The following is a 115,343-nucleotide window of genomic DNA, read 5'->3' on the forward strand; positions in this document are numbered from 1 at the left end:
TGGCATCACCACGCTGTCGCGCAAGGTGGCGGTGGTGGACGCGCCGGGGGCGGGCAAGCTGGAAGTGCCGCGCGGCGAGATCCGCTTCGATCAGGTGGATTTCGCCTACGGCGGCACGCGCAAGGTGATCGACAGCCTTAACCTGACGATACGTCCGGGCGAGAAGATCGGCCTGGTCGGCCGCTCCGGCGCCGGCAAGTCCACCATCGTCAACCTGCTGCTGCGTTTCTACGACTTGGACGGCGGGCGTATCCTGATCGATGGCCAGGACATTGCCGGCGTCACCCAGGACAGCCTGCGCGCCATGGTGGGCATGGTGACCCAGGACACGTCGCTATTGCATCGTTCGGTGCGGGAAAATCTGCTGTACGGGCGGCCAGATGCGGGCGACGAAGACATGATAGCGGCCGCGCGCCGGGCCGAAGCCGACGACTTCATCCAGACGCTGACCGACCCCAAGGGGCGCGTCGGCTACGACGCCCATGTCGGCGAGCGCGGCGTCAAGTTGTCCGGCGGCCAGCGCCAGCGGGTGGCGATTGCCCGGGTGATGCTGAAGGACGCGCCGATATTGCTGCTGGACGAGGCCACCAGCGCGTTGGACTCCGAAGTGGAAGCGGCGATCCAGAGCAGCCTGTATCGTTTGATGGAGGGCAAGACCGTGGTGGCGATCGCCCACCGGCTGTCCACCATCGCGGCGATGGACCGGCTGATCGTGTTGGACCGCGGCCAGGTGGTGGAGGAAGGCAGCCATCAGCAACTGCTGGCCCGCGGCGGCTTGTATGCCAGATTATGGGCGCATCAGAGCGGCGGCTTCCTGGGAGAGGAAGGCGGCGACGAAGACGAGCGAGTGTCCTTGATGGGCTGAGAAAAACCCTCCGGCGATTGCCGGAGGGTTTTTTGTTGCTGGCGATACCCGGACGATGGAGGCATGGCGATGGATGCCGCGTGGCAAGTGGAGTCGGGGGAACTGGTTCACATCAATCCTTGGTTCGTGGTGAGGGAGCTTGGCGTCAGGCAGCCCGATGGCTGGCCCATTTCTTATTTTTCGGTGCATCATCCGCGTCCGGCTGTTGGCATTCTTGCCATTGAGCAGAGCCGTTTGCTGCTGATCGGGTGCTCATAGCGCACGCGGTTTGGGCCATTCCGGCGGGCGGAGTGGATGCAGGCGAAACGGCGGCGGTCGCGGCTAAGCGGGAACTGCTGGAGGAAACCGGCTACACGGCCGCGAAGTGGCGGACTTTCCTGACTTATTTTCCGACTTGCGGCAGCAGCGATCAGCGTTTCGAGATATTTTTAGTTCACGGCCTGACGCAGGTGAATGAACGGTTCGACCGGAACAAAGTGATGGAGGTGCGCTGGTTCGGCGCCGTGGAGGCGGCGCAAATGGTCGATGACTGCGAGATTGTCGATGGCTTGTCGCTGACGCCGATTTTGCTGGCGATGTGCAAAGGCTGCTTGTGATGCTCTGGATCGGTCTCTGTGGCAGAACGGCATCATTTAAATTTGCGAAATGTGATCGATAAATGATCTATATCAAATTTAATCAGCTGGAAAAAAGAACAGTTTGATTCCGGAGGTCTGGATTTTCCCATGGGGATGGCAAACGCATGAATCCGGCGCCGTGCAGGGAAGGGTAGAAACATCATGAAAAAGCTGCTGGAAAAACAAAAGGCTTGCAGCGCAACGCTTGCAAGCCTTTGATTTGATTGGTGCACCCGACAGGGATCGAACCTGTGACCTTCAGCTTCGGAAACTGACACTCTATCCAACTGAGCTACGGGTGCACTGCAACTTGTCATCAAGTAGACGCATCATACCGCAAAAAGTTAATCCGAGTCCAGAGTATGGTTTTTTGCCATGCATGGGTGCATACTTTATAATTAACCGGTTTTAATTGTCATTATTTTCAGGCGAGGCTTGGGATGAGTAATGAGAGCGGAATGGCCCCCGGCCAGATCGTAAAGGTTCTGGTCAGCATCGTTGTCTTTCTTGTCGTGGCGATTTGGCTTCTGGCCAAACTGGCGACCAGTGGTTTCAATGTGGATGCCGAGGTGATGACCAAGGAAGCCGTGGCTGCTCGTCTGAAGCCGATCGGCGAATCCAAGGCCAGCGACGCGCCGCCAGGCATGCGTACCGGGGAGCAGGTGTACAAGGCGATCTGCATGTCCTGTCACAGCACCGGTCTGGCCGGTTCTCCCAAGTTCGGCGACGCCGGCGCTTGGGCGCCGCATATCGCCAAAGGCTGGGATACGCTGGTGGACCATGCGCTGCATGGCTTCAATGCGATGCCGGCCAAGGGCGGTTCGCCTGACCTGACCGACGATGAAGTGAGGCGCGCGGTGGCTTATATGGGCAACGCCGCTGGCGCCAAGTTCACCGAGCCGCCGGTGGGCGGAGCGGGCGGCGCCGTGGCTGCGGCCGATCCGGCGGTGGTGGGCAAGAAAATCTACGAAAGCGTGTGCGTGGCCTGCCACTCCACGGGGGTGGCCGGGGCGCCGAAGTTCGGCGACAAGGCGGCATGGGCGGCGCGTCTGAAGCCGGGCCTGGACGAGGCGGTGAAGATCGCCACCAAGGGTTTGAACGCGATGCCGCCGAAGGGTGGCTATACCGGCAGCGATGCCGAGTTCCGCGCCGCGGTGGAATATATGGTCAACAACTCCAAGTAATTTTCCATCTGGGCTATAGAATAAAAAAGCACGCTGCGCAGCAGCGTGCTTTTTTTGTGGCTTTTGAGCTGGCATTAAATGTCAATGTGTCTGACTAGTTAAAAAGGACAGGTGGCAATTGCTCGCGGTTCCGGCATCATGGCTGCATCTGATTGACCGGTTGGCGGTTCAGGCTTGCCAGTCAGGTGAGGTTCCCCAGCCTCGCTTCACCCAGAGATGTTCCTCATTCTTCTTTATGGCGCCTATGGCGCCATTTTCTTTTGGCGGTCCCGTCCGCCGCATGCTGCTCATTCCGCCGGCGCTTCCCCGGATTTGTCCTTGCCGGCCAGCATCGCCGTCAGACTGGCCAGCTTGCTCTTGCCTTCGCTCTTGCTGACCAGCGGTTCCGCGCCGGGTTTGCCGAAGTGGCGCAGGTCCTCGCCGTCTATCTCGTTGATGAAGCGTGACGGCTCGATGAACTGCCATTCGCCGGCGCGGCGGCGTTTGACGCAATAGCTGAGGGTGAGGCTGCGCTGGGCGCGGGTGATGCCGACGTACATCAGCCGCCGTTCCTCCTCCACCATGCCGTTGTCCACCGACTCGCTGTGGGGCAGGATGCCTTCCTCGCAGCCCACCAGGAACACGTGCGGGTATTCCAGCCCCTTGGACGCGTGCAGGGTGGACATCCTCACCGCGTCCACCTCGCCCTCGTCGCGGCCTTCCAGCATGGTGATCAGCGCGATGGTCTGGGTCAATTCGATCAGGTTTTTGCCGTCGGCCTCGCCCTTCTTCGCCAGCCAGCCCACCATGTCCAGCATGTTCTTCCATTTGGTCTCGGCGATGCGCGGGCTGTCTTCGCTGTCGTACAGCCAGGCTTCGTAGCCTATTGCCTGCAATAGCTCCAGCGCCAGTTGGCCGGCCGGCTCGCGGGTGGCGCGGTATTGCAGTTGGTTGATGAATTCGCAGAACTGTTCCAGCGGGGACAGTTGGGCGGTTTGTATCTGCACCCTCAGGCCGGCGTCGTGGGCGGCGGCGAACAGGCTTTTGCCGTACTGGCCGGACCAGGCTCCCAGTTTTTCCAGCGTGCCGGCGCCGACGCCGCGCTTGGGGGTGGTGATGGCGCGAATGAAGGCCGGATCGTCGTCCGGGTTGGTGATCAGCCGCATATAGGACAGCAGGTCCTTGATTTCCGGCTTGTCGAAGAAGCTTTGGCCGCCGGCCATCTGGTAGGGAATACGCTGGTTGCGCAGCGATTGCTCGAAGATGCGCGCCTGGTAGTTGCCGCGGTAGAGGATGGCGTAGTCCTTGAACTCGGTGCGGTTTTCGAACTTGTGCGCCAACAGCCGCTGCACCACGGTTTCCGCTTCGTGTTCCTCGTCCTTGCACTGCACCACGTGGATGGGCTCGCCCAGGCCCAGCTCGCTCCACAGCTGCTTCTCGAACAGCTTGGGGTTGTTGGAGATCACGCTGTTGGCGGCGCGCAGGATGCGGGCGGTGGAGCGGTAGTTCTGCTCCAGCTTGATCACCTTGAGTTGGGAGAAGTCCTGCTGCAGCAGGCGCAGGTTTTCCATATTGGCGCCGCGCCAGGCGTAGATGCTCTGGTCGTCGTCGCCCACCGCGGTGAACAGGCCGCGCACGCCGGCCAGCAGCTTCACCAACTGGTACTGGCAGGTGTTGGTGTCCTGGTATTCGTCCAGCAGCAGGTAGCGCAGCTTGCCCTGCCATTTAAGCAGCACTTCCGGGTGGGTCCTGAACAATTGCACCGGCAGGCGGATCAGGTCGTCGAAATCCATGGCCTGATAGGCGGTGAGGGTGTCCTGATAGGCGAGGTAGGTGCGGGCGCAGACGCTTTCCCATTGGCCTTCCGCGCTCAGCATCATTTCGTCGGCGGTTTTCAGGTCGTTCTTCCACAGCGAAATCTGGCTCTGCACCTTGCGGATTTCATCCTTGGAGGTGGTGGCGAGGATATCGGCGATGATCTTGCCGGCATCGTAGGCGTCCAGGATGGAGAACTGGGTCTTGTAGCCCAGGTGCGGCGCCTCCTGGCGCAGGATATGCATGCCCAGCGAGTGGAAGGTGGAGACGGTGATGCCGCGGATCTCGGACGGCGTCATCAGCTTGCTCACCCGCTCCAGCATTTCGCGCGCGGCCTTGTTGGTGAAGGTGATGGCGGCAATGTGGCGCGCCGGGATGCCGCCTTCGCGCACCAGGTGGGCGATCTTGTAGGTGATCACCCGGGTCTTGCCCGATCCTGCGCCGGCAAGCACCAGCAGCGGGCCGTCTAGGTAGTGGATGGCCGCGCGTTGCGGCGGATTGAGCAGGGGAGCGGACATGGCGGTATCGGAGCCGCGCCCGGGCGGGCGTAGCAAATCGGTAATCAGGACCATGCATTGTAGCATGGGGTATCATGGCTTATCGCGGATGGGCGGCAATCCCGATCCGCTTCCAAGGGAAAGATCATGGCCATCTACGCAATCGGCGACATCCAGGGTTGTTTCACCCCGTTTCAGCAATTGTTGCGAAAAATCGATTTCAATCCGGGAAAGGACACCCTGTGGCTGACCGGCGATCTGGTCAACCGCGGCCCGCAGTCACTGGATGTGCTGCGCTGGGTGTATGAGCATCAGGATCAGGTGGAGATGGTGCTGGGCAATCACGATCTGCATCTGCTGGCGGTGTCGGAAGGCTTCGGCAAGCTGCACCGCGACGATACCCTGGACGACATTCTCAATGCCGCCGACGGCAAGGTGCTGCTGGACTGGCTGCGCTGCCAGCCGATGATGCTGGAGGGCCACGGCTATGCGATGGTGCATGCCGGCCTGCTGCCGGAGTGGACCATTTCCAAGGCGCTCAGGCTGGCCGAGGAGGTGGAGTTTGGCCTGTCCAGCAATCGCTACCGCGAGTTTCTCGGCCGGCTGTACGGCAACAAGCCGGCGCGCTGGAGCGACGACCTGAAGGGTGCGGACCGTTTGCGGTTGATCGTCAACGTGATGACGCGGATGCGCTTTCTCACTCGTGACGGCGAGCTGGATCTGAGCTACAAGGGCGAGCGGGACTGCGCGCCGGCCAATCTGATTCCCTGGTTCGAGGCGTCGGGCCGCCGCCATGGCGGCACGCCGATAGTCTGCGGCCACTGGTCGGCGCTGGGCGTGCATCTGGACGACGACGTGCTGGCGATCGATTCCGGCTGTCTGTGGGGCGGCAGCCTGTCGGCGCTGCGGTTGGACGACCGGCAGCTGTTCTCGCTGGAGTGCCAGGCTTACCGTGAAATCGCGGCGCCAGCCGGGAAATAAATAAAATTTGATGGAAGCTGGTGCAGGACTGGCCTTGTTGTCATAATTGCCGCCTTCGCCAGCTTGTTACCTTCAGCATGAGTTATCTGTCCATAGAGTTCGCCCTGGCCTTCGTCGGCTTTTTCGCCGTTTACTGGGCTTGCCGCCGTCTGCCCGGCCTGCAGAATTTCCTGCTGCTGATCGCAAGCTACCTGTTTTATGCCAAGCTGGACTGGCGTTTCGCCGCCATTCTCGGCGCGTATACCTTGGTCCAGCACCGGCTGAGCCAGCGCATGCTGGTCTCGCCGCATCCGCGCCGCTGGCTGCAGGCGGCCTTGTCGCTGGCGGTGGCTAATCTGGCCTTGTTCAAGTACTTCGACTTCTTCCGCGAAAGCGCCCAGGCGGGACTGCACGCGCTGGGCGTGTCCGCGCTGCTGCCGGCGCTGGACATTCTGATGCCGGTGGGCATTTCCTTCTATACCTTCCAGTCGGTCAGTTACCTGGTGTCGGTATACCGCAGGGAGATGGCGCCGGCGCGCCTGCCGCAGTTCGCCCTGTTCCTGGCGTTCTTTCCCACCTTGCTGGCGGGGCCGATCTGCCGCGCCCGGGATCTGCTGGAGCAGTTGCGCAGCCCGGTCCTGCGCCAGGTGGCCAACTTCGACCGCGCGCTGGGGCTGATCGTGCTGGCGCTGGTCAAGAAGCTGTGGCTGGCTGGTTGGCTGGCCAGCGCCTGGGTGGACCCGGTGTTCGCCGCGCCGGACACCTTCCACACGCTGGAGGTATGGGCGGCGTTCTATGCCTATGCCTTACAGATCTACCTGGATTTCTCCGGCTATACCGATCTGGTGACCGCGCTGGCGCTGCTGTTGGGCATCCAGCTGCCGCGCAATTTCGACAGCCCTTATCTGGCGCTCAATCTGCGCGACTTCTGGCGGCGCTGGCATATCTCGCTGTCCAGCTGGATCCGCGACTACATCTATATTCCACTGGGGGGCAATCGCGACGGCTTCGCCCGCAGCCAGATCAATCTGCTGGCGGCGATGCTGCTGTCCGGCCTGTGGCACGGGGCCAGTCTGAAATACCTGGTGTGGGGTGCGATGCACGGCCTGGGCGTGGTGGGGCTGAACGTCGGCGACAAGTTGTGGCGGCGCGACGGCATCAGTCGGCGCTGGCCTTGGCTGGCGCGGCTGATTACCTTCCATTACGTGTGCCTGGCCTGGGTGTTCTTCCGCGCCCAGTCGCTGGACGAGGCGTTGGACTTTTTGCGCGCGATGGCCGGCACAGGCCAGAGCCTGACCTTGAACGCGCCCGGCCTGTTGCTGGTGCTGGCGCTGTGGCTGGCGGCGCTGCCCAGGCTGGCGCCGTTGCGCGAGCGTTGCATCGCCCAACTGGCGGCGTTGCCCTGGTGGGGCAAACCGCTCCTGCTCAGCGCCTGCGCGCTGCTGGTGATTTCGCTGGCGCCGTCCGGCATTCCCGCCTTCATCTATTACCAATTCTGAATAGCCCGCCATGCTAGCCGCCTACCCGCACCGCCGCATCCTCGTCATCCTGCTCAGCTGCATGCTGCTGCTGTTCTGGGTGGAGCAGACCGCCATCAATGCCTACTGGCGCCAGACCTTCCATCGTCCCAGTCTGCTGGAGACGCTCACCGAACTGTCGCCGTGGCGCGAGGGCGGCGAGCTGGGCGGCGGCCTGCGTCAACAGAGCGTGGCCTTGCAGCAGCAGGTGGGCATGTGGGACCGCCGCATGGTGGAGCGCCTGAATGCCTGCTGCTTGGGGCAGCCGCCGGCGGCGCCGCGTGCCGCGAGCCGGCCGCCGAGTGCCTCCGCGCCGGCGGCGGTCAAGGCGGTGGACCCGCGGCTGGCGCTGCAGGAGGGGCTGCCGGTGTTGCTGGCGGGCGACTCCCTGATGCAGGGCGTCGCCTTGCATCTGTTGCCGCCGCTGTTCCGCCAGCATCAGGTGAAGGCGTTGGACGTCAGCAAGCAGAGCACCGGCCTCACCTATCCGGACTTCTTCAACTGGCCGGCCACCATTGAGCGGCAGTTGGCGGCCAATCCCAAAGTACAGCTGCTGGTGATGTTCGTTGGCGCCAATGATACCTGGGACATGGTCGGCGGCAGCCGCTACATCCGTTTCGCGTCGCCCGACTGGGAGCAGCGTTACCGCGAGCGCATCCGCAGCATTTTGCAAAGCGCCGGGAAGCGCAAGATACCGGTGTTGTGGCTGGGGCTGCCCAATATGGGCCGGGACAAGCTGAATGACGGCGCGCACTATCTGAACCGGCTGTACCGCGAAGAAGTAGGCGCGGCCGGGCAGCGTTTCGTCCCGACCCGCGAAGTGCTGGGCAGCCGCGACGACAGCTTCAACAAATTCATGACATTGCCCGAGCAGGGCGAGGTGGCGGTGCGCACGGCGGATGGCGTGCACTTCACCCGTCAGGGACAACTGTTGCTGGCGCGCCGCGTGCTGGCGGAATTGAGGTTTGAATGACAGCAAAAACCATGGCGCGCGGCTGGCGCTGGCTGTTTACCGCATTGCTGGCGGCTCAGGTTCGCGCCGCGCCGGTGCAGGACTTTGGCGAGGCCAATCTGGCCCGGCTGGCCGCTCGCTTGAGCCTGCTGGCCGACGCGCAGCAGCCGGTGCGCATCGTCCAGTTCGGCGATTCGCATACCGCCGCCGATTATCTGAGCGGCGAATTGCGCGCGCGGTTGCAGGCCCGCTTCGGCGACGCCGGCATAGGCTGGCTGCCGCCGCTCAATGTGCCAGGCCAGCGCAACGCGCTGGGACTGGTGCGCAGCGAGGGCTGGAGCTTGCGTAACAGCCGCCGCGACGAGGACGCCGATTTTCCGCTGGGCGGTTTCATCGGCATGGCGCAGCGTTCCGGTGCCGCGTTGAGCGTGCAGCCGCGCAGCGCGGACGGCGGACTGTGGCGGGTGCGGGTCTGGCTGCGCCAGGCCGGCGACGCTGCGTCGCTGACGATTGACGATGGCAATGGCCCCCGGCGGATTCAGGCCGCCGCCGGCGCCGGTTGGCAACGGGTGGAAATGAAGCTCCAGCTGCCGTTCTCGGTGCGGGCGGACAGCCTGCCGGCACCCGAGCTGGGCGGTTTCGAACTGGAAAAACTGACGCCTGGCGTGGTGCTGGACAGCGTGGGCAGCAATGGCGCCGAGCTGGCCTTGTGGCGGCGCTGGGGCGGCGTGTGGGGACGGCAGCTGGCGGCGCGCGACGCCGATCTGGTGGTGCTGGCTTACGGCACCAACGAGGCGTTCGACGGCAAGCTGGACCTGGACGAATACCGCGCCACGCTGCAGGCGGCCATCAACCTGGTGCGCGCGCAACTGCCGCAGGCGGCCATCCTGTTGCTGGGGGCGCCGGATTCGGCCCGCCGCAAGGGCCCGGCCAGCCAGGAGTGCGCGGCGCCGAGGCGTCCGCTGATGCTGTCGGCGGTGCAGCAGGCGCAGCGGCAGATGGCGCGCGACAACCATTTGCTGTATTGGGATTGGGAGCAGGCGATGGGCGGCCCGTGCAGCATGCGCATATGGCAGCAACGCCAGCTGGGTCGGCCCGATCTGGTGCATTTCACCGCGCCGGGCTACACCCGCCTGGCAGACGATCTCTATCAGGGGCTGATGCAGCGCCTGGCGCGCTGAGGCATCAGGCCTGGCTTTTTTCCTCGGACGAGGAGTTGGGTTGCGGCGAATCTTCCAGCGCGATGCGCAGGCCGCGCGCCACCTCGCGCCGCGCTTGCTCGGCCAGCAGGAAGCGGTTGTCCAGGCCGGCGTCGCCGGCCCTGAGCGGCTGGCCGTAGCAAATCTCCACTTCGATCTGCGGCACGCTCAGCACCCGGCCTATGCTCTCGAACAGCGAAATCTGGCCGATGTAGGCCGCTTCCAGCAGCAGGCTGCCGTCCGGCCGCTGGTAGCGCAGCGACACCGGCTGCACGGTGCCGCCCGACAGCAGCGCGGCTTCGAACAGCGAGGCCTTGAACGGCAGCAGGCCGCTGCCGTCGGAGGTGGTCGATTCGGGAAACACCGCCATGCAGCCGCCGTTGCCCATCGCGTCGGCCAGTATCTGGTTGATCCGGCTGGCGTCGCGGCGGTTGCCGCGATCGATGAACAGCGTGCCGGCCACATAGGCCAGCCAGCCTATCAGCGGCCAGTTGCGGATCTCGCGCTTGGCGACGAAGCGCGACACGGTGCAGCTGTTGAGCACCGCGATGTCCAGCCAGGACACGTGATTGGCGACCAGCAGAGTGTTGGGCGGATAGAAGCCCGGGTTGACGCCCTGCACCTTGATGCTGACGCCGAGGATTTTCAACGCATGCTGCGCCCAGCGGCGGGTGACCACCGCGCGCTCGGCCTGGGCCAGGCGCGAGTAGCGGGTGGCGACGATGAAAACGCCGATGGCCAGATGGCCCAGCAGGCGCAGCACGCGGCCGCAGCGGGTCGGGAATGATGTGGTGGCGGGTGACTTCAAGGCTTTAAGATTTCAAGTCTGCAAGATTACAGCCCGCCACTCTAACATGGCTGGCATAGCGGGCAATAGTAAGTGCTGCGCTGGCCCTGGCGAATTTGCCGGATCGGCGTGCCGCATTGGCGACAAGGCTCCTCCTGGCGGTCGTACACCATATAGCTTTGCTGGAAGTAGCCCGGCTTGCCGTCGCTGGCGACGAAGTCGCGCAGCGTGCTGCCGCCAGCGGCGATGGCGCGGGTGAGCACCGCCTTGATTTCCGCCGCCAGCCGCTCGCATTCGTCGCGGCGCAGGCCTGAGGCGGGGCGGGTGGGGGCGATGCCGGCGTAGAACAGCGATTCGTTGGCGTAGATGTTGCCGACGCCGACCACCACATGGTTGTCCATCAGCACCAGCTTGATCGGGCTGCCGCGTTTGCGGATGGCCTGGAACAGCGCCTCGCCGCCGAAAGCGTCGGACAGAGGCTCCGGCCCAAGCGCCTGCAGCAGCGGGTGCAATTCTATCGGGCCGATATGCCACAGTATCGCGCCGAAGCGGCGCGGATCGCGGTAACGCAGCAACTGCCCGTCCAGCAGCAGATCCACATGGTCGTGTTTCTCCGGCGGGGTGCCCGCCGCCAGGATGCGCAGGCTGCCGGACATGCCCAGATGGATCAGCAGGGTGCCGCTCTCGCATTCCAGCAGCAGGTATTTGGCGCGGCGGCGCACCGCCTGCACCTTTTCGCCGGCAAGACGCGCCGACAGGTCAGGCGGCACCGGCCAGCGCAGGCTGGCGTTGCGCACCACCGCGCCCTGCAGGACGCGGCCTTCAAGGTGGGGTTGCACGCCGCGGCGGGTGGTTTCGACTTCTGGCAATTCTGGCATTGGAAAGTGCTACTCGGTAAATGGTGTAAAGATGAAAACCGGACATGCTATTCTACGCGTTCAACAGGCTTTGAGCAGGCAACTTACTCCATGCGAATGAAACCGCTGAAACGAACTCTTCCGCTGCTGCTGGCGTTGCTGCTGCCGGCTTGCGCCAGCGTCAAGCCGCCGGCTGCGCAGCCTGTCGCCGCGGCGCAGGGCGCGGCCGACGATTCGGACGCCGGCGCCAAGCCGGACGAAGCCAAGCTGCCGAAGCAGGAGCTGACGCCGGAAATCCTCTACGGCGTGCTGGCCGGCGAAATCGCCGCCAACCGCGGCGCGGTCGGTTCCGCCGGCTTGACCTATCTGGATCTGGCGCGCCAGACCCGCGATCCGCGCATGGCGCAGCGCGCCGCCGAATTCTGCCTGTTGTCCGGCCAATTGAAGGAGGCCACCGAGGCCTTGTCGCTGTGGATAGCGCTCGATCCCGACTCATTGCCGGCGCGCGAGCAGCTGTTCATCACGCTGATGCGAGGCGGCAAGCTGGCGCAAAGCAAGCCGCTGATCGAAGACCTGCTGCGGCGCGAGCCGGCGCGGGCGCCGGCCATTTTCGTGCAACTGGCCAGGCTGGGCGCGCGCCAGGACGGCGGCTCGGCCGAGTCGTATCAACTGGTGGCCGACTTGGCCAGCCGCTATCTGGACCTGCCCGAGGCGCGCTTCGCGGTGCTGGCGGCGGCGGCCGACAACAACGATCAGAAAGTGGTGGATCGGGAGTTCGACCGCCTGGCGCAGATTGCGCCGAAATGGGATCTGCCGGTGGCCTGGCAGGTGGACCGCTTGCGGCGCAAGGACATACCGGGCGCGGCGGACTTCCTGCAGCGCGAACTGGCGCGCCGGCCCGACGCCGGCCTGGAGCTGCAGGCTGCTTATCCGCGGCTGCTGGTCGGCGCCAAGCGCTTCGTCGAGGCGCGCGCCGCCTTCGAGGCCCTGCTCAAGACCCATCCGGACAATCCCGACCTGCTCTACGCCACCGGCCTGCTGGCCTATCAGATGCGCGATCTGAAAGTGGCCGATGAAAGGCTGCAGCGCGCGCTGGCGCAGCAATACCCGGAGCAGGACTTTGTCCGCTACACGTTGGGCCAGATCGCCGAGGATGATCACGACGTGGCCCGGGCCGAGAACTGGTACCGCCAGGTCGGCCCCGGCCAGCAGTACCTGCCGGCGCAATCGAGGTTGGCGATGCTGGAGGCGGGCGAGGGCCAGCTGGACGCGGCCTTGAGCCGGTTGGGTCAACTGGGCGGCACCGATCAGGAAAAAGTCTCGCTGGCGCTGTTGCAGTCGCAGTTGGCGCGCGACGCCAAGCAGCCGCGCAAGGCGTACGATCTGCTGAGCAAGGCGCTGCAGGGCCAGCCGAAGTCGGGCGAGCTGCTGTACGAGCGCTCGCTGGTGTCGGACATGCTGGGAAATACCGGCAATGCCGAGCGCGATCTCAAGCAGATCCTCAAGGACAAACCTGGCGATGTGCAGTCGCTCAACGCGCTGGGCTACACGCTGGCCAACCGCACCACGCGCTACAAGGAAGCTTACGCTTACATCGAAAAGGCGCTGAAGGCCGAGCCGGACAATCCGGTGATCCTGGACAGCATGGGCTGGGTGCAATACAAGCTGGGCAGGCTGGAGCCTGCGCGCAAGAATCTGGACAAGGCATATCAGGCGATGCCGGACCCCGAAGTGGCGGCCCATCTGGGCGAGGTGTTGTGGAAGCTGGGCCGGCATGACGAGGCGCGGGCGGTGTGGAGCAAGGAGCTGGCCGCGCATCCGGACCATGATGTGCTGACCGAGACCATCCAGCGCCTGGGCGTCAAACTATGACGGCGAGGTGTCTGGCGCTGTTGCTGGCGCTGTTGCTGGCTGGCTGCGCCAGCCGCGAAATGCCGTTTGCGCCGCGGCAGGCGGCGACGGCGGCGCTGGACCAGCCTTTCAATGTCAGCGGCCGCTTGTCGGCCAACCTGGACGGCAAGGGGCATGTCGCCAACTTCGACTGGCGGCATCAGCCGCCGCAGGACGAGGTGGCGATCAACTCGCCGCTGGGCAATACGGTAGCCAAGGTGCTGCGTGATGCCGGTGGCGTCACCCTGTTGGCCGATGGCAAGAGCTGGCAGGCGGACGATGTGGAGAGCCTGACGCTGAAGGTGCTGGGCTGGCCGCTGCCGCTGTCTAATCTGGTGTGGTGGATACGCGGTATGCAGGCGCCGGGAGAGGCGGGCAGGCTGGACGCCGACGGCAATCTCGAGCAGCAGGGCTGGCATATCCGCTTCATCCGCGACGCCGACGCCGACAGCCGTTATCCCAAGCGGGTGGAAATGCAGCGCGAAGGCCTGACCGTCAAGGTTGTGGTGCAAAGCTGGCAGTAGCCCGGCGTTTTCAAGCATTGAAGAACAGATCATTCCAATCATGTCGTTATCTTTCCAAGTCTTCCCGGCGCCGGCCAAGCTCAACCTGCTGCTGCATGTGGTGGGCAAGCGCGCCGACGGCTACCATCTGTTGGAGACGGTGTTCCGTTTCATCGATTTCGGCGACACGCTGCGGATAGCGGCGCGCGAGGACGGCGCCATCGAGCTGTTGACGCCGACCGAGGGCGTGCCGCCGGAACAGGACCTGACCGTACGCGCCGCGCGGCTGCTGCAGCAGGCCAGCGGCTGCCGGCTGGGCGCAAGCATTCGTCTGGAGAAGCGCATCCCGATGGGCGGCGGCCTGGGCGGCGGCAGTTCCGACGCCGCCACGGTGCTGATCGCGCTCAACCGTTTGTGGGGGCTGGCCTGGTCCCGCCCGCAGTTGCAGGCGCTGGGGCTGCGATTGGGCGCCGATGTGCCGGTATTCATTTACGGACGCAGCGCGTTGGCCACCGGCATCGGCGAGCAATTGCAGCCGCTGGAATTGGCGCCGGCCTGGTATTTGGTAATTCGCCCACAGGTCCATGTGCCGACCGCCGCGGTGTTCCGAAATTTTTCGCAGGGTGTGTTGACAGGGGTAGGGGCCGACGGCATAATGCGAATCCTCGAAACAACGCAGCAGCGACGAAACGATCTGCAAGACGTTGTTTCAGGGATGTTTCCAGCGGTGAATGAAGTACTGAGCGAGCTGAGAAAATATGGTTCGCCGCTGATGACTGGTTCCGGATCATGCGTATTTCTGGAGTTCAAGTCGAAAGACGAAGCCGATAAAGTTTACCGGGCGTTGTCGGAAAAATATCAGGGATTTGTTGCAGAAGGACTCGACGTCCATCCCCTGTTCGACAGCACTGAATAAGGTTACTGGGGAGTCGCCAAGTGGTAAGGCACCGGATTTTGATTCCGGCATTCGTAGGTTCGATCCCTACCTCCCCAGCCAGGACTTTCTCCTTATGAAGAGAGAGCATGAAAAAAGCGTGTAAGAATCCCTTACACGCTTTTTCTTTATCCAGCTAAGGCAAAGCGAATCATGGCGGCATACGACAGTTTGATGGTATTCACCGGAACGGCAAATCCGGAATTGGCTCAGAATGTAGTCAAGCATCTGGATATCTCGTTGGGACGCGCCGACGTCGGCAAGTTCAGCGATGGTGAAGTGGCGGTTGAGTTGCTGGAAAACGTGCGTGGCCGCGACGTTTTCATCCTGCAGTCCACCTGTTCCCCCACCAATGACAACCTGATGGAAATCCTGACCATGGCCGACGCGCTCAAACGCGCCTCGGCCGGTCGTATCACCGCAGCGATTCCCTATTTCGGCTATGCCCGCCAGGACCGCCGTCCGCGCTCCGCCCGGGTGCCGATCTCGGCCAAGCTGGTGGCCAATATGCTGACCAGCGCCGGCATCGACCGCGTGTTGACCGTCGATCTGCACGCCGACCAGATCCAGGGCTTTTTCGACATCCCGGTGGACAACGTCTACGCCACCCCGGTGTTGTTGAAGGACATCCGCGCGCAGCGCTTTGAAGACCTGATCGTGGTGAGCCCGGACGTTGGCGGCGTGGTGCGCGCTCGCGCGGTGGCCAAGGCTTTGAACACCGATCTGGCGATCATCGACAAGCGTCGTCCCAAGGCCAATGTGGCCGAGGTGATGAACATCATCGGCGATGTGTCGGGCCGCACCTGCCTGATCATCGACGACATGATCGACACCGCCAATACGCTGTGCAAGGCCGCGTCCGCGCTGAAAGAGCGCGGCGCCCAGCGCGTGCTGGCTTATGCGACCCACCCGATCTTTTCCGGTCAGGCGGTGGACCGCATCAAGAATTCCGACATCGACATGGTGGTGGTGACCGACACCATCCCGTTGACCGCTGCGGCCAAGGCCTGCCCGAACATCCGGGTGGCCTCCATCGCCGGCCTATTGGCCGAGACGCTGCGCCGCATCAACAACGAAGAGTCGGTGTCCTACCTCTTCAATGAGGAACTGGTTGCGACGGGCGCCTGCCTGCCGTAAACATCTGGCCTGCTGGTCGCGGCGGGCCGGGTGCTTCTAACTGAAACTGGAGTTTTACAATGTCTTTTGAACTGATTGCTAGCAAGCGTGTTGATCTGGGTACGGGTGCGAGCCGCCGCCTGCGTCACGCTGGCCAAGTGCCGGCCGTGGTATACGGCGCCGGCAAAGAAGCCGCTTCCCTGGTGCTGGATCACAACACCATGTACTACGCTCTGAAGAACGAAGCCTTCCACACTTCCGTGCTGGATCTGGTCATCGACGGTCAGAAAGAGCAAGTGAAAGTGGCTGCATTCCAGATGCACCCGTACAAACAGCAAGTCATGCACATCGACTTCGCGCGTGTGTGATCCCTGCTGCCGTGCCGCCTGGCGGTAACGGTGAAGAGCCCGTTGTGCGCCCAAGTGGCGGGCAGCGGGCTTTTTAATTTGGAATGACGATATGTCCGGCATCCGCATGATTGTCGGCCTGGGCAATCCGGGCCCCGAATACGAAAAAACCCGCCACAATGCCGGTTTCTGGCTGGTGGACGAATTGTGCTGGCAGTTCAAGGGCAACTGGCGCAACGAAGGCAAGTTCCATGGCGACGTCGCCAGGGTGGATATCAACGGCCAGGACGTCTGGTTGCTGAAGCCCATGACGTACATGAACCTGTCCGGCCAGGCCGTGCTGGCGCTGGCGCAGTTCTACAAGATCCTGCCGGATGAGATTCTGGTGGTGCACGACGAACTGGACCTGCCGCCGGGCACCGCCCGCTTCAAGCAGGGCGGCGGCCATGGCGGCCACAACGGCCTGAAGGACATCGCGGCGCGGCTGAGCTCGCCGGCGTTCTGGCGCCTGCGCCTGGGTATAGGCCATCCCGGCGACCGCAACGAAGTGGCGAACTTCGTGCTGAAGAAGCCGCGCGGCGAAGAGCAGCAGGCGCTGGACGAGGCGATTCTGGCATCCTTGCGCGAGCTGCCGCGGGCCATCGCCGGCAAGATGGCCGAGGCGATGAAGGCCTTGCACACCGAAGCCAAGTGAATCATGGCTGACGGCCCGCGGGGCCATCGCCATAATGGATTGATCATTTAGAATTTCAAGGAATCGGACATGAGTCTGAAATGCGGTATTGTCGGTTTGCCCAATGTCGGCAAGTCCACCCTGTTCAATGCGCTGACCAAGGCAGGCATTGAAGCGGCCAACTATCCCTTCTGCACCATTGAGCCGAACGTCGGCATCGTCGAAGTGCCGGATCCGCGCCTGGCCGCGCTGGCTCAGATCATCAGTCCGCAGAAGATCCAGCCGGCCATCGTCGAGTTCGTCGACATCGCCGGCCTGGTGGCGGGCGCCTCCAAGGGCGAAGGTCTGGGCAACCAGTTCCTGGCCAATATCCGCGAGACCGACGCCATCGTCAACGTGGTGCGCTGTTTCGAAGACGACAACATCGTCCACGTGGCTGGCAAAGTGGACCCGATCGCCGATATCGAAACCATTCTGACTGAACTGGCGCTGGCCGACCTGTCCGCGGTGGAGAAGGCGATGCAGCGCGAAGGCAAGAAGGCCAAGTCCGGCGACAAGGACGCGCGCGCGCTGATTGCCGTGCTGGAAAAGCTGGTGCCGCATCTGGACCAGGGCAAGCCGGCGCGTTCGCTGGACCTGTCCGATGAAGAGAAGGCGCTGATCAAGCCCCTGTGCCTGCTCACCATCAAGCCGGCGATGTACGTCGCCAACGTGGCCGAAGACGGCTTCAGCAACAATCCGCTGTTGGACCGCGTGCAGGCGCTGGCCGACAGCGAAGGCGCGCCGGTGGTGGCGCTGTGCGCGGCCATCGAGTCGGAAATCGCCGAGCTGGACGACGCTGACAAGGTGGAATTCCTGGAAACCCTGGGCCTGGAAGAGCCTGGCCTGGACCGCTTGATCCGCGCCGGCTACAAGCTGCTGGGTCTGCAGACCTATTTCACCGCCGGCGTGAAGGAAGTGCGCGCCTGGACCATCCATGTGGGCGACACCGCGCCGCAGGCGGCCGGCGTGATCCACACCGACTTCGAGCGCGGCTTCATCCGCGCGCAGACCATCGCCTACGCCGATTTCATCGCGCTGGGCGGCGAAGCCAAGGCCAAGGAAGCCGGCAAGATGCGCGCGGAAGGCAAGGACTACGTGGTGCAGGACGGCGACGTGATGAACTTCCTGTTCAACGTCTGAAGCATTTTCTATGACTCCTGGTGTTTCCTGAAACACTTTGGAAGCCAGGGAGTCCAATGAAACCGCGCACTTGCGCGGTTTTTTCGTTTCTGGGGGTTCCTTGTTGTGCCTGTGGTTGTCACAGAAAGTCCCGGGTAATTTTCAATGCGCATGAACAGCTTTGCGCTTGCCGGATATCATCCATTACTGATATTCTATCATAAAATATTTTCAGCAATCTAAATTCCAATAGGTTATATTGATATGCGCAAGTTGATGACGGTATTGCTGCTGACGGGGTTGAGTTACCAAGCGCTGGCGGCGGATCTGCTGGATACGGTGAAGCAGCGCGGCACGCTGAAGATCGCGCTGGAAGGCACGTATCCGCCGTTCAACTTCAGGGACGCCAAACAGCAGCTGACTGGGTTTGATGTCGAGATCGCCAGCGAAATCGCGCGGCGGATGAAGGTGAAGCCGGAGTTCACCACCGCCGAGTGGAGCGGCCTGCTGGCCGGCCTGCAGAGCGGCAAGTTCGACATCGTGGTCAACCAGGTGGGCGTCACCGAGCAGCGCAAGGCGGTATTCGATTTCAGCCAGCCTTATACTTACTCCAGCGCGCAACTGATCGTGCGCAAGAACGAAAGCCGCGCCTTCAAGAGCCTGGCTGATCTGAAAGGCAAGAAGCTGGGCGTCGGCCAGGGCAGCAACTATGCCGACATGGCCAAGGCGGCGGGCGGAGTGGAAGTGAAGACCTATCCGGGCGCGCCGGAATACCTGCAGGATCTGGCCACCGGCCGTCTGGACGCGGCCTTGAACGACAGCCTGCTGATTCCGTTCGCCATCAAGCAGGCCAAGTTGCCCTTGAAGGCCGGCGCGCCGGTGGGCGAGGTGGCGACGATGGCGATCCCGTTCGCCAAGGGCAATCCGCAGTTCAAGGCCGCCATCGACAAGGCGCTGGGCGATATGAAGGCCGACGGCAGCTTCGGCAAGATTTCTCTGAAGTGGTTCGGTAGCGATGTTTCCAGGGCGCCGACGGCGGCCAAGAAGTAATCTGTATCAGAATTCGGGATGCGTAACACGCCCCTGCCATAGCGGGGGCGTAGCTTTTTCAGGGAAGGGATGGCATGAGCGATTGGATGGCACTATTCGAGGCGGCGCTGCCGGTGCTGCTGAAGGGCGCCTGGCACACGCTGCTGTTCGCCGTGGTGGCGATGGTGCTGGGCCTGGCGCTGGGTTTTGTGGTGGCGATGGTGCGGGTGGCGCGGCTGCCGGTGCTGTCGCAACTGGCGGCGTTCTACGTCAGCGCGATGCGCGGCACGCCGTTGCTGGTGCAGATCTTCGTTATCTACTACGGCCTGCCGGGCATGGGGCTGGAACTGGACCCGGTGCCGGCCGGGGTGTTGGCGCTGACCCTGAACGTGGCCGCCTATCTGTCGGAGAGCTTGCGCGGCGGCATCGCCGGCGTGGCCCGCGGACAGTGGGACGCGGCTTTCTCGCTGGGACTGTCCTGGTGGCAGACCATGCGCCACATCATCGCGCCGCAGGCGCTGCGCCTGTCGGTGCCCAGCTTGTCCAATAGCCTGATCTCGCTGATCAAGGACACCTCGCTGGTTTCCGTGATCACGGTCACCGAGCTGATGCTGGCGACGAAAGAGGTGATCGCCCAGACCTTCCAGCCGCTGCCCTTGTATCTTGCCGCCGCGGCCATCTACTGGCTGCTCAGCGCCGCCTTCGAGCGCATCCAGCGCCGGGTGGAGGACAGGCTGGAGCTGGCGCACCGGCGTTGAGGCTCGGTGTCGGCCATGAAAAAGCCCCGCGTCGCGGGGCTTTTTCGTAGCGGGGCGAGCCGCTTAGGCATGCACGTACAGGTTTTCTATCAGCGCGCGGCAGCGCTCGGCGATGACCTTGCGGCGCAGTTTCAGGGTGGGCGCCAGCTCGCCGGCGTCCACGCACCAGGGCTTATCGACCAGCGCGAACTTCTTGATGTGCTCCCAGCTGCCGAAGTAGCGGTTGAAGCGCTTGATCTCGCGGTCTATCAGATCGACGATCTTCGGGTGGCTGCGCATCTCGCTGTCGGTGGTGTAGGCGATGCCGTGTTCGGCGCACCATTCTTTCAGTTTTTCGTACAGCGGCACGATCAGCGCGGCGGCGTATTTCTGGCCGTCGCCGACCACCATGATCTGGTCGATGAAAGCCGATTCCTTTAGCTTGTTCTCCAGCGCCTGCGGCGCGATGTACTTGCCGTTGCTGGTCTTGAACATTTCCTTCTTGCGGTCGGTGATGCGCAGGTAGCCGTTTTCCAGCACGCCGATATCGCCGGTGTGCAGCCAGCCGTCCTGCAGCGCCTCGGCGGTCTGCCGCTCTTCTTTGTAGTAGCCGACCATCACGTTGTTGCCGCGCACCAGGATCTCGCCGTCGTCGGCCAGGCACACTTCCACGCCGGGCAGCGGCAAGCCCACGCTGCCGATGCGCACGCCGCGGGCGGTGAACGGATTGGCGGAGATCACCGGCGAGCTTTCGGTCATGCCGTAGCCCTCGGCCACGGCGATGCCGGCCGCCCAGAACATCCGCGCCAGCCTGGGCTGCAGGGCGGCCGAGCCGACGTTGATCGATTGCAGCTCGCCGCCCATCGCCGCGCGCCACTTGCTGTACACCAGCCTGTCGGCCAGCGCGTGCTTGATCGCCTCCAGCGGCGACAGCCTGCGGTTGGGGTCGAAGGCTTCGGCGCGGGCCACTGCCCATTGATAGATGCGGCGCTTGGCGCCGGACAGGTCGCGCGCCTTGGCCACCAGTTTTTCATGCACTTTCTCCAGCACGCGCGGCACGGCGCTGAAGGTGTGCGGCTTGACGTCGGCCATGGCCGACGACAGGCATTCCACACTGGCGAAATAGATGCCGGTGCCGCTGTACAGGTAGTAGAACACGCCAGCGCGCTCGAAGATGTGCGACAGCGGCAGAAAGCTCAGCGCGCGGCACTGGCCGTGCGGCAGGCCGGTGAACTCCGCAGTGGCGACGACGGTGCTAACCACGTTGCGGTGGGACAGCATCACGCCTTTGGAACGGCCTGTGGTGCCGGAGGTGTAGATTATTGTGTAGACATCGTCCGAGCCTATGCTGTCGCGCAGCGCGTCCAGCTCGGCGGCGCGTTCCATCCGGCCCAGGTCGTGGATCTCTCGCCAGGACGGCGCGCCGTCGATGTCGGCCAGGCCGTAGATCGGGCAGGCCAGTTTTCCCAGCGCGTCCCGCAGTTTTCGCTGCAATGCAGCACTACCGGCGAAAGCCAGCTTGACCTCGGCATGGGACAGGATATAGCGTGCATCATCCAGGGTGATGGTGGGATACAGCGGCACGCTGACCGCCCCCACTTGCTGCAATGCCAGGTCCACCAGCATCCATTCGATGCTGTTGTCTGCCGCGATGGCCACCTTGTCGCCGGGGCCGATGCCCAGCTCAAGCAAGCCCAGACTGACGCGGTTGACCGTGTCCCGTACCTCGGTAGTGGACAGCTGCCGCCATGCCTTGCCGGTTTTGGCTGCCAGGCAGTCCGGGCGTGGGTGGGTGGCCAACTGGTGATACAGGATGTCAAAAACGCGTTTTGTCTTCATGCAAACGTTAGTTTTAATGCGAAACGCAGCAAAATAGCCCTAAAGGGCCGCGGTGTAAAGTAAAAATCCGCCCGGACTTGGCGAAAATCAGAGGAATTTGCCGATATTTGTTCGCAATTGCGTTGAAATTTTGGCATTGTGATGAAATGGGCATGGCAAATGCATGCTTTGCCGGCTATTCACGTTTGATTGTCGGGCAATTTGTCCAAGTGCATGATTTTGAGGAGTTTTTGTGAAATTTGCTACCCGCGCCATCCATATCGGCTATCAGAGCGCCGATCACAACCGGGCGGTGATGCCTCCGTTGTACCAGACATCGGCGTTCGCCTACGACCATATCGGCGAGAGCATGCCCTATGTCTATGCCCGCAGCGGCAACCCCACTCGCAGCGCGCTGGAGGACTGCCTGGCCAGCCTGGAGGAGGCGAGGCACGGGCTGGCTTTCGCCAGCGGCATGGCGGCGATAGACGCGGTGCTGCGCGCCTGCCTGAAGCCGGGTGACGAGGTGATCGCGGTGGCCGACCTGTACGGCGGAGCCTACCGCTTGATGACGCGGCTGCTGGCGCCGGCCGGCATCAAGGTGAGCTTCGCCGACCTGCGCGATCCGGCGCAGCTGGAGGCCGCGATCACGCCGGCCACCCGGCTGCTGTGGCTGGAGTCGCCGACCAATCCGCTGCTGGGGATGGCGGATATCCCGGCGCTGTCGCGGATCGCCCATAGCCATGGGGTCAAGGTGGCGGTGGACAATACCTTCGCCACCCCTTACCTGCAGCGGCCGCTGACCTTGGGCGCCGATATCGTCGTGCATTCGGCCACCAAATACCTGGCCGGCCATTCCGACGTGCTGCTGGGCCTGGTGGCGGTGAGCGACGACAAGCTCTATCACGACATCCGCTTTGTGCAGAACTCCGCCGGCGCGGTGCCGGGGCCGCAGGATTGCTTCCTTACCTTGCGCGGCATCAAGACGCTGGCATTGCGGATGGAGCGACACTGCGACAACGCGGAAAGGGTGGCGGAGTGGCTGTGTGGCCAGGAACGGATCGCCGAGGTGTTCTACCCGGGCCTGCCCGGCCATCCCGGCCACGCATTGGCGAGGACGCAGATGAAGCGCTTCGGCGGCATCATCAGCATCCGCTTGAAGGATGACAGCCGCGAGGCGGCCAGCCGCTTCGCCAAGCGTCTGCGGCTGTTCGTGCTGGCGGAGTCGCTGGGCGGCGTGGAGTCGCTGATCAATCACAGCTACACCATGTCGCATGGCAGCATGCCGGCCGAGAACAAGGCGGCGTTGGGCATTCTGGAGGGGGGATTGCGCTTGTCGATCGGGATCGAGGACATCGACGATCTGCTGGCCGATCTGGCCCAAGCCCTGCAGGACTGAATCGAGAGCAGCGCATCCGATACCACGAACCGGCCTTGCGCCGGCAACAAGGAGAAGCGTGATGTCTTCAGCACTCTGGCAGCGATTGCAGCTCAAGCTTCCGGTAATACAGGCGCCGATGGCGGGCGGGGCGACCACGCCGCAGTTGGTGGCCGCGGTCTCCGCCGGCGGCGGAGTGGGGTTTCTGGCCGGCGCGATGCTGGCGCCTGAGCAGATCCGGCAGGAGGCGGCGAAGATACGCGGCCTGACCGACCGGCCTTTCGGCATCAATCTGTTCATCCAGGAGCCGCCGGCTCCGGATGACGCCGAGCTGGAGTTGGCGTTGCGGCTGCTGGCGCCATGGCATGTCGAGCTGGGCCTGCCGCCGCCGGCGGCGCCGGAGCGTTATTGCCAACCGTTCGGCCAGCAATTCGAGGCGCTGCTGGAACTGCGGCCGGCGTTGGCCAGCTTCACTTTTGACATCCTGGACGGCAAGCAGATGCAAGCGCTGAAGCAGGCCGGCATCCTGGTGGTGGGCACGGCCACCAATTTGGCCGAGGGATTGGCCTGGGCCCGACTGGGCGCGGACGCGGTGTGCGCGCAGGGGCGGGAAGCCGGCGGCCACCGCGGCACCTTCATCGGGCCGCAGGAGCAGTCGCTCAGGCCCATGCTGTCGCTGGTCTACGAGCTGGCGCAGAATCTGCCGGTGCCGGTGATCGCCGCCGGCGGCATCATGAGCGGCAAGGATATCGCCGGCGCCATGCGTCACGGCGCCCAGGCCTGCCAGCTGGGTACGGCTTTTCTGCGCTGCCCGGAGTCCGCCATATCCCAGCCGTGGAAGTACGGCCTGGCGGCGGCCAAGGCCGGCGCGACGCGGCTGACGCGCGCCTTTTCCGGCCGGATGGCCCGCGGGCTGGACAACCGCTATATGGAGGAAATGGCCCAGTGGCAGGATCAACTGCCGGCCTATCCGGTGACCAACGCGCTGACCGGCCCAATGCGCGCCGCCGCCTCCAAGGTCGGGCGCAGCGACATGATGTCGCTATGGGCCGGCGAAGGCGTGGCGCAGGCGCGCGAATTGCCGGCGGCGGAGCTGATGGGGCAGTTGCTGCTGGAGTGGCAGGCGGCTTACCGTTAGCCGTCTTCCCTGTAGATGGCCACGATGCGCCGGCCCTGGCCATCAATGGCGGCGCGGTACATGCCCTCGCAATTGAAGGGCAAGGCCACCCGGCCTTGCCTGTCAACCGCCGCCACGCCGCCGGTACCTCCCAACCGCGGCAAGTCGCGCTGCACCACGACATCACAGGCCTGTTCCAGCGTTTCGCCCAGATAGCGGATGCGGGCCGATATCTCGTGGCCGGCGGCCACGCGGACGAAGTACTCGCCATGGCCGGTGCCGGACACCGCGCAATGGCCGTCGGCCCAGGTGCCGGCACCTATCACCGGGGTGTCGCCGATGCGGCCCGGCCACTTGGCGGTGCGCCCTCCAGTGGAGGTGGCCGCCGCCAGCCAGCCTTGCGTGTCCAGCGCCACCGCGCCCACCGTTCCGTGCTTGCGGTCTTCCGGGATGTCGGCGTCGCTGCCGCCCGCGGCCAGCCTTTCCTGCTCCAGCAGCAGCGCCTGCCAGCGCTTGTCGGTGTGGAAGTATTCCGGCGGCCGACACGGCGCGCCGATGCGGCGGGCGAAATCCTCGGCGGCGGCAAAGCCCAGCGTCACGTGCGGGCTTTGCTCCATCACCGCGCGCGCCAGCCGCACCGGGTTCTGCACGCCGGCCAGGCCGGTGACGCTGCCGGCGTCCTGGCGGTTGCCGTCCATCACCGCCGCCTCCATTTCCTGCTTGCCGTCCAGTGTGTACACCGAGCCGCGGCCGGCGTTGAACAGCGGGTCGTCCTCCAGTGCGCATACGCTGGCGCAGACCGCGTCCAGCGCGCTGCCGCCGGCAAGTAGCACCGCATGGCCGGCATCCAGCGCCTGTTGCAAACCTTTCCGGTAGGCCTTTTCCTGTTCGGCGCTCATATCTTGGCGGCGCAGCGTGCCGGCGCCGCCGTGCAGGGCTAGGGCGATGGTCATGGGTCAGTCCTTTTCGTGATGAACGGATATCTGAATAGAATGGGGCTTTTTGGCGGAGAGAACCAGCATGGCTAACGATGCTGCGAAGAGCGCGCTGATCCTGTTGTACGACGGACAAGACTATTGGTGGCAACGCCGCGCCTTGGATGATGGCAGCTACCCGGCTTGCCTGGATTTTGCCGCAGGCGGCAGCATGGAATCTGGAGAGAATCCGCGCGAAGCGGCTGTGCGCGAGCTGGAAGAGGAGCTCGGCATCAGTGGCCTGGCGCTGGAGGTCCTGGGCTACCGGCAACTGGATGGAGAGTATTGCGCGCTGTTTCGCGGAGCGTTGCCGGCATGCTGGCGCCTGGGGAGAGAGGTGGCGGAATTGCTGCCGATGTCGCTGGAAGCCTTGCGTGCCTTGCCTCCCGCTCAACTGCATCCGCAGTTGGCCGACTGGCTTGGCAGGCGCGGACCGCTGGGGCATAATTGTTGAGTGAATTACTCAACTAATGGTTGCCCCGTCATGAATGCCGCGCTGGAAGCCGAGATTCAACAGAAATACACCACCGAAACCATACTCGACATGCATCGCTGGACCGACAAGCTGATCAGCTTCCGGCTGACGCGGCCTGCCAGCTTCCGTTTCGCCGCCGGCCAGTTCGCCCGGCTGGGACTGCCGCTGGAGAACGGCGGCCAGGTGTGGCGCGCGTATTCGATGTGCTCGGCGGAGCATGACGAGCATCTAGAGTTCTATTCCATCGTGGTGGAGTCCGGCCTGTTCAGCCCTTTGCTGGCCAGCTTGGCGCCGGGCGGCCAGGTGATGCTGGACAAGAAGGCGCTGGGTTTTTTCCAGGAAGACAGGTTGCCGGATGGCCGCGATCTATGGCTGCTGGCCACCGGCACCGGCATCGCTCCCTATTTGTCCATCTTGCAGCGGCCGGAGGTATGGCAGCGCTTCGAGCATATCGTCCTGTCGCATTGCGTGCGCAATGGCGACGAGCTGTCGTTCCAGGCTGAAATCGCCGCGCTGCGCCAGCACCCGCTGTGGGGAGAGCACGGCCACAAATTGCAATACCTGCCGGTAGTCACCCGCGACGCGCCGGCGGGCATGCTGGACGCCCGCTTTCCGCAGCTGCTGGAAGACGGCAGGCTGGCGCAACGGGCCGGCCTGCAGCTGTCGCCAGAAAACAGCCGCTTCATGCTGTGCGGCAACCCCAAGATGGTGGAGGATACCCACCGCCAGCTGATGAAGATGGGTTACCGGATGACCCGGCAGAACGCGCCCGGCCACATCGTGCTGGAAAACGGCTGGTAAGCGTTGAGAGCTGCGCGCAAGGCCCTGAGCCAAGGCGCGCCGCCGCTGCCAGCGCACGCGCGCGGCAAGGAGGCGCAACGCTGCTTTCAAACCGCGGTCAGCGCGCTTTCCTCGCGCAGCAGCGACAGATTGATCAGGTCTTGGTAGCGGTCCAGCCAGAAGCCGGCCTGGCGGGCGCGGCCTTCCACCTTGAAGTCCAGCCGTTCCAGCAGTTTCAGCGAGGCCAGGTTGTCTGGATGCACCTGGGCCTCGATCCGGTTCAGCGCCATATGCTCGAAACCCCAGGCCAGCGCGGCGCGCAGCCCCTCCGCCATCAAGCCCCGCCCCTGCTGGCCGCGCGCCAGTTCGTAGCCCAGCGCGCAGCTGCGCCAGCCGGTATTCCATTTGAACAGGCCTATGCTGCCGATCAGCGGACCGCCGCTGTTCAAGGCCAGCCCCCAGCGGACGCCGGGCGCGGGCAGGCTTCTCCAGCCGGCGAATTTCTCCACCATCTGCCGGGCCTGCTCCAGCGTGGAAAGCGGGTCGGTGCCGTACCAGCGCATCGCGTCGGCGTCACCGTGGATGTCCAGCAGCGTCGGCGCGTCGTCCATCAGGATTTCGCGCAGCGTCAGCCGCTGGGTATGCAGTATGGGGAAGTTCATCCATCCTCCTTGCCAGGACAAGTAGATATACCGTAAATGCCGCCGGTCTTCAAACCATGCCGGCGCGGTTGTTTGCGTCGGGATGATATCGGTATCATGAATGCCTTCGTCACCGACTTCGGAGCGCCGCGCATGCCCACTTTGTCCACCCTGCTGCTGTTCATCCTCGCCTGTCTCGCGCTGGCCGCGACCCCCGGCCCCGACATGCTGCTGATCGCCAGCCGCAGCGCCGGACAGGGCCTGCGCGCCGGTTTCGCCACCCTGTTCGGCATCCAGCTCGGCACCTATTGCCACGCGCTGCTGGCGGCATTGGGACTGGCGCAATTGTTCGTGCTGGTGCCGCTGGCCTACGACGCGGTGCGCATTGCCGGCGCCGGCTATCTGCTGTATCTGGCCTGGACCACCCTGAAGAGCCGCAGCGTGCTGCGCGCGCCATCGGCATCCGCCGCCGGCCAGCCGCTGGGCCGCATCGTGCTGCAGGGGCTGACCACCAATCTGCTCAATCCCAAGATGGCGTTGTTCGTGCTGGCGCTGTTTCCGCAATTCGTCGATCCGCGCGCAGGATCGGTGGCCTTGCAGATCCTGATGCTGGCCACGGTGCTCAACCTGGTGGGTTTCGCCGTCAACGCGCTGGTGATCGTCGCCAGCAGCCGCATGGGCAGGCTGCTGGGGGCCGGCGCTGCCGGGCGCTGGCCGCAGTATCTGCTGGCTACCGTGTTCGGAGGCCTGGCGATGCGCCTCTTGTTCGCCGGGCAGAAGTGAGCGCGGCGGCGGCCGGGCCGGCTTAACCCTGGCGGCGGTTTTGCTCTACCATGGCTAATGACCGCCTCCCGCCCGGGCCGGCGGCGGGCCGCGCCAGCGCGGGCCTTGGGCAATTGCCGGACGCAAGCATATGAAGCCAGCCAGCCAAGCAGACGATATCGCCTCCCGCCTGATTTCCTTGCAGCAGGACAGTCCGCTGCTGATCTCCCTGTTTGACGAGCATGACTTCTTGCGCTACGCCAATCCGGCTTTTTGCGCGGCGCTGGAGGTGGCGCCGCATGAGCGCATCAACTGGGAGCAGATGATGCGGCGCAATTACCATGGCGGCCGCGGCACGCTGATCCAGGCGCGCGATTTCGAGGCCTGGCTGGCGTCGGCCCGCTCGCGGCGCGCCAAGCAGCCGTTCCGCGCTTTCGAGAGCGATCTGGTCGACGGCCGCTGGATCTGGATGACGGAAACCATGCAGCCGGGCGGCTGGATGCTGTGCGTGGCTTGCGACATCACCAATCTGCGCGCGGGCGAGCGCGAACTGCGCCAGGCGCGCGACATGGCGCAGCGCGCCGCCCTGACCGACCCCTTGACCGGCATCGGCAACCGCGCCCACATCCTGGAGCAGCTGGAAGGCATGCTGGCGCAATTTCTCGCCGGCGGCTGCGGGGCGGCGGCGGTTGCCATCCTGGACCTGGACAATTTCAAGCTGATCAACGATCTGCAGGGCCATCTGGCCGGCGACGAGGTGCTGCGCGATTTCGCGCGCCGGCTGCAACCTTTGTTGAAGCCGCATGACAGCCTGGGCAGGCTGGGCGGAGAGGAATTCCTGCTGCTGTTGCCCGGCAGCGCGCTGGCCGAGGCTGAGGCGAGGATACAGGCCATGCTGGCCGAGGTGCAGGCCTCGAGGCCGCTGGCCGACGTGCCGTCGTTTTCCTATACCTGCTCGGTGGGGATGACGCTGCTGCGCGCCGGCGACGAGATGATGGCGGCGCTGGGACGTGCGGACGAGGCGCTGTACCAGGCCAAGTCCGGCGGCCGCAATACTTGGCGGGTCAGGCTGTAGTCCGGTCCCGCTACCGCTTGGGGAGGAGAGATGGAACAAATGGAGGCACCCGGCCCGCGGCTGACGGCAAAGGACAAGGCCAAGCGGATCGCGCTGGCCTTTGCCGCATTGGCTTACGCCATCTATAGCAGCCGGCGCGACGATTTTTTCATACCGGCCAAGCACGGCGCCGGGCTGCATCTGCATGGGCTGGCCGGCGCCATGCTGGAGCTGGCGATGGTGATGACCGCCGTCGCCTGCCTGCTGCCGCTGGCGGCCGAGTACGGCGGCGATCCGGCCAGGCCCGCTTACGAGCGCTGGCGGAAAATAACGGCAACCGCCGGTTGGGGCCTGTTTTTGTATGGCTTGTTCGGCGATCTGCTGTTTGACGGCTTGCTCAAGTCTGGAAGCTTCATCGCTGGCTTGTCGCTGGTGGGCTTGACCGCATTGCTGGGTTTCCAGGCGTGGTGGTTGGGAAAGCTGCCGCCGCAGGAGCAGTTGCGCCATCGCAAGGCGCAGCCTGGCTGGGGCTGGACGATGGCGCCGGCCGCGGGGTGGCTGGCTGTGGTGTTCCTGGGCTTGCTGGGCGCGTCCTTGCTGCTGTTTGGCGGCTGGTTGCTGGCTATCGACGCCTATGCCGCGGCGGCGGTACTAGCCGCGATTGGCGCCGCCATGCTGGGGTGGACGGTTTCCATCGCGCGGCGCGTGCGCCGCCGCTGACTGCCGGCGATGAAAAAACCGGGCGCGGGGCCCGGTCGTCTGGTTTGCGGCGGCTTGCGCTTATTTGACGCAGTCCACGCAGTAGGTCTTGCGGCCCTGCACCTCCACCGCCACCAGGCCGTGGACGTCGGTTTCGAAGCCCGGCAATTCGCGGTTGAACGCCTGGGCGAAGCGCAGGTAGTCGACAATGGTCTTGTTGAAGCGCTCGCCCGGGATCAACAGCGGGATGCCGGGCGGGTAGGGGGTCAGCAGCACCGCGGTGACGCGGCCTTCCAGCTGCTCCACCGGCACCCGCTCGATCTCGCGGTGCGCCATCTTGGCGAAGGCGTCGGACGGGCGCATCGCCGGCTCCATCTCGGACAGGTAGATCTCGGTGGTGAGGCGGGCGATGTCATGCTTGCTGTACAGGCCGTGGATGCGCTGGCACAGGTCCTGCAGGCCGACGCGCTCGTACTGCGGATATTTGGCGACGAAATCCGGCATCACGCGCCACATCGGCTGGTTTTTGTCGAAATCGTCCTTGAACTGTTGCAGCAGCGAAATCAGCGTGTTCCAGCGGCCCTTGGTGATGCCGATGGTGAACATGATGAAGAAGCTGTACAGGCCGGTCTTTTCCACCACCACGCCGTGCTCGGTCAGGTACTTGGTGACGATGGCGGCCGGAATGCCCATTTCCTCGAAGCTGCCGTCCACCGACAGTCCCGGCGTCAGCACGGTGGCCTTGATCGGGTCCAGCATGTTGAAGCCGTCCTCGATGCCGGCGAAGCCGTGCCAGCGCTCATCGGGCTTCAGCGTCCAGTCGGCCGGATCGCAGATGCCGTCGTCGGACAGGTCATCCGGGCCCCATACGCCGAACCACCAGTCGCGGCCGTATTCCTCGTCCACCTTGCGCATCGCGCGGCGGAATTCCAGCGCCTCCACCAGCGATTCCTCCACCAGCGACTGGCCGCCCGGCTGTTCCATCATCGCCGCCGCCACGTCGCAGCTGGCGATGATCGAGTATTGCGGGCTGGTCGAGGTGTGCATCAGGTAGGCCTCGTTGAACCAGGCGGTGTCCAGCTGCCGGTTCTGCGGGTCCTGCACCAGGATCTGCGAAGCCTGGCTGATGCCGGCCAACAGCTTGTGGGTGGATTGGGTCGAGAAGATCAGGCTGTCTTCGCAGCGCGGGCGGCCTCCGCCTATGGCGTGGAAGTCGCCGTAGAAGTCATGGAAGCTGGCGTGCGGCAGCCAGGCTTCGTCGAAGTGCAGGGTGTCCACCTCGCCGTCCAGCAGGCCCTTGATCTCCTCGACGTTGTACAGGATGCCGTCATAGGTGGACTGGGTAATGGTGAGGATGCGCGGCTTGGCGCCCGGCCTCTTCTCCAGCGCTTCGCGGGCGAAGGGGTTGGCGAGGATTTTTTTCTTGATGGTGTCCAGCTGGAACTCGGATTTCGGGATCGGCCCGATGATGCCGTAATGGTTGCGGGTCGGCATCAGAAACACCGGTATCGCCCCGGTCATCATGATGGCGTGCAGATTGGACTTGTGGCAGTTGCGGTCCACCAGCACGATGTCGCCGGCGGCCACGCAGCTGTGCCAGACGATCTTGTTGGACGTCGAGGTGCCGTTGGTGACGAAGAACAGGTGGTCGGCATTGAAGATGCGCGCCGCGTTGCGTTCGGAGGCCGCGATCGGGCCGGTGTGGTCCAGCAGCTGGCCCAGCTCGTCCACCGCGTTGCAGACGTCGGCGCGCAGCATGTTCTCGCCGAAGAACTGGTGGAACATCTGGCCGACCGGGCTCTTCAGGAAGGCGACGCCGCCGGAGTGGCCGGGACAATGCCAGGAGTAGGAGCCGTCGTACGCGTAGTCGACCAGTGCGCGGAAGAACGGCGGCGCCAGTTTGTCCAGATAGCTCTTGGCTTCGCGGATGATGTGGCGGGCGACGAACTCCGGCGTGTCCTCGTGCATGTGGATGAAGCCGTGCAGTTCGCGCAGGATGTCGTTGGGGATGTGGCGCGCGGTGCGGGTTTCGCCGTACAGGTAGACCGGGATGTCCGGGTTGCGGCGGCGGATCTCGGCGACGAAGCCGTACAGATTGCCCAGCGCTTGCTGCGCGGAATCCTCGGTGTGGAATTCCTCGTCGTCTATCGACAGGATGAAGCCGGCGGCGCGGCTTTGCTGCTGGGCGAAGGAGGTGAGATCGCCGTAGCTGGTGTAGCCGATCACGCTCATGCCTTCCGCCTCCATGGCGGCGGCCAGTTCGCGGATGCCGGAACCGCTGGTATTTTCCGAGCGGAAGTCTTCGTCGATGATCACGATGGGGAAATGAAAACGCATACCTGAGTCCTTGTTGCTGTTAACTCGGACACTGCGGATGGGGCCGGGGTGGCGTCACCTGGCGGCCCGCATCGCTGCAGCGTCACTCGGTGCGCGTGGGGCGCAGAATCTGTACGCACGGGCTGAAGAACGGATCTTCGCCGCCGCCCTGGAGGCTGGCCTTGAGGCGCGAATAAAACAGGGTCGCTTTGCGCCGCGGTCCGTACCTGGCAACCTGCGGTTGCTTCACGTCAGCCGGCCTGGAGAACATCCCAAGAAGCGCGCATTGTAGACCTTTTGCTTGTCATGTTGTTATGCAGCATGGCCGCAGGCGCAAAAAACTTCCGACCGCAACAATGCCGGCGGCCGCGCAGGCTCTGCGGACGCCGCGGTCCAGGCTGTAGCCAGCAAATAAATGGCTGTTTTCATTGGCAGTCGGACGATGGCGGCTGCGGCGGCCGGCCGCTTGCGGCGGGCAGCGCCGACTGTTGTTTTTTTCTCCGTCTGGTCAGATACAGGCTGCCGGCCTTGAACACCACGCCTATGCCGCTGACCGCCAGCAGCAGGGTGAGCGGCGCGGCCACCAGCCAGGGGAAATAGCCTATCGCCAGCGCCAGCAGGCATAGCGCCGCACCTATGCTGAGAAAGGCCGGCGCCTCGCTGCTCTCCACCATGCGGCTGCCATGAACCACCGCGCCCAGCGCGTCGCCGATGCGTATCGCCTGGCGCGCGGCGGCGCTGGCGCCGCTGAGCGCGATTTCCCTGGGGCTGCCGCGCCGGCGTTTCTCCCGCGGCTGGGTCGGCATCGGGCGGCGGCGTTCGGACAGCACGATCTCGGTGGACTGTTCCAGATCCAGCAAGAAACGCTCGGCCAGTTCGTCGGCCAGGCCCTCGTCTTCCAGCGCGATGTCCAGCTCGCGGTTGACCAGCCAGCTGGACAGGTTGAGGTTGGTGGAGCCGATCCGCGCCCAGCGGCCATCGGCCACTGCGGTCTTGGCGTGGATCATCGGCCCGTCCCATTCGAACACCCGCACCCCGGCTTCCAACAGCGGCCGGTACTGGGTGCGCGACACGGTGGCGATCCAGCGGATGTCGCTGGAACGCGGCACCAGCAGGCGCACGTCCACGCCGTCGCGCGCCGCTTGCTTCAGCGCCGACAGATACAGGCTGGTGGCCATGAAATAGGCGTCGGTCAGCCACAGCGTCTGGCGGGCGAAGCTGGCTATCAGCAGGTCCAGCCGCATCATCTTGGCGGTGGACGGGGTGGTGGCGATCAGCCGCGCCGCCACGGCGCCGCCGGTTTCCTTCTCGACGGGCTGCAGCCAGCGCGGCGCCAGCGGCGCGCCGCAGCTGGCCCAACTGTCGGCGAAGGCGGCTAGCGCCGGCATCAGCAGCGGACCCTGCAGCGCCAGGCCGGTATCGCGCCAGGGCGCCAGGCCCTTGTCCGGCTGGCCTTGCCAGCTGGCGCTGATGCACAGGCCGGAGACGAACAGCTGGCATCGATCGACGATGATCATCTTGCGGTGGTTGCGTCCCAACAGGCTCAGGCCGCCGCCCAGGCTGGGCGGGTGATAGGCGCGCACTTCGGCGCCGGCCTCCAGCAGAGGTTTGAAGAAACTGGACAGATGCGAGCGCCAGCTACCCAGCCAGTCGTACAAGAGACAAACCTGTATGCCTTGTTTGGCCTTATCTATAAGAATGTTGCGGATTTTCTCGCCAAATTGGTCATTGGCGAAAATATACATTTCAATAAAAACCGAATCCTGACTGGCGGCGATGGCGTTTTCCCAGGCCGGGAAGTTGCCGGCACTGTCATACAGCAGTTCGACGCGGTTGCCGCCGGTCAGCGGCGCGCCGGCGGAGCGCGACAGCGCCTGTTCGGCCAACTGGCGGACGAATTGCAATGTGGAAGCGGATTGGTCGTCGTGGTTCATGATTTTATTGAATTTTGTCAGACAAAATACAAAATATTGCCAAAAAGGCTGCTTTGTATCTGTTTCTCATGGTGAAAAACTGTCGTTTTTTTGAAAAATTATGTCTCAAAAAATCAATAAGAGCGCAGTTTTTTAGTAGTGTAATTACATTTAAAATCAATTGATTGCATGTTAAGTGATTGAAGTTAAACGAATGTTGCGCTGCGCCAGTGCGGCTTGCGGCGGCTGCGATCTTGCCCTTAGAATCGAAACCATCACTACAAAGTATAAATAGGCAGAGAAATGGACAGACAGCGCTGCTTGCAAGGCACATTGTATAAACCGGAGTTTGAACAGGACAGCTGCGGCTTCGGCCTGATCGCCCAGTTGGACGACAAGCCCAGCCATTGGCTGGTGGCCACCGCCATTTCGTCGCTGGCCAAGCTCACCCACCGCGGCGCGATGGCGGCGGATGGCAAGTCGGGCGATGGCTGCGGCCTGTTGTTCAAGAAACCGGATGGCTTTCTGCGCGAAGTGGCCGGCGAATCGGGCATCGCGCTCAAGTCAGTGTACGCCGCCGGACTGGTGTTCCACCATCCCGAAGCGGCGTCCGGCGAGCGCAGTTTGTCGCGGCTGAAGGAATACCTGGAGGGGCAGCAGCTGGAATTGGCCGGTTTCCGCGCGGTGCCGACCGACAACAGCGCCTGTGGCGGTGCCGCGCTGGCCTCGCTGCCGGCCATCGTCCAGGTGTTCGTCAACTGTCCATTCGGCATGGATGAACTGACTTTCCAGCGTCGGCTGTACATGGGCCGCCGGCTGGCGGAAAAGGCCAATCGTGAGAACGACCCGCATTTCTACTTGCCCACGCTGTCGCCGCATACCATCTCTTACAAGGGCTTGGTGACGCCGGATCACCTGGCGGTGTTTTTCCCCGATCTGGCTGATCCGCGTTTCGAATCCAGCCTGGCGGTATTCCATCAGCGCTTTTCCACCAATACCTGGCCGCAATGGAAGCTGGCGCAACCGTTCCGCTTCCTCGCCCACAACGGCGAGATCAACACCGTGCAGGGCAACCGCAACTGGGCGCGGGCGCGCGAGCGCATCATGGCCTCGCCGCACCTCGACATGGACGCGGTGCGTCCCATCGTCCAGACCGACGGCTCCGACTCCATGAGCCTGGACAATATGCTGGAAGGGCTGCTGATGGGCGGCATTCCGCTGTTTCGCGCGCTGCGCCTGTTGGTGCCGCCGGCCTGGCAGAACGTCGACAGCACCGACAAGGATTTGCGCGCCTTCTACGAATTCAACTCCATGCACATGGAGCCGTGGGATGGCCCGGCTGGCATCGTGCTGACGGATGGCCGCTACGCCGCCTGTATGCTGGATCGCAACGGCCTGCGCCCGGCGCGCTGGGTGCTGACCCGCGACAATATCCTGACCATCGCTTCGGAAGTGGGCGTCTGGGACTATCGCGCCCAGGACGTGGTGAAGAAGGGCCGGGTCAAGCCGGGCCAGCTGTTCGGCGCCGACTTGGCCAGCGGCGAATTGCTGCTGCCGGAAGAGATCGACGCCCAGCTGAAAAGCGCCAAGCCCTACCGACAGTGGATCAAGGACAGCGCCAAGTACCTGGAGCTGTCGATAGAGGACGACGCCGGCGTCGAGGCTTTGTCCCAGGAAGAGCTGTCCCGGCTGCAGAAGCTGTTCAACTTCAGCCGCGAGGAACGCGACCAAATCCTGCGGGTGCTGGCCGAGGACGGCCAGGAGGCGGTGGGCTCGATGGGCGACGACACGCCGATGGCGGTGCTGTCGCAGCGCGTGCGTTCGCCGTTCGACTACCTGCGTCAGCAGTTCGCCCAGGTGACCAACCCGCCGATCGATCCGATCCGCGAGGCGGTGGTGATGTCGCTGAACACCGTGTTCGGCCCGGAACGCAATATGTTCGAGGAGAGCGCGGAACACGCCAAACGGCTGGAAGTGCGCTCGCCGGTGCTCAGCCATGAGAAGTTCACCCGCGTCACCACCCGGCCGGAGCCCTATCTCAAGGCCACCAATTTCGACCTGTGCTACGACCCGGATGAAACCACGCTGCGCGAGGCCATCGTCAGCCTGACCCGCCATGTGGTGGAGGCGGTGGAGGAGGGCACGGTGGTGGTGGTGCTGTCCGACCGCCATGTCACCGGCCAGCGCCTGCCGATCCACGCGCTGTTCGCCACCGGCGCCGTGCATCACGCGCTGATAGACGCTGGCCTGCGTTGCAAGACCAATATCGTGGTGGAGACCGCCGCGGTGCGCGACGCGCACCAGGTGGCCTGCGTGCTGGGCTATGGCGCCACCGCGGTTTACCCTTACCTCGCCTATCAGAGCATCATCGAGCTGGTGAGCAGCGGCGAGGTGGATCTCAAGGCCAACGAGGCGTTGCAGCATTACCGCAAGGGCATCAACAAGGGCCTGCTCAAGGTGCTGTCCAAGATGGGCATCTCCACCATCGCCTCCTACCGCGGCGCGCAGCTGTTCGAGGCGGTGGGCATTCATGAGGATGTGGTGGCGCTGTGCCTGAAGGGAACCGTGTCGCGGGTGTCGGGCGCCGGCTTCGACGACTTCGAGGCCGACCAGAAGAAACTGGCGCGGCTGGCGTTCAACCCGATGCGCGGCATCGCTCAGGGCGGCCTGCTCAAGTACGTGCACGGCGAGGAATACCACGCCTACAACCCCGACGTGGTGACACAGTTGCAGAAAGCGGTGCAGAACGACGACTACGCCGCCTATCTGCAATACGCCGAAACGGTGAATAGCCGCCCGGTGGCGATGCTGCGCGACCTGATGAGCCTCAGGCTGGCCGAGCAGGCGCTGGACATCGACGCGGTGGAGCCGGTGGAGGCTATCGTCAAGCGCTTCGATTCGGCCGGCATGTCGCTGGGCGCGCTTAGCCCGGAGGCGCACGAGGCGCTGGCGATCGCGATGAACCGTCTGGGCGGCCGCTCCAACTCCGGCGAGGGCGGCGAGGACGCGGCGCGCTACGGTACCGAAAAGATGTCCAAGATCAAGCAGGTGGCGTCCGGCCGCTTCGGCGTCACCCCGCATTACCTGGTCAACGCCGAGGTGCTGCAGATCAAGGTGGCGCAGGGGGCCAAGCCGGGCGAGGGCGGGCAGCTGCCGGGGGACAAGGTGTCCGGCCTGATCGCGCGGCTGCGCCACGCCAAGGAAGGCGTCAGCCTGATCTCGCCGCCGCCGCATCATGACATTTATTCGATCGAGGACCTGGCGCAGCTGATCTTCGACTTGAAACAGGTGAACCCGACCGCGCTGGTGTCGGTGAAGCTGGTGGCCGAGCCCGGCGTCGGCACTGTCGCCGCCGGCGTGGCCAAGGCCTACGCCGACCTGATCACCATTTCCGGCTACGACGGCGGCACCGGTGCCTCGCCGCTGACCTCGGTGAAATACGCCGGCTCGCCGTGGGAGCTGGGCCTGTCTGAAGCCCAGCAGGTATTGCGCGCCAACGGCTTGCGCGGCCGGGTGCGGGTGCAGACCGATGGCGGCCTGAAAACCGGCCTAGATGTGGTCAAGGCCGCCATCCTCGGCGCCGAGAGCTTCGGTTTCGGCACCGGGCCGATGGTGGCGCTGGGCTGCAAATACCTGCGCATCTGCCACCTGAACAATTGCGCCACCGGTGTGGCGACGCAGGAAATCAAGCTGCGCTCCAAGTACTTCACCGGCTTGCCGGAGATGGTGGTCAACTACTTCCTGTTTATCGCCCGCGAAACCCGCGAGTGGATGGCGAAGCTGGGCGTGCGCAGCATGGAGGAGCTGATCGGCCGCATGGATCTGCTGGAACTGCTGGAGGGCGAAAGCGACAAGCAGCGCAAGCTGGACCTCAGCCCGCTGCTGTCGCAGGGCACGGTGCCCGACAGCGAGCCGCGCTTCTGCATCAGCGCCAGCAATCCGTCGTTCGACAAGGGCGAACTGGCCGAAGCCATCCTGAAGGACGCGCTGCCAGCCATTCATAACAAGCAGATGCTCGAGCTGTCCTACGCCATCGAAAACACCCATCGTTCGATCGGCGCGCGGCTGTCCGGCGAGATCGCCCGCGTCCACGGCGCGGCCGGTCTGCCGTTTGGCTGCCTGAAAGTGAAGTTCAGCGGCAGCGCCGGACAGAGCTTCGGCGTGTGGAACGCGTCCGGCTTGCATCTGGAGCTGGAAGGCGACGCCAACGACTACGTCGGCAAGGGCATGGCCGGCGGCCGCGTTACCATCTACCCGCCCAGGGACGCCGGCTACAAGGCCAGCGAATCCATCATCATCGGCAACACCTGTCTCTACGGCGCCACTGGCGGCCAGCTGTTCGCCGCCGGCATCGCCGGCGAGCGCTTCGGCGTGCGCAACTCCGGCGCGCTGGCGGTGATAGAAGGCGCGGGGGACCACTGCTGCGAATACATGACCGGCGGCACCGTGGTGGTGCTGGGCGAAACCGGCTACAACTTCGGCGCGGGCATGACCGGGGGCTTCGCCTTTGTCTACGATCCAGGCGAGAAATTCGCCTACCGCTACAACAACGAGCTGATCGACATCCACCTGATCAACGGCGAGGCGATGGGCATGTACCGCGCCTACCTGCTGGAGAAGATCGCCAAGCACGTGGAGCTGACCGGATCGGAAACCGGCCGCGCGATGCTGCAGAACTTCGACGACTACGTCGACTACTTCTGGCTGGTGAAGCCCAAGGCGGCCAAGCTGGAAAGCCTGCTGAAAGACTAAGCGCCGGTTGAATCGATACGCGGCGGCGCGGGAAGGCGCCGCCCATCCCTGCGGGAGAGAACAAGATGTCCGATGTATTCCAATTCATGAAGCTGTCGCGCAACCCGGGCGACAAGATCGACGCATCCGTGCGCAAGATCGAATTCAAGGAAATCTATCAGCCGCTGCTCGCGGTGGATGCCGCTGACCAGGCTGGCCGCTGCCTGTCTTGCGGCAACCCTTACTGCGAGTGGCAGTGCCCGGTGCACAACTACATTCCCAATTGGCTGAAGCTGGTGGAGGAAGGCCGGCTGTTCGAAGCGGCGGAGTTGTCGCACCAGACCAACAGCTTGCCGGAGATATGCGGCCGCGTCTGTCCGCAGGACCGTTTGTGCGAAGGAGCCTGTACCCTGGACCAGGGTGGTTTCGGCGCGGTCTCTATCGGCAGTATCGAAAAGTACATTACCGACGAGGCGTTCAAGGCAGGTTGGCGACCGGACATGTCCAAGGTTGTATGGACTGACAAGACGGTGGGGGTGATTGGCGCGGGGCCTGCTGGATTGGCTTGCGCCGACGTGCTGGCGCGCAACGGGGTGAAGCCGGTGGTCTACGATCGTTACGAAGAGATCGGCGGCCTGCTGACTTTCGGCATTCCGGAATTCAAGCTGGAAAAGGAGGTGATCCGTCGCCGGCGAGAAATCATGGAAGGGATGGGCGTGCGCTTTGTTCTGAATACCGAAGTGGGCAAAGATATTTCCATCGACAAGCTGCTCAAGCAGCACGACTCGGTTTTCATGGGCATGGGCGCCTACAAGTACATGAAGGGCGGCTTCCAGGGCGAAGACAGCCCGGGGGTGCTGGAGGCGCTACCCTACCTGGTCAACAATGTGCGACAGAATCTGGGCACGCTGCCCAAGGGCGAAGTCCCGGTGTCCATGCGCGGCAAGCGGGTGATGGTGCTGGGTGGCGGCGATACCGCGATGGACTGCAACCGCACCGCCATCCGCCAAGGCGCCAAGCGGGTGATCTGCGCCTACCGCCGCGACGAAGCCAATATGCCCGGCTCGAAGCGTGAAGTCGCCAATGCCAGGGAGGAGGGGGTGCAGTTCCTGTGGAATCGCCAACCCATCGCCATCGAACCGATGATAGGGGGCACGCTGGCTGTCAAACTGGCGGAGACCCGGCTTGGGCCGCCGGATGCCAAAGGGCGCAGGAATGCGGAAGTGGCGCCAGACAGCGAAGAGATCATCGAGTGCGACCACGTCATCATTGCTTTCGGCTTTCAGGCGGAGGCGGCTGGGTGGTTCGAGGCCCAGGGCATCCATACCGCTGGCAACGGTCGTACGCTGGTTCAGGCCGGCGGCAAGCATCCGTATCAGACGGACAATCCGAAAATTTTTGCCGGCGGCGATATGGTGCGCGGCGCCGATCTGGTGGTCAGGGCCGTATTCGAAGGCCGGCAGGCGGCGGAAGGCATACTGGGTTACTTCGACTGCGTGTGAGGCGACAACGGCAGGCGGGCTGGGTTTGAACCGCGTTTTCCGGTTTCAAGCGTGGCCGGCCAGGCCGCCGGCGGGAGGTTCCAATATACAAGACTGCGCGGCGGGACTAAACTTCCGCGTCTGAGTGGTGAAGATGGTGGTTTCCAGGCTGCGGTTGCGCATGCTCGCGCGGCATTCCCCGTGGCTGAGCGCCGCACCAGGCAAAGCAGACGATCCCGATCAGCGCTTTGAGTCTGTGACTAGCTGGCGATCAATGCGACTTGGAGTGCTATTGGCATCGCTAGCCTAGTGTTTGAGCATGGCGGGGGATAACAGGCCCGAGCAGAGAAAATGCCGAACCGACGGCTCAAGCGCCGTTGCTTACCTGAGCGTATCGGGATTCGCGACACAATTCTGAGATGGTATGCTTTTTGTATGCGGTCCAGTCAAGACCATTTTTGAATATCGAGAAGTGTTTTATAATCGGAAGCGCCATCATTCTTTCCCTGGTGATCAACCCCCGCACAGCAGTACTCCGCTTGGTAAGCTCAGAAACGCAATCGTGACGATGGCATAATCCTGCACGGCATATCTGTAATGCATATTCGAGCCCGCGATCACTCAGAGTTGTTATGAACAAACCATGTACTGAATCGGAAGCAGAGAAGTGGCATCAATGAAAGTTCTAGTTCTAGGCGTGACAGGCATGCTGGGCAATGCCATGTTCCGAGTCTTATCAGAAGACTCTGGCTTGATTGTCTACGGCACGGCCCGCGGCGAGAATGCTCGCCGCCATTTTTCTGCCGAACAGGCTGAGCGATTGGTCATCGGCGTCGATGTGGAAAACCATGACTCGCTCGCCAGAGCCTTTGCCGCCACGCGTCCGGACGTCGTCGTTAACTGTGTCGGCCTCGTCAAGCAACTCGCCGATGCCAACGACCCCTTGCAGGCCGTACCGATCAACACATTGCTCCCCCATCGTTTGGCGGGCTTATGTCAGGTCGCCGGCGCTCGACTCGTGCATATCAGCACAGATTGTGTCTTCTCAGGCAAGCAAGGCAATTATCTGGAATCTGATTTTCCTGATGCATATGATTTGTATGGCCGTTCCAAGCTTTTGGGCGAAGTGGACTATCCCCATGCGATAACGCTGCGGACGTCGATTATCGGCCATGAGCTGTCCGGGCAGCGTAGTCTGGTTGGCTGGTTCCTTGCGCAGCAAAAAACAGTCAAAGGCTTTACTAAGGCCATTTTCTCAGGTCTGCCGACGGTGGAGCTGGCACGCGTGGTGCGCGATGTGGTGTTGGGTCGTCCTGACCTGCATGGCTTGTACCATGTCGCCGCCCAGCCCATCAATAAATTTGACTTGCTGAGCCTGGTGGCCGCGGCCTATGGGAAAGAAATTGAGATTTTGCCTGATGATTCGTTGGTGATTGATCGATCTCTCAATGCTGACCGCTTCAGAGAAGCGACTGGCTATGTAGCGCCAGACTGGTCGACGCTGGTTCAGCGTATGTGTGAATTTATATAATCAGGAAGAGAAGATAAAGATGTTTCTCAATAAAACCTTGATGATTACCGGCGGTACCGGTTCTTTCGGCAACGCGGTACTGAAGCGATTTTTGGCAACTGATGTAAAAGAGATTCGTATCTTTAGCCGCGATGAAAAAAAACAAGAAGACATGCGGATTGCTTTGAATAATCCAAAGCTCAAGTTTTATATTGGCGATGTCAGGAATTATGACAGCGTGAATGAGGCAATGAATGGCGTTGACTATGTCTTTCACGCTGCCGCTTTGAAGCAAGTACCCTCTTGCGAGTTTTATCCGATGGAAGCTGTGCGCACCAATGTGCTGGGTGCGGAAAACGTCATGAATGCCGCAATTGCGAATAAGGTCAAGCGGGTCATTGTTCTGAGTACGGACAAGGCGGTATATCCTATCAATGCGATGGGTATATCCAAGGCTATGATGGAAAAATTGATGGTGGCCAAGTCGAGAATGCGAACCGAAGGCGAAACCGTTCTTTGCGCAACCCGATATGGCAATGTTATGGCTTCGCGAGGCTCGGTCATTCCGTTGTTTGTAAGCCAGCTGAAAGAGGGTAAGCAATTAACGGTTACCGACCCGACGATGACCCGCTTCCTGATGTCTCTTGAAGACTCGGTTGATCTGGTATTGCATGCATTCGAGCATGGACGCCAAGGCGATATCTTCGTGCAGAAGGCTCCTGCTTCGACTATCGAAGTATTGGCTCAAGCATTGAGCGAGCTATTTGCTAAAAGCAATAAGATTCAGGTTATTGGTACGCGTCATGGCGAAAAGCTCTATGAGTCTCTCGTTTCGCGCGAAGAGCTCGCTCATGCGGAAGATATGGGTGCCTACTACCGCATTCCTGCGGACCACCGCGATCTGAATTATGCCAAATTCTCTGTCGAAGGTGAAACTGAGATCACGCTGTATGATGATTATACATCGCACAATACCGAGCGTTTAGATATCGAAGGCGTGAAGAAATTACTTCTGACATTGGATTTCATTCAGGAGCAGCTGAATGCTTAAGGTAATGACTATTGTTGGTACGCGTCCTGAGCTCATTAAGATGTCAAGAGTCATCGCAGAGTTTGATAAGCATACCAAGCATGTTTTAGTGCATACTGGACAAAATTTCGATTATGAATTGAATCAAGTTTTCTTTGATGAATTAGATATTCGAAAGCCCGATTATTTTCTTGAAGCCGTCGGCAATAATGCGGCACAAACTATTGCTCGTGTAATAGAAAAAGCGGATGAAGTGCTGGAAAAGGAGCAGCCGGATGCGCTGTTGCTGTACGGCGATACTAATTCTTGCCTAGCAGTGATATCGGCCAAGCGCAGAAAAATCCCGGTATTCCATATGGAGGCGGGTAATCGCTGCTTTGATCAGCGGGTGCCTGAAGAGCTGAATCGTAAAGTCTTGGACCATTTGAGTGATATCAATATGGTTTTGACTGAGCATGCGCGTCGTTATTTGCTGGCTGAAGGCATCCCTGCGGATAGAATCATTAAGACTGGTTCTCATATGCAGGAAGTATTGAGCCACTTCATGCCCAAGATCCAGCAGTCAACCGCGCTGGATAAGCTGCAGCTGCAGGCTAAAAACTATTTCCTGGTGAGCGCGCATCGCGAAGAAAATGTCGATACCACTACCAACCTGCAAGATCTGCTGGATACCTTGCAAGCGTTGGTTAAGCAATACGATATGCCAGTGATTGTTTCGACGCACCCTCGCACCCGGCAGCGTTTGGAAAAACTGGGAATCGAATCTATCGATTCAAAAATAAAATTCCTCAAGCCATTTGGGTTCTTTGATTATATCAAACTGCAGATGGAGGCCTTCTGTATCTTGTCTGATAGCGGCACGATCACGGAAGAAGCTTCTCTGTTGAATCTGCCAGCTGTAACCATCCGCAATGCCCACGAGAGGCCGGAGGGGATGGATGAAGGCACGCTGGTGATGACTGGATTGAAGGCTGAACGTGTATTGGATGCTGTGAGCGTTGTAACGGAACAGTCGTCTCAGCAAGGCTTCAAGCCTAATACTGTAGCCGATTATGCAGGCGGGCAAGTTTCTGCGAAGGTCGTACGCACCGTATTGAGCTATACCGACTTCGTTAATAGAACTGTATGGTCAAAGCTTAAGGCTTGAGCCCCCGAATTAATTATACAAGGATACCCAGTGGGACATTTAGTTGAGAAGTATACTGATTCTTACTTTCTGCGAAAAAATGAGCAGGGCGAGACTCTTGCTTATGGTGTAGAGGGCATTGAATCGTTTATCAAGGGCGAGTTGCGCGAGCATGATCGAGAGATTTTGGATCATGTGAATTTTTTGGATGCAAACGTACTTGAATTTGGTTTTGGTCGTGGGGAAACTATCAAGTATGCTTGGGAGCAAGGTGTTCGTAGTTACACAGGCGTAGATTTTTCTCAATCGGCTTGCCGAATTGCACAAGAATTTCTCGAGAAATTCTCGATTTCTGGCCCGGAAATCGTATGTTCCGATGCGATTGATTTTGTTCGCGCTTATGCTAAAAAACAGCAAGAAGGACAGAATCAGGCCATTGATATCGTGATGATGCTTGATTTCGTCGAGCATGTCCCGCGCACTGAGCTGTCTGAGATTTTCACCTTGTTGAGACCGTGCCTGTCCAGCAAGGCGGTCATTATTGTGAATACGCCAGACTTCCTGGTAGACAACGATGTGTTGACTGAAGGTTTGAACGAGCAAGGCAAGGACTCTTCTGACTTTATCGAAGAGACGCAAGGGATGCATTGCAATCGTTACACGCTGCAAAGCCTCAGACAGTATTTCAAAGATCTTGGCTATCAGGCAGTTTCTCGAGGGCATTATTTTGTCGTCGCGGCAGAGGCTCCGAGCGAATGGACGGGCGAGCTTGCATATAGCGAATGCTGGAATGGAGCACGCAATCGTGGCTGCCTGCTGAAGCAAGAGTGGCCGCGTGAAAGTTTTGAAACTGTGCTCGAGCAATTGGAACAGCCAGAATTGCGGAGATTCACACAGGGCAATCTGAATGGAATTTCGCTTTACGCAACCGATAGCTATCTGGAATATTACGAGAATGGCAATTACGATAATTTCCTGACTAATTATATCGAGCAATACGATCTGAGAGGGAAAGTCGTTTTTGATCTGGGGTCTTTCGTTGGCGTGAACAGCATGCAATTTGCCCGGATGGTCGGTCCGAATGGCAAAGTTTGCGCTTTTGAGCCCAATCCTTTCAATCGTGATCGTCTGAGATTAAATGTCTCGGAAAACCCGGAAATCAGCGACCGCATCCGCGTGTTCCCGTTTGCAGTATCGGAAGTATCCGGAACAACGAGCTTCAAGCTCCACCGCGATGTGGATGCTGGAGTCAGCAGCGCTTCTTTCATGAACGGTGCGCATACAACCTTGCAAGAAGATACGCTGAACTCCTTGGGCTTTACCGAGGTTTCGGTGGAGGTGCGCACAATTGACGAGTTTGTCGAGCACACCGGCCTGGTTCCGCGTTGCATAAAAATCGATATCGAAGGCTCTGAACACCTGGCTCTGTTTGGAGCAATAAAAACTTTGGAAGCACATCGGCCCGTTGTTCTTCTGGAGCTGCATTCCATATTCTGCACGGTCTTGGTGTCTAATACCCTTTCTTCGCTTGGCTACGCGGTCGAACTGCTTCATGTCGAGCCGGACGGCAGATGCTTCGTTGGTGCAAACGCTGAAGCTAAGGCTGGCGCACAGGAGTCGGCAGGGGGTTCCGCTGCAGTATTGGAAACCATGCGTGTCGAAATCAGCCGCTCCAGGAAGGAAGTAGAGACTGTTTCGGTAATCAACAAAGCTCTTGCCACAAGCTTGAGTGCGATGAATGCTGAGAATGCCAGCCTCAAGAGCGATCTTGATATTTTGAGAAATGAAGCTGATGTCTTGAAGCATGAACATGCTGAATTGAAGATTCAGGCAGATTCTTTGAGATCTAGTCTTCTTCGTTATCAAATGAATCCCATTATCAGGTTTGCTCGTGGAGTTTATCGCAGGTTCAATTAAAGAATAAGCGAAATATAAGAAAGCAGGGGAATTGGTCAGTGAATTATTTAGGCATATTTCGGTATTTGCCGATCTTTGTGAATTTGGTACAGTCCGATTTTCGGAGACGTTATCTTGGGACTTACTTGGGAGCGCTTTGGGCATTTGCCGCGCCGCTTTCCACGATTGCGGTCCTTTTGTTCGTTTTCAATGTCGGATTTCGTTCTGGCCAAGTTTCTGGGGTGGAGTTTGATGTTTGGCTGATTTCTGGATTGATTGTTTGGTTTTATATCAGTGATGGAATTATCTCTGGCTCCAATGCAATCACGGAATACAGTTTTTTGGTCAAAAAGATGCAATTCATGACCGAGCTGCTGCCGATTGTTAAGGTCACATCCTCACTTTATGTTCATTTGATCAATTCGGCCCTGCTGATCGCTTTGTTATTATATAAAGGCCATCGTCCTGATATATATTGGTTACAGCTGCCATATTATTTTATTTCGCTCTATGTCTTTGTTTTGAGCGTAGCTATGGTTGCATCGGTCATTCAGGTGTTTATTAAAGACTTTCAAGGTGTAATCAGTATTTTGATGCAAATTGGCCTGTGGGGAACTCCGGTTCTTTGGGATGCTAAAATGCTCCCTGCCAAGTACCAATTTTTAGTTACGTTAAATCCTGTAAATTACCTTGTTCAGGGATATCGTGAAGTATTTCTTTTCAAGGGTTGGTTTTTTGAACACCCTGCAAAAGCCCTTTATTTCTGGGGGGTAACAGCTGCCATGTTGTTGCTAGGTATGCTGTTGTTCAAAAAAACCAAGCATGAATTTGCTGATGTATTGTGAATTTTCATATGAATAACGTAATCAGTGTCCGCGACCTAACTAAAGCATATCGGCTATATCATTCGAAATCAGATAGGGCGAGGGAGATTTTTCTTCCATTTGGTAAGCCTCGCCACAAGGTGCATCATGCGCTTCGCGAGATTAGCTTCCATGTGCAGGAAGGTGAGAGCGTAGGCATTATTGGGCGTAATGGCTCTGGAAAATCAACGTTATTGAAGATTCTCTCTGGAGTTTTGGCGCCAACAACGGGGGATGTGCAAGTTAAGGGTAAGATTGCATCCCTTTTGGAACTGGGTGCTGGTTTCAATCCGGAACTGACGGGTAGAGAAAATATCTACTTTAATGGCGCACTAATGGGGTGCTCTAGAGCGCAAATAGAGGAACGGATAGACGAAATTATCGCTTTTGCCGAAATTGGCGAATTTATCGATCAACCTGTCAAGGTGTACTCTAGCGGTATGTTTGTTCGATTGGCTTTTTCGGTATCCGTTCACGTCGATCCCGATATTCTCATTGTGGATGAGGCGCTGGCTGTTGGTGATGTACGTTTCCAAAAAAAATGCGTAGATTTTATGCGTAGGTTCAAGGAAAGCGGCAAAACCATCCTGTTTGTCAGTCATGATATTTTCACGGTTAAGTCGTTTTGCGATCGCCTCATTCTTATAAATAATGGCCTACTGGAGGCAATTGGTGATCCTGACGAGGTTGCCAATCGCTACTACCAGATTATGTTCCCGAAATCGGACAATGGGACAAGCAAGCAAATCCAGGCGGAAGGGACGTTGGATCTGCGGCATGTAGGTGCCGATGGTCGTTATTGGTTAGATGTAGATGTTCGCTCGGGTGAGAAACAATGGGGCGATGGCGCCGTATGGATACGTCAGCTTCGGGTTGGTGGCTTGCGAGAGCCGAATTTGTTCAATTGGGAAAATGAACTGGAATTTGAAGCCATTTTCCAATGGGACCCAGAGGCGATTACGCGAATTTGTCAAGAGCATGATGTGCCGCCTAAGCTACTTATTGGTTTCCGTTTTGAAAATAGCCAAGGCTGGGTGATTACCAATTTCACAAACTCCATGCTGGATGAAGATGCGATTGAAGTAAATCTTTTTTCCAAAACAGAATGCGTGATACGTTGCAAAATTTCTCCAATCAAGTTGGCCGCGGGACACTATTTCATCACGCCAGGAATCGCTATCGGTACCAAGGATAGTCTTTTCCCTGTGAAGGAATATACCAACTTGATCCATCTCTACTGTGACACCGATAAGAGTGTTATCGGGCAGATGGCTTTGGATTACCATATGACTGTTGTTGAAGCCGTATAATGTTGAATGGGCATGGCTGATTAGTACATTCCATATTTTTGATTAATTATTGATAGATAGCGAAAAGGAGGAGTGAGGTCACTTATTCAAATATTGAACCGCAATTGGCCCCATCCAGCTTTTATGCCGATGCCTGATGTGGCAAGATATGCGGTCGTTATTTTGCAAAGCACCTCTGTCTCCTGTTTGTTTTAAGAATATGTTGTATACAGTGAAATGATAATTGCATTGAGAATTGTCAGTCTATTGGACTGGCTTTTTTCATATATTGATATGATTTTCACATCGTGAAATTAATTTCACTGATTGAACCTATTCGAGGAGTTGCACGTGTATTCGGTTGATCATGTCCCGAGGAGTGCCGATGTGGCGAGTATTCCCAGTGCTATAGCTTCACCGCGCGGTAAAATTTTGCTCTTTAGCTATGCCTTTCCTCCGATGCAGGTGCAAATGACCCCCGCCGTATTTAAACCGATGGCGGCAATTGCACAACAGGGATATTCGGTAGATGTTTTATGTGCTGATTCTTTCTGTCCGGAACTACCGCTTGATAATAGTCTGCTGCCGCATTCTGAAGAGACATTCTCTAATATCACTCGCTTGAGTCCACCAAGAGATGCGATTAGCTGGCTGCAGAGGAAATCTAGAGTTTTTTCTCGAATGCCTGACTTAATGACAGTATTGCATCGCTCGGCCTATTCTCATCTGATGGATCTCGATCTGAGCGATTATGATGCGGTGATGACATGGTCTCCCTTCCATTCCATCAACCCCGTTATGGTTCGAGTGAAAAAGGCACGGAAGAACGTGCGGTGGATCGCTCAGTTCAGCGATCCATGGGCGGGCAATCCACTTGAAGTCAGTCGTCTGACAAAAATGTGGAACCGTCGGCATGAACCTGAAACAGTTGATGCTGCAGATTATATTGTACATAGCTCAGCCTATTCGTTAGATATCATGCTTAGCGGACATAGTCCGGAGCTGCGCAAAAAAACAGATGTGCTGCCGCATGTTTTCAATACCGATCTTTATCCGAAGCGCCCAAAAGCAAAGAATGAAAAAATAGTTTTGCGCTATGTTGGCGTACTCTATGGCCGTCGTACGCCTGAGCCAGTTTTCGCTGCATTAAATATGTTGTTTTCCCGGCGGAAGGATTTGCGCGAATTATTGGTAGTTGAATTGATTGGTCAGGTTTCTAAGGAGATGCTGGAGTCGGAATCCGCTTACGCCCTGCCTACTGGAATGGTTCGAAATATACCGAATGTTAGCTATTTGCAATCTTTAGAGTTAATGTATGATGCAGATATTTTGTTGTTGATTGAGGCGGATGTTCGACAGAATTTATTCCTGCCCAGTAAAATATCGGATTATATAGGCGCAAATACCCCGATAGTCGGACTGGTTCCTCCTGGGGCTTCTGAGGATGCCATGGTTGGCTTGGGAGGATGGCATTCGCCTCCTTCAGATGTGATAGCAATTTCTAATTCTATTGAAAATGCTGTTGATCACGTCATGAATAAGAACGATGCATCCTGGTTTGATAGCATATTCCGACAAAAATTTGATGGTGCGCACGTTGCTCAGCGCTTTATAGAAATTGCGGAACGTATAAAATTGTCATGAAAAAAATTCTGTTTGTAGCGATGCAGATGAGCACGCATACCGTACGTTGGATAAACCAAATTTCTGAAGCAGGATGGGATGTACATCTTTTTCCAGTGAACTATTTGCCTGTCCATCCTGAACTGCGTGGCGTTACCGTTCATCAACCATGGAAAGTGGTACACCCTAAGCGTTTCCTCAAGAATCTGATAAAAAATCCTAGCAGCATTTTCGGTCGCGGGACCAGCCAAGATGCAAAGCAGTGTCCTGTTAATTCTATTTTTCCCTTACCAGTATTGACACGCTGGCTGCCCTATTTGAATGGTTTTAAACGTGTTTCTCTAGGTGAGTCGGATGCGACTGCTCCATTGATGTATGGCCCTGTGGTCTTGGCGCGCTTAATTAAAAAACTAAAACCAGATCTTATCCATTCCTTGGAGTTTCAGCATTGTGGATATAATGTGTTGAAGGCTAAGGAGATTCATGGCCCAGGCTTCCCAAAGTGGTTGGCAACCAATTGGGGGAGTGATATTTACTACTACCGCCAATTCGAAGCGCATCGTAGCCAAATTTCAAGACTGCTGCGTAATCTGGATTACTATTCTTGCGAATGTGTTCGCGATGTGGAAATGGCGAAAGAGCTTGGATTGCAGGCTGAAGTTATGCCTGTTATGCCCAATACGGGTGGGCTCAATCTTGATTTGGTAAATAGCCTGCGTTCGATTCATCCTGTTGCGCAGCGTAAAATCCTAATGGTCAAAGGATACCAACACTTTGCAGGGAGAGCGTTGACTGCGCTGGATGCTTTGGAGCGCTGTGTTGTGGAACTGAAAGGTTATCAAGTGGTTGTCTTTTCTGCGTCGCCGGAAATATTCGGTCGGGTGGAAGAGCTGCGCGATTTTGTGGGTATTGATATTAAAGTTTTGCCTCATGCAAGCCACGATGTGGTGCTTCGCATGTTCAGCCGGGCCAGAGCATACCTAGGTGTCAGTGTTTCTGATGCGATTAGCACCTCCATGCTTGAGGCTATGGCAATGGGGGCTTTCCCAATCCAGACGAATACTTCGTGCTGTAGTGAGTGGATTACGTGTGGGAAAAGCGGCTTTGAGATTCCGGTCGATGATCCTGAGGCAATCGCCATCCGCTTGAAAAGAGTTCTGGCCGATGATGAACTGGTTGAGAGCGCTGCCGCAATCAACTGGGTAACGGTGCAGGAGCGTCTAGATCAAAAAGTACTCAAAGAAAAAGCCGCGGGATTCTACAGAACAATTTTTTCGAAAGAGGTGTAATTAGCGATGGCTGTTGCACCTTCTCGCAAACTTGTTATCCATGCCCCCAACGTTCATCAAGGCGGCGGCATGGTTTTGCTCAAAGCCTTACTCGCTTCGGGCAGTCTTTTGCTTGAGAGGGGCTTTTTTGACATAAGGGCCAAGCAGTTTTTTCAGACCATTTCGAGGGGGCAGTTTTACTACGTCAGGCCCTCTTTATTTTCGAGATTAATTACGGAAATTCGCTTGTGGTGGCTTGTTAAACCTGGCGATGTGGTGCTTTGTTTTCATGGGCTTCCTCCTATTCTTCCGCTAGCTGGCCGCGTTGTCGTATTTGTTCAAAACCGGATTTTAGTTGAGAGCGATAGTTTGGATGGTTATCCATTTAAAACCAAGATACGCCTTATCCTGGAAAGGTTTTGGCTGCGCGCGACAAGCTCACACGCGCAACGCTATATTGTTCAAACTTGTTCTATGGCGGCCTCTTTAAAGTCTAAGCTTGGGCGGGGGGTTGAAGTTTACATCACGCCATTTGCATCATTATGTAACAGCTCCTGTTCGGATACGGCTGAGCCTGTCAAGATTGAATTTGATTTTTCTTATGTGGCAAGCGGGGACCCACATAAGAATCACATCAGATTGATTGAGGCTTGGAAGTTATTGGCTGAGGCGGGAATAAAACCATCGCTTGCCTTGACTGTAGACCCGGTCCGTTACCCTTCTATCCATAGCTTTATTTCCCAAGCAATTGCTAGGTATTCGTTGAGAATTGTCAACTTTGGCGAGTTGCCACAGCCAAGCATAGTTAACTTATACCGAGCTTCTTCGGCGTTAATCTACCCTTCTACGATTGAATCATTTGGTTTGCCGCTATTGGAAGCTGCGCATTGTGGCTTGCCTATTCTGGCGGCTGAACTCGATTATGTACGAGATGTTGTAGAGCCTGTTGAGACATTTGATCCGTGTTCCCCCGTTTCTATTGCACGCGCTGTTCGTAGATTTATTGAAAGCCCAGAGCCGACGGCGGATATTTACTCTCCAGACGACTTTCTGGACGAGGTTTTCAGATGAAAGTGTTGATTTGGTCGCAGTATTTTTGGCCAGAAAATTTTCTTATTAATAAATTGGCAACCCAGCTTGCTGGTGATGATGTTGAGATAACTGTCGTTACCGGTAAACCAAATTATCCTGATGGAAATATTCTGCCTGGATATTCGATATTGGGAATACAACGAGAAGATTATTCTGGTATCGAGGTCATTCGTATTCCGCTGCTTCCCAGGGGCAGTGGTTCCGCGATAGGTTTAATACTGAACTACCTGTCGTTTATCTTTTCGGGATATCTTATGGCGCCGTTTGCGCTGCGTGGGCGCGAGTTTGATGCTGTGTTTGTATACGCGCCATCGCCGTTGTTGCAAGCCCTGCCCGCAGTATTTATTTCCTGGTTGAAGCGCGCAAAGTTGGCAGTTTGGGTGCAAGACCTTTGGCCTGAGTCTCTATGGACAACCGGGTTTGTTAGAAATCGTTTTTTGTTGAAACTGGTCGAATACGTGGTACGCTATATTTATCGCTACTCTGACTCTGTCCTGATTCAATCACATGCATTCAGAGATCCGGTTGCGCGGCTTGTGAGCGATAAAAGCAAGATTCGCTATTTTCCCAATTTCTGTGAAGATTTGAAGAAATCTTTTTTTGATTCGGAAAGCCCGGGAAGCATAGCGGCAGAAATGCATCGGCACTTTTCGGTGGTTTTTGCTGGTAATATCGGAACTGTGCAGTCTTGCGAGACTATCATTGCCGCAGCGAAATTACTGAAAGAGAATTCGGCTATTAAATTTTACCTTGTAGGTAGTGGTAGCCGCTCTGCCTTTATTCAGTCAGAGGTGGAGAGTGAGCAGCTTGATAATGTAATTTTAACTGGTCGTTTATCACAAGAAAATATGCCGCCGATTTTTTCTGCGGCATCTATTTTACTTGTTACCCTTAAAGATGACTCTGCGCTTTCAACAACAATACCAAGTAAGCTGCAGAGCTACCTATCCGCTGGAAAGCCTATAGTCGCTAGCTTAAATGGCGAACCTGCTAGAATAGTAGAGGAGGCTGGTGCCGGGATTGTTTGTCCAGCAGAGAGCCCCGAGTTATTGGCTCAAGCAGTACTCAAATTCTATCAAATGCCTGTGGATGAGCGCGAGCGATTTGGCACTAATGCGCGGATATATTTCAAAAAACACTTTGATCAGGAAACGCGCGTCAAAGAGCTTGAGGAGCATTTTAGAGAGTTGATGTGCGGTTGACGTATTGAGAGCCGCTAACAAAAATTGTAGAAGTTCAGACTTGATCTGACAGTCTCCGTTTTGACGGCGCCTGATTGTCAGATCAAGTCAGCTTGTCGACCTTTCCCTCCATTCCGATTTGCCTTCGATGAAGGTCTGCAACGGCGTGCGGCCGGAGCACATCTTTCCCTGGTGGGTTCGTTCTTTATTGTAGTAGAACAGCCAGGCATCCAGATCCGCCTGCAGCTCATCGAGCGCCAGATAAAGCTTCTTGCGAAACGCCACTTGGTAGAACTCCTGCAGGATTGTTTTGTGGAAGCGCCCGCAGATACCGTTTGTCTGCGGATGCCGTGCCTTGGCGACGTCCCCCCGGTATTGAGTAGCACGTGACTTTAGAGTCCAATCCATCACGACACGGAGATTGGACATGAAGAAACGATTCACCGGAGAACAGATCATCGGCTTCCTGCGCGAAGCGGACGCGGGAATGCCTATTGCCGAGCTGTGCCGTAAGCACGCCTTCTCGGAAGCCAGCTATTACCTCTGGCGCAGCAAGTTTGGCGGGATGAAGGTCTCGGAGGCCAAGCGTCTCAAGGAGCTGGAGACCGAGAATGCGCGCCTAAAGAAACTCCTGGCCGAGACCATGCTCGAGAACGAGATTGCCAAAGAGGCCTTGCGAAAAAAGTGGTGAGCGCACCGTCACGGCGGGAGTTGGTGCGCCATCTCGTGGACAAAGGGCTCAGTGAGCGTCGATCGCTGCGTCTGGCCGGCATGAGTCCCAGTTCATTCCGCTACCAGCCCGCCACTAACCGCAATGCCGCCTTGAAAGCGAAGATCATCGTGCTGGCACATCGACACCGGCGCTACGGCGCCGGCATGATCTATTTGAAGCTGCGGCAGAGCGGCATGGTGGTCAATCACAAGCGCGTGGATCGGCTCTATGCCGAGGCGGGTCTGCAAATTCGCAAGCGGAAGCGCAAGAAGATCCCGGTGGCGGATCGTCACCCGTTGGCACGCCCGCTGGCTGCCAATCAGGTCTGGTCGATGGATTTCGTGTTCGACCGGACGGCAGAGGGGCGTGCCATCAAGAATCTGACCGTGGTCGATGATGCCACGCATGAGGCAGTGACCATTGTTCCGGAGCGCGCGATGAGCGGTATGCATCTCACACGCATCCTCGACCAACTGGCGCAGACGCGCGGCTTGCCCAAAGCGGTCAGGACCGATAATGGTAAAGAATTTTGCAGCCGTGCCATGTTGACCTGGGCGCATGCCCGTGGGGTTCAGCTGTTTCTCATCGAGCCGGGGAAGCCCAATCAGAACGCTTATATCGAATCGTTTAACGGGCGCTTCCGCGATGAGTGCTTGAACGAGCACTGGTTCACCAGTTTGCGGCATGCGCAGGTCGTCATCGAAGCTTGGCGGCGGGAATACAACGACGAAAGGCCCAAGAAATCCCTTGGTGGTTTGACGCCGGCAGCTTACGCCAAATCATTCGCTGAAACATCAGGTAAATTAGCCCCGGACTCTAAAGCCCTCTGCTACTGAAAACTGGGGGACGTCGCCACCTTCCGGCAAGGCCTGACTGTCAGATCAAGTCTGAACTTCTACACAAAAATCCTGGTGCTGCGTTGCGCCGACTTTTTGTACTGCTTGTATTGTCTGCATCGGCGCACCTTGCCTCAGGCATGGAACGGAATTTTGTTAGCCGCTCTGAGTCAGTCTCTGCTGCAGCATTTCAATCTGGTGGTGAGTCAACTTAACTTATCGAGTATTTTTGATTTCTATAATCCCCCTTGCATTTTTCGCAGGGGGGGCTTTTTATGTACCTACTCTTGAAATTTGCTTGTCTTTGATAATGATATTTTCATATATATTTTTTCTCCGTTTTCTTCGTAATAAGCAAAGCCCTTGCTCCCAAAGGTTCTAGCTTTTAGCTTATTGATCAAGTCTTTGGCTAGATACACTTTGTCTAATTCTACAAGATCCAATCCTTCAACTTCTTTCTTTGAATGATAAACAGCTTGGGACTCATCTTGCAGCATAGGTGTGATTCTGCCTTGCTTGATGTCTGGCCATTTTTCCTTAAATAATTTGACAATTTCGAATTGCAGCTTATCATATATGTCTTTGGCAGTATCAAGTGCTTGAATTGGCACTTCTTTCTGTGCCCAAATCGCTCCGGTATCGGCGCCATCTTCTATTTTATGCAAGGTGACGCCCGTCTTGCTGCCATCGATCAAGCTGTGGACATGAGGAAACCATCCACGATTGATCGGCAGCAGCGCAGGATGGAAATTGACGGTTATGGGAGATGCACTAAACACCTCCTTGTCTAGCAACCATGGCCAATAAACGGTCACAATGGCATCGAAATCCTGACTTCTAAACCATTGGACATGCTCCGGATCTGTCAGGATATCTCGGCCTGTAAATGTCCGGTCTTGGGGTATGTTCAATGCGTGTACAATTTTCTGGTCATTTTCTTTTTGTTCACCACTAAGGTACAAGGCGCTGATTGTGTCTGTTGTCACGCAATTTGCAAAGTATTGTGCTATGTGGAGGCCGGGTGCGTGATTTGCAAATAGAGCAATCTTGAAATTTTTTTTCATGATTCAACCTCATGGTTAGTGGTGATGAATAAGAACAACGATAATTGAACGAAATTTATCCGTGTGATTGCACTGTAACCCTAGTTTTATATCAATTGAATCTTTGCTTTTTGGTGCGATCTGGATGCGATAGTATGGTTTGGCTCATTTATTTCTTTTTGATATATCCTGCTGAGCAGGAGTAGAATCGCGAAGCTGGGGAAAGAAAAGATGAATGGAGTAAAAATACCTTGTAATAATCCCAGTGTCAGGAAAATATCCACCCCCAGCGCGGGGATGGCAATGAGAAAGAGAGACAAGCCAAATAGCCCATATTGTGAAAGGATATTCAAGTAATCGCTTTCGGACGTCCGCATTGTGCCAAACAATGCACTGCCGAGTGAGGCGTTGAATGAGCCCCATATCATCTGGATGTTGTCCAGGCGGTCGCTGAAGGTGCTGATGGTTTCCGCGTTGCTGTTGAATAGATTGATGAATTGTTCAATCTTGAATGAGATGAAATCGCTGATGGAATTGGCGGCTATCGCTGCTGGCAGCACCAGCAGCAAGAGCCGCGGTGACAATGCGATCATGCAAATCAGGTAGGCGATCAGTGCGCTTAGCGAACCTGTCAGTAGTACGAGGATCGAGCAGATCATGAAGTGTAGAAAATCAGCGATTTTTCGGTTTTTACGCAGTTGCATGAAGTGATACAGTGCAAAGCCAGATAAGATGATGCCGGCGTTATTCGGTCCACCGTAGGTTGCTACAATTCGCAACGTTCCATCGTAGGAATGAGGTGAGACGACAACCCCAATAATTTCAAGTAGAGCCGTGAGATAGCCGATGCAACTGACTATGCCGATGTGGTGTTTCCAGTTGACGGCGCGAATGTCAATTTTCAGGCAGATCGCGATACAGGCGATGAAGGTAACGGCATTGGTGATGGTGACGATATCCGGAGTCGAGAATATGCAGTAAATCGAGAAAATCAGCGGGGAGATGAATTTCTTGTCGAGGGTGAGCCGTGCCAGCAACAACTGAATCAGCAGCGCTAGCAGGCTGATGCGCAATAGCTTGAACCATATCGGGGTATTTTCTTCGACCGCGCCATAGCTGCCCCATTGCATGATGGTTGCCGGGTACCAGTACAGGCAGACGAAGTAGAAATAGAAGGTCGCAGTTTTTCTCATGGTGCGAGTTCCTGATCTGGGCCGCTGTGCGGCATTACAGTTTAAAGCCGGCGTGCTGTTCGATGGCGAATTGCAAACGTCTGCCCAGCGCGAAGCCGATGCGGGCATAGGAACCGAAGATCAGAATGTAGCTAGTCAGCAGCCATGGCATGGCCTTGTGGGTTAGTTTGAGCTTTCTGAGCTCATGGAAAAGATCCAGCGTGGCGATCCGGCCTTGCGTCGGCATCATTTCGAAGATGTGGTAGGCCTGTCGGCTGGCGAGCTCATTGCGAATGTAAGGATAAATGTTCGATCCGTTAACCTTGTCGATGTCCGCTGCGATGACCAGCAAGCCCTGCCACATTTTGGCGCGGCCCTTGGGTCTGTACGACCCAGGAATATGGGTGTCCTTTTCACTGTCCGCGGCACCGAACAGTGGCGGATTGCCAGCGCGGCCTCCGACGATGGCGGAGGCGATATAGCCTATGCCATCGTTCAGATAGGCGATGCAGGCAAGATAGAATTGATAGTACAGGTAGCCGTCGTATTTCTCGGTTGCCAAACCCGATGCCCACTGGCGATTGATCACCAGACCGCCGACGAAGCCGCATAGCCGGAAAACGATGTTCGGGTCGGAGTTGTTGGGTTTGATGACGCTGTCGACGGTGCGTATCCAGGTGGTGTTGATGATGTTTTGAGGCTGCTCGGAGAAGCGACTGAAGGTGCGTGAAATGAAATTCACTTGCGGATGGTGCTGCACAAACGTGCGTATTTTAGGGATGGCCTCTTGGAACAGGACATCATCGTCGCCAAGGATCAGCACGTAGTCTGAGGTGGACGATGCGATGATTTTGCGGATATTGCCGTCATAGCCGAGATTGTCTTCATTTTCGATGTAGTTCAGCGCGCAGATGCTGGCGGCGAACCGCGGACGCATGGTTTCGATCATGGTGCGGATCTCCACGCGCCTCGGCGACTTGTCTTCGCAGATCAGCAACTCATCGGGAAGGACATCGGCGTTAAGGACCGAATCGATCAACTGCTTCAGTTCATCGGGGCGCGAATAGGCTGGTACTGCGACGGTTATTGTATTCATTGTGCTTACCTGAAATAGTGTATGACTTTGGCCGGGTTGCCGGCGATCAGCGCCGGCTCGTCTGTTTGCAATCTGACGACCGCATTGGCCGCGATGACGGAGCCGGAATGGATACGGCAGCCGGCCAGGATGACTGCGCCGTCGCAGATCCAGCAATTGGCGCCGATGTCGATCGCTGCGATATTGGCAAGCGCACGCTGTCCTGGAGGTACTTGCAACGATGCGGGATCCGGCCTGCCTGCGCCATGTGAGTGGTCGCCGATGTAGATGCGGCTGCCCAGCAGGCAATTCTCGCCGATGACGATGCGGGTAGCCGCGCTGATATGGACGGCGTCGGACAAGCTGGTTCCGGAGCGCAGTTCCAGTAGGGGCGTGAACTGCTGGCTGCCGTAACGGTCGACGGCTTCCAGCCAACAGAAGTCGCCGATAGATACTTTATTACCAAGGTGGATGTTCTCCACACCGTACACCTTGTTCATCCGGCCCATCCGGAAAAAACGCAATCCGGTCAGGAAGTGAAACCAGTAGGGCCGCAGCCTGGGAAGGGCGCGCCTGAGGAAACGGGACAAGGGCAGATAGATTCGCTTCATGTCGTCAGGGGCTGATCAGTATGTGTTGGCGCGCCTTCTTTTCCAGCATGTTTTCCATGTTGGAAATAATGGTCGCCACTTCGATCGCGTCCAGGCACTTGACCGTTGAAAACTGGCAACGGGTCGGGACTATTCCGAGATAGTTCTTCAAGCACGGTCTGCATGGCAGGTCCGTTTCGATGCCGCGTGACTCCGGGTTGATCGATCCCCATTTTCGAAACAGGCTGGGACCGAAGATGGCCAGCATCGGCGTGGACTGGCTTTCCGCAACGTGAAGCAGGCCACCGTCGTTGCCCAGCAGCAGATCGGCGACATGGCGGAATAGCCAGGCCCATTCCAGCAAGTTCAATGTTCCAATTAGATTGTATACATTTGGATGCTGGAGCTGGAAATGCGGCTTCAGCGCCAACTCGTCAGGGCCTCCCGCGATCACGAAGATGTGGCGGTTGCAGGTCTGTTCGATGATGGCGAGGTATTTTTCGATGCCCAAGCGCCGAAACGAGGCGTTCAAACTGGAGCCGGCGTACAGGACCACTACCGGCAATTGGTGCTTCTTGATCTCTGCGGCCAAGTGTTGCAAAGACTGGGAGGGGATGAAGTTATCCAGCAGTTCAGGTAGATAGAAGCCACGGCTAGGCGCCGCGGGCACGCCATAATGCTCCATTGCCCGCTCGGCCAGTTTGTGAAACAGCACTTTTTCATTGAGCTGCGGATCGTATGGAATGGCGAGGGAGAAGGTTTTGCCTTTTAGCGAGGTGATAAAGCCTGCGCTGATTTTGCCGCCGCAGGAGAGCAGTTCGGATAGGTGGTAGTACTGATCGAAGTCCATCACGATATCGTATTTACGTATCGCGTAGAACAATTTAGGCAACCAGACCAGCAATGCGCGGGCATGGGTGGGAACGATCAGGGTATCGTGCAGGAACGGCAAATTCTTGAACAGGTTTGGATTGGAGCGGTCGGTGGTCAGCCAGTCTATCTTGGCGTCGGGAAAGGCAGCGGCCAAGCGCCTTGCGACCGGGAGCAGGCAGAATGCATCGCCCATCGCAGAAAGCTTGATCAGCAATATCCGGCGCGGAGGGTGCGACGGTGGTTTGGCGCGGTTGCGCGGCAACCTCATGATCGCGGCGGATAGCAGCTTGTCCAGGAATTTCAGGGTCTGTAATTTCATGTCAGGCCAGCTTTCCGCTCGTCAGGATGAGTCTGGTTTTTGCCAATACTTGCTCGGTAGAGATGGCTTGCATGCAGATATTGTTTAAACATGAGTACATGGGTGAGCGCGCGCCTTCCAGCGAGCTGTAGCACGGAGAGCACCCGGTTTTGCCGCTGAGCTGATGCCATGGCCCGCCCAGAGGCAGGAAGGCATCGGCGGGGGTCGGGCCGTACAGGCCGATCAGTGGTACCCGCAGCGCGGCGGCGATATACAGCAAGGCGCTGTCGTTGCCTATGTAGAGCCTCGATTGGCGAATGGCTTGCGCCGCTTCGTGCAAATTCAGGCGGTTTACCAGATTGATGGTCTGCTGGCCGCAGGCGCCGGCGATGACTTCGCAGATTTCCTTGTCCTTGTCGCCGCTGCCTAGCAACACGACAGGCCGGTCCAGTTCTTTTATCAGCTGGATATAGTTGCCGGCCGGCCATATCTTGTTGTCGGCCGGCGCATGTGGATTGCCGCCGCCAGGATTGATTGCGATGTAGTCGCGTGGCAGCCCGGCAAATTTCCTCTCATCCACTTTTTCTGGCGCCGGATGGAATTCCAGACGATCCGGCATCCTGTCGATCAGGCCGGCTTGTCGCAATAGTCGGGCCTCCTGCAGCGTGCGGTTGCCCTGCATTGAGAATGCCTGCGCATGCTGCAGCAGATTGAACCGCGGAGCCGTGAAGCCGACTAGCTTGCCGATGGCGGCCGCTTTGCATAATAGCTGGAACAAGGCATTTCGGTGCAGGATGACGGCGATGTCATAGCTACCGATCAAAAGCCGCCACCATAGTCGCTGCAGAGTCAGGGCGTCTTTCAAGTGATTGCCGGATGGGACCATATCGATGACGATCTGTTTATCGATATGCGGGTTGCTTTCCGATGCCCCCGCGCATTGCCTCATCACCAGGTGGTGAACTTCGCATCCGGGGTTCGCCTCCTTGATCAGTCGAAACAATGGACTGGTGGCGAGGATATCCCCCAGGGCTGATAGCTTTATGACCAGTATTTTCATGAAAATATGTATCCTGCTGGCCGATTGCGTATGGATATCATGCCTGCTGAAGAACGTTTTTTCTAAAGCGGCAGATAATTTTAACGCACAGCTTGGAAAGGAAGTTCTGGTATATCAGCAGTGGCCTAACGAGCCAGCGGTAGGTGAGCAACTCTCCAAATGCCTGGTCGAATGCAGTTTTGGGATTCTCATGTTTGAAGTTGCCGCGATTGCCATAAAAAAAGCTGGCCAAGAACCACATCGACGAACTCAGGATGGCCTTCTTCAATCGTGGCTGGCCGGGCAGAAAGGTATCTACCAATAATTTTAGATTGATACCGAAAACCTCAAACAGCTTATAGCCAGTGGTATTGTTGGGCTCGGCCGCAATGAGGCAGGCCTGGCTGCTGGCAAAATTTTTTCCCTGTTTCAGCAAAGGCAGCACCCAGGCCAGTTGGGGAATAAAGGTTCCATAGCGGATATTGGAGCAGAGCATGTCATCCGCCATGGCTTGCTGTTTATTGAATATGATCCCAGAGATGAATGTGAAGTAAATCCCAATTTTATGGGAAAACTCCATATTGGAGGTGTAATAGGAGACTGCTTGGCTTCTTGGTTTTTTCTGTGCGATGGCGTCTTTTGTGCAAGGCTCGCTTTTCAGATAAAGTAGGGCCAGTTGCTGGCTTTTCAATGTATCGATGATGGTGTCCACGGTCTGGTCATAGACGTACTCGTCATCGCCCAATATCCAACCATATATACCATTTACATGCTCGAATGCGCGAACCGCGTTGGCGTCTGCGCCAATATTGCTCTCATTTCGGATGTAATTTAGAGCATGGCCAGCCTGGATATAGCTATCGCACAACATAGGGGTCTGATCTGTGGAGGCGTTGTCTATAATGAAAATGCTGATTAGACCGTGATGGTGTGAGAGCGCTGGCAACAGGTCATCCAAGAGTCTTTTCAAATAGGATGCACGGTTGAATGTAGGAATGCATATTGATAATAACGGCTTGCTCATTTTATTGTCCCGCCATTTTTCTGTTATTGAAGTTAGTATAAATATAGCTGGAGTATCCTACACCTACAGTTCCGCAAATGATGGCGTAGATGGCAAGCATTTCCCTGATTGAATAATGCTGGATTAGATAATAGCTGGAGCTGGAAATCAGGGTTGCTAGCAAAATGGCATGTTTCAAATAGGGCTCTATTTTGTGGGCGCGGATATAGGCGGCCTGAAGAAATACGATGTGGCAGGCTTGTGCTGCGAGCAACAGCCATAGAATGTCGATGGGATCCAGCAGGCGACTGGTGAGGGTGAACTGGTAATGGCGCATTGCCAGCAGCAGGCTGAAAAACAGACTGTGCAGGGCTAGCAGAACGGCGATGGATTGTAAGCTGCTCTTGCGGAACAGCGACAGCAACTCTTCGGGGCGGCGGCTGGCGATTAGCACGCCGAAGCCGGGCAGCTTGGTGGTTAGCCAGGCGCTGGCTACCGTGGACATGGTGGTGACGACGCTGAGCGACATGCCCAACTGACCGGCGGCCTCGGTGCTCTGGTAGCGGAAGGCCAGCGGCGTGAACAACTGGGATATGAAATAGCCGCTGAGCCAGCTCAGCGCGATGCGCCATTGCATCGGCCAGATTTCTTGACGCCACGATATCTGGCTGCAGTCCCTGTGATGCAAATTTTGCATCAGAGTCTTGAAGAAGACGCCATAGTTTTTGATGAGCCAGTAAAATCCTACGCCGGCAGTGGCGATGGAAATCGCGGCGGCGGTGTACAGCTTGCCGCCATTCAGAAGCAGCAACCAGCCGCTGCTGTAGGCGACAATGGATTGCATCAGGCGCAGCGCGCTGATATTGGCGACCAGTCCGCTGCCTTCGAATAGGGCGAGCAGAGGGCTGAGAAAGAGATTGAGCGTGGCGCCCATGGTCAGCAGCATCCAGGGTAGATGCCAGTCGACGCCGGATTGTCTGGCGGAGCTGTTGAAAAAATAGAAGCCGGCGGTGTTGAGCAGGAAAACGGTGAGCAACGAGATCACGCCGTACCATTTGATGGCCAGCTTGAACAGCGACAGCAAGCGCTGGCGAGCCTGTGGGTCGCCGGTGAGGTCGCCGCCGCGCCAGTGTAGCTTGGCCATTTCGTGGCTGGCGAACTGGGCAATAATGCCGCTGAAACCCAGCTCGAAAAAGATCTGCAGGGCCAGAATGCTGGAGAAGGTGTAGTAGTAGCCCTGCTCCGCCTTGCTCATCGTGATGGAGATCAGATAAAGCGTGGCGAACCCCGCCAGCAGGGTCCAGCCGCGATTGAGCAATACGTATAGAATTGCCCGATCAAGGCCGAATGCCTTTTTCAGCGCCAGTATCACTATAGTCCGCCCAGTTTGTTGAGGGTTTTCTGGTTAGCCACCTGACCGAATATCTCCGATGACAGCGCGCGGCTGCGTATCCTGCCGGTCAGGCCGGCAGGCGCGGCGGCTTCCATCAGCCAACTGCCGAAGCCGGCGTCGTGAATATGGTCCTCCACTGTTACGACCTCGTCCCAATCCGACAGCTGTTGCTGTTGTTTCGACTTGGCGGCCATGCCCCACAGCGGCATCGTGTAGAGTGAGTGGCCGGCGAAGGCGGGAGTGTCCAGCCATGCGATGGCGCTGGCGACTGCGGCGCCGGTGGACAACAGGGTGGATGAGCCGTCGCGTTGCATGATGGGCAGCCACTGGCCCGGCGCGACATCCGGCACCTGCTGGTGCAGGCAGGGCTCGCCGGCCTTGCCGAGGCGCAGGTAGGATGGGCCGGGATGGCTGGCTAGGTAGCGCAGGCAGGCGCGCACTTCCATCGGATCGCCGGGCGCGGCGATGGTCATATTGGGCATCATCCGTATCAGGCCGTAGTCCTGCACCGCGTGGTGGGAATAGCCGAGATTGCCGTAGGCCAGGCCGCCGCCGACGCTGACCACGGTAACCGCTAGATTATGGTAGTCGACATCGTTGCGTATCTGCTCGGCGCAGCGGAATGTAGGGAAGTTGGCGATGCTGTAGGCGAAGACGTGGCAGCCCTCGGAGGCCATTCCGGCCGCCATGCCCATCATGTTCTGCTCGGCGATGCCGGCATTGATGAAACGATCGGGAAACCGTTCGGCAAACGGCTCCACCACCGCATAGCCGAGATCGCCGACCATCAGCACGATATTGGAATTGACTGCGGCGAGTTTGACCAGCTCATCGATGAAGGTGTTACGCATGCTGCGCTCCCAGTTCTTCCAGCGCCTGTTGCAACTGCTGCTTGTCCGGGCTGCGGTAATGCCAGTCCACGCTGTTTTCCATGAAACTGACGCCTTTGCCTTTAACGGTATGGGCGAGTAATACCGAGGGCTGGCCCCTTACTGCGGCGATGGCGCGGAGGACCTGGTCCAGCGTCTGATGGTCATGGCCGTCGGCCTCGAATACCCGGCAACCGAAGGCTTCCAGTTTCTGGGCCAACGGTTCCAGATTTAGCGTGGCGCGGACCGTGGTGAGGCTCTGCAGATTATTGCAGTCGATGATGGCCGCCACATTGTCTAGCCGGTGATGGGAAGCGAACATCAGCGCTTCCCAGTTGCTGCCCTCATCCATTTCGCCATCGCCCAACAGCACGTAGTTTTGCCAGGTCTGCCCGCGCATCCTGGCGGCCATGGCTTTGCCCACCGCGAACGGCAGGCCATGGCCCAGCGAGCCAGTGGAGAACTCGACGCCGTTCACCTTGTGGCTAATGTGGTTCATCAGCGGCGAGAAGTCCTGACCGTAGCTGGCAATCTCTTCTGGGCTCAGCGCGCCGATGGCGGCGAGGACGGCGTAAACCGCGACGCAGGCGTGACCCTTGCTGAGAATGAACCGGTCGCGCAGCGGATCCCGTGCGGCGGCGGGGTCGAAGCGCAGGTGATTGCGGTACAGCACGGCCAGGATGTCGGCTATCGATAGCGCGCTGCCGATGTGCGATGCCCGCGCGTCATGCACCATCTGCAATGCGGTGGCGCGGATGGCGCGCGCCAGGGCGATGGAGTTCTCCATTGCGCTTATCCCAGCAGGATGCTGCGGATATGCTTGCAGGCGTAGGCCACTTCGTCGCGGCTCAGGCAGACGCCGCTGGGCAGGTTGATCGCCTGCAGGCCGACATGCATTGCGGTGGACTGCGGCGGTTGCTCCCTGGGCCAGATCGGGTACTGACTGATGGCGGGGAAAACCGGCCTGGAGTCTATGTTTCTGGTTTTCAGCTGTTGCATCAGCGCATCGCGGCCGATGCGCGCATCTTTGTCCAGCAGGATGCTGCTCATCCAATAGATGCTGCGGGCGCCTTCCACCTCCTGGTTCAGGCTGATGTGCGGCACGCCTTCGAGTCCCTCCTGATACCACTCGAAGATGCGGCGCTTCATCTCGATCAACTCGTCCACGCGCTCCAATTGGCCGAGCCCGAGCGCAGCCTGGATATTGGACATCTTGAACTTGACGCCGTCCTCGTCGATCCAGAAGGTGCGGGACGGGTTGCGGCCCTGGTCCCAGATCTTGTAGGCCTTGGCGTACAGGTCGTCGTCGTTGGTGACCAGCATGCCGCCTTCGCCGGTGACCATCAGTTTGGCGCCCTGAAAGCTGAAGGCGGCGAAATCGCCGAAACTGCCGCAGCGTTTTCCTTGCCATTCGGCGCCGATCGCCGGCGCGGCGTCCTCGACCACCTTGAGGCCGTATTGCCTGGCCACCGCCAGAATATTGCTCATGCGGGCGGGGTGGCCGTACATGTGCACGGCGACAATGGCCTTGGTCTTGCCGGTGATCAGGGTCTCCACCGAGCGGGCGTCGATGTTCCAGGTATCCAGCTCGATGTCGGCGAACACCGGAATGGCGCCGACGTAGCGCACCGCGTTGGCGGTGGCCACCCAGGTTTGGTCGGGGACGATCACTTCGTCGCCGGGGGCGATGTCCAGCGCCATCAGCGCGATCTGCAGCGCGCCGGTGCAGCTGGAGGTGGCTAGCGCATGCTTGACGCCTACGTATTCGGCGAAGCTCTTCTCAAAACGGCTGAGGTATCTGGACCAATTGCCGTTCCAGCCGCTGAGGGCGGCGTCGAAGGCGTAGACGGCCTCCTTGGCGGAGATCGACGGGCCGGCGGTGAGGATCAGTTTTTCACCCACCTCGTGCGCCGGGGCCTTGTACACCATGCGCATGAAATGTTTGCTGGCGGTCTCCGTCGGCAGCGCTTCGCGGTAGTTGACGCCATCGCCGTCTTTCACCGCGACCAGCGGGATGCTGGACTCCGCGACGAAGTGGTTCTTCTTGTAGAACGCGATGGCATCGTGATCGTCGTTCATCGCACGCAGGAAGAAGCCGTTGACGTTGATGGTTTTCCTGGCCCATTCGATCAGGGCGGTCATGGCTCTGGCGAATATGTCCGGTCCGGCATCGGCGACGCCGCGCACCACGTTGTCGATCTCGAACATCATGTCGGAGTTGTGGCAGCCGCTGAAGCCCAGATGGCCCAAGGTTTGGCCGGTGGGACTCACCACCAGGAACAGCATCCTGTCCTTGACCGCCAACAGCTCTTGGTCCAGCCAGTCTCGGGTGCTTTCCTCGCTGGCGGTGAACTGGTTTGGATAGGCCGCCACATTGCGGTTGCGCCATTCGGTCAGCAGACGCAAGAGGGTGGCATCCCGCTTGTGCATTTCGCATACCGGCAGCAGGCAGCCGCCGCCTGCAACCGGTATCGCGCGCAGATAGGCTTCCTGGATATTGACCGCCTGCTTCAGGAAGGAGAAGTTTTCGCTTACCGCCAAGCTGTAGACAGAGAGTCTGGTCTTTTCCATTGCCTGCTCCTTAGAAATTCACTCCGATGATGGTTTCCAGCTTGTCGACTGCATAGTCGAGCATGTCGCGCGTCAGTCCCGGGTGCACGCCGATCCAGAAGGTATGGTTCATGATCAGGTCGGTATTGGCCAGCTCACCGTGCACACGATAGTTCTGGCCCTGCATATAGGGCTGGCGCGTCAGGTTGCCGGCGAACAGCAGGCGGGTGCCGATCTTGTATTCGTCCAGATACTTGAGCAGCTCTACCCGCTCGATGCCGCTATCCGGCCGGATGGTGATGGGGAAGCCGAACCAGGATGGATTGGCGTGCTCGGTGGCTTTGGGAAGAATGATGAATTCCTCACAGGACCGCAGCTGCTCGCTGAGGTAGTCGAAATTGCTGCGCCGCGCGGCGATGAAGTGTTCCAGCTTGCCCAGCTGCGCCAGCGCGCAGGCGGCTTGCATATCGGTGATCTTCAGGTTGTAGCCCAAGTGGCTATAGGTGTATTTATGGTCGTAGCCGTGCGGCAGGCTGCCCAGCTGCCAGTTGAAGCGTTTGCCGCAGGTGTTGTCGCAGCCGGGGGCGCAGTAGCAGTCTCGACCCCAGTCGCGGAAGGATTCGATGATCTTTTTCAGTTGATCGTTGTTGGTGAAGACCGCGCCGCCTTCTCCCATGGTGATGTGGTGTGCGGGGTAGAAGCTGAGGGTGCCGATGTCGCCGAAGCTGCCGACCAGCTGGCCATCGTAGGTGGAGCCCAGCGCGTCGCAGCAATCCTCGATCAGCCAGAGATTGTGCCGGTTGCAGATGTCGCGCACTATCCGCAGGTTGTACGGGTTGCCAAGGGTATGGGCCAGCATGATGGCCTTTGTCTTGCTGGTGATCGCCGACTCGATCAGCTCGGCCTTGATGTTGTAGGTGGGGATGTCGACATCGACCAGCACCGGCACCGCGCCGAACTGGATGATGGGATTGACTGTGGTGGGGAAGCCGGCGGCCACGCCTATCACTTCGTCGCCCTTGCGGATGGCGCGTTCGCCCAGTTGCGGCGAGGTCAGCGCGGAGAAAGCCAGCAGATTGGCGGAGGAGCCGGAATTCGTGGTCAGCAGGTGCTTGACGCCGAGGAAGTCGGCCAACTGCTTCTCGAACTGCGTGTTGAAGCGGCCGGTGGTGAGCCAGCCGTCCAGAGACGCTTCAACCATGTGTTGCAGCTCGGCCGAGTCGATGACCTTGCCGGACGGCGGGATTACGGTCTGGCCGGGGACGAATGGCTTGGGGGCCAGCGCGATTTCCGCGTACTCGGCGACCAACTGGGCAATTTGTTGGCGAAGTTGTTGGGTTTTTTCCATATCTCATCCAAATTCGGTGAAGACGCGCGCCGTTGGCGCGGCGCGCGGAATATATCGTGTCATTCCGCGGTGGCGGTTTGCTGATAGGCATGGATCTGTTGCAGGCAGACCGAGCGCATGTCGGCGTCGGCCAGGTGTTGCCGATGCCAGTCGCAAATGCGCTGCAGGGTGTCCCGCAACGACCAGCGCGGCTGCCAGCCCAGGCCCTGCCTGGCTTTGGCGCAATCCAGCCGCAGGTAGTGCGCTTCGTGGGCGCTGTTGGCATCGCGCTGTACCTGGTAGCCGCTGCCTTGGCCCCATTGCCGAGTCAGTTGCGCGGCGATCCACTCCACCGGGCGGGCATCGCGCTCGTAAGGGCCGAAATTCCAGCCGCTAGCGAAATCTTGCCCTTGCTGGTGCAGCTTTTCCGCCAGCAGCAGGTAACCGGCCAGTGGTTCCAGCACATGTTGCCATGGCCGGATGGCTTCCGGATTGCGGATGACCAGCGCTTCGCCGGCGGCGATGGCGCGGATGAAGTCCGGAATCAGCCTGTCTTGCGCCCAGTCGCCGCCGCCGATGACATTACCGGCCCGGGCGGTGGCCAGCGCCACGCCATGTCGCGGATGGCTGGCCTGATTGAAGAACGAGTTGCGGTAAGCGCTTGCCACTAGCTCCGCGCAGCCCTTGCTGCTGCTGTATGGGTCGTAACCTCCCATCGCCTCGTTCTCGCGATATGCCCATGGCCATTCGCGGTTTTCATAGCACTTGTCGCTGGTGACGCATACCACGGCGCGCACTGATGATGTTGTCCGCACCGCCTCAAGCAGATTGACGGTGCCCATTACATTGGCGGCGTAGGTGCCCACCGGGTCGGCGTAGGAGCGGCGCACCAGCGCTTGCGCCGCCAAGTGGAACACGATATCCGGCCGGGCGCGGTCCATTTCCGCGCGCAAACGGTCAAGGTCGCGGATGTCGGCGATGACCGAGGCCTGCATGGCTTCGGCCACCCCGGCGATGCTGAACAAATTGGGTTCGGTGGCGGGCTCCAGCGAGTAGCCGGTGATCTCGGCGCCGAGCGATTGCAGCCACAGGGTCAGCCAACTACCTTTGAAGCCGGTGTGCCCGGTAAGAAATACCCGTTTGTTTTTCCAGAAATTACTGTTCATTCCCATACTTTCCACGGAGCTTGGCCGGTTTTCCACAGATCTTCCAGATGCTGTTTGTCGCGCAGGGTGTCCATCGGCTGCCAGAAACCGTCATGGGCGAAGGAAGTCAACTGGCCATTTCGGGCCAGCGATTCCAACGGCTCCCGCTCCCACACGGTGGAGTCATCCTGGATCAGGTCGATGACCGACGGCGACAGCACGAAGAAGCCGCCGTTGATCATGCCGCCATCGCCTTTCGGCTTCTCCTGGAAGGTCGAGACCAGATTGTCCTTGATATCCAGCACTCCGAAACGGGCGGGGGGGTGGACCGCCGCCAGGGTGGCGCTGGCACCGTAGGTTTTATGAAAATCGATCAAGCGACCGATATGGATGTCCGCGACCCCATCGCCATAGGTGAAGCAGAACGCGTCCTCGTTTTGCAGATATTTCTTCACCCGCTTCAGCCGTCCGCCAGTCATCGTGTGCTCGCCGGTATCCACTAGAGTGACGCGCCATGGTTCAGCATAGCGTTGGTGCACCTCCATGAAGTTGTTCGACATGTCGAAGGTGACATCCGACATGTGCAGGAAGTAGTTGGCGAAATACTCCTTGATGACGTAGCCCTTGTAGCCGCAGCAAATGATGAAGTCATTTATTCCGTAGTGGGAATAGATTTTCATGATGTGCCATAGGATGGGTTTGCCGCCGATTTCCACCATTGGCTTGGGCCGGCCGGCGGTTTCTTCACTGATGCGGGTACCTAGTCCGCCTGCAAGAATAACGGCTTTCATTTCAATATTTCCTCCTCGGCAAATTTTGCAAGAGACGGATGGACTAAGGTTGGTTGAACCGTATGTTGATTAGTGCTTGCGTTTTTCATCTTGTCAATGCAACAGCCCGGAGCCTCGCAGTATGACTGGCTGAGGTGGTCCGCTCCAAATAGGGAATGAAGGCCAACGCGTGGTTGCTTGAGCGTTTGTGTCGGCAGCCTTGGGGTCGGGCAAGACAGGATGGGGTCGGATGTCAATTGTCAGTGGGCGGTAACAATTTGCATCGAAACCGAATGATAGCCCATGCATGATTTTTGGGCATGAGTAGAGAGTCTTCGAGCATCCTGTCGAAGAATGGGCGTGGCTGATCGGCATGGCTGAAAATCCCCCTGTGTCATATACAAGAATCCAAATCTTGGTTTTGTTGCCTCTTGGGGCAACAGATCGTCGGGACCTGCCCGTTATATTTGCGTCCAGTAGCTGTATCGTAACTGTCGCCGTCATGACCCGTCGATGAGACAGTCCCTGTCCGGTTTATCCTCCAAACATGGCGGTGGTGAACCTGCGGCATCGTGGGACGTAAGCACAGCTACCTAGTTAAATTTATAGCATCAACTATGCAATTTGCTTTGTAAATCTTGTTCTCGATGATTGGATAGTGCCTGTCTTTAAGACCTGAATGTGTAATAGCTTGATCGTGGTTGCTGCTAGAGGTTTCGTATCATGTTTCTGCAGAAGTAGGGTTTGGTTTATTCGGCAATGCTGATTAACAGCTGCTGCTATGTATTGTGTAAGGCTGCGCTAGTATGGTCTGCTTGTGAAAAAATCAAGGTTTCCTCTTGCACTAGCCAAGGTCCGGTGTTTTCAAATGGCTGACTATTTTTCAGTAGACTATGATTTGTTTGCCAGTGCAATTTTCCTGTGTCGAAACGATTTGTTGATAATCGTAGTGATTCCTAGTTTCGTGATTTCTATTTTTCTATAGCAACACCTGCTGGAATTTTCCGTGCCGGCACCAGTTTTTCTGGTTTTTATTATTGCTTTGCGCCGATTTTTTAATGTGCAGGTTTGCGATGTGTCGATGAGTTGGCTTGTTTTTTATTTCGGTTTTCAGTCATCTTGCCTAGTCAGATGCTAAGCTTGAGGATTGTCGATTGAGGAGTTTTTCAAAGCTCTGGCGTGCTGTGAATTAATTTGGATCACTAACTTTTTGCATATGTTTGAATGCCAGTTTGATATGGTTAATTTGCATGCTAAATCTTAATTGTAAGCCATCATGTATGATCAATGTGGCACGGCAAAAATCGCTGTATAAGCTGCTCGTTTTTTCAAATGCAATACATGTTTAGGTTGGCGTGAAGCGAATGAAATTAGCTGCCGCCAGACTGGTGCTATCTTGAAGATAGTTATTTCTTTTTTGCGGCGGCGTTGGGTTAAAACAAAACAGTTGCATGCTGCAAGAGTGACTGAATTGTTTTAATTTTATATTGAATTATCTTGGTGCGTAGCTGAATCTATTTTGGCTATTATCTAGCTCTATAGGGCCGAGTAATTATAGTCTGTTTTTCAGATAAGCCAATTTTGGCCATGTGGTTTCTCTCCGTGGAGTTGTGGAAATTACCGGTTGATAACTATTTTGGATGGATTTTGATGGTACATCATCAAGTAAGAATTTTATGTACAGGTCTTTGTCATTTTACTTTAGGTGCGTGCAATATTTTGTGAAGGCAGCGGTCGTTTCTACTGTGGTTTGGTCTGGATGTGGCATTGAATTTCTAGATTTTTGAAGTTTATGTGATTTTTTGATTGTTTTGTGTTGTTTTCTGGTGATTTTTTATTTCAAACTGGCATGGTGGATCGATCGGTGAGGCTGATCTTCTTGTCAGTTTTCAACATGAAAGGACGATCGTTCATACGGTATGAGTAAGAAATCGTATTTAAGAAATTTTACTTGGACTATATTGAAAAACGTGCATCTGACATGCTGGTAAGTTGTGTTGTTGTGAATTTTTCATGCTTTGATGATTGTGTTTTCCACTCTGGTCTGGAGTTTGTGGTTTGAATGGTCCTGCGTGCATGGCTGTGATGCAGGCCATATGTATTGAGGTGGGAAGGGTAGCCATGCCGCACAAATCTGAGCTTGAACAGCTTTTGCGTTAGCGCTTGGGTAGTGGCCGCCTAGGTAGCTGCCTATCGTGGCTTTCTCAATCAAACCAGTTGGCGGGAATTATGCTGAAAATCCTGATAATTTCAACTTTTCTGTCACTGTTTGTTGCGATGTTCCTGATTCATTTCAGCCATCTGCATGAGCGTTTTACACTGGATCACGACCTTGGTGGCGTGCAGAAATTTCATGCACTTCCAGTGCCCAGAGTTGGAGGACTGCCGTTGGCGGCAGGATTACTGGCTGGTTGTGGTGTATTGGCCTGGTCGTTGGATGAAGGAAGGGCATTGCTATTTTTTTGGGTGGGAGTGCCAGCTTTCATTGCCGGTTTGGTTGAGGACATGACTAAGAAGGTGGGGCCGCTGCCTCGTCTATTCGCTACTTTTGCCGCTGCCGGTTTGGGCTATTTTGTTCTTGGGGCTGGCTTGCATCGGGTAGATATTCCTTTCATTGATAGTTTTTTGGTTAATGTCCCCTTGGTTTCCTTTTTATTCACGGTGATTGCCGTTGGGGGAGTGGCCCACGCGGTGAATATCATTGATGGATACAATGGACTGTCCGGTGTGGTGGCTGTTTTTATTTTCCTTGCCATGGCTTATGTGGCATTCAAAGTTCAGGACGTGATGTTGCTGGGCGTCTGCTTCGCGATGATCGGAGCGCTGTCTGGATTCTTGTTCTGGAATTTCCCGCGCGGGCTGATTTTTGCCGGCGATGGCGGCGCGTATCTGCTGGGCTTCATGATTGCGGAGGTCGCGGTGCTGTTGGTGGGCAGGCATCCGCAAGTTTCGCCATGGTTTCCTTTGCTTTGCGTGATTTATCCGGTGTTCGAAACGCTGTATTCGATCTATCGCAAGAAATTCCTGCGCGGGATATCGCCTGGCATGCCGGACGGCCTGCATCTGCATATGCTGGTCTACAAGCGCCTTGTCCGCTGGATGGTGGGTTCCAAGGACGCGGGGCATCTGACTTTACGCAACAGCCTGACTTCGCCCTATCTGTGGGCGCTGTCCTGCATCTCGGTGGTCCCCGCGATGCTGTTCTGGCGCCACACCTATGTGCTGATGGGCTTCTGCCTGTTGTTCACTGTAGCGTACGTTTCGCTGTACCGGATGATCATCCGCTTCCGCACGCCGCGCTGGCTGGTGCTGCGCCGCTCTACCTCCTCCCGCTGATCTTTTGTCAAGAGGGGTGCTGCCCCTCTTGAAAAGCCTCGGTGTCGTCCCTATTATTAGCACTCGCAAGCCACGAGTGCTAAACCTCTCGTGTGCAACCTGAATATTCTGGTTTTCAACTCTCAAACAGCTACTGCATTAGGAGAGATCTAATGGCAATCCGTCCCCTGCACGACCGTGTTGTTATCAAGCGCCTCGAGGCTGAAGAAAAGACCGCTTCCGGCATCGTTCTGCCGGGCAGCGCGGCTGAGAAGCCGGACATGGGCGAGGTTCTGGCCGTCGGCAACGGCAAGATCCTGGAGAATGGCGAACGCCGTTCGTTGGAGCTGAAGGTTGGCGACAAAGTGATTTTTGGCAAGTACTCCGGTCAGACCGTCAAGGTCGACGGCGATGAAGTCCTCGTGATGCGCGAGGAAGACGTAATGGGCATCGTCGAGTAATCCGACCCTTACCTGCACTTCACATTACAGAATTCTGGAGAGTTAAAGAATGGCTGCTAAAGACGTTAAATTTGGTGATTCCGCTCGTGCCAAGATGGTTGCCGGTGTCAATGTTCTGGCGGATGCCGTCAAAGTGACCCTGGGCCCGAAAGGCCGCAACGTGGTACTGGACCGCTCCTTCGGCGCGCCGACCATCACCAAGGACGGCGTGTCCGTCGCCAAGGAAATCGAACTGAAGGACAAGTTCGAGAACATGGGCGCGCAGATGGTGAAGGAAGTGGCTTCCAAGACTTCCGACGTGGCCGGCGACGGCACGACCACCGCTACTGTGCTGGCTCAGGCCATCGTGCAGGAAGGCATGAAGTATGTTGCCGCCGGCATGAATCCGATGGACCTGAAGCGCGGCATCGACAAGGCCGTGATTTCGCTGGTAGGCGAGATCGCCAAGATCGCCAAGCCGTGCGCGACTTCCAAGGAAATCGCCCAAGTAGGCTCCATTTCCGCCAACTCCGACGCCGACATCGGCGAAATCATCGCCAATGCGATGGAAAAGGTCGGCAAGGAAGGCGTGATCACCGTTGAAGACGGCAAGAGCCTGAACAACGAGCTGGACGTGGTAGAAGGCATGCAGTTCGACCGCGGCTACCTGTCCCCGTACTTCATCAACAATCAGGACAAGCAGATTGCCGCGCTGGACAATCCCTTCGTGCTGCTGTTCGACAAGAAGATTTCCAACATCCGCGACCTGCTGCCGGTACTGGAGCAAGTGGCCAAGTCGGGCCGCCCGCTGCTGATCATCGCCGAAGACGTCGAAGGCGAAGCGCTGGCTACCCTGGTGGTCAATACCATCCGCGGCATCCTGAAGGTGGTTGCGGTCAAGGCTCCGGGCTTTGGCGACCGTCGCAAGGCCATGCTGCAGGATATCGCCGTGCTGACTGGTGGTACCGTTATCGCTGAAGAGCTGGGCCTGACCCTGGAAAAAGCCACGCTGGAGATGCTGGGCCAAGCCAAGCGCATCGAAGTGGGCAAGGAAAACACCATCATCATCGATGGCGCCGGCGAAGCTGCCGTGATCCAGTCGCGCGTGGGTGAAATCCGCAAGCAGATCGAAGAAGCTTCTTCCGACTACGACCGTGAAAAACTGCAAGAGCGCGTGGCCAAGCTGGCCGGCGGTGTTGCCGTGATCAAGGTTGGCGCGGCTACCGAAGTGGAAATGAAAGAGAAGAAGGCCCGCGTTGAAGACGCGCTGCACGCGACCCGTGCCGCCGTTGAAGAAGGCGTGGTTGCCGGCGGCGGCGTAGCCCTGCTGCGTGCCCGTGCTTCGCTGGAAAACCTGAAGACCGACAACGTCGAGCAAGAAGCTGGCGTCAAGATCGTGCTGCGCGCCATCGAGGCTCCGCTGCGTCAGATCGTCAAGAACGCCGGCGACGAGCCGTCGGTTGTGGTCAACAAGGTGCTGGAAGGCAAGGGTAACTTCGGTTACAACGCTGCTACCGGCGAATACGGCGACATGCTGGAAATGGGCGTGCTGGATCCGGCCAAGGTTACCCGCTCCGCTCTGCAACACGCGGCTTCGGTAGCCGGCCTGATGCTGACCACCGACTGCATGATCGCCGAACTGCCGGAAGACAAGCCGGCAGCAGGCGGCATGCCCGATATGGGCGGCATGGGCGGAATGGGCGGCATGATGTAAGCCCAGCCTTCCAGGCTTGAATAGCAAACCCCGCTTCGGCGGGGTTTTTGTTTTTTCGGCTTGAATGTCGCATGCGTCTGGCAAAATAAGCTGAATAGCTGATATTGAAAGGAGAGAAAAATGTTGTTGAGCGAAATGCAGGGTTTGCTGGATGGCTGGCTGGAGCCGTGGCGCTACAAGGACTACGCGCCCAATGGCTTGCAGGTGGAGGGGCGGGCCGAGGTGGGCAAAGTGGTGACCGGCGTGACGGCGTCGCAGGCCTTGATCGATGCCGCGGCGGCGCGGGGCGCCGACGCCATCTTGGTGCACCACGGCTATTTCTGGAAAGGCGAGGACGCGCGCATTTGCGGCATGAAGAAGCAAAGAATCCGCACCCTGCTGCAGCATGACATCAGCCTGTTGGCCTACCATCTGCCGCTGGACGGGCATCTGGAACTGGGCAACAACGCCTGTCTGGGCCAGGCGCTGGGGCTGGCGGCGCAAGGGCAGGCGGGAGAGCAGGGCCTGCTGTGGCATGGCGACTGGACCGGCGCGGGCGATGCGCAGGCGTTTGCCGGCCACGTTTCCGCCAGGCTGGGGAGGGCGGCGCAGTTGCTGGGGCGGCCGGACAAGCCGGTGCGCAAGGTCGCCTGGTGCACCGGCGGCGCGCAGGGTTTCTTCGCCGATGCCGTCGCGCTCGGGGTGGATGCCTTCATTACCGGCGAGGCATCCGAACAGAATTACCACATGGCGATGGAGAGCGATGTCGCATTTATCGCAGCGGGACATCATGCCACGGAACGCTTTGGGATCAAGGCGCTGGGCGAGCGTTTGATGCAGGTCTCTGGCATAAATGTCGAATTTATTGACGTCTTCAATCCTGTTTAAGCATCTTGCTGGCGTCAAGGTCAATTTATTTGCATAGAAGCTTCAAGTCCCTACTAGTAATCGGGTAAAATCTGGCGGTTTAGGGCTCGATTTCCACGATTGAGGATGACTGTAATGAGTGAACAGCAAGTCGATACGGGGCGCCGTCGGTTTTTGACGATCGCTTCCAGCGCTGTTGGGGGTGTTGCGGTGGTCGGCGCGGCTACGCCATTTTTCCTGAGTTTCTTCCCGTCCGAGCGGGCCAAAGCCGCCGGCGCGCCGGTCGAAGTCGACATAGGCAAGATCGAGGCGGGGCAGAAGATCAATGTCGAATGGCGCGGCAAGCCGGTGTGGATTCTCAACCGCACGCCGGAGCAGTTGAAAAACCTGCCGAAGAACGACCCCAAGCTGGTCGACCCGCAGTCGGAAGTGGACCAGCAACCGAAGTACTGCCAGAACGAGCACCGCTCGATCAAACCCGAATATCTGGTGGCTGTAGGCATCTGCACCCATCTTGGCTGTTCGCCAACCTTCCGGCCCGATCTCGCGCCCGCGGATCTGGGGCCGGAGTGGCTGGGCGGCTTCTACTGCCCCTGTCATGGTTCCAAGTTCGACCTCGCCGCCCGGGTATTCAAGGGAGTGCCGGCTCCGAAGAACCTGGAAATTCCCCCGCACAAATATATGTCCGACACCCGCCTGCTGATTGGCGACGACAAATAAGCTGAGGGCGAAAAATGAACAAAGCACAAAAGCTGCTCAACTGGGTGGACGAGCGTTTTCCGCTGACAGCCCTGTGGGAAAGCCAATGGGGCAAGTATGTCGCCCCCAAGAATTTCAATTTCTGGTACTTCTTCGGTTCGCTGGCGATGCTGGTGCTGGTGCTGCAGATCGTCACCGGAATCTTCCTCACCATGAACTACAAGCCGGACGCCACGCTGAACGGCGCCGGCATCCCGGTGGCCTTCGCCTCGGTCGAATACATCATGCGCGACGTGGCCGGCGGCTGGATCATTCGCTACATGCACTCCACCGGCGCCTCGATGTTCTTCGTGGTGGTGTATCTGCACATGTTCCGCGGCCTGATCTACGGCTCTTACAAGCAGCCGCGCGAGTTGGTGTGGGTGTTCGGCACGCTGATCTTCCTGTGCCTGATGGCAGAGGCCTTCATGGGCTACTTGCTGCCCTGGGGACAGATGTCGTTCTGGGGCGCGCAGGTGATCGTCAACCTGTTCGGCTCCATCCCGGTGATCGGACCGGATTTGTCGCTATGGATTCGCGGCGACTTCGTGGTGTCGGACGCCACGTTGAACCGCTTCTTCGCGCTGCATGTGATTGCGGTGCCGCTGGTGCTGTTGGCGCTGGTGGTCGCCCACCTGATGGCGCTGCACGAAGTGGGCTCCAACAATCCTGACGGCGTCGAGATCAAGCAGCAGCCGAAGGACCCGGACACCGGCTTGTATCTGGACGGCATCTACTCCCATCCGTACTACTCGATCAAGGACATTCTGGGTGTGGTGGTGTTCATGATCGTGTTCTCCGCCATCGTGTTCTTCCTGCCGGAAATGGGTGGCTACTTCCTGGAGCACCCCAACTTCGACCAGGCGGATCCGCTGAAGACGCCGCCGCACATCGCGCCGGTATGGTACTTCACGCCGTTCTACGCCATCCTGCGCGCTATTCCGTCGTTTGCCGGCACCCAGGTGTGGGGCGTGCTGGCGATGGGCGCGGCGGTGGTGCTGATCGCCTTCCTGCCGTGGCTGGACCGTTCGCCGATCAAGTCCATCCGCTACCGCGGCCCCAAGTTCAAGGTGGCGTTGGTGCTATTCATCGTCGCCTTCATCGGTCTGGGCATTCTCGGCGCGATGCCGCCGACCGCTGTGCGCACGATGATTTCGCAGATATTGTCGGCGGTCTATTTCGCCTTTTTCCTGGGTATGCCGTTCTACACCAAGAACGATATCGGCAGCATTCCGGTGCCGGACCGCGTCACCGACACCAATGCCAAGCGGCAGATCCAGTTCGTGGTGCTGGTGTTGTTGACCGTGTTCCTGGCGGCGCTGTTCGCCATGAACGTGTAAGCAAGGGGAAAGGACTCATGAAAAACAAAATCCGTCACCTGATCGCGGCCCTGGCGCTGATGCTGCCCTTTGCGGCCCCCGCGCTGGCCAACGAGGGCGGCCCCGCGCTGGACAAGGCCGACATCAATATCCAGGACACCGAAAGCCTGCAGCGCGGCGCGCAGATCTTCGTCAACTACTGCCTGTCCTGCCATTCGGCCAGCATGTTGCGCTACAACCGGCTGGAGGACATCGGCCTCACGGAAGAGCAGATCAAGGCCAACCTGCTGCCGGAAGGCGCCAAGATCGGCGACCAGATGAACATCTCAATGGACAAGAAGGACGCCAAGGCCTGGTTCGGCGCCACCCCGCCCGATCTGTCGCTGATCGCCCGCTCGCGCGGCGCCGACTATCTGTACAGCTATCTGCGCGGCTTCTATCGCGATCCTACCCGCCCCACCGGCTGGAACAATCTGGTGTTCGACAAGGTAGGCATGCCGCACATCTTCTGGGAATGGCAGGGCGAGCAGCAGTTGAAGACCGAGAAGGACGCGGAAGGCAACGAGGTGCACAAGCTGCAGCTGGTCAAGGCCGGCACGCTGACCAAGCTGGAGAACGGCAAGGCCAATACCGTGGAGTACGACAGGCGGATGACCGATCTGACCAACTTCCTGGTGTTCATGGGCGAGCCGGCGCAGGTGCAGCGCCAGCAGATCGGCTATGTGGTGCTGATGTTCCTGGGCCTGCTGCTGTTCCCGCTGGTCTACCTGTTGAAGAAGGAGTACTGGCGCGACGTGCATTGAGCCGGTTGCGATCGAATGAGAAAGGCGGAAGCGATTCCGCCTTTTTTTCTTTTATAATCATGATGTTGTATTGAAATGCTGGCAAATGGGGGCGGGAAGGTGCTAGAATGCGCTGCTACATCAATTCAATGTTAGTCAAGGATTATTTCCGCCATGATGACCCTCTACTCCGGAATCACCTGCCCGTTCAGTCAGCGCTGCCGTATCGTGCTCTTCGAGAAGGGCATGGATTTCGAAATCATCGATGTGGATATCCATAACAAGCCGGAAGATCTGGCTGTGATGAACCCGTACAACGAAGTGCCGGTTCTGGTGGAGCGCGATCTGATCCTGCACGAATCCAACATCATCAACGAATACATCGACGAGCGCTTCCCCCACCCGCAGCTGATGCCGGCCGATCCGGTGATGCGCGCCCGCGCCCGCCTGTTCCTGCATCGTTTCGAGAACGAGCTGTTCATTTACGTGAAGACGCTGGAAGCCGGCGCTACCGGCAAGGAAGCCACCAAGGCGCGCGAAGCGATCCGCGACGGCCTGACCACCATCGCCCCCATCTTCTCCAAGCAGAAATTCATGCTGGGCGACGACTTCTCGATGATAGACGTGGCCATCGCCCCGCTGATGTGGCGCCTGGAGCACTACAACATCGATCTGGGCAAGAGCGCCGCGCCTATCCTGAAATACGCCGAACGCATTTTCCAGCGCCAGTCCTTCATCGACTCGCTGACTCCGTCCGAAAAGGCCATGCGCAAGTAAGGTGACGCGATGAGCTCCAGCACCAAGCCGTACATGATCCGGGCGCTGCACCAGTGGTGCGGCGACAACGGCTATACCCCCTACGTCGTGGTGTGGGTCAATGACCGTACCGATGTGCCGCTCGAGTACGTAAAGAACAACGAGATCGTGCTGAATATCGCCGACGGCGCCACCAAGAACCTGCGCATCGACAACGACTGGCTGTCGTTCTCGGCCCGCTTCGGCGGCGTGTCGCGCGACATCTGGGTGCCGATCGGCAATGTGATGTCGATTTTCGCCAGGGAAACCGGTGAAGGAATGGGTTTCGATGTCGAGCCGGTCGCCGAGGTCGAGTCCGGCTCCAAGCCGGCGGAGGCCGACGGCCAGCCGGCTCCGGAAGGCGACGATCCGGGGCCGAACCGCCCCAGCGGCCGCCCCAGCCTGCGCATCGTCAAGTAAGCCTGCATCCGTCACCAGTCAAACCGGCCGCCGCGCCGGTTTTTTCTTGTGCGATCCGCAAAAAAAACGGGGCACAAGTGCCCCGCAAGTCCCTTACACAACAATCGTTGCTCTGCCGGCGGCTTATTCCACCCGCTCGCCGTGCAGCACCACGTCCAGTCCTTCGCGTTCTTCGTCTTCCGCCACGCGCAGGCCGACCGCCAGATTCACCAGTTTCAGCAGGATGAAGGTGACGACGCCGCAGTAGACGATGGTGACGCCGACGCCCAATGCCTGGGTGGCCAGGCTGCCGTCGGCGCCGCCGATGTCCTTCACTGCGAACACGCCGGTCAGCAACGCGCCCAGGATGCCGCCGACGCCGTGCACGCCGAAGGCGTCCAGCGAGTCGTCATAGCCCAGCATGTGTTTCAGGCCGGTGGCGCCCCAGAAGCACACCACGCCGGCGGCCAGGCCGATGATCAGAGCGCCCTTGACGTCGACGAAGCCCGCGGCCGGCGTGATGGCCACCAGGCCGGCTACCGCGCCGGAAGCGATGCCCAATACCGAAGGCTTCTTCTTGGTGATCCATTCGGCGAACATCCAGGCCAGCGCAGCCATCGCGGTGGCGACCTGGGTGGTGACCATCGCCATGCCGGCGCGACCGTCGGCGGCGCCGGCGGAACCGGCGTTGAAGCCGAACCAGCCCACCCACAGCATGGAGGCGCCGACCAGGGTCAGGATCAGGTTATGCGGAGGCATCGCTTCCTTGCCGAAACCCACGCGTTTGCCCAGCACCAGCGCGGTCACCAGGCCGGCCACGCCGGCATTGATGTGAACCACGGTGCCGCCGGCGAAGTCCAGCACGCCCTTGTCGCCCATCCAGCCGCCGGGCGCCCAAACCCAGTGCGCCACCGGCACGTAGACCAGCAGCGACCACAGCGCCATGAAGATCAGCATCGCCGAGAACTTCATCCGCTCGGCGAAGGCGCCGGTGATCAGCGCCGGCGTGATGATGGCGAAGGTCATCTGGAAGGTCATGAACACCGATTCCGGGATGGTGCCCGCCAGCGGGTGCACCGCCAGCTTGCCGGCATCCTTCATGAATACCATGCCGTCCAGCATGAAGCGGGAGAGGTCGCCGATATAGGGCGTGCCGACGGTAAAGGCCAGGCTGTAGCCGATCACGGTCCACAGGATGGTGACCAGGGCGGTGATGGCGAAGCTTTGCATCAGCGTGGCCAGCACATTCTTCTTGCGCACCATGCCGCCGTAGAAAAGCGCCAGGCCGGGAATGGTCATGAACAGCACCAGGGCGGTGGAGGTCAGCATCCAGGCGGTATCGCCGGAGTTGATCACCTTGACCGCGGCCACCGCTGGGCCGGCCGGCGCATCGGCCAGAGCGGGCAGCGACAGGGCGGCAAGGCCGGAAGTCATTGCAGCGAGTGTCTTTTTCATTATGGTTTCCCCAGTTTGCAGACGGTTCAGACCGCGTCGGCGCCGGTTTCCCCGGTGCGGATGCGGATCACCTGTTCCAGCTCGTAGACGAAGATCTTGCCATCGCCGATCTTGCCGGTGCGGGCGGACTTCTCGATGGCTTCCACCACCTGATCGAGCAGGGCGTCGTCGATGGCGATTTCCAGCTTCACCTTGGGCAGGAAGTCCACGACGTACTCCGCGCCGCGATAGAGTTCGGTATGGCCTTTCTGGCGGCCAAAGCCCTTTACCTCGGATACGGTGATGCCTTGCACGCCGATAGCGGACAGGGCTTCTCGGACTTCGTCAAGCTTGAATGGCTTGATCACGGCGGTAACGAGTTTCATGGCGGTTCCTTCTCGGACGATCAAGTGAGGGACAACATTGGCTGCATCACGGATACGCATGAATCGTGCCAGGGCCTGGCGGGCGTTCTCTGAATTGTGGTGCACTGCAAAATGGACTGCTCTGGCCATTCAGGCACTTTCCTTGTGCGCATTGCCTGTTTAATCTGCACTGTTTTGGTGCGATGCTGCGCTGCGCCATGCCGGAGGGGGGCGGTGGCGATGTCCGGCAGACAAGTGGTATGGGACGAGGATGCCCATGGGGACAGGAAAGCGCGAGCCGCGCGCGGCTTTTTGCTACACTCGCTTTAAGTTACGACACACGCAGGAGTGATCACCATGTTGAGCCAGAAACTGTTTGAAGAAATCAGCGCCAAGATCAGCGAAACCATCGCCGCCAGCCCGGCCAAGGATCTGGAAAAGAACGTGAAGGCCATGATGGCTTCCACCTTTTCCAGGATGGATTTGGTGACGCGCGAGGAATTCGATGTCCAGCAGGCGGTGCTGGCCCGCACCCGCGAACAACTGGCCGCGCTGGAGGCCCGCTTGGCCAGGGTGGAAGCGGCGGCCTTCCCCGACGAGGCCGCGGCCCGCGTGGAGGAGCAGTCGGAACTCGGCCACTCCTGAGCCGTCATGACGCTGGCGCTGGTGGCGAGCAGGGCCCTGTCCGGGCTGGATGCCCCGGAGGTTGCCGTCGAGGTGCACCTCGCCAATGGGCTGCCGGCCTTCAATATCGTTGGTCTGCCCGATACCGAGGTGAAGGAAAGCCGCGACCGCGTGCGCGCGGCCATCCTGACTTCCGGCTTTGAATTCCCCGCCCGCAAGATCACCGTCAATCTTGCGCCGGCGGATCTGCCCAAGGATTCCGGCCGCTTCGACCTGCCCATCGCCATCGGCATCCTGCTGGCTTCGGGCCAGGTGCAGAACCCGGACATTTCCCGTTACGAGTTTGCCGGCGAGCTGGCGTTGAGCGGCGCCTTGAGGCCGGTGCGCGGCGCGTTGGCGATGGCTTGCCAATGCCATGCAGCGGGGCGCGCCTTCATCCTGCCGGCGGCCAGCGCGGTCGAGGCGGCGGTGCTGGCGGACGCCAGCATCTACGCCGTGCAGTCCTTGCTTGAGGCCTGCGCCTTTCTCAACGGCCTGCAGCCCTTGCAGCCCTTCGTCGCGGATGGCGGGCGCGATTGGCCGAACTATCCCGATCTTCAGGATGTCAAAGGCCAGACGGTTGCCCGCGGTGCGCTGGAAATTGCGGCGGCGGGGGGCCACAGCCTGCTATTGATGGGGCCTCCCGGCACCGGCAAGTCGATGTTGGCCGCGCGGCTGCCCGGCCTGCTGCCGCCCTTGTCGGAGCAGGAGGCGCTGGAGTCCGCCGCGCTGCTGTCGTTGGGGTCGCAGGGTTTTCTCGCGGCCAGGTGGCGGGTGCGGCCGTTCCGGGCCCCGCACCACACCGCGTCGGCGGTGGCGCTGGTGGGCGGCGGCAGCGACCCCAGGCCCGGTGAGATCAGCCTGGCGCATCATGGCGTGCTGTTTCTCGACGAGCTGCCGGAATTTGACCGCCGGGTGCTGGAGGTGTTGCGCGAACCGATGGAGAGCGGCGTGATCCATATCTCGCGCGCGGCGCGCCAGGCCAGTTTCCCGGCCCGGTTCCAGCTGGTGGCGGCGATGAATCCCTGCCCCTGCGGTTACCATGGCCATCCTTCGGGCCGTTGCCAGTGCACGCCCGAGCAGGTGGGGCGATATCGGGGTAAAATCTCCGGTCCCTTGCTGGACCGGATTGATCTGCATGTCGAGGTGCCGGCATTGAGCGCGGCGGAACTGCAGTCGGCGAGTCCGGGCGAAAACAGCGAGCGGGTGCGGGCCAGGGTGCATGCGGCCAGACAATGTCAGCTGGAGCGCCAGGGCGGCTTGAACTCGGCTTTGCAGGGGCTGCCGCTGGAACAGCATTGCCAGGCCGATGCGGACGCTCTGGCCGTGCTGGGCAAGGCCTTGCAGCAGCTTGGCTTGTCGGCGCGCGCGTATCATCGGATACTGCGGGTTTCGCGCACCATCGCCGATTTGCAGGGCGAGGCGAAGATAGGCCGTAACCATGTATTGCAGGCGATTCAGCTCCGGCGCGTGATGCAGGGCAATGCCTGATAGAATTCTCAATCCAACCCGGATGGCATGCTTGCCGTCCGTTTGACATAGCGGTAGTGGTGAATGGCTAATCGAGATCTGAAAAACTCCCCCCGTCCCTCGCGTGGACGCAGCAATTCGTCTTCGTCGCGCAGCGGCGGCGGCGGCATGATGGCGGGCATCATCATCGGCCTGATCGTTGGTGTGGCGGTGGCGGTGGGATTGGCAATGTATCTCAATCGTTCGCCGGCGCCGTTCCAGGCCAAGGGCGAACACAAGCCGGACGCCGCCTCGCAGGCGCCGACCGAACTTTTGGCGCCGGGAACCCGCATTTCCGATGCCGCTTCCGCCACTGCGCCGACCACGCCGCCGGCTGCGCAGCAACAGCCGCCGCAGGCGACGCTGGACTCCACCGACACCGTGCCTCTGCCGCCGCCGGCGGTTGCGCATGAGGCCAAGCCGAAGCCGGCCGCGCAAGCCAAAAGCGCAAAAGACGACCAGCGCTTCGATTTCTACAAGATTCTGCCTGGCCAGGTGGACGCGGTGACGTCCGATGCCAAAGGCAACCGCGCTGCGGAACCTTCCCCCTCGACGCCTGCCAAAAAAGTTTATCTGCAGTTGGGCGCATTCCAGAACCAGGACGATGCGGACAACCTGAAAGCCAAACTGGCGTTGTTGGGAGTGGAGGCCAAGATCCAGTCCGTCAATGTGCCGGACAAGGGCATGGTGCACCGGGTGCGAGTGGGGCCGCTCGTCCGCCAGGATGAGGTGGACCGCATCCGTGCTCAGTTGAAACAGGACGGCATCAACGCCAATGTGGTGAAGGCCGAATAGTCGCTATCTCAAAATACGGGAAAACAAGATGAAGAAATGGTTGCTGATGGTGTTGCTGGCGGTGAGCGGCATGGCGAATGCCGCCATCGAACTGGGCAAGGATTACACGCTGTTGAGCACGCCGCAGCCGGTGGCCAATCCCAAGAAGGTGGAAGTGATCGAGTTCTTTTCCTACCATTGCATCCACTGCTATGACGATGATCCGGCCTTCCAGTCCTGGGCCAGCAAGTTGCCGGCTGATGTGAGCTTCCGCAAGGAACAGATCGTCTGGCAAAAGTCGATGGAAGGCTTCGCGCGGATGTTCGCCACTTTCAACGCCACCGGCACTTTCGACAAACTGCATCGCGCGGCCTTCGACGCCCAGATCAAGCAAAGAGTCGATCTGTCCGATTCCAAGCAGTTCGCCAGCTGGATCAAGCAGCAGAAGGGCGTGGACAGCGGCAAGTTGCTGCAAACCTACAATTCCTTCGGCATCAACGCGCAGGTGGCCCGCGCGACCAAGATCACCCGCGATTACCAGATACAGGGCACCCCCACTGTCATCGTCAACGGCAAGTATGTGGTGGTGACCAGCACGCCGGATCGCATGATCCAGGTGATGAACGAGTTGATCGCCAAGGCCCGCAGCGAGAAGAAGTAAGCGGGCTTTGCTGGGAAGGGGGCGGCGCCGGCCGCCTTTTTTATTGCTGGCGATAATTTGCAGATATTTTTAAAAAACAATTGACGTATTTGAAAAATCTATTTAATATTCAATCTCTCTGACGCGGGGTGGAGCAGTCTGGTAGCTCGTCGGGCTCATAACCCGAAGGTCGTAGGTTCGAATCCTGCCCCCGCAACCAAATATTAAGCAAAAGGCCAACTTCTTAGAAGTTGGCCTTTTGCTTTTCCAGATTTTGTGGCGGCGGTTAAGCGAGTTATCTCCTTGTCGGTCGCTGCCGATTCCTGAGCTCGGGCTACTTGTTCCCCAGGCCGCGCTACCACTCCTCATCGCTGGCTCATAGGCTTCTTGTCCACAAGCAGAACGTCTTGCCGGGTCAATTTTTCACGGCAATGCGCAGCCTGCATCTTGGCACATTGATGATCGCATCAATCATTTAATGACATAAAACAATAATTTAATATTTTTAATGACAATAAAATGTTGAATGTAATTTTTTATTGTGATAATGTATGTCAATTGAATTTTTAATGTGATGGACCGCCTCCATTGGCGGCAGTCAGTCAGGAGAAATCATGTTGCAAGAAATGTCTGATGTGACGTTGGTGCGTCGTGACGATATTCCGTCTATGCGCACGGTGGTGGTGGATGGCATCGAGCATTGGCTGGGACACGTCAAGGACTTCACCAAGAACGCCTCATTGACGCAGTTTCTCCCGAAGGACAATCGCATCTCCATGGCTTGGGTAAGGCTGGAGGCTGGCGAGCGTCTGGATGAGCATATTCATCCGGTAGAGTCGATGATTCTCATGTGCGAAGGCGGAGCTCGCACTTTGGGCGATGTGCGAGAAACGATGAATGCCGGCGATATCCTGCTCGTTCCGCCGGGCAAGCTGCATGGCTTCATCGGCATGCCGCCCAATGGTTTTTGGGGGTTGTCCATCCAGTTCGATTCGCGCGGATTGTATGAGGACATCACCGACCCCTGGGCGACATTCACGTCCGAGTTGGATCAGCGCCATGGCAATGACAATGTGGTTGAGAAGTTGCTGCGCAAGAACGAAGAATATATGGAGCGCTTTGATAAGCACCGTTTGTTTGCCATGGTGCGCAATGGCCTGCTGGATGATGAGGGCATAAGGCGGCGCTTCCTGGACTGTTTCCAGGTATGGTCGAACTATTTTCAGAAAATGGTGCTGACACGCGCCATCACGTCGAAGCAAAAGGGTTTTGAGGAGCTGGCGTGGTTGCATCTCTATGAGGAACTGGGACACAACCAGGATTTGGCGAAGAGCCGCGACGATTTGCAAACTATATTCGATCCGTTGCTGGAGGCCACCTGTTCTTGGTTTGCGTCCAAGATGGAACATATCGGCGAAGCGGAAAAAGTAGTGCTCAGCCATGTCGTCGTCGAGGCGTCCGCCACTTTCTTCTACAAGCATGTGCAGCCAGCATTGGCCCAGAGCGAGGTGAAGGGGCATTTTGACGTTCATTCGGTGGTGGATGATGGCCATGTCGAAATGGGATATGCCTTTTTAAGGAAGCTGTCTATCGACGACGGATCCGCGTTGTTTGAAGTCCAGCACCAAGGCTGGGCCATGCTGATGGCAGTTATGGCGCGTATCGCGGATTTGACCGTGCATAATGCCGGCGGAGCCGCCGCGACCAACGCAGAACAGGATAGCCGCCATGCCATCGCTGATGCAGTGGCCATCTGAGGGCGCGCGCCGCGTGCCTGCGGCCGTCTATACCGATCAGGCGCTTTATGAGCGTGAGCAGGAGCGCATCTTCCGCGGGCGAACTTGGAATTATGTGGGTTTGGCCGCGGAAGTGGCTCAACCCGGTGATTTCATCCAAAGCCATGTTGGCAGCACGTCGGTGGTGCTGGTGCGCGACCGCGAAGGTGCTTTGCGCGTGTTCGTCAATCGCTGCACGCATCGCAATGCTCAGGTCTGTCATGAACCGCGTGGCCATGCCAAGGTGTTTACCTGTCCTTACCATCAATGGTCGTTCAGCTTGGATGGGCGGCTGGTCGGCATTCCGTTCCGGCGCGGCATCAATGGCAAAGGCGGCATGTCCGCTTGTTTCAAGGCCGATGAGCATGGGCTCGAGCAACTGAAGGTGGCGGAGCGCAATGGGGTGGTATTCGCCAGTTTTTCCGAGGATGTGGAGCCGCTGGAGGAGTACCTGGGGCCGACCATCCTAGCTTATCTCGATCGTGTCTGTGATGGCAGGCCATTGCGAGTGATTGGCACCATGCGACACCGCGTGGAGGCAAACTGGAAGCTGCAGATCGAAAACCTGAAAGACCCGTTTCATGCGGCCTTGCTGCATTCGTTTTTCGTCACCTTCGGCATTTGGCGTTCCGATCAGGAAACGGCAGTCAAAATCGATGAGCTTGGCCGCAGCAGCGTGCTGGTGTCTACCGCCAGTTTCAAGCGCGCCACCCAGGAGGCCGTAGAGCAGCGTCCGTCCGCCAGCGGCGATTTTCAGCTGGAGGATGCCCGTATCATCGCGCATCAGCGCGAATACGAGGATGGCACCGGTGCCATCCTCACCATCTGGCCCAATTTGATCGTTTTGCAACAATTGAATTGTCTGGCCATGCGCCATGTGCGTCCCGATGGACCGAACGCCTGCGTTAAAACCTGGACATTTTTCGGCTATGAGTCGGATACGCCCGAGTTGCTGGAGAAGCGGCTGTTGCAGGCCAATATGCTGGGGCCGTCGGGGTTGGTCACGATAGATGACAACGAGGTGTTGGCCATTTCGCAAGCCGGCGCCCGCAGCGCACCCGATTCGGCGGCGGTGCTGGAGGCCGGGGAGGGAACGAGAAGCGCGGACCACATGCTGACTGAATCCGCGATTCGTGCCTTCTATCAATATTATCAAAAAATCATGGAATGACAGGTGTATGACAATACCGTCAGATCGTTACTTGCTTGCCGCAGAGGTCGAGTATCTGTACGCGCATTATTGCGAAGCGCTGGATGAAGGGCGGATTGATCACTGGCCGAGCTTTTTCGTGGATGCAAGCCTGTATCGGATTACCACGCGCGACAATCTGGAACGGGACATGCCATTGAGCCTGGTTTTGTGCAAGGGGCAGGCAATGATCCGCGACCGCGCGCTGGCGTTGCAAAAAACCGTGATGTACCGCAATCGGTGCCAGCGCCGCATGTTGAGCGGCATTCGCGTGGTGGACGGCGATGTGGATGGCGAGGGAATGAAAACGCGCGCGTCTTTTCTGGTGTATGAGAGCGTGGGCGACGAACCGACCCGGTTGTTGGCAAGTGGTTGTGCCCACGATGTCGTAGTGAGGCAAGCGGGCGCGCTGAAGTTCAAGCAACGGTTGTTGGTGATCGATGCATCGGTGATGCCGGATTCGCTGGTATTCCCCATCTGAGCCGGCGGCGCGGTCTACAGGACGCGCCTTGCTGGACCTTAAGTTTGCAAAGAGGACTTTCCCCATGTCGTATCTGCCTCTGGAAGGGGTGGTGGTATTGGATTTGACGCGCCACCGCGCAGGACCGGTGACTTCCCGTTTGCTGGGAGATTTTGGTGCCACCGTCGTCAAGATCGACGCTCCCGCGGATTTGGGCGACAGCATGGGCGGCAGCCGGGAAGGTTTTGATTATCAAAATCTTCACCGAAACAAGATGAGTTTGTCCCTCAACCTGAAAAGCGAAGAGGGGAGAGCCGTTTTCTACGAGCTAGTACGCAAGGCGGATGTGGTGTTGGAAAATTTCCGCCCGGAAGTCAAGCATCGGCTGGGCGTTGCCTATGAGACGGTGCGGGAGGTCAATCCCCGCATCGTCTACGGCAGCATTTCCGGCTTTGGTCAAAAGGGGCCATATCAGACCCTGCCTGCGGTGGATCAGACCATACAGGGCATGTCCGGCTTCATGTCCGTCACCGGCTTCCCAGGGCAGCCTCCTGTGCGCGCCGGAGCCGCGGTTGCCGACATCAGCGCCGGCATGGTGCTGTCCCAGGGGGTGTTGATGGCGCTTTATCACCGCGAGCGTACCGGAGAGGGCCAGTGGGTGCATACCTCCTTGCTCGAATCGCTGGTCTCGATGCTGGATTTCCAGGTAGTGCGCTATTTGAGCACCGGCGAGTCGCCGCATGCTGCCGGCAATGATCATCCCACCTTGATGCCGACCGGCCTGTTCCCCACTCTGGACGGCCATGTCAACATCGCGGCGGCGGAAGATCAGAAGTTCCGCGCGTTGTGCGAGGTGTTGGGCATTCCGGAGCTCGCCTTTGAGCCGTTGTATGCGGATACGGCCCTGCGGTCCGTCAACCGGAAGGGGCTGTGCGAGATATTGTCGAGCAAGACGCGCGAGTACAGCAGCGCGGCGTTGCAACAGAAACTGAATGCTGCAGGAATTCCCTGCGGACCGATGTTCACGATCGCCCAGACCATGGAGGACGCGCAAATGCAATCGCTGCGTATGACCGAGGAAGGGCAGCATCCGCGTTTGGGCACCGTGCCTTTGCTTGGGCAGCCTTTGCATCTGGAGGGTTGCGGTGGCCGGCCAGAGGTTCGTTTTACCGCGCCTGACCATGGCGAGCATACCGATCGGATTCTGTCTGAGTGGTTGGGGATGGAGGCTTCCCGCATTAAGGATCTGCATCGGCAGGGCGTGGTGTGAGTGTCCGAGGCGGCCCGTTTCGGATCGCCGCGCCAACAGTTCAATTGCGATAGGAGCTTTCTCGTGTCCAATAGTGGTTCCGCTGTGCAGCAAACGGGTGCCGCAAGCAATATCTTTGTCGCGCTGGCTTTGTTGTGGCTGGCCGGCGCAGGCTTGCGTTTGACCATTCTGGCACCACCGCCGGTCATTTCTTTCATTCATGACGATCTGGGGCTGTCCGAGACGCAAATCGGCTTGCTGTCCGGCATTCCGGCCGCGCTGTTCGCCTGCGCGGCGGTGCCAGGATCGCTATTGATCGCCCGTTTTGGCGCATTCTCGACACTGATCATTGGTCTGCTGGTGACCGCGGCAGGCTCCATTCTGCGGGGGGCCGCACCGACAGCTTCCTGGCTGTATGCGGCGACCGCGGTCACCGGATTGGGTGTGGCTTTCATGCAGCCAGCCATGCCTTCGCTGGTGCGTGCCTGGGCGCCAAAGCGCATCGCGTTCGCCACGGCTGTTTATATAAACGGCTTGTTGATGGGCGAAGTGTTGCCGGTTGCGTTGACGCTGTCAGTCGTATTGCCGCTGGTCGGCAGCTGGCGCTTGGATTTTGCCGTGTGGGGCGCGGCTTGCGCGATTATCGCGGCGCTGATGTTCGTGTTCGCTCCCTCGTCCGACGCGCCGGCGCCGTCCACGCCGCGAAAATGGTGGCCTGATTGGCGCAACACGTTGGTTTGGCGGCTTGGCCTGATGATGGGATGCATCAACGCAACATATTTTTCCACCAATTTCTTCATCCCCCGATTCTTGCACGCCATCGGGCACGAGAGCGTGACCGGGCTGGCATTGACGGCGCTCAATCTTGGACAGATACCAGCCTCTATCCTTCTGTTGATGTTTGGCCGCGGACTGGAGCGTCGCACTTGGCCCTATGTCGGTTGCGGGCTGCTGTGTTTGCTAGCAGTGTTTTCTATCGTGCTGGGTAATGACTTGATGGTGGTGAGCGGCGCGGCGGCCGTCGGTTTTGCCTCCGCCATAGTGTTGATCATGATGCTGGCGCTGCCGCCGCAGTTGGCCGCATCGGATGATGTGCACCGAACCACTTCGGCCATGTTGACGATTGGCTACTCGTGCGCAGTCATCATCCCGGTTGTCAGCGGGCTGGCGTGGGATATTGCGGGTCGGCCGGCCATGGCGTTTGCACCGATCATCCTGTGTGCGTTGTCGCTGATTGTGATTGCCGCGACTACCTGCCCTCGTTTGGCCGCGGCGACCGCTCCGCTTGTCGGCGCAGGGCTTTCCTCTCATCCGTAAAAAAGAAAGCAATGATATGGTTAATGAAAGCAAGCTGGAACAGAGCCTTCCCTTTCAGGTGCGCCGACTGAGCCGGTACTTTGTCGCAGAGGTGACCGGAGTGGACCTGAGCCAACCTTTGAGTCCGTCCTGTGCCCAAGCGCTGGCGGATACATTGGCCGAGCATGAGGTGCTTGTGTTCCCCAATCAGGATCTATCCCGCGAAGACCTGATGCGGTTTGGGCGGTACTTTGGCGAATTGACGGTGCATCCTTTTGCTGAAAACGACGAGAAGGTTCCGGAGTTGATCGTTTTCGATAATCAGGAAGGCAATCCTCCGGTGTTGACGGATCGTTGGCACTCTGACGAAACCTACCGTGAATGCCCGCCTTTGGGCACCATGCTCTATTCCAAGATTGTGCCGGAAATCGGCGGCGATACCTGCTTTTCCAGCATGAGCGCCGCTTATGAAGCGCTGTCCGAGCGCATGCAGCAATTCTTGTCGGGTCTGGAGGCAGTGCACGATTTCGCCTCGTTCAAGTATCTGTTCCCCGATACCGAAGAGGGCAAGCGCCAGCTGCGTGGCTGCGAAGAGCGCTTCCCGCCTATGAGCCATCCGGTGGTGCGCGTGCATCCGGTGACCGGGAAAAAGGCCTTGTTCGTCAATCCGCACTATACCCGCTTCATCAAGGGCATGGAGGAGAGGGAAAGCCGCGAGTTGCTGGATAGGCTGTTCCGCGCCACCTCTGTGCTGGAATACCAGTACCGCCATCACTGGCAGCCCAATACGGTTGTCTTCTGGGATAACCGTTCGGTGCAGCATGCTGCAGTACACGATTATTACCCGCAACGCAGGTTTATGGAGCGTGTGACGGTCAAAGGAGATCGTCCATTTGGCGCCGAGCCTGCTGCCAAGGCTGAGGAGTTGCGCAAGTTCAAGGTCGCTCAATATGACCATAACGATGCGCGCAGGGCTATTAGGCAGTTTGAGCGCGATCAAGAACCTCAGATTTCCTGATACCGCGTTGCGTTGGCGCGGATTGGTCCTGAAACGACAGTCTGCGCCGATTGTATTTCTTATGTCCGAAGATGGGCGAGATCAATATGCCGACCATTATTTTTGAAAATCCTCCAGAAAACCCGCAGACAGCACAGATAGCTGAAGGCACCTCATTGGCGAGTGCGTGCGATGCCTCGGGGGCGCCGGTTCCATTCCACTGTCGGCGCGGCAACTGCGGAACGTGTCGGGTTGCCGTGCTGGACGGGGCTGAGATGCTGGCGGTGGCGGATGCCCATGAGCGAAGCGTGCTGGCGGTATTTGGATTGTCTGCGCCAGCGCATCGACTCGCATGCCAAGTGCAAATGCTAGAAGGCGCGGGACAGATACGACTGCGTCCGCATGCGCCGCGCATGCCGCGTGCGAAGCTGTTGCGGGTGCCGCTTGTGCTGGACGCCAGGTCCGGGAGGTTCGTCGCGGATCTGTGCGATGAGCGCACCGGGGCAATCGTGATTTCTGGCATGTCGGAGCTTCAGGAGGAAGCGGTGGTGGTGGTTGAGTTCCAGGCAAGGGGGGAGGACCGTTCGCGCGAGGTGATCGCCCGCATTGTCGGCTACGAGGCCAGTGCAATCCCAAACGGATATGATGTCGCGCTTGAGCTTCTTGAACATGACGCGCTGTTAACCGAGTTGTTCCAGGCGCATGCGCCGGCAACATCCAATGGATATTAATATGCATACGGGCGGGCTTCCTGCAACCTGTATCCGGCAGGAGACATCATCATGGATTTGAAAGGCTCGGTCGATCTACAACATCTTATCGATAGCCGACGGTTTTCACCCTATCAATGGCTGTTGTTGACGTTGTGTTTCTTGATTGTCGTTCTGGATGGTTTTGATACTGCCGCAATCGGCTATATTGCGCCGTCGCTCATCACCGATTGGGGCGTTACGCGTCAAGCGTTGGCTCCTGTGATCAGCGCAGCGTTGTTCGGCCTAGCAGCAGGAGCCATTTTCGCCGGCCCCTTGGCTGACCGTTTCGGACGAAGAATGGTGCTGATCGTATCGGTCCTGTTTTTTGGCGGCTGGAATCTCGTTACGGCAACCGCTGACTCCATCCAGTTGCTGACGGCTTATCGTTTTGCTACAGGCTTGGGCTTGGGAGCGGCCATGTCTAATGGGTTGACACTGATTGCGGAGTTCGCGCCACGTAAAAGGCGTGCGCTGCTAATGAGCATCGTGTTCTGTGGCTTTCCCGCGGGCGCGGCTTTGGGCGGATTGTTTGCGTCATGGCTGATCCCCGCCTACGGCTGGCGCAGTGTCTTGCTGGTGGGGGGCTGGGCGCCTTTGGTTCTTGCGGGCTTGCTGCTGCTGTGGCTACCTGAGTCTGTGCGTTATATGCTGATGAGCGGCAAGCCGATGGAAAAAGTGTTTCGGACGATGGCGCGCGTCATGCAGGATCCATTGCACGGCATACAGCGACTCACCTGTGTAGAGGATAAGCCAGTCTCTGGGCATTCGGCCATCGGCCAGATCTTGTCGAGAGATTATCTGTTGGGCTCGCTGATGCTATGGCTGACTTATTTTATGGGTTTGCTGATTTTCTACTTGCTGACCGGGTGGATGCCCTTGTTGATGAAAGACGCTGGCTTCACCACCAGCAAGGCGGTGTTGTTGACGGCGCTTTTCCCATTGGGTGGCGCCATTGGCACGGTGATTGCCGGTTGGCTGATGGACAAGCTCAATCCCCGGCGTGTCGTGATGACAACCTTTCTATTGACTGGGGTTTTGCTGTTCTCCGTAGGAAGAGCGCATGATCTAGAGCTGTTAAGCCTGTTGATTTTCCTGGCTGGCGGCACGATGAATGCCGGGCAAACTTCCATGGGCTTCCTGGCTGCCGATTTCTACCCTACACATTGCCGCGCCACAGGCATGTCCTGGATGTTGGGATTTGGCCGATTTGGCGGTATTTTCGGGGCTTTGATTGGCGCCGAGCTAATGAGCTGGCAATTGGGTTTTTCCGGTTTTTTTGGTCTGCTGGCTATCCCCGCGATGATTGCTGTGTTGGCTTTGGCCGTGCTGCAGGCCAATTACGCGCGTAGAGGAGTCGGCAAGATCATGATGTCTGAAGGCTGATGGCGAGATGCTAGAAAACTCCCACGCAATGGCTTGTCGAGAGATCACGTGCAAACTGGCCATTATCGGTGCCGGGCCATCTGGATTATTGCTTGGCCAGCTGTTGCAGCAGGCCGGCATCGATAACGTCATTCTTGAAAAGAAAAGCGCAGAATACGTGCAAGGCCGCATCCGGGCCGGAGTGCTGGAGCAAGGGACGGTGGATCTGTTGCGAGAGGCTGGGGTAGGGCATCGCATCGACATGGAGGGCATTGTCCATGAAGGTTTGGAGCTGGTGTTTGACTCATCGCGCGATCGTATCGATCTAAAGAGGTTGACTGGTGACGGTTCGGTGATGATCTATGGCCAAACCGAAGTGACGCGAGACCTGATGGAGGCTCGGCGCGCAAGCGGCGGTGCGAGCTTTTATGAGGCCGAGCATGTTCAATTGCATGATGTCACGGGAGTGCAGCCATACGTGACGTTCACGCATGAGGGCCAGCCATTTAGATTAGCGTGCGAGTACATCGCGGGATGCGATGGCTATCACGGCATGTCGCGTCATTGCATTCCAAAGGAAATCTTGACCGAGTATGAGCGCGTCTATCCATTCAACTGGCTAGGCTTGTTGTCGGATACGCCGCCTGTGCATCACGAATTGGTCTATGTCAATCATGAGCGCGGCTTTGCCTTGTGCAGCCAGCGCTCCGCCTCGCGCAGCCGTTATTATCTGCAAGTGCCGCTTACCGACAGGTTGGACGATTGGCCGGACTCCAGGTTTTGGGACGAGTTGAAAAGGCGGTTGCCTCAAAGCTTGGCGGAGCGCCTGATTATTGGCGCATCATTAGAGAAAAGCATTACTCCGCTGCGCAGCTACGTGGCGGAGCCGATGCAATATGGAAAATTGTTCCTGGTGGGCGATGCTGCGCATATCGTCCCCCCCACCGGTGCCAAAGGACTGAATCTGGCAGCCAGCGATGTCTGCACCCTATACCGTATTCTGAAAAAGGCTTACCACGAAAACCGAGTGGATCTGATTGGGCGATATTCCGACATTGCCTTGCGTCGGGTATGGAAAGCCACTCGTTTTTCATGGTTTATGACCTCGCTGCTGCATACGTCCGTCACCCCGGATCATGTGGCTTTTGAGAGAAAGATGCAGCGGGCTGAATTTGATTACTATATGAATTCGGCTGCGGGGCTTAAATCCATTGCTGAAAATTATATAGGTCTGCCATATGATCTTGTTGAGTAAGCTTCAAGGTCTGCATAGTCGCGGATGATGCCAGCGTTTTCTGCCGCTGCTTTTCGGCACAGCATTGGCGTGATATGAACCAGGGCCGCGGTGGGGGGGTAAAGCCACTGAGCCAACCCCTGGCTGGGAGTCGAAGCGTTAGCCGGCGTTGACGGAGTTTATTCACTCGATTGGCATTTTCAAAATCTGCATAAGCGGGAGCGGCTGCGCTGGGGTCGTATTCCCGCATGAGTGCGAGTCTGCCTGGAGCCCGCTGGTAAAAATAGTTTAAGCTCTTCTATTGACGTAAATGTAAAGTTAATTTATGATGCATTTCTCTGACGCGGGGTGGAGCAGTCTGGTAGCTCGTCGGGCTCATAACCCGAAGGTCGTAGGTTCGAATCCTGCCCCCGCAACCAAGTTTCAGAAAAAAGCCGAATCGACAACGATTCGGCTTTTTTGCGTCTGCTCGGGATGGGCGATGATCGAGCGGACAGCCACTCGGTTGTTATTGGAATATTGTTGCGTCATTCCATGGCTTCTCATGGGAAAGTTGTGCGAATTTCGCGCAATTTTTCAGCGATATTTTTACTGGCGGCGCAATGAATTGTTCTGTGGTATGCAAATCCATTTTTGTGAGGATATTTTTTGTAACAATTTGCAACACATGGTTTGCGCGGATCACGTTAAGCACATTGTCCTAAACCATTGTCTCTGCTACAGATTTGCCGATTCCTCGTTATTGACCAGGATCAATCGTATTGCATATCCGGTGGGGGGAGGGTTTGATCCTGATCAAGGCTCTTGAAATATCAGGCAAAACTGTTTTTAATACGCCCGCCCGGTGCATGTCGCCGGGCAGATGTTGTGTTGCCGAACCCCTGTCTTCCCGCGCCTTCGCCGGCGTTTCACTCGGACAGTAAGCGTTCTGCCGTCACGTCATCGCCCGGAAGCGATTGTGGAGTCGCTTCCAATCCGGAGTGTATCCGCCGTGGAAACGGATGCGCGCCGTTCACTCGTGGAATCCGCGAGCCCTGAAAGTCTGTTGTTTTGCCCGGCTCCGCCGGCCTCGACCCGCAAGGGAGGAGGAGGAGGCCCGGCGCGAACATTTCGCTGGCGTTGGAGCATGGCTCGCAACGCCTGTTGCGCATCGGCGCGTTGAAGGATTTTTAACCCGAAAAGTCGTAAGATGAGAAACCATAGACCCTCCCGCCTGATGTGGGGGCTCTCTCCTGTGGTGGTTGCCCTGCTTTCGGGATGCCAAGGCGGCATTCTCGATCCCAAGGGCCATATCGCCGCAGAGCAGAAGTCCCTGATCATTACGGCAACCGCGCTGATGCTGCTGGTGGTGATCCCGGTAATCGTGATGACCCTGGTATTCGCCTGGAAGTACCGCGCCAGCAACAAGGACGCCGCTTACGAACCGAAATGGTCGCACTCGACCAAGATCGAGATCGTGGTCTGGCTGATTCCCTGCGTCATCATCGCCTTCCTGGCGACGCTGACCTGGAAGAGCACGCACGAGCTGGATCCCTACCGTCCGCTGCAATCGGACAAGAAGGCGATCGAGGTTCAGGTGGTGGCCCTCAACTGGAAATGGTTGTTCATCTATCCGGAACAGCAGATCGCTTCCGTCAACGAGCTGGTGTTCCCGACCGACGTGCCGGTGAATTTCAAGATCACTTCCGACGCGGCGATGAATGCTTTCTTCATCCCGCAGCTGGGTGGCCAGATCTACGCGATGGCCGGCATGCAGACCCAGTTGCACCTGGTCGCCAACGAGCCGGGCACCTACAAGGGTTTCTCCTCCAACTATAGCGGCGCGGGCTTCTCCGGCATGAAGTTCAATGCCATCGCCACCAAGACCCCGGCCGAGTTCGACGCTTGGGTAGCCAAGGCGAAAGCCTCCGGCCAAACCTTGGACGCGCCGGCCTACCTGCAGTTGCTCAAGCCTAGCGAGAACAACCCGGTGGCCCACTACGCTTCAACCACGCCTTACCTGTTTGAAGCCGTCGTGCACAAGTACATGGCCGGTCGTCCGTCGCTGGCCGACAGCGATGACGCCATCAAGCTGGCCAAAATGACCAAAGAACTGTGCGCAGCCATCACCCCGCCGGTTGTCAAGGAGTAACGATTGATGTGGTTAGGTAAACTGACTCTGGACGCGATTCCGTACCACGAGCCCATCATCATGGGGGCGCTGTCCGGCGCCGGCCTGATGGGCATCGTGCTGTTCGCGTTGATCACCAAGTTCGGCAAGTGGGGCTATCTCTGGAAAGAGTGGATCACTTCGGTTGATCACAAGAAAATCGGCGTGATGTATATCATCGTCGCCATGATCATGCTGCTGCGCGGCTTCGCCGACGCGCTGATGATGCGTACCCAGCTGGCGGTGGCCACTGGCGGCAGCCACGGCATTTTTCCGCCGGAACACTACGACCAGATATTCACCGCCCACGGCGTGATCATGATCATCTTCATGGCCATGCCGTTCATGACTGGCCTGATGAACATCGTGGTGCCGCTGCAGATCGGCGCGCGCGACGTGGCTTTCCCCTTCCTGAACTCGCTGAGCTTCTGGCTGCTGGTTTCGGCGGTGATCCTGGTCAACCTGTCGCTGGGCGTGGGCAATTTCGCCCGCACCGGCTGGGTGGCCTATCCGCCGCTGGCCGAGCTGGGCTTCAGTCCTGACGTCGGGGTGGATTACTACACCTGGGCCTTGCAGATATCGGGCATCGGGACGACGCTGACCGCGATCAACTTCCTGGTGACCGTGATCAAGATGCGCGCCCCGGGCATGAAGCTGATGGACATGCCGATCTTTACCTGGACCTGCACCTGGGCCAACGTGCTGATCGCCACCTCGTTCCCGATTCTGACCGGCGCGCTGGCGATGCTGAGCCTGGACCGCTATCTGGGCTTCCACTTCTTCACCGCGGAAGCCGGCGGCAACGCCATGATGTACCTGAACTTGTTCTGGGCTTGGGGCCACCCCGAGGTTTACATCCTGGTTCTGCCGGCATTCGGCATCTTCTCGGAAGTGGTTTCCACCTTCTCCGGTAAGCGCCTGTTCGGCCACAAGTCGATGATCTACGCCAGCGGCGCGATCTCGGTGCTGGGCTTCATGGTATGGCTGCACCACTTCTTCACCATGGGCTCCGGCGCCAATGTGAACGCCTTCTTCGGCATCGCCACCATGATCATCTCGATCCCGACCGGCGTGAAGCTGTTCAACTGGCTGTTCACCATCTACAAGGGCCGCCTGCGCTTTGAAACCCCAATCCTGTGGACGCTGGGCTTCATCGTCACCTTCTCCATCGGCGGGATGACTGGTGTGCTGCTGGCTGTGCCGGGCGCCGACTACGTGCTGCACAACAGCCTGTTCCTGATCGCCCACTTCCACAACACCATCATCGGCGGCGCGGTGTTCGGCTATCTCGCCGGCGTGTCGTTCTGGTTCCCGAAGGTATTCGGCTTCAAGCTGAATGCCAAGCTGGGCAAGGCTTCGTTCTGGTTCTGGCAGCTCGGCTTCATGTTCGCCTTCATGCCGCTGTACGTGCTGGGCTTCCTGGGCATGACCCGCCGACTGAACCACACCGACAACCCGGCCTGGGAGCCGTGGCTGTACATCGCCGCCTTCGGCGCGGTGCTGATCGCCATCGGCATCGGCTGCCAGCTGCTGCAGATCGCAGTCAGCATCCGCGACCGCAAGAAGCTGGTGGACGAGACCGGCGACCCGTGGAACGGCCATACCCTGGAATGGTCCACTTCCTCGCCGGCGCCGTTCTACAACTTCGCCAAGCTGCCGCAAGTGCATGACATCGACGCCTTCACCGACATGAAGGAAAAGGGCATCGCTTACGCCGTGCCGAAGTCGTACGAGCCGATCCATATGCCGCGCAACACCGCTGTAGGCCTGTACATCGGCGGTTTCACCACCGTACTGGGCTTCGCGCTGATCTGGCATATCTGGTGGATGGCCATCGTCGGCCTGGTGGGCATCGTCGGCTGCATGCTGGTGCGCGCCTACGACAACGACCTGGACTACTACGTGCCGGCGGAAGAAGTGGAAGCCATCGAGCGCGCCCGCTTCGAGAAGCTGGGCATAGATGTGGACAACTACACCGAGCGTGATCAGACCAAGCCGAAGAAGGCTGCGCGTCCGACCACCACCGTGTAAGAGGCTGGATCAAACATGACGACTTATGTAGAGCAAGCGCACGACGCGCATGACGACCATGAGCACCACGACAGCGGTTCGCAGACCGTGCTGGGCTTCTGGTTCTATCTGATGACCGACTGCATCCTGTTCGCGACGGCGTTCGCGGCGTACGCAGTGCTGTTCCGCAATGTGGCGGGCGGCATTTCCGGCAAGGAAATCTTCGAGCTGCCGTACGTGCTGGTGGAGACTGCGGCGCTGCTGCTGTCTTCCATCACCTATGGTTTCGCGATGATCGCTGGCCACAAGGGCAACAAATCGGCAGTGCTGGGCTGGCTGGCGGTGACTTTCCTGTTCGGCGCCGCGTTCATCGGCCTGGAAATCAATGAATTCCACCACCTGATCGCCGAGGGCCACGGCCCGCAGACCAGCGCCTTCCTGTCGGCATTCTTCGGCCTGGTGGGCCTGCATGGCCTGCACGTGACCGCAGGCCTGCTGTGGATGGGCGTGATGATGCTGGAGGTGGCCAAAACCGGCCTGACCGGCCGCGCCATGACCCGCCTGAACTGCCTGTCGCTGTTCTGGCACTTCCTGGACATCGTGTGGATCTGCGTGTTCACCGTTGTGTATCTGAAAGGAGCCATGTGATGAGCCAAGCGCATGCGCACAACAGCCACGGCAGCGTGAAAAGCTACGCCATCGGCTTCCTGCTGTCGGTGATCCTCACCGCCATCCCGTTCTGGATGGTGATGAGCGGCGCGCTGACCAAGCAGGCCACTTTCATCGGCATCTTCACGTTCGCGGTGGTGCAGATCATCGTGCACCTGAAGTATTTCCTGCATCTGGACTTCAGCAAGGAAGGCAAGCTCAACAGCATCTCCTTCCTGTTCACCGGCATGGTGATCGTGCTGCTGGTGGGCCTGTCGATCTGGATCATCTACACCGCCGACGCGCTGATGATGCGCTGAGTGAGAACGCCTTGAAGCTCAAGCGTTATTTTCAGGTCACCAAGCCGGGCATCATCTTCGGCAATCTGATCTCGGCCGCCGGCGGTTTCCTGCTGGCGGCGCAGGGTCCGGTTGACTGGCTGCTGCTGCTGGCCACGGTGGCCGGCTTGTCGCTGGTGGTGGCCTCCGGCTGCGCCATCAACAACTGCATAGACCAGGACATCGACGCCAAGATGGCCCGCACCCAGAAACGGGTGCTGGTCACCGGCGCGATGAGCACCAAGGCCGCGCTGACGCACGGCCTGGTGCTCGGCCTGGCCGGCTTCTACACGCTGTGGCGCTGGACCAATCCGCTGGCCTTCGCCTGTGTGATGTTCGGCTTCATCATCTATGTGGGCGTGTATAGCCTGTACATGAAGCGCAACTCGGTGTATGGCACCCTGGTGGGCAGCCTGTCCGGCGCGGTGCCGCCGGTGGCCGGCTACTGCGCCGTCACCGGCCGCTTCGACATGGGCGCCTTGATCCTGCTGGTGATGTTCAGCCTGTGGCAGATGCCGCACTCCTACGCCATCGCCATCTTCCGCTTCAAGGACTATGAAGCGGCCGGCATCCCGGTGCTGCCGGTGGTCAAGGGCATCTCCAAGGCCAAGCAGCAGATCGTGCTGTACATCCTGGCCTTCGCGGTGGCGACCGTGATGCTGGTGCTGGGCGGCTATGCCGGCTACGGCTACCTGGCGGTGGCTTGCGCCACCAGCCTGTGGTGGCTGAAGATGGCGCTGTCGGGCTACAGGCGGGAAACCGACGATCGCGCCTGGGCGCGGCAGGTGTTCTTCTTCTCCATCATCACCATCACGTCTCTTTCCGTGATGATGGCGTTGGACGGGCAGACGCCCAAGCCGGGCGGCAGGGTGGTGATGACCGCGGACGCCGGCAGCTACCGCTAGATCGATACCGTTCCATGCCAAACGGGGAGCAGCTTGCGCTGCTCCCCGTTTTTGTTTGGCCGCCGGCAAGCCGGCTAGGCAGGCCTGCCGGTCATGGTTTCTTCAGCGCGGCGCGCATCGCGGCCTGGCGCTTGGCCGGCAGCTTGCCGACATAGTCGATGGCCTGATGGCCATATTTGTCGGTATCGGTCAGCGAGGCGCCTTGGGCCACCAGATAGGCGGCTATGGCGGGCGTGGAGTCCAGCACCGCAGCCATCAGCACGGTGATTTCGCTGGTGCGGGTGGCGGCGTTGACGTCGGCGCCCTTGGCTACCAGATCTTGGACTATGCCCAGATCCTTGCTGGACACCGCGTAGAACAGCGGGGTGTTGCCATCGTAGCCGTCGACGTTGGCGTTGGCGCCGGCTTGCAGCAGCGCCTCTACAGCTGCGCGGTTCTTCGCATCGATGGCGTAGACCAGCGGGGTCTTGGAAACGTCGTCAAGCGACTGCTCGAGGTCGCAGTGCTTGCTGTGGATATAGTCGGCGACAGCCTGCGCGCCTGCCTGGCGAACCAGCGCCTGCCAGTCATCCTTGTCGCAGGCGGCCAGCGCGTGCTGCGTCAGCAGCAACGCGCCTATGCCGATCAGGAATTTGATTCTCATCTCAGAAGCTCCGGAAAGTTTTCACCCAGGTATCGTAAGGACGGCTGCGCTGAGGCGGAAAATAGGTCCACGGCGTGTAGTGCAGTTTGGCGTATTCAGAGGCGGTGCGCGGCGTGTACCGATAGCCTTCCTTCATCGCCACGACCTCGTCCTCGCTGACTGAGGCCCCGCCGCTGCCCACCGCTGCGACTTCGTGGGAATTGGGGTCGAAGTTGATTTTGAACGAAGAGAGCTTTTTCTTGCCGTCGTCGAACTGTTTGCGATAGGTCTGGGCCGACTTGTTGATCGACTGCTCTACGCCCATGGATGTTGGATCGCCGCCGGGGCCGACGCCCATCAGCTTGTTGTAGCGGCCGTTCTTGGCCCAGCCCTGTTCCTGCTTCATCGTCGCCAGCAGCACCTTGGGGTTCAGCTTGTAGTTTTGAGCCGCCTTGTAAAGCAGCTCATCAGCCTTGTAGGTATCCACCAGCACTGGATTGTTGTTCTTGAGGATGCTGGTGATCTGTTCCAGCGTCAGCGCGTTGCAGTCCTCGAATTCATCATCCGGTATCGGCGTTTCCAGCGGGTTGCGATTCTTGGGCACCTCTATCTTGGAAACCGGCTTGCGTTGTTTGTTGTGATGCTTGTGGCTTTTGGCTTGGGTGTTCGTTATTTCGGGTTGGCTCTGCTCCGCGTCCGGGCGCGCCAGGCCGTCGCACAGCACTTTGGGACTGATGACGCACATATATTTGTGGAATGCGCTTTCCTTGGCCTGCACCGGAGGCAGTTGCTTGCTGTCGCCCACTGGGCCCTGCAGCTTGACATTGATCTTGTCTTTGGGATCGTGGCCGTACAGCGCGCCGGTGTCGCCGTCGTGATCGGTCTTGCCGCTGATAGTCTGGTCGCCATGGCGGATTTCATACCAGACATTGATCATAGGCTGCAGGATGCGATCCAGAAATTTGACTTGGATCTTGGTTTCATCGGCGATCTGGTGGCCGTCGACCAAGGCATAGACCACGGGCCGCTTGCCATCGGTCGACGGCTTGGCGATAAGCTCGTTGTTGATGGTGCCTGCCAGGCTGTAGTCCTGCTCGAGGATTTTCAACAGCCGGATATAGTTGTCCAGGCCTTTTACCGTCTGGCAGCCTTCGCTCCAGTTGCTGGTGCGGTTGTTGGGGCCTTCTCCGCCGTAATGGATGTTGTGCTCGTTGGTCGCGGTGGGCGCATCCGGCTTGTCCGGATTGAAGTCGTACTCGGGCGCTTTGGCGCTGCCAGTGTTCTGGGCGTGGAAGGCAAGTCCTTTGACGATGCGCAGCGCCCGATAGTTGTGGCGTTGGGCAAAGCGATGCGTCTGCTCCATTTCCTCCAGGCTGGCATGCGAGTGATAGGACGACATCTTGTGATTGCCCAGCCGGTACTGGTACAGGCCGTTGATCAGCACCCGGCCTGCCAGTTGCCCGTTGCTTTTGCTGTAAGGCTCGGTGTTGAAGTCGAATTCGGCCACCTTCTTCTGGCCGGACGCGTTTTTATAGACGACGAACAGCGTGTCGTCGAATACCTTGTTGCTATCCTTGACTACCTTGCCTTTGGCGAACCCCCGCGCGCCTATCAGGTTGATCCTGCCGCTGTCGGTTTCAAAGGAGAAGCCGGCGACGTTGTTTTTGCCGTTGGCGGCGGCATGGTGCTCGAACACACGCTGCAGGATGTCGTACTTCTGCTCTTCGGTATATTTGCCGAAGTCGAAATCCTGGTATTTTTCTAGCGGATCGCCCATTGTGCCTCCTGGCTGCCGGTAGGCCCGTACACGCTCAACTGGTAGCCGCTATTGGCCGGGGTGAACTGCAACCGAGAGTAGGCGAAAAAGAAATAGGCACTGTCCTGCGGTTGCAGATAGGCCTTGCCGAGGCCATCGGTGCGGTTTGCCAGAAATGCCTGGGTCAGCGTCAGACCGGATAGCGCCCGCAGTTCGCCACGCGAGTTCTTGCTCAGGATCAGTTCGTTGTTCGCCACGTCGGCGGCTGCCAGGCGCATGCGTTTCATGCCGTTCTGGCGGGTGGAGTGGGCGTCGCGCAAGGCCGTGGTGAGCGGCACCTGATATTCCTGCGTGGCTGGGTCCTTGCGGGTGAAAATGATGTCGTCTATGCCCTGGTCGGCCTGGCCTTGCTGCAGTTTCGGCGCGGGGCCAGCGCATGGATGGTTCTGCAGCCGGGGCCAGGCGTTCTTGTCGGTGTAGGAGAGACAGTATTGGTTCTCGCTCAGACTATGTGTGGCGGCATCCAGATTGTGAGCGATGTACTGCGATAAGCCATATTCAGGCGAATTCCGACTGGCCTGTCGATCCAGCAGCCTGAGTTTGCTGATGGCGGTGTCGGTATATTTGGCGCCGGCTTCGATGGAGGGGATCTCCAGAGTGATCTTGGCGACTTTGGCTCCGCTGGCGTTGAGCAGCAGCAGGCGCTCGGAGGCGTTCAGGGCATTGTCCGACTTGCCGGTGATTCTATCCTCAGACGGATCGTTGAAAGCCACGGTTTTCAGTTCTTTTTGCAACTGAGGAAACGAGTATTCCCGCGCGTGGTAGGCCAGCGAGAAGCGGCGCGTTTCAAATGGCTTGTCTTCATGCGGGCGGTACAGGCTGACCAACACGCTCTTGGGCGAGGCGTTCTGGAACTGGGTGGCGGCCGACTTGAGGTATCCGGGAGTCAGGGCGATGGCGAACAGCGAGCTCGGCTGAGCCAGAGTCAGCGTCAAGACTGCGGGATTTTTGATTTCAGAGGAGCGAGGATATCGTTCTTCGGCATGGAACACCCAGGCTTTGGCCGGATCCGGATCGAAAAGATTCTTCGCTGAATACTGGTTGGGTGCCGCTCCGGCCAGCGTCTGGCTGGAGTGGATTTGCAGCGTATTCCAGCCCAGCGCCGCGGTGGTGTCTTCCGGCTGGTTGGCCGCGCCGGCGCGAAAGGCGGGCAGCGCGAGCGCGCCAATCAGGACAAGAGCATGTCGTTGATTCATTAAAGGATTTCCCATTCGCCCGACCCGATCAGGGCCTTGATGTTGTTGATGCCTGGCAGGTGGATGCGCTCGGTTTGGCCGCTGCCGTCCAGGGCGCCGCTCGCGAGTTTTTTGCCAGTGTCGGCGGAGTAGTAAACGTATTTCTTGCCGCTGAGTTCTGGGTGCGCTTGGGTAAGCAATTGGGCATCGATCTGCTCGGTGCAGACGATCTTATTGTACTGCGGTTGTGCCCAGTCCATGCGGGCAGGTCCGTCCAGCGTGTGGCTGGCGCCTTTCACCGTCACCTGGCCCGGCGCATGGACTTCGATATTGCCGCCCTTGATTCGGATATAGGCTCCACCTGCGGTCAGCAGGATTTCGTCGCCAGCATTGACAATTATCTTGTCCTTGCAGGAGGTGATGGCGACATCCTGATCCGCCGTGATCTCCATCGCGTCGCTCTGCGCCTGGATCTGCACCTTGCCCTTGGCCGCGATCAGCTTCAGCGCCACCTTGTCTTTCACCCCGGCCACGAACAGGCTGATGTGCTGGCCGACGTTGTGCAGCCAGCGTCGCCCCGTCGTGTGGTTGGCATCGCGCTGGGCGACGAGGTTCAGGTTGCTGCCGGCGAATAGCGTCTGGCTTTGCTCGGTCAGGGAGGCGATGCCGGCCGGGCCGGACAGCACCAGCAGCGGCTGCCGGCCGGCTTGCTCTTTCGCCGTTTTGCCGTCTTTGTCGGTGTTCGATCCCGCTTCCCAGGCCTTCAGCGCGTCGACGTGGTGCTGCAGGTGGCCGTCCGGTTTTTTGCCGGCTTTGGCGTTGTCCGGGCCGATGGCGTCGGGGCCGGTTTCCATCGTATCCGCCAGCTGGCCAGTGGCGGTTTCGGCCAGCGCCTGGCTGAGGGAGAGGGCGGCGTCGAGCTGGCTCTGGGCGTGCTCGCGCGCCAGCTGTTTGCCCCCAGCGCCGTTCTGCGCTTCGGTGGACAAGAGCAGACCGTGGGCGGCGCGGATGGCGCCGTGCTGGTCGGTTCTGAGCTCGAAGCCTTCGCCGCGTGGCGTCGCCTTGCCGTTGCTGCGCGGCTGGGTCAGGAAGCCCTGGTTCAGTTGGGTCTTGCCGGATTCGGAACTGAGTTTGGCGCGCACTTCGCCGGGGGTATCGTCGAACAGCAGCTCGTTGTAGCCGCCGCCCTGGTGTTCTTTGCTCTTGATGCCGGACAGCGTCTTGTTGGCGGGGAGCGAGCCGGCGCCGCTGAAGTCGGGCGTCGGGTGGCTGCCGTTGTACAGCACGCCGGTGATCACCGGCCGGTCGATGTCGCCTTCGATGAAGTCGACCAGCACTTCCTGACCAATGCGCGGGATGAACTGGTGCCCCCAGCCGGCGCCGGCGCTGGGCATGGCGACGCGCAGCCAGCATGACGACTTGTCGTCGAGTCCGGCGCCGATGGTCGGGTGTTCGTCCGGCCGCTGCCAGTGGAACTGCACCTTGATGCGGCCCTGTTGGTCGGTGTGGACGTCTTCGCCCGGCGGACCGACCACGGTGGCGGTCTGCACGCCCAGGCTGGTCGGCTTGGCCTGCGCGGTGTGGGCGTAGGCCGGCGTCAGCGGGATGCCTCGGCGCTGGGCCTGGAGCGTGGTGGCGAACGGCGCGGCCTGGGCGCCGGCGGTCACGGCGGCGTCGCTCTCCAGCCCCAGGGCCAGCAGCCCGGGCGCGGCCTGGTTCAACTGGCGGGTGAGGTCGGCCGGCAGGTTGTTCTGGGCGCGCAAGGTCTGGCCGGTGACCACGAATTCGCGCTGTTCGGCGCTGTCGGCCTGGTGCGCCGGGTGGTCGTCAAGGCGGAACCACTGGCCGGCGGTCAGGCCGCGGACCGAGCCTGCGCCTTCGAATTGTTTGGCCTGCAGATCGTGCGCCTGCTGGCGCAGCTGGGCGTAGCGGGACAGCTGGTCGGCGTCGCCGGCGTAATACAGGCCCTGGGCGTCGTAGTCCTGCAGGCTGGATTGCAGCGCGCCGCCGCCCTGGCCCTGGTCGATCTGGCTGCTGTCGCCGGTGTGCCGGGTGGACACCGGCTGGTAGTCGAAGCTGGCCAGCGCCACCTGGCCGGGCACAATCTGGCGGCTGCTGTTCCAGCCGGTGAGGCCGTCCTCCTCTTCGGTGGCGTCACTGCGGTGGAAGCGCACGCGTTCGAGCGGGGCGGGCGGCAGGCTGTAGGCGTCGTCGAACACCACCAGCTTGACCTGGGGACTGTCGCCGTCGATATGCTCGAAGCGCCAGGCGTAGCCTTCCTCGTGCAGCAGGCGGACGATGAAGTCGTAGTCGCTCTCGCGGTATTGCAGGCAGTAGCTGCGCGGCGACGCCGGGCCCGCCTGGATCTGCAGCGCCTGCCCCCGGGCGAAGGCGGGGTTGGCGGCCTGGTGTTCCCGCAGGATCTGCTGGACGATGTCCGGCACCGTCAGGTCCTGGAACACCCGCGAAGTGCGGCGGTGGCGCAGCAGCGCGAACGGCGGCTCCACCGTGAGGCCATACTTGGCGAAACCGCCGTCCGAGCCTAGCAGCCGCGCTTGCGAGACCACGCCGCAGCGCACCGTCTCCACGCCCTGGGCGTCGGCGATGCCGATGCGGGCCGGCTGGCCGAGCAGGGTCTTGAGTTCGATGGCGCCATCGGGCGACAGGCAGGTCAGGGTGAAGCGGTACGGTTTGGACACCCCTTCCTCGCCGTCCAGGCTTTGCGGCAGCAACTGCTCGGCCGCGATGTGGCCGTCGCCCAGGCCGAGGGTGAGCAGGCGGTGGTCCTGGCTGAAGGCGGAGGCGAAGCTGGCTAGCAGGCTGGATATGTCCATGATCGAACCGATAAGAGGCTGTTAGTCAGCCGTGTACTTTGTATACGTTGGAGGACAGCTGCAGCGTGGCGTCAAAGGTCACCGGCGGGCGGTGCGGGTGCACCTTGAGCACGGCGTCGACGCGGAAGCGCAGATGGCGTTCCATCTCGCGGGGGGCATCCAGATTGACGCGTACCCGCGACAACCTGGGTTCGTGCAGTTCTATCGAGCGGCGCAGTTGCTCGCGCAGCACTTCGCGGTCGTCGGGGTTGAGCAGGCTGATGCCGGACAAGTCGGGAATGCCGTAGCTGAGCAGGCTGTCGCGCGAGAGCGGGAAGGATTCGAACAGTTCGTCCTGCGGCATCAGCCGGGTGTTGAGCAAGGCTTCCAGATCGCGCGCCAACGCCTGCTTGAACTGCGACAGTTCAAACAGGCTGATGGCTTCGGTGTGGCTCAGGTCGGGCGCGTCGTCCAGCAGCCTGTCCAGCACCGAAGGCAGGATTTGCGCGTGGCGGTTGCCGCTCATAGCCCGAATACGGAGGCAGCCTGGCGGGCCAGCATCCAGCGGAAGGCGACGAAGATGCCGGCGCCGACGATGGCCAGCAGCGCGAAGTACAGCCACAGCGGCAACTCATGGCGGACAAAGGCCTGGAAGCGCTGCGGCAGCTGCCAGTTGGGCGCGAACTCGGCCTTGCCGCCCCGGATCTGCTGGATTTCCTGGCTCAGCTTGTGGATCAGATAGCCCAGCTTCTCTTCGCCTTCCAGCAGGTATTTGCCCTGGAAGCCCAGTAGCAGGCAGGTGTAGAACACTTCCAGCGCCTCGATGTTTTCCGCGGGCGCATTGCGCAATTGTTCGAGGCGATTGAAGAAGCCTTCGCCGGCCAGGTGCTCGCCGAACAGGCGCAACTGCAAGGGCATCCGTTCCCATTCGTCGCGCAGCGCGAAGTCGGACGACAGGATGATTTCGTCCATCAGCGCGCAGAAAGCGTATTTGGCGTGGGAGATGGCGTTGCCGTCCTTGCCGAAGTTGCGGGCGTTGCGTTCGAACTGGCTGAGGAAGTGGTCGACGCGGCGGTTGAACTCCACCGCGCTGCTGGGGGCGTTGCCTTCCTTCAGCAGGAACAGCAGGTAGATGCCGTCCTCCAGCATCTCGCGCAGGCTGGGCGCGGCGGGGGCGGCAACGGCCATGGCGCGTTCCGCGGTTTGGGTGCTTGCTTGGTTCATGTCGGTATTAGCGGAAGACCGCGATCAGTTCGATGGAAATATTGGCCAGGGTCTGCGGCACGTAGATGCAGACGCTGCGCGATTGCAGCATGCGGCTGTAGATCTCGCTGCCCGGCTCCAGCGCGAAATAGTGGTTACCCACCCGCACCGGAATGGCCGACGGCGTTTGCGCCGAATGGACCAGGCCGACGCCGCGCATCGCCGAGTTGAGAATGCGCTCGACGTCGTCCGGCGCGCCGATCTTGAGCTTGAGCGGCACGTTGTCGAGGATATGGCTGGCCGGCTGGTCGCTTTGCACCGATAGGTAGAAGTCGACGTTGTCCAGCAGCCGGTCGCTCTCCAGCCGGCCGATATGGAAGGACGGCCGCGGCGAATGCAGCGGGATCACCTTGTAGCGGGCCGACACCACGGTTTCCAGCAGTTCGCGGATCTGCAGGTCCAGCTGCGGGAACACCTGGTGCAGCTGCTCGTGGCGGTAGGCCGGGATGTCCGACAAGGTATACAGGGTGGCGAAGGTTTGCAGCTCGCCGCAGAACTCGGCCAGCGCCATGTACAGCTCTTCCGGGTGCAGCGGCTGGCATTGCGACAGGTGGCGCAGGCGGGCGAAATTGCGGTTGACGGTGTGCAGCAGCCAGAACGAGCTGATGTCGGCCGAGCCGAACTCCATCACGCTCTTGGCGCGTTCGCGGTGGGCGCCGGACAGCGCCTGGCTCTTCACCAGCAGGATGTCCAGCAACCGGCGCAACATCTGCATCATCTCGCTGGAGCCTTCGATCGCCAGCAGCGGCGGCAGGAAGTCCTTGCCGACGCCCCATTGGCCGGTGGCGTCTTTTTCCAGCCGGCACAGCGGGATGGCATCGTAGCCATCGCGGTTTTCCTCTTCCAGCATCAGCTTGATGTCCAGCTGCAGGGTGGAGAGGTCGGCTGCCAGCGCCTGGGTGTACAGGTCGGACACTTCGCTGTGATCGCTGTGGAAGCGGGTGGGGCGGGCGCTGGCCTCGCCGCTGCGGCTATTGCCGCCATAGGGCTGCAGTTGCGCCAGGCAGGCGTACAGCGTGGTCTTGATGCCGAGCTGCGGCATGGCGGTCAGGTCGCGGCTCAACGGCAGCGGCGCGTGGCTGGGCGCCTGGTACAGCGCGCCGTCGCGGAACAGCGCGGTCAGCTCGTCGACGCGGACGATGCCGCCTCTGAGCGCGGCCTCGTCCAGTGTCAGCTTTTGAATGCCCCAGACATGGCGATGCGTCAGCTGCAACAGGCTGGATTGAGTCTGCTCCTGGAATAGCGCCTGTTGCTGAAAATGCTGCGGGCGAAGAAACATGCCTTCGCCCCATAATATTCTTTGTGCATGAAGCATTGCTGCTTGAACCTTGGCTTGGTTTTGAAATGATGCCCGCTATTCTAGTTGCGCGCGGCGGAACAATCGACTGCGCCGGTATTGGGTTGGTCCGGCAATGGAATGGCTTCAGGTTTGATCGCCTTTAAATAGCAGTCGTCGACTTTGAATTTAAGATCCTTGCTGCGGACTCTGCCGGCGTCGTAAAGCAGACGCCAGAAATGGGGATTCGGCTGACGGAAATAGCCGATCACGCCAACATAATTGGCATCTTCCAGAACCGTCATATCCAGTTCCTGCTTACCGCCCGGAACAAATATCAACTCCTTGCTGGATAATACCGAAGCGACAAGCACATCTGGAATTGGTTTGCCACTGGCCAAAAGGTCAGGTGTGAGTAATTTGAATCCTTGATCCGACTTCAGCTGGTAAACCTGTACTACGACGGACAATGATTTTCCATGTTTGTCGCGATTCAGCGCAGCGCTGGCCTCACTGCTCAGCGTGATATTCTTCGGACCCGCGCAGCCGCTGAGCAAGGGCAGCGCCAGCGCTGCGATCATCAAGCAAGTTTTTGCCAGTGCTTAGTTAAATCCATATAATCGACACCTGAAATAAGACGACATCCAACGGTTAATTCTAAAGATTTTGCTTGTCTCTGCTTGTGAGCGCCTTGTCAAATTAGACGCCGGCACTTGACTTCTTTACAAATCAAATCAAGCATATCGCGTAATTTGCTGGTTCATCAATCGTTTGTATCAAAAATTCCAATGACGTTAATCGTGCCACTGGTGGTGGCTTGCATCGTATTGCTTTTGTTTTGGCTTGGTTGGCGATATTTCCTTGGCGGAGCAAGGCTCCAAGTCGAGCAGGCATCGATTGCGATCCCGTCGAATCCGACCTTCGTTCCGGTGGAGGACATCCGGTCCGATGCGGCTCCGTCGCGTTTGCCCGGCGCGGCATCCGCCGCGCGCGGATGGTTGCAAAACCGCTGGTTGCTGTGGATGGTCCCGCTGCTGTCCTTGTCACTGGTGGGAGGAGTTGTGGCAATTACGCTGCACTTTGGCGGCTACCATCAGGATTCGAAGTTCATCCCGAATGAATATGCTCATGGCAATCAGATCAGGCAGGCGCTGCTTGAGGAAAAGCTGGTTCCGCCTCCACCGTTGCCGCCCGAGGCTTTCATAGACGCGGTGGCGGAAAAGCCGTCTCTGGCTTTGGACAAGGCCGACCGCGACTGGAGCAAGATGGACCCCGCTTTCGTGCAGGACGTGTTGCGGGTGATGGAGAAAATGAAGGCGCGCGGCTTCCCGATGGTGCTGCTGGAGGGATTCCGCAGCGCCGAACGGCAGAACCGGCTGGCCGGCGGCAGCGTCAAGGTTACCCAGGCCAAGGGTGGGGAGAGCAAGCACCAATATGGACTGGCCGCAGATCTGGCGCCGGTCCGCAACGGCAAGGTGGTGATCTCGGAACGGGATCCGTGGGCAATGCAGGCCTATACCGCGCTGGGCGAGGAGTCGAAGGCCGCCGGCTTGGGATGGGGCGGGGTGTGGAGCTTCCGCGACTACGGCCACGTCGAACGCGCAGGCTCCTTGCGAGCCTTGCTGGCGCACAAGAACAAATAATTGTCTTTTGGCTTTTAAGGGAAGGTGAATTCGGTGTTTAACAAAGGTTGGCTACGCAATGCCAAGGTGGCGTCCGCCATCGGGTTCTTGATCCTGATCGCCCTGATCTGGTGGCTAGGGCCCTGGCTGGGGCTCAAGTCGCTGGAAGCGCGCTTGGGATGGATCGTCGTGGTGATGATCGTATGGGTGCTGGCCTTGCTGATCGGCCAGGTGCTGGCGCGCCGCGCCGGCGGCTTGCTGGAGGGGATGCTGCGGCGCCAGGCGGACGAGGCGGTGATCAACGCCAGCGCTGACAAGCGCGCCGAGGTCACCCTGCTGCGCCAGCGCATGCTGGGCGCGATCGACACCCTGAAGAAATCCAATATCGGCACCGCGCGCGGCAGCGCGGCGCTGTACGAGTTGCCTTGGTACATGATCATCGGGCATCCGGCGGCGGGCAAAAGTTCCGCCATTCTGCAATCCGGCCTGAGCTTCCCCTTCAGCGACAAGAGCGGCATCCAGGGCGTGGGCGGCACCCGCAACTGCGACTGGTTCTTCTCCACCGAGGGCGTGCTGCTGGACACCGCAGGCCGCTATGCCACCGAGAGCGAAGACCGCGGCGAATGGCTGGCCTTCCTCAAGCTGCTCAAGCAATACCGTTCCAAGGCGCCGGTCAACGGCATCATGGTGGCGATCAGCCTGCCGGAGCTGGCGCAGCACAATAGCGAGGGCTTCGTCCTGTACGCCCGCCAGGTGCGCGAGCGCATCCACGAGGTGTGCAACACCTTTGGCCTGATGGTGCCCATCTACCTGGTGTTCACCAAGCTTGATCTGCTGGGTGGTTTTGCCCAGTTCTTCAACGAGGCTGGCGAAGAGGCGCGCTCCCGCGTCTGGGGCGCCACGCTGTCGGCTGACCAGGGCACCGGTTTCGACGCCTCCGCCGTGGTGTCGCAGCAGTTCGATCAGCTGTACCGCGGCCTGGTGCAGGCCGGCGAGGAAAAGCTGTCGCAGGCGCGCGGCGATGCGGTGAAGTCGGCCCACTTCGCCTTCCCGATCGAATTCCACGGGCTGCAGGAGGCGGTGGTCAAATTCGTCCGCCTGTTGTTCGAGGAGGACCCTTACCATTCCCGCCCCTTGCTGCGCGGCTTCTATTTCACCAGCGCTTTGCAGGAAGGCGTGCCGCGCATCGTCACCGCCGGCCGCGTTCAGGGCCAGTTCGACCTGGCCGCCGGCTCGCTGGACAAGCATCAGGCGCCGGCTTCGTACAGCTACTTCCTGCGCGGCCTGTTCCGCGAAGTGCTGTTCCCCGACCAGCACCTGATCTTCCAGCAGACCAAGCCCAGCGGCAGCCGCTGGCGCCTAGCCGGCATGATAGCCGGCGTAGCGAGCCTGGCTGCGGTGGCTGGCCTGTGGACCTGGTCCTTCGTCGGCAACCAGCAGCTGATCGCCCAGGTCAACACCGAATGCGCGCAGGCGCAGAAGCTGGCCGCATCCGGCCAGTTGTACGACCGCCTGAACGGCCTGTTGATCCTGCAGCGCCGCCTCGAGGAGTTGCAGAACTACCGCCGCAACGGCGAGCCGTGGCAAATCGGCATGGGCCTGTATCAGGGCGGCGAACTGGAGCGCAATCTGCGCAAGGCCTACTTCGCTGGCCTGAAGGACGTGATGCTGCGCCCGGTGCAGAAAAACCTGGAAACCACGCTGGCCTCGCTCAAGCCCGGCGCGCCGCAGCCGGTTGCGGTCAGCGAACCGCCGAAGCCGCAGCCCAAGCCTGAACCCAAACCCGAAGCCAAGCCGCAGCCGGCCAAGCCGATCAAACAGTACAAGCCGCGGCCCAAGCCGCACGGCGGCCTGCCCAACATCAATCTGAGCGCGCTGGAGCTGCCGCAGCGCGCCACCACCGCCAAGCTGGACGCCTCTGCGCCGGCCATCGGCGGCGAATCCGCCGGCAAACCGCAGAACCCGCAGCAGCTGGATGTCGGCTACAACGCGCTGAAAACTTACCTGATGCTGCACGATCAGCGCCGGATGGAAGAGGCGCAGCTGGCCGACCAGCTGCCGCGCTATTGGCGGCCGTGGCTGGAAAGCCAGCGCGGCGAGTATCCGGTCAACGAGGTGATGGGCCAGGCTGAGAAGCTGGTGGCATTCTACGTCAGCCAGATCAAGGAGTCTGACCTGCCGCTGATCGACAACGACGTCAAGGTGGTGGCCGATGCCCGCGACGTGCTGCGCGGCTCATTCAAGCGGCTGTCGGCGCAGGAGCGCGTGTTCAGCGAGATCAAGGCGCGCGCCAATACCCGTTTCGCGCCGTTGACGGTGGCCCGCATCCTGGACAACCGCGACATGGACATCATGGCCAGCAGCCAGATGGTGGAGGGCGCCTATACCCGCGAAGCGTGGAACAACTACGTGCGCGGCGCCATCGACGAGGCCAGCCGCGGCGAAATCCGCAGCGACGACTGGGTGCTGGCTTCCAGCACCCAGGACAATCTGGGCAAGGATGGCGACGTGGAGAAGAACCGCGCCGCGCTGGAGGCGCTGTACCGCTCCCAGTACATCGCCGCCTGGCACAAGTTCCTGCAAGGTGTGGTGGTGCGCGACATCACCAATCCGGCGCAGTCCGCTTCCGCTATGACCCGCTTGGCCGACAAGCAGAATTCGCCGATCAGGCTGATCCTGGCGCGCGCCGCGCAGGAAACCGCCTGGGACAATCCGTCCGAGCTGAACCGCTCGCTGGAGACCGCCAAGCGCTCGGTGCTGGAGAAAACCACCGAGCTGTTCAAGGGCGGCGACGGTGCCACCGATGCCAAGAGCGAAAAGCAGTTCGGCGTAGTGGGCGCGCAGTTCGCCGGCGTGGCCGCCCTGGTGAAGGGCGACAATCCGCCGATCAACGGCTACCTGGACCAGTTGGCCAAGCTGAAAGTAAAGATGGCGGCCATCGCCACCACCGACGAGCCAGGCCCGCAGGCGCGCGCCGCGCTGCAGTCCACGTTGAACGGTTCCGGCTCCGAGCTGGGCGACACCCTGTCCTACGTCGATAACACACTGCTCAACGGCGCCAGCGCCGACACCATCGAAATGGTGCGTCCGATGCTGGTGCGTCCGCTGTCGCAGTCGTACACAGCACTGCTGGGCCCGGTGGCGCAGGACATCAACCAGGCCTGGGCCAATGAAGTGCTGCCGCAGTGGAAGCAGTTGGCCGGCAAATACCCATTCAGCGACTCCAGCAGCAGCGCTTCGGTGGCGGACATCAACCGCTTCGTCAAGGCCAATGACGGCACGCTGGACAAGTTCGTCAACAAATACCTGAACGGCCTGGTGCAGAAGA

98 protein-coding genes, 4 tRNA genes and 1 pseudogene (2 of these 103 running past the window's edge) are annotated in these 115,343 nt (G+C 59.1%); 69 read left to right on the top strand and 34 right to left on the bottom strand.

All coding sequences use genetic code 11. The features are described from left to right. From BI347_RS09840 to BI347_RS09845, 3 genes are all read left to right on the top strand, one after another. Positions 1–865 carry the 3' end of an ABC transporter ATP-binding protein gene (locus BI347_RS09840; protein WP_071114369.1) on the top strand. It extends 998 nt beyond the left edge of the window, so the window shows 865 of its 1,863 coding nt (coding positions 999–1,863); its start codon lies beyond the left edge, outside the window; it ends in the stop codon at positions 863–865. 63 nt (positions 866–928) lie between these two features. Beyond that, complete coding sequence (locus BI347_RS22625; protein WP_083338790.1) at positions 929–1,123, top strand: hypothetical protein; 195 nt, start codon at positions 929–931, stop codon at positions 1,121–1,123. Continuing rightward, the gene (locus tag BI347_RS09845) at positions 1,114–1,461 is read left to right on the top strand and encodes an NUDIX domain-containing protein (RefSeq protein ID WP_083338791.1); all 348 of its coding nucleotides are present in this window, start codon (positions 1,114–1,116) and stop codon (positions 1,459–1,461) included. Before BI347_RS22625 ends, BI347_RS09845 begins: the two co-directional genes overlap by 10 nt. 246 nt (positions 1,462–1,707) lie before the next feature. On the opposite strand, the gene BI347_RS09850 is transcribed toward BI347_RS09845, so the two are convergent. Beyond that, a tRNA-Arg gene (locus BI347_RS09850) sits at positions 1,708–1,784 on the bottom strand. Positions 1,785–1,922: 138 nt separating this feature from the next. Here BI347_RS09850 and BI347_RS09855 point away from each other — a divergent pair. Then, positions 1,923–2,666: a c-type cytochrome gene (locus BI347_RS09855; RefSeq protein ID WP_071114370.1), complete on the top strand. Its 744-nt coding sequence runs from the start codon at positions 1,923–1,925 to the stop codon at positions 2,664–2,666. Between the two features lie 287 nt (positions 2,667–2,953). On the opposite strand, the gene BI347_RS09860 is transcribed toward BI347_RS09855, so the two are convergent. Continuing rightward, entirely contained in the window at positions 2,954–4,978 is a 2,025-nt protein-coding gene (locus tag BI347_RS09860) for a UvrD-helicase domain-containing protein (RefSeq protein ID WP_071114420.1), read from the bottom strand. Between the two features lie 126 nt (positions 4,979–5,104). On the opposite strand from BI347_RS09860, the gene BI347_RS09865 reads away from it, so the two are divergent. The 4 genes from BI347_RS09865 (at position 5,105) to BI347_RS09880 (ending at position 9,567) form a co-directional block, all read left to right on the top strand. Continuing rightward, positions 5,105–5,938, top strand: coding sequence for a symmetrical bis(5'-nucleosyl)-tetraphosphatase (locus BI347_RS09865; protein WP_071114371.1), 834 nt, complete (start codon positions 5,105–5,107; stop codon positions 5,936–5,938). A gap of 77 nt (positions 5,939–6,015) precedes the next feature. Further along, positions 6,016–7,416: an MBOAT family O-acyltransferase gene (locus tag BI347_RS09870; protein ID WP_071114372.1), complete on the top strand. Its 1,401-nt coding sequence runs from the start codon at positions 6,016–6,018 to the stop codon at positions 7,414–7,416. Between the two features lie 10 nt (positions 7,417–7,426). Beyond that, positions 7,427–8,407, top strand: a complete 981-nt coding sequence (locus tag BI347_RS09875) for an SGNH/GDSL hydrolase family protein (protein ID WP_071114373.1) — start codon at positions 7,427–7,429, stop codon at positions 8,405–8,407. Beyond that, complete coding sequence (locus tag BI347_RS09880; protein ID WP_083338792.1) at positions 8,404–9,567, top strand: SGNH/GDSL hydrolase family protein; 1,164 nt, start codon at positions 8,404–8,406, stop codon at positions 9,565–9,567. Before BI347_RS09875 ends, BI347_RS09880 begins: the two co-directional genes overlap by 4 nt. A 4-nt stretch (positions 9,568–9,571) precedes the next feature. On the opposite strand, the gene BI347_RS09885 is transcribed toward BI347_RS09880, so the two are convergent. Both BI347_RS09885 and mutM read right to left on the bottom strand, forming a co-directional pair. Further along, positions 9,572–10,393, bottom strand: coding sequence for a lysophospholipid acyltransferase family protein (locus BI347_RS09885; protein ID WP_071114375.1), 822 nt, complete (start codon positions 10,391–10,393; stop codon positions 9,572–9,574). A gap of 41 nt (positions 10,394–10,434) precedes the next feature. Beyond that, positions 10,435–11,250 carry a bifunctional DNA-formamidopyrimidine glycosylase/DNA-(apurinic or apyrimidinic site) lyase gene (gene mutM, locus BI347_RS09890; protein ID WP_071115794.1) on the bottom strand — a complete coding sequence of 272 codons (816 nt, stop codon included), beginning with the start codon at positions 11,248–11,250 and terminating at the stop codon, positions 10,435–10,437. A gap of 90 nt (positions 11,251–11,340) precedes the next feature. On the opposite strand from mutM, the gene BI347_RS09895 reads away from it, so the two are divergent. The 10 genes from BI347_RS09895 to BI347_RS09940 all read left to right on the top strand — a co-directional run bounded on the left by BI347_RS09895 (position 11,341) and on the right by BI347_RS09940 (position 19,640). Beyond that, entirely contained in the window at positions 11,341–13,101 is a 1,761-nt protein-coding gene (locus BI347_RS09895) for a tetratricopeptide repeat protein (protein WP_071115795.1), read from the top strand. Next, a complete protein-coding gene (gene lolB / locus BI347_RS09900) occupies positions 13,098–13,643 on the top strand; it encodes a lipoprotein insertase outer membrane protein LolB (protein WP_071115796.1) in 546 nt (181 codons plus the stop codon). Before BI347_RS09895 ends, lolB begins: the two co-directional genes overlap by 4 nt. Before the next feature lie 40 nt (positions 13,644–13,683). Continuing rightward, positions 13,684–14,538, top strand: coding sequence for a 4-(cytidine 5'-diphospho)-2-C-methyl-D-erythritol kinase (ispE, locus tag BI347_RS09905; protein ID WP_071114379.1), 855 nt, complete (start codon positions 13,684–13,686; stop codon positions 14,536–14,538). 6 nt (positions 14,539–14,544) lie between these two features. Beyond that, positions 14,545–14,619 (top strand) — tRNA-Gln (locus BI347_RS09910). 90 nt (positions 14,620–14,709) lie between these two features. Then, positions 14,710–15,693 (top strand): ribose-phosphate pyrophosphokinase, encoded by a 984-nt coding sequence (locus tag BI347_RS09915; protein WP_071114380.1) that lies wholly within the window; start codon positions 14,710–14,712, stop codon positions 15,691–15,693. A gap of 59 nt (positions 15,694–15,752) precedes the next feature. After that, positions 15,753–16,040: a 50S ribosomal protein L25 gene (gene rplY, locus BI347_RS09920; protein WP_071114381.1), complete on the top strand. Its 288-nt coding sequence runs from the start codon at positions 15,753–15,755 to the stop codon at positions 16,038–16,040. 91 nt (positions 16,041–16,131) lie between these two features. After that, positions 16,132–16,713 (top strand): aminoacyl-tRNA hydrolase, encoded by a 582-nt coding sequence (gene pth / locus BI347_RS09925; RefSeq protein ID WP_071114382.1) that lies wholly within the window; start codon positions 16,132–16,134, stop codon positions 16,711–16,713. A 69-nt stretch (positions 16,714–16,782) separates the two neighbouring features. Further along, on the top strand, positions 16,783–17,874 hold the full coding sequence (gene ychF, locus BI347_RS09930) for a redox-regulated ATPase YchF (protein ID WP_071114383.1): 1,092 nt from the start codon (positions 16,783–16,785) through the stop codon (positions 17,872–17,874). Positions 17,875–18,117: 243 nt separating this feature from the next. Beyond that, positions 18,118–18,903 carry a transporter substrate-binding domain-containing protein gene (locus tag BI347_RS09935; RefSeq protein ID WP_071114384.1) on the top strand — a complete coding sequence of 262 codons (786 nt, stop codon included), beginning with the start codon at positions 18,118–18,120 and terminating at the stop codon, positions 18,901–18,903. A gap of 74 nt (positions 18,904–18,977) precedes the next feature. Then, on the top strand, positions 18,978–19,640 hold the full coding sequence (locus BI347_RS09940; RefSeq protein WP_071114385.1) for an amino acid ABC transporter permease: 663 nt from the start codon (positions 18,978–18,980) through the stop codon (positions 19,638–19,640). A gap of 63 nt (positions 19,641–19,703) precedes the next feature. On the opposite strand, the gene BI347_RS09945 is transcribed toward BI347_RS09940, so the two are convergent. Next, the gene (locus BI347_RS09945; protein WP_071115797.1) at positions 19,704–21,458 is read right to left on the bottom strand and encodes an AMP-dependent synthetase/ligase; all 1,755 of its coding nucleotides are present in this window, start codon (positions 21,456–21,458) and stop codon (positions 19,704–19,706) included. Positions 21,459–21,690: 232 nt separating this feature from the next. On the opposite strand from BI347_RS09945, the gene BI347_RS09950 reads away from it, so the two are divergent. Beyond that, a complete protein-coding gene (locus tag BI347_RS09950; protein WP_071114387.1) occupies positions 21,691–22,836 on the top strand; it encodes a trans-sulfuration enzyme family protein in 1,146 nt (381 codons plus the stop codon). Between the two features lie 61 nt (positions 22,837–22,897). Then, positions 22,898–23,953 (top strand): NAD(P)H-dependent flavin oxidoreductase, encoded by a 1,056-nt coding sequence (locus BI347_RS09955; protein WP_071115798.1) that lies wholly within the window; start codon positions 22,898–22,900, stop codon positions 23,951–23,953. Here the strand turns inward: BI347_RS09955 and BI347_RS09960 are convergent. Next, positions 23,950–24,885: an isoaspartyl peptidase/L-asparaginase family protein gene (locus BI347_RS09960; RefSeq protein ID WP_071114389.1), complete on the bottom strand. Its 936-nt coding sequence runs from the start codon at positions 24,883–24,885 to the stop codon at positions 23,950–23,952. The genes BI347_RS09955 and BI347_RS09960 overlap by 4 nt on opposite strands. A 67-nt stretch (positions 24,886–24,952) precedes the next feature. Between BI347_RS09960 and BI347_RS09965 the strand changes: the two genes are divergently transcribed. Next, complete coding sequence (locus tag BI347_RS09965; protein ID WP_071115799.1) at positions 24,953–25,360, top strand: NUDIX domain-containing protein; 408 nt, start codon at positions 24,953–24,955, stop codon at positions 25,358–25,360. Between the two features lie 30 nt (positions 25,361–25,390). After that, complete coding sequence (locus BI347_RS09970) at positions 25,391–26,182, top strand: ferredoxin--NADP reductase (protein WP_071115800.1); 792 nt, start codon at positions 25,391–25,393, stop codon at positions 26,180–26,182. A gap of 86 nt (positions 26,183–26,268) precedes the next feature. Here BI347_RS09970 and BI347_RS09975 read toward each other — a convergent pair whose 3' ends face one another. Beyond that, positions 26,269–26,823 carry a GNAT family N-acetyltransferase gene (locus BI347_RS09975; protein WP_071115801.1) on the bottom strand — a complete coding sequence of 185 codons (555 nt, stop codon included), beginning with the start codon at positions 26,821–26,823 and terminating at the stop codon, positions 26,269–26,271. A gap of 96 nt (positions 26,824–26,919) precedes the next feature. Here BI347_RS09975 and BI347_RS09980 point away from each other — a divergent pair, with 96 nt between their 5' ends. The 3 genes from BI347_RS09980 to BI347_RS09990 all read left to right on the top strand — a co-directional run bounded on the left by BI347_RS09980 (position 26,920) and on the right by BI347_RS09990 (position 29,338). Then, positions 26,920–27,585, top strand: coding sequence for a LysE family translocator (locus BI347_RS09980; RefSeq protein ID WP_239690856.1), 666 nt, complete (start codon positions 26,920–26,922; stop codon positions 27,583–27,585). A gap of 130 nt (positions 27,586–27,715) precedes the next feature. Next, positions 27,716–28,639 (top strand): GGDEF domain-containing protein, encoded by a 924-nt coding sequence (locus BI347_RS09985; protein ID WP_071115802.1) that lies wholly within the window; start codon positions 27,716–27,718, stop codon positions 28,637–28,639. 39 nt (positions 28,640–28,678) lie between these two features. Then, positions 28,679–29,338: a hypothetical protein gene (locus BI347_RS09990; RefSeq protein WP_139167199.1), complete on the top strand. Its 660-nt coding sequence runs from the start codon at positions 28,679–28,681 to the stop codon at positions 29,336–29,338. 60 nt (positions 29,339–29,398) lie between these two features. Here BI347_RS09990 and BI347_RS09995 read toward each other — a convergent pair whose 3' ends face one another. Both BI347_RS09995 and BI347_RS10000 read right to left on the bottom strand, forming a co-directional pair. After that, the gene (locus tag BI347_RS09995; RefSeq protein WP_071115804.1) at positions 29,399–31,654 is read right to left on the bottom strand and encodes an arginine/lysine/ornithine decarboxylase; all 2,256 of its coding nucleotides are present in this window, start codon (positions 31,652–31,654) and stop codon (positions 29,399–29,401) included. 404 nt (positions 31,655–32,058) lie between these two features. Beyond that, a complete protein-coding gene (locus tag BI347_RS10000) occupies positions 32,059–33,567 on the bottom strand; it encodes a phospholipase D-like domain-containing protein (RefSeq protein WP_071114396.1) in 1,509 nt (502 codons plus the stop codon). 282 nt (positions 33,568–33,849) lie between these two features. Between BI347_RS10000 and gltB the strand changes: the two genes are divergently transcribed. From gltB to BI347_RS22645, 12 genes are all read left to right on the top strand, one after another. Further along, on the top strand, positions 33,850–38,298 hold the full coding sequence (gene gltB / locus BI347_RS10005) for a glutamate synthase large subunit (protein WP_071115805.1): 4,449 nt from the start codon (positions 33,850–33,852) through the stop codon (positions 38,296–38,298). Between the two features lie 65 nt (positions 38,299–38,363). After that, complete coding sequence (locus BI347_RS10010) at positions 38,364–39,779, top strand: FAD-dependent oxidoreductase (RefSeq protein WP_071115806.1); 1,416 nt, start codon at positions 38,364–38,366, stop codon at positions 39,777–39,779. A 655-nt stretch (positions 39,780–40,434) separates the two neighbouring features. Then, positions 40,435–41,289 (top strand): dTDP-4-dehydrorhamnose reductase family protein, encoded by an 855-nt coding sequence (locus BI347_RS10015; RefSeq protein ID WP_071114399.1) that lies wholly within the window; start codon positions 40,435–40,437, stop codon positions 41,287–41,289. 19 nt (positions 41,290–41,308) lie between these two features. Next, positions 41,309–42,319 (top strand): polysaccharide biosynthesis protein, encoded by a 1,011-nt coding sequence (locus BI347_RS10020; RefSeq protein ID WP_071114400.1) that lies wholly within the window; start codon positions 41,309–41,311, stop codon positions 42,317–42,319. Next, positions 42,312–43,445: a non-hydrolyzing UDP-N-acetylglucosamine 2-epimerase gene (gene wecB / locus BI347_RS10025; RefSeq protein WP_071114401.1), complete on the top strand. Its 1,134-nt coding sequence runs from the start codon at positions 42,312–42,314 to the stop codon at positions 43,443–43,445. The genes BI347_RS10020 and wecB overlap by 8 nt, the downstream gene beginning before the upstream one ends. Positions 43,446–43,475: 30 nt before the next feature. Then, complete coding sequence (locus BI347_RS22630) at positions 43,476–45,341, top strand: FkbM family methyltransferase (protein WP_083338793.1); 1,866 nt, start codon at positions 43,476–43,478, stop codon at positions 45,339–45,341. Between the two features lie 38 nt (positions 45,342–45,379). Continuing rightward, entirely contained in the window at positions 45,380–46,165 is a 786-nt protein-coding gene (locus BI347_RS10040; RefSeq protein WP_071115809.1) for an ABC transporter permease, read from the top strand. Positions 46,166–46,173: 8 nt separating this feature from the next. Next, positions 46,174–47,493 carry an ABC transporter ATP-binding protein gene (locus tag BI347_RS10045; protein ID WP_083338795.1) on the top strand — a complete coding sequence of 440 codons (1,320 nt, stop codon included), beginning with the start codon at positions 46,174–46,176 and terminating at the stop codon, positions 47,491–47,493. A gap of 366 nt (positions 47,494–47,859) precedes the next feature. Next, positions 47,860–49,116, top strand: coding sequence for a glycosyltransferase family 4 protein (locus BI347_RS23525; protein WP_139167200.1), 1,257 nt, complete (start codon positions 47,860–47,862; stop codon positions 49,114–49,116). After that, complete coding sequence (locus BI347_RS22635; protein ID WP_083338796.1) at positions 49,113–50,384, top strand: glycosyltransferase; 1,272 nt, start codon at positions 49,113–49,115, stop codon at positions 50,382–50,384. The genes BI347_RS23525 and BI347_RS22635 overlap by 4 nt, the downstream gene beginning before the upstream one ends. Before the next feature lie 6 nt (positions 50,385–50,390). Then, the gene (locus tag BI347_RS22640) at positions 50,391–51,434 is read left to right on the top strand and encodes a glycosyltransferase (protein WP_083338797.1); all 1,044 of its coding nucleotides are present in this window, start codon (positions 50,391–50,393) and stop codon (positions 51,432–51,434) included. Continuing rightward, the gene (locus tag BI347_RS22645) at positions 51,431–52,657 is read left to right on the top strand and encodes a glycosyltransferase family 4 protein (RefSeq protein WP_083338798.1); all 1,227 of its coding nucleotides are present in this window, start codon (positions 51,431–51,433) and stop codon (positions 52,655–52,657) included. Before BI347_RS22640 ends, BI347_RS22645 begins: the two co-directional genes overlap by 4 nt. Before the next feature lie 87 nt (positions 52,658–52,744). On the opposite strand, the pseudogene BI347_RS10055 reads toward BI347_RS22645, so the two are convergent. Further along, positions 52,745–52,993 (bottom strand): annotated as a pseudogene (locus BI347_RS10055) (integrase core domain-containing protein); the annotation flags it as partial. Between the two features lie 70 nt (positions 52,994–53,063). On the opposite strand from BI347_RS10055, the gene BI347_RS10065 reads away from it, so the two are divergent. Continuing rightward, a protein-coding gene (locus tag BI347_RS10065; RefSeq protein WP_101686124.1) for an IS3 family transposase occupies positions 53,064–54,184 on the top strand; the annotation gives its coding sequence in 2 pieces (ribosomal slippage) (positions 53,064–53,322 and positions 53,322–54,184; 1,122 coding nt in all). 281 nt (positions 54,185–54,465) lie between these two features. Here BI347_RS10065 and BI347_RS10070 read toward each other — a convergent pair. The 14 genes from BI347_RS10070 to rfbF form a co-directional block, all read right to left on the bottom strand. Then, entirely contained in the window at positions 54,466–55,248 is a 783-nt protein-coding gene (locus tag BI347_RS10070) for a formyltransferase family protein (RefSeq protein ID WP_071112269.1), read from the bottom strand. An 86-nt stretch (positions 55,249–55,334) separates the two neighbouring features. Beyond that, positions 55,335–56,420, bottom strand: a complete 1,086-nt coding sequence (locus BI347_RS10075; protein ID WP_071115811.1) for a hypothetical protein — start codon at positions 56,418–56,420, stop codon at positions 55,335–55,337. A gap of 34 nt (positions 56,421–56,454) precedes the next feature. Beyond that, positions 56,455–57,495 (bottom strand): glycosyltransferase family 2 protein, encoded by a 1,041-nt coding sequence (locus BI347_RS10080; protein ID WP_071112267.1) that lies wholly within the window; start codon positions 57,493–57,495, stop codon positions 56,455–56,457. 5 nt (positions 57,496–57,500) lie between these two features. Further along, the gene (locus BI347_RS10085; protein ID WP_083338801.1) at positions 57,501–58,085 is read right to left on the bottom strand and encodes an acyltransferase; all 585 of its coding nucleotides are present in this window, start codon (positions 58,083–58,085) and stop codon (positions 57,501–57,503) included. A 4-nt stretch (positions 58,086–58,089) separates the two neighbouring features. Then, positions 58,090–59,256 (bottom strand): glycosyltransferase family 9 protein, encoded by a 1,167-nt coding sequence (locus tag BI347_RS10090; RefSeq protein WP_071115813.1) that lies wholly within the window; start codon positions 59,254–59,256, stop codon positions 58,090–58,092. A gap of 1 nt (position 59,257) precedes the next feature. After that, positions 59,258–60,295: a glycosyltransferase family 9 protein gene (locus BI347_RS10095; RefSeq protein ID WP_083338802.1), complete on the bottom strand. Its 1,038-nt coding sequence runs from the start codon at positions 60,293–60,295 to the stop codon at positions 59,258–59,260. A 37-nt stretch (positions 60,296–60,332) separates the two neighbouring features. Then, a complete protein-coding gene (locus BI347_RS10100; protein ID WP_083338803.1) occupies positions 60,333–61,298 on the bottom strand; it encodes a glycosyltransferase family 2 protein in 966 nt (321 codons plus the stop codon). A 1-nt stretch (position 61,299) separates the two neighbouring features. After that, on the bottom strand, positions 61,300–62,649 hold the full coding sequence (locus BI347_RS10105; RefSeq protein WP_071112262.1) for a hypothetical protein: 1,350 nt from the start codon (positions 62,647–62,649) through the stop codon (positions 61,300–61,302). Continuing rightward, positions 62,649–63,521, bottom strand: coding sequence for a transketolase family protein (locus BI347_RS10110; RefSeq protein WP_071115814.1), 873 nt, complete (start codon positions 63,519–63,521; stop codon positions 62,649–62,651). Before BI347_RS10110 ends, BI347_RS10105 begins: the two co-directional genes overlap by 1 nt. Beyond that, on the bottom strand, positions 63,514–64,326 hold the full coding sequence (locus BI347_RS10115; RefSeq protein ID WP_071112260.1) for a transketolase: 813 nt from the start codon (positions 64,324–64,326) through the stop codon (positions 63,514–63,516). Before BI347_RS10115 ends, BI347_RS10110 begins: the two co-directional genes overlap by 8 nt. Before the next feature lie 5 nt (positions 64,327–64,331). Beyond that, the gene (locus tag BI347_RS10120; protein ID WP_071115815.1) at positions 64,332–66,110 is read right to left on the bottom strand and encodes a bifunctional GNAT family N-acetyltransferase/PLP-dependent aspartate aminotransferase family protein; all 1,779 of its coding nucleotides are present in this window, start codon (positions 66,108–66,110) and stop codon (positions 64,332–64,334) included. Positions 66,111–66,120: 10 nt separating this feature from the next. Further along, positions 66,121–67,437 (bottom strand): lipopolysaccharide biosynthesis protein RfbH, encoded by a 1,317-nt coding sequence (rfbH, locus tag BI347_RS10125; RefSeq protein WP_071115816.1) that lies wholly within the window; start codon positions 67,435–67,437, stop codon positions 66,121–66,123. A gap of 59 nt (positions 67,438–67,496) precedes the next feature. Next, positions 67,497–68,582, bottom strand: coding sequence for a CDP-glucose 4,6-dehydratase (gene rfbG, locus BI347_RS10130; protein WP_193431046.1), 1,086 nt, complete (start codon positions 68,580–68,582; stop codon positions 67,497–67,499). Continuing rightward, positions 68,579–69,352, bottom strand: a complete 774-nt coding sequence (gene rfbF, locus BI347_RS10135) for a glucose-1-phosphate cytidylyltransferase (RefSeq protein WP_071112256.1) — start codon at positions 69,350–69,352, stop codon at positions 68,579–68,581. The genes rfbG and rfbF overlap by 4 nt, the downstream gene beginning before the upstream one ends. A gap of 2,208 nt (positions 69,353–71,560) precedes the next feature. Here rfbF and BI347_RS10140 point away from each other — a divergent pair. The 9 genes from BI347_RS10140 to BI347_RS10180 all read left to right on the top strand — a co-directional run bounded on the left by BI347_RS10140 (position 71,561) and on the right by BI347_RS10180 (position 79,700). Further along, on the top strand, positions 71,561–72,667 hold the full coding sequence (locus BI347_RS10140) for an MraY family glycosyltransferase (RefSeq protein WP_071112255.1): 1,107 nt from the start codon (positions 71,561–71,563) through the stop codon (positions 72,665–72,667). Positions 72,668–72,819: 152 nt separating this feature from the next. After that, positions 72,820–73,107, top strand: a complete 288-nt coding sequence (gene groES / locus BI347_RS10145; protein ID WP_071112254.1) for a co-chaperone GroES — start codon at positions 72,820–72,822, stop codon at positions 73,105–73,107. Positions 73,108–73,156: 49 nt separating this feature from the next. Continuing rightward, a complete protein-coding gene (gene groL / locus BI347_RS10150; RefSeq protein WP_071112253.1) occupies positions 73,157–74,800 on the top strand; it encodes a chaperonin GroEL in 1,644 nt (547 codons plus the stop codon). A gap of 120 nt (positions 74,801–74,920) precedes the next feature. Further along, positions 74,921–75,667: a Nif3-like dinuclear metal center hexameric protein gene (locus BI347_RS10155; protein WP_071115818.1), complete on the top strand. Its 747-nt coding sequence runs from the start codon at positions 74,921–74,923 to the stop codon at positions 75,665–75,667. Positions 75,668–75,781: 114 nt separating this feature from the next. Then, positions 75,782–76,366, top strand: coding sequence for a ubiquinol-cytochrome c reductase iron-sulfur subunit (gene petA, locus BI347_RS10160; RefSeq protein WP_071112251.1), 585 nt, complete (start codon positions 75,782–75,784; stop codon positions 76,364–76,366). Between the two features lie 14 nt (positions 76,367–76,380). Continuing rightward, the gene (locus tag BI347_RS10165; RefSeq protein ID WP_071112250.1) at positions 76,381–77,724 is read left to right on the top strand and encodes a cytochrome b; all 1,344 of its coding nucleotides are present in this window, start codon (positions 76,381–76,383) and stop codon (positions 77,722–77,724) included. Positions 77,725–77,741: 17 nt separating this feature from the next. Next, positions 77,742–78,506: a cytochrome c1 gene (locus BI347_RS10170; RefSeq protein WP_071112249.1), complete on the top strand. Its 765-nt coding sequence runs from the start codon at positions 77,742–77,744 to the stop codon at positions 78,504–78,506. Positions 78,507–78,659: 153 nt separating this feature from the next. Beyond that, positions 78,660–79,262, top strand: a complete 603-nt coding sequence (locus BI347_RS10175) for a glutathione S-transferase N-terminal domain-containing protein (RefSeq protein WP_043579283.1) — start codon at positions 78,660–78,662, stop codon at positions 79,260–79,262. Between the two features lie 9 nt (positions 79,263–79,271). Then, positions 79,272–79,700 (top strand): ClpXP protease specificity-enhancing factor, encoded by a 429-nt coding sequence (locus BI347_RS10180; RefSeq protein ID WP_071112248.1) that lies wholly within the window; start codon positions 79,272–79,274, stop codon positions 79,698–79,700. A 123-nt stretch (positions 79,701–79,823) separates the two neighbouring features. On the opposite strand, the gene BI347_RS10185 is transcribed toward BI347_RS10180, so the two are convergent. Continuing rightward, positions 79,824–81,134 (bottom strand): ammonium transporter, encoded by a 1,311-nt coding sequence (locus tag BI347_RS10185; protein WP_071112247.1) that lies wholly within the window; start codon positions 81,132–81,134, stop codon positions 79,824–79,826. A gap of 26 nt (positions 81,135–81,160) precedes the next feature. Then, the gene (glnK, locus tag BI347_RS10190) at positions 81,161–81,499 is read right to left on the bottom strand and encodes a P-II family nitrogen regulator (protein ID WP_071112246.1); all 339 of its coding nucleotides are present in this window, start codon (positions 81,497–81,499) and stop codon (positions 81,161–81,163) included. A gap of 336 nt (positions 81,500–81,835) precedes the next feature. Here glnK and BI347_RS10195 point away from each other — a divergent pair, with 336 nt between their 5' ends. The 20 genes from BI347_RS10195 to cyoE all read left to right on the top strand — a co-directional run bounded on the left by BI347_RS10195 (position 81,836) and on the right by cyoE (position 101,428). After that, entirely contained in the window at positions 81,836–82,123 is a 288-nt protein-coding gene (locus BI347_RS10195) for an accessory factor UbiK family protein (RefSeq protein ID WP_043579280.1), read from the top strand. Between the two features lie 6 nt (positions 82,124–82,129). Continuing rightward, positions 82,130–83,632, top strand: a complete 1,503-nt coding sequence (locus tag BI347_RS10200) for a YifB family Mg chelatase-like AAA ATPase (RefSeq protein WP_071112244.1) — start codon at positions 82,130–82,132, stop codon at positions 83,630–83,632. Between the two features lie 63 nt (positions 83,633–83,695). Continuing rightward, the gene (locus BI347_RS10205) at positions 83,696–84,445 is read left to right on the top strand and encodes an SPOR domain-containing protein (protein ID WP_071112243.1); all 750 of its coding nucleotides are present in this window, start codon (positions 83,696–83,698) and stop codon (positions 84,443–84,445) included. 28 nt (positions 84,446–84,473) lie between these two features. After that, complete coding sequence (locus tag BI347_RS10210; protein WP_071112242.1) at positions 84,474–85,085, top strand: thiol:disulfide interchange protein DsbA/DsbL; 612 nt, start codon at positions 84,474–84,476, stop codon at positions 85,083–85,085. A 122-nt stretch (positions 85,086–85,207) separates the two neighbouring features. Further along, a tRNA-Met gene (locus tag BI347_RS10215) sits at positions 85,208–85,284 on the top strand. A gap of 394 nt (positions 85,285–85,678) precedes the next feature. Continuing rightward, positions 85,679–86,821, top strand: coding sequence for a cupin domain-containing protein (locus BI347_RS10220; protein ID WP_071115819.1), 1,143 nt, complete (start codon positions 85,679–85,681; stop codon positions 86,819–86,821). Continuing rightward, complete coding sequence (locus tag BI347_RS10225) at positions 86,793–88,010, top strand: aromatic ring-hydroxylating oxygenase subunit alpha (protein ID WP_204378028.1); 1,218 nt, start codon at positions 86,793–86,795, stop codon at positions 88,008–88,010. The genes BI347_RS10220 and BI347_RS10225 overlap by 29 nt, the downstream gene beginning before the upstream one ends. Positions 88,011–88,017: 7 nt before the next feature. Continuing rightward, entirely contained in the window at positions 88,018–88,509 is a 492-nt protein-coding gene (locus BI347_RS10230) for an aromatic-ring-hydroxylating dioxygenase subunit beta (protein ID WP_139166913.1), read from the top strand. 64 nt (positions 88,510–88,573) lie between these two features. Then, positions 88,574–89,758 carry a CaiB/BaiF CoA transferase family protein gene (locus tag BI347_RS10235; RefSeq protein ID WP_071115820.1) on the top strand — a complete coding sequence of 395 codons (1,185 nt, stop codon included), beginning with the start codon at positions 88,574–88,576 and terminating at the stop codon, positions 89,756–89,758. Between the two features lie 63 nt (positions 89,759–89,821). Further along, complete coding sequence (locus tag BI347_RS10240; RefSeq protein WP_204378029.1) at positions 89,822–91,054, top strand: MFS transporter; 1,233 nt, start codon at positions 89,822–89,824, stop codon at positions 91,052–91,054. Between the two features lie 16 nt (positions 91,055–91,070). Further along, entirely contained in the window at positions 91,071–92,051 is a 981-nt protein-coding gene (locus BI347_RS10245; RefSeq protein WP_071112238.1) for a TauD/TfdA dioxygenase family protein, read from the top strand. Between the two features lie 71 nt (positions 92,052–92,122). Continuing rightward, the gene (locus tag BI347_RS22650; RefSeq protein ID WP_139167201.1) at positions 92,123–92,761 is read left to right on the top strand and encodes a 2Fe-2S iron-sulfur cluster-binding protein; all 639 of its coding nucleotides are present in this window, start codon (positions 92,123–92,125) and stop codon (positions 92,759–92,761) included. A gap of 51 nt (positions 92,762–92,812) precedes the next feature. After that, the gene (locus BI347_RS10255; RefSeq protein WP_071115822.1) at positions 92,813–94,165 is read left to right on the top strand and encodes an MFS transporter; all 1,353 of its coding nucleotides are present in this window, start codon (positions 92,813–92,815) and stop codon (positions 94,163–94,165) included. A 7-nt stretch (positions 94,166–94,172) separates the two neighbouring features. Continuing rightward, a complete protein-coding gene (gene pobA, locus BI347_RS10260; protein ID WP_239690857.1) occupies positions 94,173–95,399 on the top strand; it encodes a 4-hydroxybenzoate 3-monooxygenase in 1,227 nt (408 codons plus the stop codon). Between the two features lie 321 nt (positions 95,400–95,720). After that, positions 95,721–95,797, top strand: a tRNA-Met gene (locus BI347_RS10265). A gap of 770 nt (positions 95,798–96,567) precedes the next feature. Continuing rightward, entirely contained in the window at positions 96,568–97,509 is a 942-nt protein-coding gene (gene cyoA / locus BI347_RS10270) for a ubiquinol oxidase subunit II (RefSeq protein WP_071112235.1), read from the top strand. Between the two features lie 6 nt (positions 97,510–97,515). Next, complete coding sequence (cyoB, locus tag BI347_RS10275; RefSeq protein WP_071112234.1) at positions 97,516–99,558, top strand: cytochrome o ubiquinol oxidase subunit I; 2,043 nt, start codon at positions 97,516–97,518, stop codon at positions 99,556–99,558. A 15-nt stretch (positions 99,559–99,573) separates the two neighbouring features. Continuing rightward, the gene (gene cyoC / locus BI347_RS10280; RefSeq protein ID WP_071112233.1) at positions 99,574–100,185 is read left to right on the top strand and encodes a cytochrome o ubiquinol oxidase subunit III; all 612 of its coding nucleotides are present in this window, start codon (positions 99,574–99,576) and stop codon (positions 100,183–100,185) included. After that, complete coding sequence (cyoD, locus tag BI347_RS10285; RefSeq protein WP_071115824.1) at positions 100,185–100,505, top strand: cytochrome o ubiquinol oxidase subunit IV; 321 nt, start codon at positions 100,185–100,187, stop codon at positions 100,503–100,505. The genes cyoC and cyoD overlap by 1 nt, the downstream gene beginning before the upstream one ends. 11 nt (positions 100,506–100,516) lie before the next feature. Then, complete coding sequence (gene cyoE / locus BI347_RS10290; RefSeq protein WP_071112231.1) at positions 100,517–101,428, top strand: heme o synthase; 912 nt, start codon at positions 100,517–100,519, stop codon at positions 101,426–101,428. Between the two features lie 91 nt (positions 101,429–101,519). Here the strand turns inward: cyoE and BI347_RS10295 are convergent, their stop codons facing one another. Genes BI347_RS10295 through tssJ form a run of 8 tightly spaced genes read right to left on the bottom strand, consistent with a single transcriptional unit; the run spans position 101,520 to position 110,974 of the window. Beyond that, the gene (locus tag BI347_RS10295) at positions 101,520–102,071 is read right to left on the bottom strand and encodes an ankyrin repeat domain-containing protein (RefSeq protein ID WP_071112230.1); all 552 of its coding nucleotides are present in this window, start codon (positions 102,069–102,071) and stop codon (positions 101,520–101,522) included. A 1-nt stretch (position 102,072) separates the two neighbouring features. Further along, complete coding sequence (locus BI347_RS10300; RefSeq protein ID WP_071112229.1) at positions 102,073–103,827, bottom strand: hypothetical protein; 1,755 nt, start codon at positions 103,825–103,827, stop codon at positions 102,073–102,075. Beyond that, positions 103,812–105,062 (bottom strand): hypothetical protein, encoded by a 1,251-nt coding sequence (locus BI347_RS10305; RefSeq protein WP_071115825.1) that lies wholly within the window; start codon positions 105,060–105,062, stop codon positions 103,812–103,814. The genes BI347_RS10300 and BI347_RS10305 overlap by 16 nt, the downstream gene beginning before the upstream one ends. Then, positions 105,062–107,875: a type VI secretion system Vgr family protein gene (locus BI347_RS10310; RefSeq protein ID WP_083338806.1), complete on the bottom strand. Its 2,814-nt coding sequence runs from the start codon at positions 107,873–107,875 to the stop codon at positions 105,062–105,064. Before BI347_RS10310 ends, BI347_RS10305 begins: the two co-directional genes overlap by 1 nt. 25 nt (positions 107,876–107,900) lie before the next feature. Further along, entirely contained in the window at positions 107,901–108,380 is a 480-nt protein-coding gene (tssE, locus tag BI347_RS10315) for a type VI secretion system baseplate subunit TssE (protein ID WP_095210792.1), read from the bottom strand. Further along, positions 108,377–109,042 carry a type IVB secretion system protein IcmH/DotU gene (gene icmH / locus BI347_RS10320; RefSeq protein ID WP_239690858.1) on the bottom strand — a complete coding sequence of 222 codons (666 nt, stop codon included), beginning with the start codon at positions 109,040–109,042 and terminating at the stop codon, positions 108,377–108,379. The genes tssE and icmH overlap by 4 nt, the downstream gene beginning before the upstream one ends. A gap of 43 nt (positions 109,043–109,085) precedes the next feature. Then, positions 109,086–110,432, bottom strand: coding sequence for a type VI secretion system baseplate subunit TssK (gene tssK, locus BI347_RS10325; protein WP_071112226.1), 1,347 nt, complete (start codon positions 110,430–110,432; stop codon positions 109,086–109,088). A gap of 44 nt (positions 110,433–110,476) precedes the next feature. Continuing rightward, entirely contained in the window at positions 110,477–110,974 is a 498-nt protein-coding gene (gene tssJ, locus BI347_RS10330) for a type VI secretion system lipoprotein TssJ (RefSeq protein WP_071115826.1), read from the bottom strand. Positions 110,975–111,106: 132 nt separating this feature from the next. Between tssJ and BI347_RS10335 the strand changes: the two genes are divergently transcribed. Beyond that, on the top strand, positions 111,107–112,036 hold the full coding sequence (locus tag BI347_RS10335) for a M15 family metallopeptidase (RefSeq protein WP_239690860.1): 930 nt from the start codon (positions 111,107–111,109) through the stop codon (positions 112,034–112,036). A gap of 33 nt (positions 112,037–112,069) precedes the next feature. Further along, positions 112,070–115,343, top strand: the 5' portion of a protein-coding gene (tssM, locus tag BI347_RS10340) for a type VI secretion system membrane subunit TssM (protein ID WP_071116391.1). The gene runs 527 nt beyond the window's last position; 3,274 of the gene's 3,801 nt are visible here — the first part of the coding sequence; its start codon is at positions 112,070–112,072; its stop codon lies off the right edge, out of view.

This window comes from Chromobacterium sphagni (assembly GCF_001855575.1).
In the GTDB taxonomy this organism is placed as follows: domain Bacteria; phylum Pseudomonadota; class Gammaproteobacteria; order Burkholderiales; family Chromobacteriaceae; genus Chromobacterium; species Chromobacterium sphagni.

Excerpts from the sequence above, each read along its gene's own strand:
- BI347_RS09970 (WP_071115800.1), top strand. The coding sequence starts at position 25,391 with ATGAATGCCGCGCTGGAAGCCGAGATTCAACAGAAATACACCACCGAA.
- ychF (WP_071114383.1), top strand. The coding sequence starts at position 16,783 with ATGAGTCTGAAATGCGGTATTGTCGGTTTGCCCAATGTCGGCAAGTCC.
- BI347_RS09860 (WP_071114420.1), bottom strand. The coding sequence starts at position 4,978 with ATGTCCGCTCCCCTGCTCAATCCGCCGCAACGCGCGGCCATCCACTAC.
- BI347_RS10295 (WP_071112230.1), bottom strand. The coding sequence starts at position 102,071 with ATGAGAATCAAATTCCTGATCGGCATAGGCGCGTTGCTGCTGACGCAG.
- BI347_RS10185 (WP_071112247.1), bottom strand. The coding sequence starts at position 81,134 with ATGAAAAAGACACTCGCTGCAATGACTTCCGGCCTTGCCGCCCTGTCG.
- BI347_RS09855 (WP_071114370.1), top strand. The coding sequence starts at position 1,923 with ATGAGTAATGAGAGCGGAATGGCCCCCGGCCAGATCGTAAAGGTTCTG.
- BI347_RS09880 (WP_083338792.1), top strand. The coding sequence starts at position 8,404 with ATGACAGCAAAAACCATGGCGCGCGGCTGGCGCTGGCTGTTTACCGCA.
- BI347_RS10080 (WP_071112267.1), bottom strand. The coding sequence starts at position 57,495 with ATGAATACAATAACCGTCGCAGTACCAGCCTATTCGCGCCCCGATGAA.
- BI347_RS10300 (WP_071112229.1), bottom strand. The coding sequence starts at position 103,827 with ATGGGCGATCCGCTAGAAAAATACCAGGATTTCGACTTCGGCAAATAT.
- BI347_RS22645 (WP_083338798.1), top strand. The coding sequence starts at position 51,431 with ATGAAAGTGTTGATTTGGTCGCAGTATTTTTGGCCAGAAAATTTTCTT.
- rplY (WP_071114381.1), top strand. The coding sequence starts at position 15,753 with ATGTCTTTTGAACTGATTGCTAGCAAGCGTGTTGATCTGGGTACGGGT.
- BI347_RS22635 (WP_083338796.1), top strand. The coding sequence starts at position 49,113 with ATGAAAAAAATTCTGTTTGTAGCGATGCAGATGAGCACGCATACCGTA.
- BI347_RS10085 (WP_083338801.1), bottom strand. The coding sequence starts at position 58,085 with ATGAAGCGAATCTATCTGCCCTTGTCCCGTTTCCTCAGGCGCGCCCTT.
- BI347_RS22650 (WP_139167201.1), top strand. The coding sequence starts at position 92,123 with ATGGGCGAGATCAATATGCCGACCATTATTTTTGAAAATCCTCCAGAA.
- BI347_RS09955 (WP_071115798.1), top strand. The coding sequence starts at position 22,898 with ATGTCTTCAGCACTCTGGCAGCGATTGCAGCTCAAGCTTCCGGTAATA.
- BI347_RS10155 (WP_071115818.1), top strand. The coding sequence starts at position 74,921 with ATGTTGTTGAGCGAAATGCAGGGTTTGCTGGATGGCTGGCTGGAGCCG.
- BI347_RS10015 (WP_071114399.1), top strand. The coding sequence starts at position 40,435 with ATGAAAGTTCTAGTTCTAGGCGTGACAGGCATGCTGGGCAATGCCATG.
- BI347_RS09985 (WP_071115802.1), top strand. The coding sequence starts at position 27,716 with ATGAAGCCAGCCAGCCAAGCAGACGATATCGCCTCCCGCCTGATTTCC.
- lolB (WP_071115796.1), top strand. The coding sequence starts at position 13,098 with ATGACGGCGAGGTGTCTGGCGCTGTTGCTGGCGCTGTTGCTGGCTGGC.
- BI347_RS10165 (WP_071112250.1), top strand. The coding sequence starts at position 76,381 with ATGAACAAAGCACAAAAGCTGCTCAACTGGGTGGACGAGCGTTTTCCG.
- petA (WP_071112251.1), top strand. The coding sequence starts at position 75,782 with ATGAGTGAACAGCAAGTCGATACGGGGCGCCGTCGGTTTTTGACGATC.
- glnK (WP_071112246.1), bottom strand. The coding sequence starts at position 81,499 with ATGAAACTCGTTACCGCCGTGATCAAGCCATTCAAGCTTGACGAAGTC.
- tssE (WP_095210792.1), bottom strand. The coding sequence starts at position 108,380 with ATGAGCGGCAACCGCCACGCGCAAATCCTGCCTTCGGTGCTGGACAGG.
- cyoC (WP_071112233.1), top strand. The coding sequence starts at position 99,574 with ATGACGACTTATGTAGAGCAAGCGCACGACGCGCATGACGACCATGAG.
- BI347_RS10110 (WP_071115814.1), bottom strand. The coding sequence starts at position 63,521 with ATGCGTAACACCTTCATCGATGAGCTGGTCAAACTCGCCGCAGTCAAT.
- BI347_RS09945 (WP_071115797.1), bottom strand. The coding sequence starts at position 21,458 with ATGAAGACAAAACGCGTTTTTGACATCCTGTATCACCAGTTGGCCACC.
- BI347_RS10210 (WP_071112242.1), top strand. The coding sequence starts at position 84,474 with ATGAAGAAATGGTTGCTGATGGTGTTGCTGGCGGTGAGCGGCATGGCG.
- BI347_RS10225 (WP_204378028.1), top strand. The coding sequence starts at position 86,793 with ATGCCATCGCTGATGCAGTGGCCATCTGAGGGCGCGCGCCGCGTGCCT.
- BI347_RS09915 (WP_071114380.1), top strand. The coding sequence starts at position 14,710 with ATGGCGGCATACGACAGTTTGATGGTATTCACCGGAACGGCAAATCCG.
- cyoB (WP_071112234.1), top strand. The coding sequence starts at position 97,516 with ATGTGGTTAGGTAAACTGACTCTGGACGCGATTCCGTACCACGAGCCC.
- BI347_RS10095 (WP_083338802.1), bottom strand. The coding sequence starts at position 60,295 with ATGAAAATACTGGTCATAAAGCTATCAGCCCTGGGGGATATCCTCGCC.
- rfbG (WP_193431046.1), bottom strand. The coding sequence starts at position 68,582 with ATGAACAGTAATTTCTGGAAAAACAAACGGGTATTTCTTACCGGGCAC.
- BI347_RS10120 (WP_071115815.1), bottom strand. The coding sequence starts at position 66,110 with ATGGAAAAGACCAGACTCTCTGTCTACAGCTTGGCGGTAAGCGAAAAC.
- BI347_RS09935 (WP_071114384.1), top strand. The coding sequence starts at position 18,118 with ATGCGCAAGTTGATGACGGTATTGCTGCTGACGGGGTTGAGTTACCAA.
- BI347_RS09980 (WP_239690856.1), top strand. The coding sequence starts at position 26,920 with ATGAATGCCTTCGTCACCGACTTCGGAGCGCCGCGCATGCCCACTTTG.
- BI347_RS09865 (WP_071114371.1), top strand. The coding sequence starts at position 5,105 with ATGGCCATCTACGCAATCGGCGACATCCAGGGTTGTTTCACCCCGTTT.
- BI347_RS09875 (WP_071114373.1), top strand. The coding sequence starts at position 7,427 with ATGCTAGCCGCCTACCCGCACCGCCGCATCCTCGTCATCCTGCTCAGC.
- BI347_RS22640 (WP_083338797.1), top strand. The coding sequence starts at position 50,391 with ATGGCTGTTGCACCTTCTCGCAAACTTGTTATCCATGCCCCCAACGTT.
- BI347_RS10140 (WP_071112255.1), top strand. The coding sequence starts at position 71,561 with ATGCTGAAAATCCTGATAATTTCAACTTTTCTGTCACTGTTTGTTGCG.
- BI347_RS10020 (WP_071114400.1), top strand. The coding sequence starts at position 41,309 with ATGTTTCTCAATAAAACCTTGATGATTACCGGCGGTACCGGTTCTTTC.
- BI347_RS10070 (WP_071112269.1), bottom strand. The coding sequence starts at position 55,248 with ATGAAAAAAAATTTCAAGATTGCTCTATTTGCAAATCACGCACCCGGC.
- BI347_RS09870 (WP_071114372.1), top strand. The coding sequence starts at position 6,016 with ATGAGTTATCTGTCCATAGAGTTCGCCCTGGCCTTCGTCGGCTTTTTC.
- BI347_RS09975 (WP_071115801.1), bottom strand. The coding sequence starts at position 26,823 with ATGAACTTCCCCATACTGCATACCCAGCGGCTGACGCTGCGCGAAATC.
- BI347_RS10200 (WP_071112244.1), top strand. The coding sequence starts at position 82,130 with ATGACGCTGGCGCTGGTGGCGAGCAGGGCCCTGTCCGGGCTGGATGCC.
- tssJ (WP_071115826.1), bottom strand. The coding sequence starts at position 110,974 with ATGATCGCAGCGCTGGCGCTGCCCTTGCTCAGCGGCTGCGCGGGTCCG.
- BI347_RS10170 (WP_071112249.1), top strand. The coding sequence starts at position 77,742 with ATGAAAAACAAAATCCGTCACCTGATCGCGGCCCTGGCGCTGATGCTG.
- BI347_RS22625 (WP_083338790.1), top strand. The coding sequence starts at position 929 with ATGGCGATGGATGCCGCGTGGCAAGTGGAGTCGGGGGAACTGGTTCAC.
- BI347_RS09940 (WP_071114385.1), top strand. The coding sequence starts at position 18,978 with ATGAGCGATTGGATGGCACTATTCGAGGCGGCGCTGCCGGTGCTGCTG.
- BI347_RS10075 (WP_071115811.1), bottom strand. The coding sequence starts at position 56,420 with ATGAGAAAAACTGCGACCTTCTATTTCTACTTCGTCTGCCTGTACTGG.
- BI347_RS10195 (WP_043579280.1), top strand. The coding sequence starts at position 81,836 with ATGTTGAGCCAGAAACTGTTTGAAGAAATCAGCGCCAAGATCAGCGAA.
- BI347_RS10230 (WP_139166913.1), top strand. The coding sequence starts at position 88,018 with ATGACAATACCGTCAGATCGTTACTTGCTTGCCGCAGAGGTCGAGTAT.
- BI347_RS10310 (WP_083338806.1), bottom strand. The coding sequence starts at position 107,875 with ATGGACATATCCAGCCTGCTAGCCAGCTTCGCCTCCGCCTTCAGCCAG.
- BI347_RS09995 (WP_071115804.1), bottom strand. The coding sequence starts at position 31,654 with ATGCGTTTTCATTTCCCCATCGTGATCATCGACGAAGACTTCCGCTCG.
- BI347_RS10045 (WP_083338795.1), top strand. The coding sequence starts at position 46,174 with ATGAATAACGTAATCAGTGTCCGCGACCTAACTAAAGCATATCGGCTA.
- rfbH (WP_071115816.1), bottom strand. The coding sequence starts at position 67,437 with ATGGAAAAAACCCAACAACTTCGCCAACAAATTGCCCAGTTGGTCGCC.
- pobA (WP_239690857.1), top strand. The coding sequence starts at position 94,173 with ATGCTAGAAAACTCCCACGCAATGGCTTGTCGAGAGATCACGTGCAAA.
- BI347_RS10245 (WP_071112238.1), top strand. The coding sequence starts at position 91,071 with ATGGTTAATGAAAGCAAGCTGGAACAGAGCCTTCCCTTTCAGGTGCGC.
- gltB (WP_071115805.1), top strand. The coding sequence starts at position 33,850 with ATGGACAGACAGCGCTGCTTGCAAGGCACATTGTATAAACCGGAGTTT.
- cyoD (WP_071115824.1), top strand. The coding sequence starts at position 100,185 with ATGAGCCAAGCGCATGCGCACAACAGCCACGGCAGCGTGAAAAGCTAC.
- BI347_RS09960 (WP_071114389.1), bottom strand. The coding sequence starts at position 24,885 with ATGACCATCGCCCTAGCCCTGCACGGCGGCGCCGGCACGCTGCGCCGC.
- groES (WP_071112254.1), top strand. The coding sequence starts at position 72,820 with ATGGCAATCCGTCCCCTGCACGACCGTGTTGTTATCAAGCGCCTCGAG.
- icmH (WP_239690858.1), bottom strand. The coding sequence starts at position 109,042 with ATGGCCGTTGCCGCCCCCGCCGCGCCCAGCCTGCGCGAGATGCTGGAG.
- BI347_RS10090 (WP_071115813.1), bottom strand. The coding sequence starts at position 59,256 with ATGAAATTACAGACCCTGAAATTCCTGGACAAGCTGCTATCCGCCGCG.
- BI347_RS10100 (WP_083338803.1), bottom strand. The coding sequence starts at position 61,298 with ATGAGCAAGCCGTTATTATCAATATGCATTCCTACATTCAACCGTGCA.
- BI347_RS09895 (WP_071115795.1), top strand. The coding sequence starts at position 11,341 with ATGCGAATGAAACCGCTGAAACGAACTCTTCCGCTGCTGCTGGCGTTG.
- wecB (WP_071114401.1), top strand. The coding sequence starts at position 42,312 with ATGCTTAAGGTAATGACTATTGTTGGTACGCGTCCTGAGCTCATTAAG.
- tssK (WP_071112226.1), bottom strand. The coding sequence starts at position 110,432 with ATGCTTCATGCACAAAGAATATTATGGGGCGAAGGCATGTTTCTTCGC.
- BI347_RS10235 (WP_071115820.1), top strand. The coding sequence starts at position 88,574 with ATGTCGTATCTGCCTCTGGAAGGGGTGGTGGTATTGGATTTGACGCGC.
- cyoA (WP_071112235.1), top strand. The coding sequence starts at position 96,568 with ATGAGAAACCATAGACCCTCCCGCCTGATGTGGGGGCTCTCTCCTGTG.
- groL (WP_071112253.1), top strand. The coding sequence starts at position 73,157 with ATGGCTGCTAAAGACGTTAAATTTGGTGATTCCGCTCGTGCCAAGATG.
- BI347_RS10205 (WP_071112243.1), top strand. The coding sequence starts at position 83,696 with ATGGCTAATCGAGATCTGAAAAACTCCCCCCGTCCCTCGCGTGGACGC.
- BI347_RS10220 (WP_071115819.1), top strand. The coding sequence starts at position 85,679 with ATGTTGCAAGAAATGTCTGATGTGACGTTGGTGCGTCGTGACGATATT.
- BI347_RS10180 (WP_071112248.1), top strand. The coding sequence starts at position 79,272 with ATGAGCTCCAGCACCAAGCCGTACATGATCCGGGCGCTGCACCAGTGG.
- BI347_RS10175 (WP_043579283.1), top strand. The coding sequence starts at position 78,660 with ATGATGACCCTCTACTCCGGAATCACCTGCCCGTTCAGTCAGCGCTGC.
- BI347_RS09990 (WP_139167199.1), top strand. The coding sequence starts at position 28,679 with ATGGAGGCACCCGGCCCGCGGCTGACGGCAAAGGACAAGGCCAAGCGG.
- BI347_RS10000 (WP_071114396.1), bottom strand. The coding sequence starts at position 33,567 with ATGAACCACGACGACCAATCCGCTTCCACATTGCAATTCGTCCGCCAG.
- ispE (WP_071114379.1), top strand. The coding sequence starts at position 13,684 with ATGTCGTTATCTTTCCAAGTCTTCCCGGCGCCGGCCAAGCTCAACCTG.
- pth (WP_071114382.1), top strand. The coding sequence starts at position 16,132 with ATGTCCGGCATCCGCATGATTGTCGGCCTGGGCAATCCGGGCCCCGAA.
- BI347_RS10115 (WP_071112260.1), bottom strand. The coding sequence starts at position 64,326 with ATGGAGAACTCCATCGCCCTGGCGCGCGCCATCCGCGCCACCGCATTG.
- BI347_RS10305 (WP_071115825.1), bottom strand. The coding sequence starts at position 105,062 with ATGAATCAACGACATGCTCTTGTCCTGATTGGCGCGCTCGCGCTGCCC.
- BI347_RS10010 (WP_071115806.1), top strand. The coding sequence starts at position 38,364 with ATGTCCGATGTATTCCAATTCATGAAGCTGTCGCGCAACCCGGGCGAC.
- BI347_RS10255 (WP_071115822.1), top strand. The coding sequence starts at position 92,813 with ATGGATTTGAAAGGCTCGGTCGATCTACAACATCTTATCGATAGCCGA.
- BI347_RS09965 (WP_071115799.1), top strand. The coding sequence starts at position 24,953 with ATGGCTAACGATGCTGCGAAGAGCGCGCTGATCCTGTTGTACGACGGA.
- mutM (WP_071115794.1), bottom strand. The coding sequence starts at position 11,250 with ATGCCAGAATTGCCAGAAGTCGAAACCACCCGCCGCGGCGTGCAACCC.
- rfbF (WP_071112256.1), bottom strand. The coding sequence starts at position 69,352 with ATGAAAGCCGTTATTCTTGCAGGCGGACTAGGTACCCGCATCAGTGAA.